Below are 115,343 nucleotides of genomic sequence, written 5' to 3'. Positions count from 1 at the left end.
CCAATGGAAATTGGTAACTCTTCTAAATTGAAATCCTTTTGAAAAGTTTTTAACCCCACTGACAAGAAAGAACGCCGACAAGATATAAACTAGATATATTGAAAAAATAGTTGGACTAAATATTCCAAAAACTCCTACAATACTAAAAAGTATTCCTGTAAATAAAAGATATGAAAATATCTTTTTGTTAAAATCATCCATAAAAAACCCTCCTTATAAATACAAAACTATCTTGTAACTATTATTCTAAGAGTTTTTTACATCTCCTTTTTTTATTTATAAATTATTTTATTATATATATATAATGGAAATAAATTTTTAAAAAAATAATTTTTGTAGTTTAAATACCCCGTGTAGAGAGTAAACATAAAACGTGTATATATACAGATAATAGATTATATATTAATTATATATTTGATAATGTCTTTTCTGGGAAGTATACTTGGCTCAAGAAGAAGTACAAAATAAAACTTGGGAGGTTATTATGTTTGAATATCAGTTTAATATGGCCGAAACTTTAGCAATTGCAGTTATTTTATTACTTATCGGAAGATGGGTAAAAAGAAAAGTTAGTTTTTTTGAAAAGTTTTTCATTCCAGCTCCAGTAATTGGAGGAGTTATTTTTTCAATATTTACACTTATTGGAAGAACTACAGGTTCGTTTACTCTTTCTTTTGAAGGAACGTTAAAAGATCTTCTTATGATTGCATTCTTTACAACAATTGGATTTTTAGCAAGTTTTAAACTTTTGAAAAAGGGTGGGATACAGGTTTTTATTTTCCTTTGTATAGCGAGTGTTTTAGTTGTTATTCAAAACATAGTGGGAGTTACCTTAGCTAAATTCTTTGGGTTAAATCCATTGTTGGGAATAGCTGCTGGGTCAGTTCCTTTAACTGGTGGACATGGAACCTCAGGAGCATTCGGTCCTGTTTTAGAAGCGGCTGGAGCTACCGGAGCTATGTCTGTGGCGATAGCGTCGGCAACATTTGGATTAGTTGCTGGTTGTATGATTGGTGGACCAGTTGCAAAAAGATTGATGCAACGATATGGATTAGTTGGACATACTGAAGAAGAGTTTTTAATTCATGAAGAGGGATCTAACGAGGTTGTGAAAGAACAGATAACAGAGGATAATCTTTTCCATGCAATAGTTTTTATTGTTATTTCTATGGGAATTGGAGGGTTATTAATTCCTTTAGCTAAAAAAATTGGAGTAGTATTACCTGCATATATAGGCCCAATGCTTGTAGCCGCTATAATTAGAAACGTTATAGATTCTAAAGAAGGTGAACTTCCATTACATACAATAAGTGCAGTTGGAAACATTGCCTTACAATTATTTTTAGCGATGGCCTTAATGTCAATGAAATTATGGGAGTTAGCTGATTTAGCAGGTCCATTAATTGCTATATTGATTGTTCAAACAATAGTTATGGCTGCATATGCTTACTTTGTTACATTTAGAATTATGGGGAAAGATTATGACGCAGCAGTAATGGCGTCTGGACATTGTGGTTTTGGTATGGGAGCGACACCTAATGCAATGGCAAATATGGAGTCATTTACAGCCGCAAATGGGCCATCACCGGCAGCTTTCTTTGTATTACCATTAGTGGGAGCCTTATTTATAGACTTCACAAACGCATCTCTTATAACAGTATTTATAAATATCTTCGGAAAGTAAGAATAGCAGAATAGGAGGAGCAAAATGAAAATAGGAATTTTTGATTCTGGTGTAGGAGGGTTAAGTGTTTTAAAAAAAATTAAAGAGAAAATTAATTTTGCAGATATAATTTACTATGGAGATAGCTTAAATGCTCCCTATGGAAGCAAAAATATTAAAGATATTCAGCAACTCTGTTTAAAAATAGGAGAATTTTTAATAGATAATAGAGTTGATGTCATTGTTATTGCATGTAACACAGCTACTGCTGCAGCACTTGATGTTTTAAAAGAAAGATTTACAAGTGTCCCTGTTATAGGAGTTATAACTCCAGGGGCTTCAATGGCAATAAAACAAAGTAAAAATAAAAAAATAGGTGTTCTATCTACACCTTTAACAGCGAATACTAAAATTTATGAAAAAGTGATAACAGATTTAAATCCTAAATATCAAGTGTATCAAAAAGGTTGCGAACTGCTATGCCCTATGATAGAAAGAGGTTGGGAATCATCTGAAAAAAATAAAGAACTCTTAAAACAATATATCAGTGCTCTTCCAACAGATATAGATACCCTGGTTTTAGGATGTACGCACTACCCTTTAATAAGAGGAGATATTGAAAGTTTATTTGGGAAAAAAATAGTGGATCCCGCAGAGGAAACAGCTATGAGTGTACTTTTTGAGCTAAATAAAATTTCCTTAAAAACAGGGAGGAAAAAAAGCAGAAAACAAAAAATTAATATTGATTATTTTGTAACAGGGGATATAGAGAAATTTAAAAGTGTTGGTGAAAAATTTCTTGGAGAAGAGGTTGTAAATGTTTATCAACCGATAACTGAATCTTGAAAACAGAAGGCTTTAAGTAGCCTTCTATTTTTTTTGAAAAATATTTATATTGAGAAAGAAAAACATTATATATATGGTATGTAAATATTAATAATGAAAGTGGAGGTAGATTGAATGAAAAATAGTATAGAATCGTTAACTTCAATTCAAAAGATACAACCATATTTAATCTATATAGATAGTATTTTTTATATATCAGGTTCAGTTATAGAAATAGATGAGTTCCAGAGATATATTCAAAATATTATAAGTCTTAGTAAGAAAGATGAAGTGATTGAAAATTATGAAAAGTTGTCAAAAAATAAACTTCATATTTTATTTGGTAGATATATTTCAATTTTTTCAGCCAAGGATATAAAAAAGTATATAAATGAAATATTTGATGATAGGATAGCTATAAAAAGAATAACTTTGTTAGAGGGGTTAGAAAACTATAATATAAACAACGAAAATTTTATAGATGATTATTTAGAAAAATCAATCTATTTTGATAGAATTGAAGATGTTATAAAAAAGAATTTTATAAGAGACGATTTTGAATAAAAAACGAACAAAATAGTTGTAAAAAATGTATTTCCATGGTATTATATATATAAATACGGGGGTATTAGATTTTATATTGAAGGCAACTATTTCAAATAGTTGCCTTTTTGTTTTGCTTATTTTTTTTCAGAAGTTTTAATAGAAGTAATTAGGTAAAATAAACTACCCTTATCCTCAATTTCATCAATAAATAACTGAATATCTTTATCTAAGATATCACTTTTTAATAAAAAATATTTTTTTGAATCCATTTCTTGTAAAGTAAGTTTATACTCCGCTCTTAATAAGTCAGAAATATCCTCTTCTAATTCAGAAACAGTATATTCAAAATCCTCTGTCAAAAGAGCTAAAGTTTCTGTGAAATCGTGTGCATTTTTCATGGTTCCTCCAATTTTAACTATTTGAGTAATGCAATAGATATATTCCGAACCTATCAATTCTAAATCTATTTGGCTCAGTAGGATGAGGTTCAATCAGATTTTCTCTTAGTAGAATTTCATAATCCATAGAGTAAAGATTAATCTTTATAGGAATTAGAATATGTTTAATTGCAATATCATTCGTTGCATTTTTTAAATTTTGATAATTTTGTTCAATATCTTCTTTCTGATTATTATAACACTCTTGAAGAATATTATAACACTTTTCAGGCAATCTTTGTTTTAAATAAAAAAAATACTCTCTGTAATACATAAAACCCCTCCAATTATTTTTAAAGTACATATTAGTTTATATACAAAATATACTAAAAAAAGGAAAAAATCCTCTATTAAATTTGAGGAACTTCTTCGAGAAAAGGTGAATTTAAAAAATCATAAGGAAAAACAATGAGACCACCATCAGAATCTAGATCTAGTTTATAACCTAAATCTTGAGCTGTTTTATAATAGAGAAACCAAATAAATTTAGAGCAATAAAAATTATCAGAATTTTTTTTAGAAAATGAGATTTTATATTTTCCTTTTCCATAAATATCAATATTTTCTAAAAATTTTTGACGGAAACGATCATCAAAATATTTGTAGCGTAAAACAATAACATTTCTATTAGGTTCATTGAGCCAAGAGTTAATATCAATGGTATAATAAGTTTGACCTAATTTAGGAAAATCGCCGATAATATCCTCACTGACAATAACAGAGCTATGCCCCATCCAAGAAATAGGATCTGTAACTAGTTTATCTTTGATAATAATATCCCCCACTTTTAAAGAGGAAGAATTATTGATAGCATTTTGAGTTGGTTGCCATGTATACGACTTATTAGAACATCCGATAATAGTTATTACTATGAAAAATAAAACTAACTTTTTTATCATTTTTCCCTCCTTCTCCAATCTCTCCTTTTATTAATACCATATCTATTACAAAAAAGTAAATAAAAATAAAAGAAAAGACCAAAAAATAAAGTATCTATGTAATGAAAATCAAATAAAATAATAGGAGGAAAAAAATGGAAGAGATTAGAAACTTAATACTGAGCAATGTAACACTCAATATCATTGGTTCAATTATTATACTCGTTATTGGACTTGGGATCGCATCATTTATTGCAACTAAATTAGAAACATTATTTAACAAAACTAAATTATTTTCAAACTTAGAACATGAAATTACAGGAAAAGAAAATGGAACAAGTACCTATATGATTAAAACTTTAATAAAATTTGTTTACTTCATATTTGTAATATTCATAATAGGTATAGTGATGGAAAAATTAGGGTTTAGTAGATTAGTAAATCCAATATTAAATCTTTTAGATCCTATATTTGCATATATTCCTAATGTTCTTGGTGGAATAGTTCTTTTAATTATTGCTATTATTTTAGCAAAATTATCTCAAAAATTTTCAGAAATATTCTTTAAAAAAATTAAAATTGATGAAAAAATTAAACAAAATAAGCAGACAATACCACTATCAAAAGTTTTAAGTGAAGTAATATCCTTAATTGTTTTTATTGTAATTTTACCAGGAGTTTTAGCATCATTAAAACTAAATAATATTTTAACTCCAATAACAGATATGATTACAAAATTTTTAAATTATATTCCTGCTCTTGTGGCCGCTGTTTTAGTTTTGATAGTAGGATGGTTCATAGCTTCAAAATTAAGAGATATTATAAAAGGTGTTCTAGATTCTTTAAGTCTTGATGAAAGATTGAAAATTGATGGAAAAGTTGTTTTTAATGGTAAATTGTCGACAGTATTTGCAAATATAATCTATGTATTAGTTCTAATTCCAGTATTTTCGGCATCATTAAAATATCTAGGATTGGAGATAATAATTCTTCCTGTTATTAGTATGTTAAATATTTTATTTAATTATATTCCAAATATTGTGGGAGTAGTATTAGTTTTAATAATAGCATTCTACTTTGGAAAGATAATAGAAGGAATAGTTACAAATCTTTTATCTGGACTTAAATTTGATTCATGCTTAGAAAAAATTGGATTTAAAACTAGAGAGGACGGATATTCCAAACTTGTAGGTAAATTTGTGAAAATTGCGATTATATATTTTGCTATTATTCAATCGATAGAACTTTTAAATTTTGGATTACTTCAAGACTTAAGTTTAAAATTAACTTTATTAATCGGGCAGATTCTTCTAGGGGTATTCATAGTGGCTTTGGGAGTTGTAATTGCAAATTATGTTTCAAAATTAATAAAAAATACTACTCTTGAGAATAAAGATCACATTGCAATCTTAGCAAAAGTAGCTATAATTATATTTGTTGGTGCAATGGGGTTAAGACAAATGGGAATAGCTAACGAGATTATAAATCTAGCTTTTGGACTTATTATTGGTGCTTTAGCAGTGGCTTTCGCAATAGCTTTTGGAATTGGCGGAAGAGATCTTGCAAAAGAAAACTTAGAGAATATGAAAAAATGTTGTAAAAAAAATGAAGAAAACAAATAGATAATCTCTCTCCAAATAAAAGAAGGCTACCCATTATTTTTATGAGTAGTCTTCTTTTAAATTTATTTAGTTGGATTTTTTTCAGCTTGTTTAACCACAACATCCTCTACCAATTGAGTTTCTTTTTTAACAGCAGTCTCAATTTTTTTTGAAAACTCTTTAAAATCCCCTTTAAATTCATTTTTAAATTTTACTGTAACATTGACAATCCCCTTTTCAGTGGTAACGATATAATCGGCATCAAACTCTTTAAAATTTTCATTTAAACCCTTTTCAATTTTTGCCGCTTCGGATACTTTTGTCTGCTCTTTAGAATCAATCGCTAAAGATAAACTAGAGATTAAAATAAAAGCTAATACTAACATTTTTTTCATAAAAAATACCTCCCATATAGGAATCTAAACAATTATAGTTTTATATACCAAAAATTGTGGGATAACCTTTAAAAAACATCAATATTATTCTTTAATAATATTGATGTTTTTTTCGGATAATATTTTTTCAATATCAGAACAAATTTTTAAATCAGTTATGACATTCATTCCGCTTTTTAAAGTTGAAAAATTATAAATTGAATCTTGGAAAAATTTATTACTGTGGGCTATAATAAACACCTCCATACCTGATTTTAAAGCCGTTTTTTTAAATTTACCATCAGCAATGCTAAATGTACTCAGTTGCATTTTTTCTATATTTATTCCACCAGTTTCGATAAAAACTTTATTCAGATTAAATCTTTGTAAATTTTCTATCGCAATATCTCCAATAAATGAATCTGTTTTAAGATTGTAGACTCCACCCAGAGATATAACTTCAATCTCTTTATTTTCAGCAAGTATTTTTTGAATTTCAAGTCTATTTGAAATTACAGCTAGCTTAATTTTTTTCTTTTGCAGTATTGAAGCGACTATAAGAGAGATGTTAGAATCATCTAAAAAAATTTTATCCCCCTCCTTAAGAGTGGAGATAACTTTTTGAGCTAGGTCAGTTTTCAATTCTAAATCTTCTCTAAGAATATTCTTCAATAGATCGCTATCTGCACCTTTTTTATTTGATATAGCTCCCCCATGAGTTCTAGTAAGTAAACCATCATTTTCCATTTGGCAAAGATCTTTTCTAACGATAACTTTACTAACTGAAAAAATATCGCTCAACTCATTTACATTCACTTTTTCTTTTTGTTTTAATATATTTAAAATTCTTTGTTTTCTTTCTTCTACAAACATAGATGTATTTCCTCCAATTCAGATCAATTGTTAAATTATAACACAATTTTAATTTTTTTTAAAAAGAAAGTTTAAAATTTATAGTATAGAAATAATAATAGAATTGGAGGTGAAAGTATGAAAAAAATTGAGGTTATCGTTGTTGGAGCAGGTCCTGGAGGATTGGCTACGGCACTGCTTTTAACTCAAAAAGGATATTCTGTAAAAATCTTTGAAAAGAATTCATATATTGGAGGACGAAACTCCAGTTTTAAACTTGGAGAATATAAATTTGATTTAGGACCTACAATTTTTTTAATGCCACAAATTCTTGAGGATATTTTTTTTGAATCAGGAGAAAATTTAAATGATTATATAAAGATAAAAGAGATAAATCCAATGTACCGACTAAAATTTTATGGTCGAGAGGATTTTTTTCCATATTCAAATAATCAAAAACATTTGATGCTAGCTGAAATGGAGCGAGTTTTCCCATTTAGTTCACAAGCGTATAATAATTATATTGAAAGAGAAAATAAAAAGTTCTCAAATTTTGAACCCTCTTTAAAGCTTCCGTATTTATCATTTAAAGATTATTTTAAACCCAACTTTTTAAAAATGATACCCTATTTAGATTTAATGAGTTCACCTTATAAAATTATGAGAAAATACTTTAAACAAAATGATTTAAAAATAGCATTTACATTTCAAACAAACTATATAGGATTGTCTCCATGGATTACTCCAGGAGCATTTACATTTCTTTCATTTCTTGAGTACAAATATGGAGTACACTACATAGAAGGTGGATTAAATAAACTTTCAGAAGTGATGTCATCGATTATAAAAAAGCAAGGGGGTAAAATTTTAATTAATAATTCCGTAAAAAAAATTATATTTGAAGATAAAAAAGCTGTTGGAATTAAGCTTGAAAATGGAGAGGTACATAAAGGTGATTATGTCGTAGTAAATGCTGATTTTGCAACAGCAATGTCCAAATTAGTTCCCAAAAATATTAGAACGAAGTATTCTGATAAAAATTTAGAAAGAAAAAAATACTCTTGTTCTGCGTTCATGCTATATTTAGGTGTAAATAAAGCATATCCTAATATACCACATCACAACATAATATTTGCTAAGGATTACAAAAAAAATGTTAATAAAATAAATGACAATAAAGATATCGGTGGAGACTTTTCATTTTATATTCAAAATCCATCGGTAACAGATTCTACACTTGCTCCTAAAGGAAAATCTTCTATATGTGTTCTAGTTCCTGTTGCCAACAATAACTCCAATATAGATTGGGAAAAAGAAAAAGATGATTTTATACAATTGTTAATAGATAAAATAGAAAAAATCGCAAATTTTGAAAATATCAGAAACTATATAGAGGAATTGAAAGTTATAACGCCAATTGACTGGGAAAATAAGTATCATATCTATAAAGGAGCGATATTCAATCTCTCTCATAATGTAGCGCAAATATTATCGATGAGACCGCATAATGAACTAGAAGGTTATAAAAACCTATATATTGTAGGAGGAGGTACACATCCTGGAAGTGGACTTCCAGCTATATATAGTTCGGCAAAGATAGTTTCAAATATGATTCAAAAAAGAGAATATGAAAATAAAAATTGATGTACTTTTCACTTGTGGCAATATAAACTTGCTTATTTTCAATGTTTCATTTATAATTATAGAATAAAACATGTGATTAAATGGAGGGAATCGTGGATCAAAGAATTGAAATACTTGCAAAAAATTTAGTTACTTACTCTTGTAGAGTTGAAAAAGGAGAAAAAGTTTTAATAGAATCTTTAGGTGAAGAATCTAAGTTGTTAGTAAAAGCTTTAGTTAAAGAGGTTTATGCTGCTGGAGGACATCCATTTGTGACGTTAAAAGATCAAAGTGTAACTAGACAACTTTTGAAATGTATGGATAAAAACCAAGCTGAATTGATGGCTAAGTACGAACTAGAGAGAATGAAAGATATGGATGCATATATTGCGATTAGAGGAAGCGAGAATGCATCTGAATTATCAGATATAGAATCAAAAAATATGAAGATATATACAGATTACTTTATGAAACCTGTTCATTTAGAAGAAAGAGTTAATAATACCAAATGGGTTGTTTTAAGATATCCAAATAATTCGATGGCTCAACTTGCAAATACGTCTTTAGAATCGTTTGAAGATTTTTATTTTAATGTTTGTAATTTGGATTACTCAAAAATGAGTAAAGCTATGGATTCTTTGACATCTGTATTGGATAGAACTGATAAAGTAAGGATAGTTGCACAAGGGACAGATTTAACATTCTCAATAAAAGGCATCTCATCTGTAAAATGTTCAGGACTTAGAAATATTCCAGATGGAGAGGTTTATACAGCCCCTGTAAAAGATTCGATAAATGGAGTTATAACATACAATACACCTTCAGTTTATCAAGGAACAACTTTTGAAAATATTAAATTTAAATTTGAAAATGGAAAGATAGTGGAAGCTACAGCTAACAATACAGAAAAATTAAATGAAATTTTAAATACAGATGAAGGATCAAGATTCATAGGAGAGTTTGCAATAGGGGTTAATCCTTATATTTTGAAGCCTATGAAGGATACTTTATTCGATGAAAAAATAGCTGGAAGTATACATATTACTCCAGGGCAAGCATATAAATTAGCTGATAATGGTAACAGATCAGCTATTCATTGGGATTTAGTTCTAATTCAAAGACCAGACTTTGGTGGGGGAGAGATTTGGTTTGATGATGTTTTAATCAGAAAAGATGGAATCTTTGTAATAGAAGAGTTAGAAGTATTAAATCCAGAAAAATTAAAATAGTAGGAGGATTTAATAATGAATATACTTATGGCACTTTCACAACTAGAGGTAACTGGTGCTGAAGTGTATGGAACAGTGTTAAGTGATGAACTTATTAGGAGAGGGAATAGAGTATATATAGTTTCAGATACCCTAACGAAACCCACGAATGCTCCATACGAAAAGATAGCTTTTAATAAAAGAAAATTAATAGACAGAATTACACAAATAAAAAAACTTCTTAAAATCATAAAAGATAAGGATATACAAGTGGTTCATGCACATTCAAGGGCATCATCTTGGAGTTGTGCTATAGCTTGTAAAATAGCTAAAATACCACTTGTAACAACTATACATGGTAGACAACCTGTTCATATGAGCAGAAGGCTTATAAAAGCTTTTGGAGATTATTCAATGAGTGTTTGTGAAAATATCCAAGAACATATAATAGAAGATTTAAAAGTAAAACCAGAAAAAATAACGGTACTTAGAAATATGATAAATATTAAAGAATACAAAAAGGATTCTACAAATATTCAAAAGAAAGAGAAAATAATATCTATTATTGGTAGACTTTCTGGTCCTAAAGGTGATGTGACATACAATCTTTTAAATATACTCCATAGAAGACAAGATTTTAAAATTCAAGTTATTGGAGGAAAAGAGATTCCTGCAAGATTTAAAAAGTTTCAAGGAAATGTGGAATTTTTGGGATATGTTAACAATGTTTCTGAAAAAATTAAGGAATCATCGTTAGTTATTGGAGCAGGAAGAGTTGCTGTTGAAGCAATATTATGTGAAGTCCCAGTTCTGGCAATAGGAGAGGCAGAATCAATTGGAGTAGTAAATGTAGATAGAGTTAAAAATGCTTTAAAATCAAATTTTGGAGATATCTCTTTAAACAAAAGAGCTCTTTTTCAATGGACAGATGTTATTCCAGAAATAGATAAAGCTTTTGCTTTAGACAAAAATGAACTTCTTTCTTTAAGAGAATATATTTCGAAAGAATTTTCAATAGATACAATTGTGGATGAAGTTGAAAAAATATATCAAAGACAAATAGTAAAAAAAAGAAAGTATGAAATGCCGGTCCTTATGTATCATAGGGTTATTAAGGATGAAAGTGAAAAAGGTGTTCATGGAACATATGTCACATTAAAACAGTTTGAAGAACAGATGAATTATTTGAAAGAGAAAGGATTCGAAACTGTAACTTTTAAAGATATGCTCAATAACAGGTATAAACAAAGATTTGATAAGGATAAGAAATGGATAATGATTACATTTGATGATGGATATAGAGACAATTATGAGAACGCTTTTCCAATTTTAAAAAAACTTGATTTTAAAGGAATTATCTATATATTAGATGGACTGAACTATAACAAGTGGGATGTTGAAAATCCAGGGAATCCTGAAAAAAGTTTTGCTTTAATGGATAAAAAAGAACTTTTAGAGATGCAAAATTATGGGATTGAATTTGGAGGACATACATCGTCACATCCAGAATTAGCAAAGCTAACTCTGGAAAAAGCTAGAGGTGAGGTAGCCCTTTCAAAAACAAATATTGAAAAAATAATTGGAGTAAAACTTATATCTTTTGCATATCCATATGGGAATTTAAATCTGGATGTTAAAAATCTACCTGAAGAGGTTGGGTATACGTTTGCTGTGGCAACTGATTCTGGAAGTTTAACTTTTTCCGATGATCTGTTTGAAATTAGAAGAATTGGGATTTTTCCAACAAATAATCTATTTAATTTCAAAAGAAAAGTTTCTGGGAAATATAACTTTATAAAAATTAAAAGAGAAAAAAGTTCTAAGAATCAATAACTTAGGGAGGGTTCGCATGAAAAAATTTTTATTGGGATTATTGGCTCTAACAATAACTATGACTACTTTTTCTGATGATAAATTTGGAATAGGAGCTGGAATAGGTATATCTGATAGTATTTATAAAGGCTCTAATGAAAAAGCTTATTTTATGCCGTTATTAGATATAAATTATGGGGATCTATATGCTAAAGGCTCAACGCTAGGATATAATCTGTATCAAGATGATGTCTTCGCAGCGTCATTATTTGTTGATCCTTTGGCGGGATTTTCTATAAATGGTGCTAATTTAGCTACAGGATATGACGGTATTGACGATAGAGATTTCCAAATTATGTTTGGACTGAGACTAGATGCTAAAACAGGGTTTTATGGAGTTAAGACGGGTTTAAGTGCACAGGTTGGTGAACACGGGGCTAAAGCTAAAGCTAGCTTATTTAAGCCCTACAATATTAACGATAGACTTATTTTAATTCCATCTATCTATATTAAGGGGTATTCAGGAGATTATACCGATTATTATTTTGGTGTAACTTCAGAAGAAGCTAGAAATAATAAAAATATTGATAAAGATTATACGGCAAATGCTGCATATTCAGTTGGAGTTAGTTTTATCGCTGACTATAAGTTGACAGATAATGTAGCTTTAATGGCATTTTTAGGGATAGAACAGTTCTCTAGTGAGATTTCTGATTCACCTATCATTGAGGATGGAGTACTGTATTTAATAGGAGTAGGAGCAAAATATTACTTCTAATTTAAGAGGAGAACAAATGAAATATAAAGCAATTATATGTGACTTAGATGGAACTTTATTAAATGAAAATCATACAATTTCAGAAGAAACAAAAAATACAATAAAAAAAGTTGTAGAATCAGGAGTTAAATTTGTTATTGCAACAGGAAGACACCATAATGATGCCATAACATTTAAAAACACTTTAGAATTGGATAGTTTTTTAATTACATCTAACGGTGCTAAAGTTCATGATTATGAAAATAAAGAGATCATATCTCATAATATACCAGCTGAATTAGCTGTAAATTTATTAAAATATAGTTATGATAATAGACTTCATAAAAATGTTTATTTAGATGAAAAGTGGTATGCTGAAACACCTTTAGATGAGGCTTTAGAATTCCATAAGGAATCTGGATTCTATCATCATATAACACCATTCCAATCATTAGTTGGAAGTGAAATAACAAAATTTTTCTTTATATGTGAAGATGAAGAATGTATATCTGAATTAGAAAAAAAACTTAGAAAACAATTTCAAACTGGATTAAATATAACACTATCTTTAGCATCTTGTTTAGAGATTATGAAAGAAGGTGTTTCTAAGGCCAGTGCTATTGAGGAAGTTTTAAAAAGAGAGGGTATTTTACTGGAGGAAACAATTGCATTTGGAGATGGATTAAATGATCTTGAGATGCTATCTTCGGTTAACAAAGGGTTTATAATGGGGAATGGAAGTCCAAGATTAAAAGCTTTACTCCCTAAAAATGAAGTTATAAAAAGTAACACTGAAAATGGAGTTGCTAAAAAATTACAAGAAATATTCAATATATAAAAAGTATCCCTCTCCAATTGGAGAGGGATACTTTTTATATATTTTAAAAATTAAATAATCTTTGGAAAAATCCTTTTTTCTCTTCTTGTTTTTTAGGTACAATCTTTTGTATTGTCTTAACAGGTTGAGTTGTTGTTTTAGGACTAGACACTGATTCATCTGTTGATAGAGCATCAGCTGAGGATTGTGTCGATTGAGTAGGTGCGTAGTAACCTAAAACACCCGCAATTCCATTATCATATTTACTTTCTCTTTCAACGGCCATTCTTCCTCTTCTTAAAAGGAAACTTTTATCGTTAGGTGAACCGTTAATCATTCCTGTTATCGGATCTAATTCTTGATACAGAAGTTCACCACTTTTAACATGTCCATCTAAGAATGCAAAGCCATTACTAGGAGTATAATATCCATTTTTTATAATCTCTTGATAGAAATTTTTCCAAAGTGGTGCAGCAACTCCACCCCCTGTGGCTTTATAAAGGGTATCATTGTTATCATATCCCATATATATTGTTGTTACATATTCTGGTGTCATCCCTGAATACCAAACTGTTCTAGAGTTATTTGTTGTTCCAGTTTTTCCACCTTGTTCTATAAGTTTTCCATCTATTTTAACTTGTGCCCCTTTGCTTGTTCCTTGTTTAACAGAATTTTTCATCATGTTTGTCATAAGAGCAATATTTGCACTTTCAAATTTCTCCTCTATTTGAGGCTTTGATTCGAAAAGAGTGTTGTTAAATTTATCAGTAACCTTTAATACAAATATAGGTTTAACAACATATCCACCATTTGCAAATATAGCATAGGCACTCGCTAATTCTAAAGGTGTTCCCTCCACAGTTCCTAATGCAGCTGTCAAGTTATTTGGAATTATAAAATCGGTATTAATTCGCTTCATAGTATCCATCAGTGCAGGTAATCCAACTTTATTTAAAAGTTTAATTGAAACTATATTTTGTGATCGATCAAATCCTTGCATAAGAGTCATACCATTGTAATATCTTTCTCCAAAGTTTCTAGGGGCCCAATTACCATATACAACCCTTGAGTCTTCCACAAGTAAATTCTCTTCAAAACCTTTTTCAAGCGCAGTATAGTAAACAAAAGGTTTGAATGAAGATCCCAATTGTCTCTTGGCTTGAACACCTCTATTGAAGTTTCCTGTTTTAAAATTCTTCCCTCCAACGATACTTATAACCTCACCATTATGAGCGTCAACAGTAACCATAGCCCCTTGAAGTTTTTTGTCATTTTTTAAACGAGGATAGTTCTCAAAAACATCCTTGGCAGTTTTTTGAATATTTAAATCCAGTGTTGTTTGAACATTTAATCCATCATTATAGATTTGCTTTTCTTCAAAGTTTTCAAATAAAAACTTTTGAACTAAATCTGTAAAATCTGGAGCATTAAACTCTATCTTTTTATCTAAAGCGTTATAGATAATAGTAGTATTTGGGTTCTTATAATCTTCAGGTTTAGCCTTTGATTCATTTATAAATTTATGTGCAATAGCAGTATCAAATTCCTCTTGATTAATCAACCCAAATTTCAACATCTGTCTAAGAATAAGCTGTTGTCTTGTAAGAGATTTATCTAGATTTGTTCTTGGATTATACATATTTGGTCTATTAGGAATACCTGCTAAAACTGCAGATTCAGCAAGATTTATATTTTTGATATCTTTTCTAAAAAAATTATATGCAGCCGTTTTTATTCCATAAGCACCCGATCCAAAATAAATTTCATTTAGATACTTTTCCATAATCTCTTGTTTTGTATATTTTCTTTCAATTTCAAATGTAATTATGACCTCTTTTATTTTTCTTGAAAACTTTTTCTCTTGAGTTAAAAAGGCATTTCTAGCTAATTGCTGAGTTATTGTACTTCCACCTTGTGCTGTTCTACCAGATTTTAAATTTACTAATGCAGAACCTAATATTCTGAAAGGATCAATTCCGTAATGAGTTAAAAAATGTCTATCTTCAATAGCTATGAAGGCATTTTCTAAGTTTTTAGGAACATCACTTATATCAACTGGTTCTCTAGTTTCCTTTGAAATAACATCAATCACTTGCCCATTTCTATCATAGATTGTTGTGGGAACAGGAGGACTGTAGTTTTCAACTAATTCTGAAATATTAGGAAGCTCCTTGTAATATTTATTAACAAGGAGTCCAGCTCCTATACCACCAACAATACCTAAAGATATAATAAATATGGCAAGATATTTAAAAATTTTCCATTTCATAAAATATCTCCACTTTTAAATTATTTTGAATTCTTTTGTCTTAATTGTCCGCAAGCTCCATCAATATCAGTTCCTTTTTCTCCTCTAATAGTAACATTAACTTTTCTGAAATCTTTTAAATAGTTATATATTTTTTCGATTTTCTTTTGTGAAGGTCTTTGATAATCTTTTCCTTCCACAGGATTACAAGGGATTAGGTTTAAAACGTGATCAAAGTTATGAACAAAATCAGCTAAGAAAGATATATCGTTATCTGAAACGTTAAAATCGTTTATCAATATATATTCAAAAGAAATTCTTCTTTTTGTTTGTCTTTGATATTCTTGAAGTATTGGGAATAAATCTGCCAAAGGATATCTGTTGTTTATAGGCATAATTTCACTTCTTTTTTCATCTATAGCACTATGTAAAGATATTGCTAATTCTACTGGAAGTTTCTCTTCTAATAATTTCTCAATACCTGGAATTATTCCTGAAGTTGATATTGTTATTCTTCTTTTAGAAACATTAACCCCTTTTTCACTTGAAAGTATTTCAATCGCTTTGATAACATTGTCGATATTAAGCATTGGTTCTCCCATACCCATAAATACAATATTGTTTATTTGTAATCCTTGCTTTAAAAGTCTTCTCTCAATTGTATAGAACTGATTTGTAATTTCGTGAACTTGTAAATTACGAGTGAATCCTCCAAGACCAGTAGCACAGAAACCACACATAACTGCACATCCAACTTGAGATGAAATACAAAGAGTTACTCTTTCTTTATGAATTAAAATTACACTTTCAATAGTATTTCCATCCTCTAATTTAAATAGAAATTTTTGTGTTTTATCTATTTTAGAAACTTGATGCTTCAATAGGTTTAAAAATGGGATATAAGCTTTTTCAGAAAGAAGTTCTCTATCCTTTAGTGATATGTTAGTCATATCATTAATATCTCTTACAATTTTTTGGTTTAACCATGTAAAGATTTGTTTTCCGTAAAACTTTTTCATTCCGATAGAAACAACAAAATCAGTAAGGTCTTGTTCATTTAAGTTTAGTAAATTTATTTTATTTGACATATTTCCTCCGTTTTATTAATACTTAAGCTTCATTATAACAAATATTTCACATATTTACAATAGATTTGTAATCTCATCTATAGATACTTCACCTTTAAAATTAGCTCGTTCTGATTTTCCCCCTCCTTTTATATTTAAACTTTCAGAAAGTTTCTTTACTAAAAGTCCACAATCTATTGAAGAACTAGATATTAATCCCCCATTTTCCCATAATCCAACAAAAATATATTTAGATGGAATAACTTTATTAAGGTTATTTATAACTTCATTTTCATCCTTATATACGATATATTTCATCTCATCCTTTTCAAAAGAATTGAGTATTAATTCTTTTGATAGATACTCACAGTATTTCAAGTTTAAATCTTTAAATTTATTTTCAATATTTTTCTTTTCGTCATTAAATTTTTCAACCATTAATAAAATTTCATTATCTCGACAGCTAAAAGTTCTGTTCAACTCTTTAATTATTTTATTTTTATTGTTATAATCTTCAATAGCTCTATCTCCGGCTAGAAAATAAAACCTTGTATAATTTCCCTTAATTTTTTCAAAATTTATAATTTTGAAAATCTTTATTTTCGAAATATCTTCTGTATGATATCCAGCACAAGCACTTGTATCCAAATTTTTAATTTCGATAATTCTGACATCACCAATAACTTTGTCACTTATTTTTTTTCTAAATGTTTCTATCTGGTTAGCTTCCTCTCTAGGTATAGTTTTTTCGGTAACCATACCTCCCTCTCCAATCGCTTTATTTATTTTAGCTTCCAATTCATCTATAAATTTTTCATCAATATCTTTTGAATCCAAATCAACGGTTGTATAAGTATCGGTCATTCTAAATCCAACAGTATTTAATCCATAGTCATTATAGGCTATAGCTGAAAATAGATGTTGAGACGTATGTTGAATTCCAATATCCTTAACTCTTGATATATCAATAGTATATGTGTAATCCCCTGCAGGTAGTTCTTTTTCAACTATAATATTGTTATCATCTAAAACTGTTATGAATTTTACTTCTCCAATATATCCTTGGTCTCCTATTTGACCACCTTTTCCATCTATATAAAAACTATGTGAATCTACTTTTACAACCCATTGATTATTATCATTGATACAAGAAATTATTCTTATCATTTATTCCCTCCTCGACTATTTCAATAATACTATTTTATACTTTTCTAGCAACTATTTCAACTTATTTTAAAAAGCTAAATCTCTATTCAAAAAGTATACTTTGTGTTATACTATAAACATATGAAAATTTAAATTGAGGTGGATTATGACAAGAGAAGATAAAATAAAAAATACATACTTAGGAGCTCATGTATCTATTCAAGGTGGGGTATCAAATGTTTTTAAAAATGCTGTTGCAATAGGAGCAAATGGATTTGGAATGTTTCTTAAAAATCAACGTAGATGGGATGCTAAGCCATACACTGAAGATGATATATTAGAGTTTAAGGATTGTATGAAAAGATATAAATTTAAACCAGAACAAATACTGCCACATGATGGATATTTGATAAATTTAGGGAGTCCCGATGACGAGAAGAGAGAAAAATCTTTAAATGCTTTTATTGATGAGATGGAGAGAGTAAATCAATTGGGATTGATTTATCTAAATACTCATCCTGGAAGTCATTTAAAAGAGATCAGTGAAGATAGATGTGTTGAACTTATTGCAGATTCTATCAATAGAGCTCATAAAATTGTTCCAAATATTGTCGTTGTTTTAGAAAATACAGCTGGACAAGGTTCTAATATGGGTTATAAATTTGAACATTTAAGGGATATAATAGATCTCATAGAAGATAAAAAAAGAATTGCTGTGTGTTTAGATACTTGTCACACTGTTGCTGCTGGATATCCGTTATCAACAGAGGAAGAATATAATCAAACTATGAATTCTTTTGAAGAAATAGTAGGATTTAAATATTTGAAAGGTATTCATCTAAATGATTCTATGTTTGGGGTAGGAAGTAAAAAAGATAGACATCATAGTATTGGAGAAGGTACTCTTGGAATGGACTTTTTTAAAAGATTCATGAATGATGAAAGATTTAGACAAATACCTATTGTTATGGAAACTATAGATGAAACTATTTGGAAAGATGAGATAGAACTTCTTATAAACCTGATAGATTGAAAGTAATGAAAAAGGTATCCCTACAGAGGATACCTTTTTCATTTTTAACTTTTCATTTTTAATTTCTTTCTAAAGCTTTTCTTACATCTTTGAATGTGCTTTCAACCATATCGTCATTTTTACCTATTGCATTATAGAAGAATACAACGTATCTTCCATCAATTTTTTGAACTGCTTTTCTTCTTGTTGTTCCAGGAACAGCAAAATATTGAATTCCTCTTTTCTCTCTAGTAACTTCCCAGTCAGAAGCTCTATTGTATTGTCTATCTCCAAAAGAAACTCTTGAAGTTTGAGGTAAATCTCTCAATCTATTGTCAATAACAATCTCTCTTTTTCCCAAATGGTTTTTTAAAGTGAAAGCTTTTTTTTCGTACCCAACTTTATATAATCTCAATCTATCTTCTAAAGCGTCCTTCTCCCTCTTGTTAACCGATGTTGAAGCTAAAGCTAGTGATGATAGTAATAAAAAACTGCATATTATTTTTTTCATGTTTATTTGGTTCTCCTCTTTATTTAGTAAGTTTTTTTATAGCCTTATACAAAGCCTTATTGTGTTCTATTTTTTGTATTTTATCTAAAAGCCAATTTAACTCTTGTTCGTTTAAACGTAACTCTTCTTTTATATAGATTTCTAATTTTTCAATTTCCATAGGAAGTAGATCTTTTTTTAGAGAACTATTTATCTCTTGAACAGTTCTTCCACCTTCAAAGAAAAATACCAGTTTTTGCCAATTGCTAAAAAGATCTACTTTTCTTAAAAGCATTATAGATGTATAGTTTAATTCCGGTGTCACTTTATACCCTTTTCTTGATAAGAATGATTTAATCTCATCACTCTTTTCAGTTTCAAATAAAACTTCACCAGCTTTTTTTGTATTCATTATTTTAGGCAATTTAGAGCTCTTTCCCTTCAGTCTGATATATTTAGAAAGAGTTAAGGTTTTAGTCTCTAGATAAAACTCCATTGCAAATTGATTAAAAGTTTTACCTTCAGGGATAATTCCCTCTTCAATGTATTCAATCATAGTATCAATTTTTTTAAAATCAACCATATTAAGTATTCCTCCCATAGAAAATAAATTTTTAATGTTTTTTGCTCTATATTATAGCATATTTATAGTTATTTCAACAAGAAAAAAATGTAATAAATAATTATTTTTCAAGTTTTATAATTATATATTTAAAAAGATTTTCTTATAAAATAGGTATTTCTACAACATGTTAAATCAAAATAAAAATTTTAGTTCTTGATTTTATAAATTTTAAGAATTATAATTATAATATAAACAAAATTAGGAGGCAACAAATTGAGATTAGATAAATTTTTAGTTGAGTGTGGTGTAGGGAGTAGAAGTGAAGTAAAGAAAAATATTGCGATAGGTAAAGTATATGTAGATGGAGCTATTTGTAAAGATAACAGTAGAAATATAGATGAGATGAAAACTTTAATTGAATATGCTGGAAAAAAAGTTCTATATAAAGAATTTAGATACTATAAATTGTATAAGATAGATGGGTATATTACAGCAACAGAGGACAAAAAAGAAAAAACAGTTATGGACCTTTTGCCAGAATGGGTAAATAAAAAAGATCTATTTCCAGTAGGGAGATTAGATAAAGATACTGAAGGACTATTGATGTTTACAAATGATGGTAAGCTCGCTCACGAATTGATATCACCAAAAAAGCATGTGGATAAAATATACCGTGTCATTTTAAAAGATGAAATTTTTCAAGAAGGGATAAAGAATTTAGAAAGTGGTGTTGACATAGGTGGCTATATAACTCAACCTGCTAAAGTGGAAAAAGTAAGTTCTAAAGAGATTCTTTTAAATATAAAAGAAGGGAAGTTCCATCAAGTAAAAAAAATGTTGAAAGCAATAGATAATGAAGTTATATATTTAAAAAGAGAAGTATTTGGAAAATTGACTTTAGAAGATATGGTTCCAAAAGAGGTTAGAGAGATTGAAAGGGAAGATATCATATAACTTTCTATAATTTTTATAACAGGACTTTTATTTATGGAGGGGGAATTTACTTTGAATGAAATTATGATAAAAGAAAAACATGAAATAAGTACGAATAGAAAAAAAAGAAAAGGAAGAGAAGAGAAAAAAAGTATATTTGAAATGTACAAATCTCCTAAAACCATGAAAGATTATTTTTTCTATTTGAAAGATTTTTTAACATATGTTTATGATGGAGATGCTCCAATAGAGAGTGAAGAAATAATTGAGCTTATGACAGGAATAGAAAAAAGTGATATCGAAGATTACCTCGCTCACCTTATGGATGAAAGAGAGATGAAAAAAACATCTATCAATAAAGTTATTTCCTCTTTAAAATCACTTTATAAAGAGCTAGAGAAGAATGGATATGAAAACCCTTTTAAGTATATAGGACTTTTTAAAACATCAAGAAATCTAGATAATATTTTAAAAGTGTCATTTGATGATATAAAAAATATTTTAAAAAATTACAAGGTTAATGGTGAAAAAGAATATCGAAATACTTTGATTCTTCATACACTTTTTTACACTGGGATGAGAAGTCAAGAGTTACTATCTTTACAATTTAAACATGTGCTAAAAAGAGATGGTGAATATTTTGTTAAACTGGAAAAAACAAAAAGTGGTAGAGAACAATATAAACCTCTGCATAATTTTTTGATAAAAAAATTCGATGAATATAGAAATTATTTAACAAATGTATACGGTATCAATGAAGAAAGTTTAGAAGAAAAATTTCTGTTTTTCTCATCTTTTGAAAAAAACAAACCACTTTCATATAGAGCTCTGTATAATGTGATTCAAGATATGGGAAAAGTTATAAATAAAAATATCAGTCCACATAACATTCGACATGCTATCGCGACTGAACTTTCTTTGAATGGTGCAGATTTAATTGAGATAAGAGATTTTTTAGGTCACTCAGATACAAAAGTAACGGAGGTATATATAAATGCGAAATCCCTTATCGAAAAAAAGGTTTTAGAAAAAATACCTATACAAAGTATAGACGATGACTTTTAAACATCTTTTAAACTATAATTAAAAAAGTATATAAATAATTTAATTTTAATTAATAATTACACTAACCACTCTACTACATATAATTAACATTATATGTAGTAGAGTGGTTTTGATTATAAAAATAATTATTATTTGTAATTAATTTACTAAAAAAGAGGTGTTTTATCACCTCTTTTTAGTTTTTAAATTATATGGTAAAATTAATGAAATTATAATTATCATCACTCCTATAAAAACTCCGATCCAAAGCGTTCCTTCATAAAGAAAATTATATTTTTCAGTTATATATATGAGAGATGTTTTCCCACCCAGCACCTCTTCAAAAAGTCCGATAGATTTTAATATTGGATAGGACAGTGTAAACATAAAAGCTCCAACCAAACCTCCTAAAACAACATATATTGATTTTGAATAGCCAGACCCTAAACTTGCTATGGCTGTTCCAGGGCATAATCCAATTATTCCAAATCCAATTCCAAAAATAATCGCCCCCAATATAACTCCTAGATTCATTGTTTTTATATTGAAGTGGTCTATTGGAATAAAATTTAAAATCCTCCCTGCATATACTAATGACATTCCAAATCCAATTCCTAAAAGTATTATTTTCAAAAGAGTTAAATCTTCAAGCTTCAACATTTTCATAAGATAAATTCTATTAGTTGCCCCTGCATAATATAGTGCAAATCCAAAAAATATTCCAATTAAAATCCCCAAAAGTGGCATATTATCAATGAGTAAATTTTTCATATTATTCACCTACCTTTTTTGCTACTAAAATTGCTATCGGAAACATAACTATCGCAAAAACAATACTACTTACAGAAAGTTGTATAATACCACTCATCATATGTCCGCTTGTGCAACCACCAGCCATTCGAGCACCGTATAGTAAAATTATTCCTCCCACAAAAAGTCTTGATCTAGAAATCGAGTCTTTTTCTAACTTTTCATTTTCTTCTATAAAATTTTTATTTTTTATGAAAAGTAAACGCCCAATCATACCACCTATAAAAACACCAACAATAAAAACCATGCTGAAATTAAATGGATTTTTAATGCTTTGGGCTATCCCATCCTGGTTATAATATTCAACAGTGCTGCTATACTTTTTACCTTCTTTAACAATTATATCTTTTTCAACCGTAGAGTGTATAATTCCAGAAGTAATACTATATTGGGTAGAAATCCCAATGGGTTTGACAAGAAGCATAGATATAAAAAATACTAATCCTAAAAAAAGACCTTTCGAAATCCATTTTATATTCATATTTCTACCTCCACTTTACTTAACGAGAGCATCTCTATCTCTATCTTATTATTCAAAAAAAATTAGTTTTTCTTTTTTATAATTTTGTATAAAAAAGAGGTAGCTCCAGCTACCTCCTATATATTTATACCTCTTGACCTTTCGCTATAACTTTTTTTAAATTTAAATGTTTATCTAAAAATACTATGTCTGCAAAATAACCTGGTTGAAGTTTTCCAAATTCATTATCAATTCCAATAGCTTTAGCAGGATAAATTGTTGCCATTCTTACAGCTTCTTCTAAAGTTATATCACAATTTTTCACTAAATTTCTAACGCCAGCATCCATTGTTAAGGCTGAACCACCTAAAGTTCCATCCTCACCAAAACACTTTCCATCTTTATAGTAAACTTTATTTCCTTCGAAGTAAAAATATTCCATGTCTGTTCCAACAGGAGAAACAGCATCCGTAACAAGATATAATCTTTCTCCCATGATTTTAATAGCTGATTTAATAGCAGAATAATGGCAATGGAATCCATCGACAATTATTCCAGCTTTTATATCACTATCAAACACTGCTCCAACAACACCAGGTTCTCTATGACCAAAAGAGCTCATTCCGTTGTATAAGTGAGTTGATAACGTAATACCAAAAGCTTCCTTTTCTTTCACTTCTTCATAAGTAGCGTTAGAATGCCCCACAGCTACATTTATTCCGGCATTGTTTAGTTTCGAAATCACTGTCTTCTCTGTGTTTTCAGGAGCTAAAGTTACTATTGTAACATTTTCTTTTCCAGCTTCAATAATTTTATCAATCATATCTTCGTCAGCTTTTCTTATAAATTTAGGATTATGTATCCCCTTTTTTTGTAAAGATATATATGGTCCTTCAATATGTAGACCTAGTACACCATAGACACCTTTATTTTTTATGCTCTTCATAAGTTTTAGGGCCTTTTCTATATTTTCATCACTTGTTGTAATTAGCGTCGGTGTAAAAGAAGTACAACCATATTTTAGATTTGTTTTATGCATAGTTTCTAAAGTTTCCAAAGATATATCATCATTAAATAGAACTCCACCACAACCATTTAACTGTAGGTCTATAAATCCAGGAGTGATGTAATTTTTATCTGCATTTATTTTTTCAATCTCTGGATACAACAAATCTAGCTCTGTTTCTGAAACAATATCTACAATTCTCTCTCCTTCAATTATTAACGCTTTACCTTTATAAAATTTATTTCCTATAAATAATTCTCCATTAACAATACTTTTCATACATCTCCCCTATTTAGAATTTCTATATAACTTATCTATTAATAAATCTGTGTCTAAATTTTGTTTTTCAATATCTTTGAAGTATCTATATGTTCCAACCTTCAACTCAGCACAAGCTGCTTCGTCCGAAACAATTATTCCTTTTGGGTGTAATTGAAGTGCACTTATTGTCCACATATGATTAACTCCTTGTTCAACAGCATGGTGCAGCGCTCTAGCTTTGTTATGTCCATTAACCATAATCAATACCTCTTTTGCATCAAGAATAGTTCCAACTCCAACAGTTAATGCTAACTTAGGAACTCTATCTATATCTCCATCAAAAAATCTTGCATTAGCTATTATTGTATCCATCGTTAATTCTTTATCTCTCGTTCTTGAACTTAAAGACGATCCAGGTTCATTGAAAGCAATATGTCCATCGGGTCCAATCCCTCCTAAGAAAAGATCTATTCCCCCAACAGCTTTTATTTTTTCCTCATATACTTCACACTCTTTTACATAATCAATAGCTAACCCATTTAAAATATTGATATTCTCTTCTTTCATATCTATATGCTTAAAAAAGTTTTCGTACATGTAGTAATGATAACTCTGATCATTTGCTGGAGATAACCCCACATACTCGTCCATGTTAAATGTGATTATATTTTCAAACGATAAAATCCCATCCTTATAAAACTGGATTAATCTCTTATACATAGCTAAAGGTGTTCCCCCTGTAGGCAAACCTAAAACAAATGGATTTTCTGCTGTGGGCTTAGCTTCTATTATTTTTTTAGCTACGTACACTGCAGCCCAATCTCCAATATTTTTTTCAGTTATTATTACTCTCATGAAAAATCACTCCCTTATATTAATTTTACATCTATAATAAAGTTATCATTTATTTTAACAAATGTCAACAAATTTAGAATTTTTTTTTCTTTATTAAAATTAAAAAATGAATTTTCCTTACATTTTAAACTTTTTTACACTTTCAACTGCATTTCCTATATACCTATTTGCTTTTTCTCTATCTTTTTGAATAAGTTTTACATATAGAATATCCACAACAGTTAATTGAGCCATTCTAGAGGAGAGGGAAGTAGATCTGAAATTTGTTTTTTCTACAACTGTACTTAAGCAAATATCCCCTATATTTTTTATTGGATTTGATGCAAATTTAGTTAAAGTTATAATTGTAGCTCCATTCTCTTTAAACTCTAAAAGTGTTTGATATATATCCAATGTTTTACCACTGTGAGATATAACAAAAACTACATCTCCTTCTCCAGCTGTTGAAGCATTTGTCAATTGAATATGTTGGTCTGTATCGAAAACAACAAATTTTCCAAGCTCCCAAAGTTTATATTGAAAATCTTTTGCAACTATTCCTGAAAATCCAGCTCCTAAAATAAATACTCTTTTAGCCAAATTGATTATATCTGCTGCTTTTTCAATCTCTTCAAAATTCAATACTTTATAGGTATCTTCAATACTTCTAACATTCTCATAGACAACTTTTTTAGCTAAGATCTCAGTTGTATCTTCAATTTTTATCTCATCGTATATAATTTGAATTGTTTTTTCATTATTTTGCATAGCTAGATCACTAGCCAATGATATTTTAAATTCTGGGAATCCTTTAAAACCTAATTTTTTGGCAAATCTTACAACTGAAGCTTGACTGACATCACATTTAATAGCCAAATCATATGTATTCAATGTCTTTATCTCTTCTATATTTTCTATCAAGTAGTTTGATATTTTTTTTTCATTTTTGGTAAAACCATCTTTATACTCCTTTAGTTTTATCAGTGTACCACCCATTATAACCCTCCTCTAATATAAATCTCTTCTCTTTAATTCTTTTTCAATCTCATTTAAAACTTTCCTTTTATTCAAACTCCAAATAGGTTCAATGACTTCATCTTTTTTACCATCTCCTGTAACTCTATGAACTACCATATCTTTTGGAATTAGTCTCAAAATCGTTACAACTAATTCAACATATTCAACTAATGAAAATATATGAAAAGGTGTTTTTTTATAGAGTGTTTCCATCGACGTTCCTTTGATTATATGAAGTGAATGTATTTTAATACCCCAAGCACCTGATTTAATAATATCTTCTGCTGTTTTTATTATTCCACCCCTCTCCTCTTCAGGTAATCCTATAATCATATGAGCCACAAATTTAATATTCATATTTCTTAAATTTTCTGCTGCTTTCTCATAAATAGGGTATTCATATCCTCTATTTATGAGTTTAGCTATTCTATCATCGCTTGTTTGAAGACCGAGTTCCACCCATAATAAATATTTATCATTTATTTCTTTCAACAAAATCAATACATCCTCATCTAAACAATCTGGTCTTGTTCCTATTGCAATACCAATTACTTTTGGATGTTCAAGAGCTTCATAATACATTTTTCGTAGGTATTCTATATCCGCATATGTATTTGTAAAATTTTGAAAATATGCAATAACTTTTCCTTCGCCTATTTTATCCTTTAAAAATATTAGTTGTTCGTCAATCTGGGTTGTTATTGTTTTTATTCTATCACCAGTAAATTCTCCACTTCCAGAGTCACTACAAAATATGCATCCACCTCGAGATATTTTTCCATCTCTATTAGGACAAGTAAAGCCTCCATCTAAAGAAACTTTATAAATTTTTTCACCAAATTTATCTTTAAAATAATCATTTAAAGAGTAAAATCTTCTATTGTTATTCTTTGTCATTTTTCATCTCCGTTCTTTCTATTTTGGAATAAACACATCCACAATAGTCTTGGCGATATAGATGGTGCTCTTTTGAAATACTTACACTTCTTAGATATCTACTTTTCTTTTTAAAATCTCCTTTTAAGAATTTAATGCCATATTTTTCTTCAAGCTCTATACCTATTTCATTTATCCACTGTGAGTTCTTTAAAGGACTAATACTTAAAACAGTAGAAAAATAATCATACCCATCTTTTTTAGCTTTTTTAGCAGTAGCTTCCATTCTAAGCTTATAACATTTGTAACATCTTGCTCCACCCTCTTTTTCATTCTCTAATCCTTTTATATTTTCTATAAAATGTTTTCTAGGACTATATTCTCCTTCGATGATTTCCATTTTAAAATTCATATTTTCATTGAATATGATTTGCTCTTTCAATCTAGCTATGTATTCATTTTCATCTGTTATATTTGGATTATAGAAAAAAATATCAATTGTTAAATATTCTTTTAAATATTCAAGTATAGCACAACTACACGGGGCACAACATGAATGTATCAATATTTTTTTATCACTATTCAAACCAATACTATTTAATTCTTTTTGCATTTCTATTTCATAATTTATCTTCATATAATCATTCCTTTTTCATTTATATAATGATTATATCATATTACCTAGAGTTTTTGGTGTGTTTCTGTTATAATTAGATTAATTATTTTTGGAGGTGTTTTATGAACAATAAGGTTTTTATTATGTTAGCTAATGGGTTTGAATTAATTGAAGCGATGGCACCAGTAGATATTTTGAGAAGAGCGGGGCTAGATGTTCTTACTGTATCCACTTTAGAAGAAAGTTTAGAGGTTGAATCTGCTCAAAAAGTAAAGATTATAGCAGATGTAAATATATCTGAAATTAATATTGGAGAGGGAGTTATGGTTGTTATTCCTGGTGGGTTTCCTGGATATATAAATTTAAGAACCGATTCAAAAATCATTGAAGTTGTAGAAACTTATTTAAATGACAAGAATAAATTTGTAGGTTCTATTTGTGGGGGACCAACATTATTAGGCCTTAATAATTTAATTGGAGATTATAAGTTTACTTGTCACTCATCTGTAAAAGATGAAATGAATAGTGAGAACTATATACATCAGGACATTGTGATTGACAGAAACCTTATAACTGGAATTGGTGCTGGAAAATCGTTGGAATTTGGATTTGCTTTAGCTGAAAAATTAGTAAATAAAGAAGTTATCGAAAGAGTTAAAAATGGGATGGAATTACTGTAAAAAATTAATATACTAAAAAAGCTACTAGAACTTAAGTTCTAGTAGCTTTTTTTAATCAACTAAGTAGTATTCTATAGTGCTAACCACTCTTATATTTTTTATCTGTGGATTATGTTGATCTCTATTTGTTATTGTAAACTGCCCTTGATTGGCACTTTTAATTTTACCTAAAGAACTGTTTGAATCTTTAGCAAACTTTTCAGCTACTTCTCTAGCATTTTTAGTTGCTGATTCAATCATCTGTGGTTTTAAGTCATTAAGTTTAGTAAAAATATACTCTGTTGTTGTTCCATATTGACTAGAAGAATTAACCGAAGAATTACCTAAAGCTATATTCTCTTTAATTAATTCGCCTATTTTATTAGTTAGTTTATAAACTTCATTCACTTTAGTAGAATAAACTGTTACAGTTTGAGTTGCTATATATCGAAAAGCTGCAACATTATTATCATATTGGTATAACATCTTATCTTCTATGACAGGTGCAGAAATTGTTATTTCACTAGATTCTATTCCATTTTCTTTTAAAAAATCGACAATCCTTGTATTGTCTCTTTCTAATTTGGAATAAAGTTCACTCAATTCATTTCCTGCTACTTTAAAGTCTATAGGCCACAATACAATATTAGCAGTCTCTTCTTTTTCAGATAAACCTTTAACACTGACAACCCGATCTAGCTTTTTCATCTCTATAATACTTTTCCCTAAAAGATATCCTAAACTAGTCAAACCTAAAAATATAAAAATTCCAATGGATAAAAAACTTAAACTTAATTTCTCTCTCATAGATTCAGCCTCCTATAGATAATTTAACTTTATTGATCCTCTTCATCCTCTTCATCATTAAAAAAGTCTTCATACATCTCTTCCTCTTCTTCAATAATTAGAAAATCTATCTCATCTTCACAATTTTTAAGTTTCATATTTTCAGGCAACTCTTCCTCTTCTAAAAATAAAAAGTCTTCATCTTTTAAAGTTGCTAAAAATAGATGTGGTAAAAATCTTTCAAATTCACTTACATAAGTAGTGGCACCAAAAGGTTCCCCTTGTTTAGAATTTTTATTTAATTCTCTCGAATACTTTGTATGGTTTGAGCAATCGTGTACAACTATCCCCCATTTTTCATCACATGCTTGCTTCATTAGTTTAAGTGTAATTTCTCTTGACCAAAGAGGCGATATATATCCTCTCCTAGCTACATACATTCTCTCTCCAACGTAGTTATTGATATTATCTTCTCCGAAATGAAGTTCAGCACAATTCATAAAATCAATTCCAGTTTTTAGAATCATATCCTTCTTCTCTTGGAAAGCTTCATAAAACTCTGGTGTCATAGGAGTTTCTATTCCTACCATTGGAATATATTCTTTAGCTATCGCCATGTATTCAATAACTTGATCACTACATTTTACAGCACCCAAATTAAATCTCAATTCATTAAGTCCAGCTTCTCCAAGTTTTTTTAAATTTTCCCTTGTACAAAGAGATCCATTTGTATACATGTGTTGATATATTCCTGCATCACTAAGTTTTTTTATAATTCCATAATATTTATCTATTTCTAAAAATGGTTCTAAGTAAACATAAGCTATCCCACTTGGTTTTTTCTGTATTGATAATAATAGGTCTATATCTTCTTCATAAAAAAGAGTTCCTCCGATCTCCCACATTCCATCTGGAATAATTTCCTGAGTATCTATATTATCATGATAATAACAGAACTTACATAATAAATTACATTTATGTGTTTTTCTAATTCCACCTAACCCATCACCAAACAAACAAGAAACACATCCTTTAGGAAAATTTTGCTGATCTCCAACAAAATATGTTCTTCCTTTAAGTGTTTTTAAATCGCTTATCTCTTTTTTCATATTTTCATGTTTTCTATTTACTGACAGTTCAATTTGTCTAATTGTAGATTCTATAATTGGACTAAACCTCTTATAAACTTCACTTTTATCTCCAGAAAGAGATGAAAGGTGATTAAACCATTCATACGCGTCTTTTTTTGAAATTTTCATTATTTTCTCCAATTCTTTTTTATTTTTCTAATCAGTTGTAGTAAATACTAAATCTACAATTTTAATTCCATCTATAGCTGCACTTATTATTCCGCCAGCGTAACCTGCTCCTTCACCCACAGGATATAATCCATGGATATTGATTGATTCTCCCTGCTCTCCTCTTGTTATTTTTATAGGTGCTGAAGTTCTCGTTTCTGGAGCTATCAAGTTTGCATTTTCACTTATAAAATTTCTTTGTGTTTTCTCCCATTGCCCCATAGCAAGTTTCATATTATCTGAAATTACCTTTGGAAATAAGTTGTTTAAATCATAGCTCTTCATTTCCATCTCATAGCTTGATTCTATTTTTCTATTTGTTGACTTTCCTTTCAAAAAATCTAATGTATTTTGATATAGCGCACCGTAGTTTCCAACTAAGTCATAAGTTTTTTTCTCTAATTTATCTTGGAACTCCATCCCAGAGAAAATATCATCTCCAAATTCGTTAGCTTTTACTCCAACAACAAGAGCTGAGTTTGAAAATCTACCATCTCTTTGAGAATAGCTCATTCCATTTACAAGAGAACCTCCCTCTTGTGATGCTGCATTAACAATAACTCCTCCAGGACACATGCAAAATGAAAACACTCCTCTTTCTTCCTCTTTATTGTTATATGTTAAGCTATATGTGGCAGCCTCTAAGCTAGGATGACTAACCATCTTCCCATATTGCATTGTATCTATATCAACTCTAGGATGTTCTATTCTAGCTCCTATTGCAAATGGTTTACTTTCCATAAACACACCATTTTTATAGAGCATTCTATACGTATCTCTAGATGAATGTCCTATCGCTAAAATCACATGATCAAAAAGTTCGATCTCTTCATTTTGAATAGGTGATTTTAAATTCTGAATTTTAATTCCTTTAACTTTCTTATCTAAAATTACGATATCTTTTATTAGTGTATTAAAATTAAAAACTCCACCCATAGATATTATTTTTTCTCTTAAATTTTTAACTACATTTTTTAAAATATCAGTCCCTACATGCGGCTTATAATCCCATAAAATCTCTTCCTGAGCACCATTCTCTACAAGTTCTAAAAAAACTTTATTCATATATCCACTTTTTACTCTGGTATTGAGCTTTCCATCTGAATATGTTCCAGCCCCTCCCTCTCCAAATTGAATGTTTGAATTTGGATTTAACATACTGTATTTTACAAAATTATCAATACTCTTATCTCTATTGTCAATATCCTCACCACGCTCGTAAATTATAGGTTTAATCCCTAGTTCACATAATCTTAATGCTGCAAATAAACCTGCAGGTCCTGCACCTATAACCGCTACTCTTTCAACATCTATTTTCACTCTATATGTAGATTCTTCCATTTGTTTTGGCAAAATTACGTTTAGGCCGGTTACATCAATATCTTTATTTAAGGTAACTTCAATGTTATATACAAATTTTATGTCTGTTTTCTTTCTGCTATCTATAGATCTTTTAGAGTATTCAATTTTTTCTATATACTCTTCTTTTATACCTCTTCTAATAACTTCATTTTTCAGTTCAAGGTTCTGATTTTTTTCAATGGAGATATTTATATTATTTACAATAATTTTCACTGTACACCTCTTTTTAAATAAAAAAAGCTCCGAACTTTATTCTTCAAAAGAATTGTATTCGAAGCTATCTGTAATATTATACTATTTTTTCCTCTAAAGTCTTTCCAACTCTGAATTTTACAACTTTTTTTTCTTTTAATTTCATTTTTTTACCTGTTTGAGGATTTCTAACTGCTCTAGCTGCTCTAGTAACAACTTCGAATTTTCCCCATCCTATAAACGATACTGGTTCTCCTTCAACTAACTTTTGTTCAACTAAATCCAAAAATAACTTCACTGCTTTTTCTGCATCTTTCTTAGTGTATTCACCTGTTTTTGCAAATAAATCGATAAACTCTTTTTTAGTCATTATTTCCCTCCTTGAACTATTATAAAAAATAATATAGAAAGAACCCAAAAATGAAAACCCTTTATTTATGGTATCTTTAACCCGATTATACCCAGTAAACCTTCAAAAGTCAATAGTTTAGCATAAATTTTATTTTTATTTGACTTTTAATGGCGATAGAGGTGGGACTTGAACCCACGAAGCTTACGCTCTACACGCGTTCCAGGCGTGCTCCTTAGCCACTCGGTCACTCTACCAAAAATGTGTTACTTTCTAAATAATAGCATATAGAGAGGGAAATTGCAATATTTGTAATAATTTTTATTTTATTATACCCCTATTCTTATACATTTCAAACTTAGGCAACATATATTTTTCAAATATCTCAGGAACATATAATTTCAAAACTTCAGCTCTGTCCAAAACTCTCTCCATAGTTGCATTAAATTTTTTCCATGTATGTCCATCAGATGTTAAGTTTTGCATAAACCCTTGGTATCTATCACAAACATTTGCAAATTTAGCTTCACTACTTTGACAATCTTCGAATTCTAACCATAAATCTAAAAAGTCTTCATTTTGATCTTTTGGTAGGAGGGAGAATAATTTTTTAGCTGCCTTTATTTCTTCCTCTTGTTTATCTGGTCTTTCCACTCCAAAAGCAGGAGTATCCCCAGCATATATTTCAACCAAGTCATGAATCAAAATCATTTTCAAAGATTTTTCTAAATTGAACTCCTCTATGAAGTACTCTTTTAATGTTATAGCTACCATTGCCATATGCCAACTATGTTCAGCATCATTTTCTTCTCTTTTTCCATCCACTAAAGACTGTCTGAATATTTCTTTAACTTTATCAATTTCATTTAGAAACTCCATCTGCTTTTGTATTCTTTCCATTTTAACCCCCGAAATATTTTTTTAGTTTCGTTTTTACTTTCTATACCTTTGTTTTTGCTCTTCTATATTTTTTGTTCTTGCGTTTATTTTCTTATTATATTTTTTCTGTGGAAGTTCTAAAGTTGAATTTACATTTTGAACATATTCCATCTGCTTTTCAGGAATTTCAAAATTCATAAAAGTTTCAATCTCTTGTAGCATAGTCTCATCTTTTTCAGCAACAAAAATATAGGCATCCCCTTTTTGTCCCGCTCTACCTGTTCTTCCTATTCTATGAATATAGCTTTCAACATCCTCTGTCATATCGTAGTTAAATATATGTGTAACTCCAGTAATATCTACACCTCTGGCTGCGACATCTGTAGCTACTAAAAATTGAAACTCTACACTTTTAAAAGATTTCATTATTTTTTCTCTTTTTGCCTGTGGAATATCACTGTGTAACTTTTGACAAGAATACCCCTTAAATGATAACTCTTCCTCCAGCTTATCTACTCTTGCTTTTGTTCTACAAAATATAATTCCCATAAATGGATTTGTCTCATTTAACAATAAACAAAGAGTCTCAAGTTTTCTTCTATCTGTTGTCTTTATCAGATACTGGTTTATATTGTCCAATTTATTCTCTTTAGACTCTATTACAATATTTAATGGTTCTTTTGTTATTTTATAGGCAACTTTTTTCACTGCAGAATCGATTGTTGCTGAAAAACACAGCGTTTGTCTTTTCTTGTTGCTTACACCGATGATCTCATCAATCTCATTTCTGAATCCCATAAGTAAAATTTGATCAACCTCATCTAAAACTAAGCTAGATAATTTAGAAAGATTAATCGCTTTTCTTTCTATTAAATCTACAAGTCTACCTGGAGTTCCTATAACTATATCTACTCCATCTTTTAATGTTTGTATCTGCCCAGCTATTTCTCTTCCACCATAAGCTAACATTATTTTAACTTTATTTTCAAAATTTATCTTTTCAAACTCTTGTGCTATTTGAATTGCAAGTTCTCTGGTTGGAACTATAACTAGAGATTGTGGAAATGCCGTAGTTGATTTTATATTTTGTATAATCGGCAATGCAAAAGCTAAAGTCTTTCCACTCCCTGTTGCTGCTTGAGCAATTACATCTTTACCATTGAATACAACTGGAATTACTTCCTGTTGTATTTCAGTTGGATTTTTTATTCCTATTTTATTTAATAAAGCTATTATATTTTTATTTACACTCAAATTATTAAAACTATTCACAATATCTCCCTTAAAATTTTATCTTTATCTAATTAGTTATTATACCATTTATTCATAAAAAAATAAACGCATTAAATATCTTAATGTGTTTATTTTTTTATTCTTTGACTTTTTTGAAAAATCTGTTAAAATATATTTATTTATTTTTTTTATTTAGGAGGATATTGTAATGCAAGATTGTCTAAGCGGACAAAAATATATACTAGTTTTTGGTGCTTCTGTTGTTGATATGTTTGGATTTTGTAAATCATCTTATAAAGCCTGTGATTCTATTCCTGGGAAAATAAAGATATCTTTTGGAGGAGTTTCAAGAAATATTGCTGAAAATATGGCTAGAGTAGGTGTTAAAACTAAATTTATATCTATTATAGGTGATGACGAGATTGGTCGTTCTATGTTAACTCATTCTCTTAAAATTGGATATGATATGAGAAATTCTTTAGTTTTGGAGGGGAAAAGTACTCCAACTTATATGGCAATTTTAGATGAAACTGGAGAAATGGTTTCGGCTGTTGCTGATTTAGATAGTATTAGCGCCATGACAACAGAATTTATTGATTCTAAAGGTCCTATGATTGAAAATGCTGCATACACTTTCTTAGATGCTGATGATCCTATCAATTTAGAGTATATTTTAACTAAATTCCAAGGGAAAACTAACTTTATTTTGGATCCAATTTCATCTACAAAAGCTGAAAAAGTTAAACATCTTATCAAATACTTTCATACTATAAAACCTAATCGAGTAGAAGCTGAAGTGTTATCTGGAATTAAGATCAATAACAAGGCTGACCTTGAAAAAGTTGGGAATTTCTTTCTCTCTTTAGGGGTAAAAAATGTATTTATCAGTCTAGATGCTGAGGGAATATACTATACTAATGGAGTTGAAACAGGTACATTAAAAGCAACTGATGTTACAGTTAGAAATGTAACTGGAGCTGGAGATTCTTTTGTTGCTGGATTGGGGTTAGGATATATCAATAAACTTCCAATTAAAGAAACAGTGAAATTTGCAATGGCTATGTCAATAGTTACAATCTCTCACGAGGAAACAATACACCCAAACATGGGTCATTCTTTAATAGAAGAGATTATTCAAAAAACCAATTGGATAGAAGGATAATTAAAAAAGGGACTTGCTTTAAAGTCCCTTTTTTAATTATCTCTTTTACCTCCAAATAATCTCAACAAATTAAGAAATAGGTTTACAAAATCCAGATACAGCATTAAAGCTCCAATAGTTGAAAACTTATTGTAGTCCTCTTCAGACATATTATCTAATTGAAATATTTTTACAATTCTATTTATATCATATGCGATTAGAGCTGTAAATAAAACAACTGCACAAACAGATATAAACCAGTCCAATATAGATATTTTTAAAAAAATGTTTAGGAGAGAGACTACAACTAATGTTATCAAACCACCTTTGAAGAATCCATCATATGCAGATAAATCCTCCTTTGTTCTCAATCCGTAGATAGTCATAACAACAAAAATTAATGATGTAACAGCCAATACATACAGTATTGAAATCGGATTATAAATCAACATCACAATTGACAAAACTAAACCGTTCATAGCTGAATAAGTTATAAATAGAACTTTTGCGGTTCCACCACTAATTTTATTTATTCCAAAATTAAGGGCTAAAACCAAAATTAATTCTGCAATTATTATAAACGTCATATAATTTCCAACAAAAGAAATCATTTGACTACTTTGAACTACACTCCAAGATACTGCGCCAGTAACAAGAAGCCCCAAGAACATTTGTAAAAAAACTTTTCTTAAAAAACTATTTTTAGTTTGAATTTCTATTGAATTATACATTTTACTCCTCCTAATTTTCGGTTACTAAAAAAGCTGGTCTAAGCCAGCTATTAAAATTTATGCCATTTCTATATCTACATCTTGTGTCATAAAATCATAAAATTTCTTTTTATCATTCAACACTTTCTCTTTTTCCTTTTCCTTAAAATCTTTTCTCATTTTAGGAATTTTTTTCCTGTTTTCTTTTTCACCTCTTACAAACCCCTTAGTAGCAAAATCCATTTCATTTTCATCGAATTGATCAAATTTCATTCTTCCGTTACCCATTTCAATCTCCTTTAATTTTATAAGAGAAGCTAATAGCTCTCATATATTAAATATTACATTTTTTGTGTTTTGTCAATAGTATTCTCAAAAAAATTATTTATATTGTCTATTTATTTCAAAGATCATTATTGATTGTTTCATATCTGAATCATTCAATATATAGTTTACAGTTTCTTTATAATTCCATCCATCTTTATAAATTATATTCATCTGATTTTGAATACTTTCAGCATTCATTCCTGTAATGTTTAATACTTTGTATTCTGCCATAATATCCTCCTAAATATTCCAAGGAAATACAATAAATCCTATCACTAAAATTATTATTAAAATTAAACCCATCATTATTTTTTTAAGTATTATTTTATTTTTATCCATAGCGCCCCTTTTGATTCTGTTTATATATATATTATACTCTATTTTATTTTTTTTCCTTTTTTATCCTTCCTTCTAGTTCTTCTCTTTCATATATCTATCTCATATAATTATTATATTTGTCTAATTAATTGATATGGTATATACTTAATTTAAGTACATTTTCCTTAAATGTATAATAAAGTGTGTATGTGTGGAAACTAGGTTCTTTTAGGGACCTAGTTTTATTTTTTGTATTTTTTTAAAACATTCTAGTAGAACTGAATATATTTCATTTACTATTTTCATATAAAATGATATAATAATAATCTCATTACAATTTTTTTTTGGATTGTGATTAGATTCAACACACAAATTATCGGATAGTTGAAGGATTGATAACAATCCAACCAAATAGCGTTTTATAGGAGGCTTTATATGAAATTAATTTTAAAAAAACCAAATATAAGTGATTATTTATCACTAAGAGAAAGAGCAGGCACAGGAGAAAAGGATCCATCTCGTGCTTCAATCGCATTGCAAAATTCTTTGCTCACTGTATGTATGTATGATCGAGATCTTTTAATTGGATTTGGTAGAGTTGTTGGAGATGGTGGAATTACATATATCATTAGTGATATAATGGTTGATAGAGATTATCATAGGAGAGGGTACGCTACCCAAATAATGGATGAAATAAATAAATTTTTAAATAAAAATACTCACGAAGACAGCTATGTTTGCTTAATAGCCGTTTCTCCAGCTGACAATTTATACAATAGATATGATTTTGAATATCTTCCAGATCAAAAATGTGGAATGGTAAGAAATCAAAAGAAAATATAAACAGCAAACCACTAAAAAATTAGTGGTTCTTTTTCTGCTTATTTTTAAATTTCCTCATAAACCCTTCATCTATATAGTTTTTTAACTTCCAAATTAAATAACCTTTCAGCACAAACCCTTTATAACTTAAAACCCCTTCTTTGTTTCCAAGAGAAAGTATGAGCAAAAAATCTTTCTGTGGAACATAACTTTTTAAAGGTGTTTTATTAAAAAAATTTACTATGTTATTCCAAAGGTAGGGGGCTTCTTTTATTGCATATACCCCAACTTTTTTGATATAGCTATAATTCTTTATCCCAACACAATCTCCTGCACCAAATATATATGGATAATCAATATTTTGCAAAAAATTATTTACAATCATATATCCTTTCTCATCTACACTCATTGCTGCTTTTTCATACATTGGATTGGATGTCGGACCCCCTGCCCACAAAATAATGTCGTATTCTAATATCATTTTTTTTTTCGTTACCAATCTCTGAGTTTCTATAGACTCTACTTCCTCATTTAAATATAAAGAAATATTATTTTCACTTAATCTTTTAAGTACAATTTCTTGTATTTTCTTAGGAAATGTAGGGAGTATACTCTTTCCTCTATCCACAAGATGAACCTCAAAAACTTTACTAAGTTGCTTCCCAAGTTCTTTAACGCCAAAAGATAATTCAATACCGGCTGCACCTGCACCAATTACTAAAACTTTAATTTTATCTAAGCTGGAATTTTGTAATCTTTCTTTTATTTCTTTTAAGTTTGTTAACGGTTTAATTCCAATCAAATTTTTATGATTTATATTTTTTTCGTCTATTTTTAACTCTGAACCAGTATCAAAAGAAACAACATCAAATCTTACTTTTTGACCACTACTCAAAATGACTAACTTCTTTTGAGGATCTATCGAAACAACTTTGTCTTCTAAAAATTCTATTCCCCCAAGTTTACACAATACCTTCAAATCAAAACATATATCCTCATCTGAATAAATATTTTCAATATATGCAGAAGCCATGCCCGAGTAAAATTGGTATTTATTTGTTGAAATAAGAATCGTTTTAAACTTTTGTTTTTCTTTAATAATTTTATTTAAGAGATAGACATGAGCATGCCCACCACCAACTAAAAGCAAAATCTTATTTTCCACATTCCCCTCCAAACTATACTGTTTTTAATTACAATACCTTTATTTTCTAAGAAATAACTATTTTTCTTTTTTATAACAAAAAAATCTTTCCAAAACAATACTGGAAAGATTTTTTATTTTTTATATTATTTTTGTTGTCCAATCTTCGACATTCCAAACTTCAGTAGCGATATCCATATAAAAATCTGGCTCGTGACTTACCATAAGTACTGTTCCCGCAAATTCTTTAATCGCTCTTTTCAACTCTTCTTTAGCTTCTATATCTAAGTGGTTTGTAGGCTCATCTAAAACCAAAAAATTAATTTCACGGTTCATAATTTTTGCCAATCTAACTTTTGCATTTTCACCACCCGATAAGACTTTCATTTGGCTTGTTATATGATCATTTGTCAATCCACATCTAGCAAGCGCTGCTCTAGCTTCAGCATTTGTTAATCCTGGGAATTCATTCCAAAATTCATCCAAAACTTGAGTATTACTACTCTCCTCCTCTTGTTTAAAGAAACCAATCTGTAAAAACTGTCCATGCTCAATCTCTCCAGAAAGAGGCTTTATATTTCTTAGCAATGTATTTAAAAGAGTGGATTTCCCTAAACCATTAACCCCTTTTATTGCAATCTTTTGATTACGTTCTATTGAAAAACTAACTGGTCTTGTTAACGCTTCTTCGTATCCTATAACTAAATTTTCAACAGCAACAATCTCTCTTGATGGAGTTCTAGCTGTTTTAAAACCAAATATAGGCTTTGGTTTTTCTCTGGCTATTTCAATAATATCCATACGATCCAATTTCTTTTGTCTATCTTTTGCAAGATTTGTTGTAGCAACACGTGCTTTATTACGAGCAATAAAATCCTCTAGATGTGCTATCTCTTTTTGTTGTTTTTTATATGCCATTTCAATTTGACGCTTTTTTAATTCATACATCTCTTTAAATTTGTAATAATCTCCAGTATATCTTGTCAATACTGCAGCTTCAATATGGTATATAACATTGGTAACATCATTTAAAAATGGTATATCGTGGGAAACTAATATAAATGCATTTTCATAATTTTGTAAAAAGTTTTTTAACCATAAAATATGATCTTCATCTAAAAAGTTTGTGGGCTCATCCAATATTAAAATCATTGGATTTTCAAGTAAAACTTTAGCTAATAAAATTTTTGCTCTTTGTCCTCCAGATAACTCAGATACATCTTTTTCTAATCCAATATCAAGTAACCCTAATCCAGCAGCATATTCTTCTATTTTAGAATCCAGATTATAAAAATCTGCACCTTCTAAAATACTTTGAATCTCTCCAACCTCTTCCAAAACAATATCCATCTCTTCAGGAGTACAATCTCCCATTTTCTCATATAAGTTCATAACATCTTGTTCTAATTCAAACATGTGAGCAAAAGCAGACCTTAAAATATCTCTTATTGTTTTTCCTTTTTCTAAGGTACTATACTGATCTAAATATCCAGTGGTGATATGATTACACCATGTTACTTTTCCTTCATCGGGCATTAATTTTCCCGTTATAATATTTAAGAAAGTTGATTTCCCTTCTCCGTTAGCTCCAACAAGTCCAATATGCTCACCTTTCAACAATCTAAAAGAAGCATCTTCTAAAATAATTCTAGAACCGAATCCATGACTAACATTACTTACATTTAAAATACCCATAAAAATTTAACTCCTATATATTAATTTTTTTTATTTAAAAATAATTGACAATAGAATAATTTTATCATGAAATTTGAATAAAAGATAGTATTAGAAAGGAAATTAGATATAATAATCGTATTTCTTATATAAAAATGTATAAAGGGAGAATATAAAATATGAATGAACTGTCAGAAAAAGCAATAATAACAATACTTTCAATTGTTATTGTCACCTTGCTAGGAAATATTTTTAAAGTAAATAATCTGGGACTATTTTATGCAGCTATTACATGTGTTATAATTACAAACGTAGATTTTGATAAATTAATAGAATCTGCTAAAAGTAGAGCTATTGGAACTATCGTAGGGGGATTAATCGGTGTTGTTTTTTCATATATAGCTATATCTTTTATTATAAAACTTATTATCGGTGAAATTATAGTTATCTATTTTTGTGAAAAAAAACTAAAAATTCCATCTGCAATAGGATCAGTCGTATTTTTAATTATTATGTATAGAATAACTCCAGAAGCTCCTTATATATATGGATTTAAAAGAATTCTTGATACATTTATAGGGATTATTGTTACTGTTTCAATTACATATATTGGAAAAAAAATTAATTTGTTCAAATAGAGTTAATATTAACTCTATTTGAACTTTTAATTTTTTACTCATATATTCTTATTTCAGAAAAGACAGTCTCACGATTATTATACCTGTTCAAATTTTTCATAACCATATACATAGTCACTACAGCTGCCACTAAATCACAAATAGGCTGCGCTAACCAAACCCCTGTTAATCCATACATTCTAGACAACAACATAATTAACGGAATCAGTAGTATCACTTGTCTTAAAAGACTTAAGAACATAGCGGCCTTACCTTCACCAATCGCTAAGAAATAATTACTTCCAGCCATACCAAGAGCTATACATGGCATTGCCATCAAATATATTCTCATTCCGTGAACTGAAATTGCCATTATATCAGGATTTTTATTAAATAATCCAACAATATTTTCAGGAAATAATTCTACAAAAAATAAAGCTATTAAAAATATTATAATTCCAACTCCAGCTGATATTTTAAAAGCTTGTTCAACCCTATCGTATTGTTTAGCTCCAAAATTATACCCTATTATTGGTTGTGCACCTTGAGAAATACCATAAACTGGCATAAAGCATAATAATGCTACCGCATTCACTGTTGCCATAGCTCCAATAGCTAAATCTCCACCATAAGCTTTTAATGCATTATTATTTACAACTTGTACCATACTTGTTGCAAGTTGCATAGTAAATGGTGATACCCCTATTGCAAAGATTAACTTCACTATATCTTTGTCTAAAGATAAATTTATTTTTTTAATTTTTAAATTTGATTTTTTACTCATATAGTATGCTATTGAAAGTACTGCTGTTAAAATTTGCGATATAACAGTTGCATATGCAGCACCTTGGATTCCCATATTTAATGTAAAAATAAAAATTGGGTCTAAGATTATATTAAACAGACAACTCGCAACCATTATTATTGAAGCAATTTTAGGATTTCCATCCGCTCTTACTGTACTATTCAAAGAATAACCCATTATATTAAATATAGTTCCATATAAAATTATCCCAATATACTCTTCAGCATATTTTATTGTAGAATCACTCGCTCCAAAAGCTATTAAAATATTTTTCTTATAAATAATTCCTAAAATAGTTATTAGAAACCCTATAATAATTGACAGAGTAATTATATTCCCCATAATTTTTTCTGCACTTTCTTTTTTACCTTGTCCTAATTTTATGGAGATATTCGCTGTGGCTCCAATTCCTATCAACATTGAAAAAGCTAAAACAATTGTTACTATAGGCATTGTTATTCCCACGCCTGTTATTGCTAAAGCTCCAACATCTTTCATATTTCCTATAAAAATTCTATCTACAACATTATATAGAGCACTTACAAGCATTCCTATAATCGCAGGTATTGAATATTTTATCAGAAGCTTCTTAATATCTCCATTTTGTAGTGTTAATTCTTGTTTCACTATTTCCTCCTGTTAATTTTTCTCATCCTTTCATAATAACATTTTTTTCACGAATATGATATAATTAATTTGCTTTATATAAATATTTTTCTGAGGAGGAAATTATGGAAATTTTTACAAATAGCTGTTCATTAGATTGTTTTGATGCTTGTAAAATGGATGTTCATAAAAAAAATAATAGGGTCGTTCAAATAACAGGGAATAAAAGCAATGAACTCACGGATGGATTTTTATGTTCAAAAGGCTTAAAACATTTGAATAGATTATATGATAAAGATAGACTTTTAAGTCCTCTTTTAAAAGTTAATGGTGTCTTTCAACCCATCTCTTTTGAAGAGGCACTAGAAATTATTAAAAACAAACTTTTAGATATTAAAAAAAGTGGTTCTGAATCTATTATTCACTATGCAGAATCAGGGGCTGGTGGATTATTAAAAGGTATTGAAGATATTTTTTTTAATTTTTTTGGTGGGATATCTACAGCTTTTGGCGGAACTTGTTGGTCTGCTGGTTCTGCAGCACAGGATTATGATTTTGGAGATAAGAAGACAAGTGATTTGATTTATTTAAAAAATGCTAAAACAATTATATTGTGGTCTAGAAATCCAGCAGTTACGTCGATTCATTTATATAAAAAAATTATAAAAGCTAAGAAAAATGGTACAAAAATTATAACTATTGATTTTAGAAAAAATGAAACATCTTTAATTAGTGATTTACATATAAGCTTAAAAGCAGGGTCAGATGGAGCTCTAGCATTAGCGCTGAGCAAGATATTATTAGAAAGAAAAATGAATGATATTATTTTTTGTAACGCTAATATTATCGGACTAAAATGTTTTGAAGATTACTTAAAAACTTTAGATTTGCAAGAGCTTCTGAACGAGTGTGGTTTGAGCTTGGATATTTTTAATTCTATTCTTTCTTATTTTTCAACAGGGAATATTATGACATTTCTTGGATATGGTCTTCAACGATATTCTAACGGTGGAAATAGTGTGCGATGTATAGATGCTCTTATGAGTATTACTGGAAATATTGGAACCAAAGGATCTGGTATTTTTTATTCAAACAGAGTTTATCCTCAACTTTTAAATAAAGACCCATATAATAGTTTGAGTTTTGCTAAAAATGCTCGCGAATTCCCTATAGTTGATTTCCCAAATTTTGTTGAAAGTAATAAGATTCAGGCGATTTTTATAAGTAAGGCAAATCCTCTAACACAACTTCCTAATTTAAATCAAACTTTAAAAACTTTTAATTCTATTCCATTTAAAGTTTGTTTTGATATGTTTATGACTGATACAGCTGAACACAGTGATTTAATTATACCTGTAACAAACACATTGGAGACAGAAGATATCCTTTACTCTTCAATGTTGATGCCTTCTCTTATGTATAACCATAAAGTTATAGATCCTTTAAACAAACTCATGGATGAATATGAATTTTTTAAGAAATTAGCTTTGAAATTAAATATGACAAATTATCCACAAGTTTCTAAAGAAGAGTATTTGAATAATGTTTTATTACCACTTAATATAACCGTTGAGGATTTGAAGCTAAAAGATATAAATATCCAAAAGGGATATATTGCATGGGAAGACAAGAAATTTAAAACTCCTTCTGGTAAAATTGAAATTTTTAGCAAAACAGCTTTAAAAGATGGGTTTAATCCCATGCCTGTTTTCATGAAATCTTTAGTTGGAAATTCAAATTATCCAATCAGATTAGTTTCACCGCATAGTAAGGATAGCCTTTTTAGCCAACATACCTCAAAAAATATAAAATACTCAACACTTTTTATTTCAGATAAAAATTCTATTAATTATACAGAAGGAGATATTGTAAAAGTTTCTTCTAAGAACGGAAGCATCTATTCACAACTCTTTATAGATCCATCTTTAAGATTAAATGAGGCCTATATATTTATGAAGTGGAATAATCAACAGGGCAATCCTAACTTCCTTACAGAGAACCTAGTATCAGATATTGGAGGACAAGTTGCCTACTATGATACTTTTATAAATATAGCCAAATAATTTATGAGCTTATTTTTATCTTAATATACGTAATGTATAAATTTTGTAAACATATTTGACATTCTTTGTGAATAAATATATAATATATTTGTATCGCAAGAGAGAAAAGAGAGAGCGAGAAAACCTTTACTAGGTTTTTTTGCTTTTTTTATTTTTAAGGAGGTTTAAATGGAAATATTAGCACACCGTGGTGCTTCTGGTACATCCCCAGAAAATACTTTATCCGCTTTTAAAAAAGCTTTAAAAGATGGGTGTGATGGTTTTGAATTCGATATTCAACAAACCAAGGATGGCAAAATTGTAGTGTTTCATGATTGGACGCTTGAAAGAACTTCTAATGGAAAAGGGAATCTTAAAGAATTCACACTTGAAGAATTAAAAAAATTAGACGTTGGGAGCTGGTTTTCAAACGATTACAAGGATGAACGAATCCCTACATTAGAAGAAACTCTTAACATTATTCCAGATGACAAATTTATTAATATTGAATTAAAAGAGGAGTTTTCTAAGGAAAGAGGGACCGAAGTAAAACTATTTGAGATTTTAAAAAAATATCCTAATAAAAATATAGTTGTTTCTTCATTTAGTCATAACTTGTTAAAGAATTTAAAAAATTTGGATAAGAATATTAAAATCGGTATTCTTATCGAAGGAAGCTTGATCCATTTAGATAAATATATTGAAAATCTAGGATTTGATATCTGTGGTTACCATGCTGATAAAAATTTTTTAAAACAAGAAGACATAAACTATTTAAATAGTAAAAATATCGATATAAACGTTTGGACTGTAAATTTAAAAAAAGATGCTAGAGTTTTAAAAGAAATGGGAGTTACAAGAATAATAACTAACTTTCCTAAAGAGATTACAAATTATTAATTACAACATTGGGAGGATTTAATGAGTTTTGAAACTGGAGTAAAATTAGTAAATTCTATTGTACAAAGTGATTTCTTTGTATATTTATGTCTTGGTGCGGGGGGATTCTTTTCGTATAAAACAAAATTTGTTCAACTTAGATACCTAAAAGAGATGGGTAAATTGATGCTTAAAAGAAAAAAATCAAGCCAAGGTATATCTTCTTTCCAAGCATTATGTACAACGCTTGCCGGAAGAATTGGAACAGGAAATATTGCCGGAGTGGCAACTGCTATCTCTTTAGGAGGACCAGGTTCTATATTTTGGATGTGGGTTATCTCACTTTTAGGTGCGAGTACATCTTTCATTGAGTGTGTTCTTGGACAACTTTACAAAGAAGAAGTTGATGGTGAATATAGAGGAGGACCCGCCTACTATATCGAAAAAGGAACTGGTAAAAAAGGATTTGGGATACTTTTCGCTATATTGATTGTTATTGCCATGGGATTTCTTTTACCTGGGGTCCAAGCAAACTCAATTGCAAGTAGTATGAGAGTAGCTTTTGATATAGATTCCCAAATAATAGGCTTAATATTAGTTTCTTTGATCTCTCTTATTATATTTGGTGGAATCAAAAGAATTGCTGTTGTTTCTGAATTTGTTGTTCCTTTCATGGGAGCTATTTACCTAATGATGGCTATTGGTATGGTTATTGCTAACTACACTAAAGTACCTGAGGTTTTCTCTCTAATTATAAGTTCCGCTTTTGGAAAAAACCAAATTTTTGCTGGAATGCTGGGAGCAGGAATATCTTGGGGAGTTAAAAGAGGAATATACTCAAACGAAGCTGGAAGAGGTACAGCACCTCACGCAGCATCTACTGCTGAAAGTGATCATCCTGCTGAACAAGGATTTGTACAAGCACTATCTGTATTTATAGACACAATCGTTATTTGTTCTGCAACCGCATTTATGATTATTGTTTCAGGAATGTATAACGTTCAGAATCCTGAAGGTGGTCTTCTAATCAATAATCTTCCTGGGGTAGATATGGGACCAGCATACACTCAGTATGCTATAAATACTTTCCTTCCTGGCTTTGGAAAATCTTTCATTGCTATAGCTTTATTCTTCTTTGCATTTACATCAGCTATGGCTTCATATTATATAGCTGAAACAAATATAACCTATTTAGCCAAAAGAACTATTAAAAATGAAGATTTCAGAAAAAAAGTTACTAAAATTGCTGTTAATATCATAAGAGTTGTAATTTTAGGAACAATTTACTTAGGAACAATCAGAAAAAGTGGTATTGCTTGGACTCTTGGAGATATTGGAGTAGCTGTTACTGCCTGGATAAACATTTTGGCTATGGGCTTTATCTATAAACCGGCACTAAAAGTTTTATGGGATTATGAAAAACAGCTTAAAGAAAAAGGTCATGGAAATATTACTTTTAATCCTAAAGATTTAGATATTGAACATGCTGAATTTTGGGAGAGAAAAATAAAATCACAACAAATAAGTGAATCTGAATCACTAGAAAATTCAGTTACTGGATATCCAATAACTGAATAATTATAAAATGCCTATTGAATAACTTAGTTATTCAATAGGCATTTTTTTAGCTATTTTCTATAGCAATTAGATATTGTTTTACACTTTCTAAAGAATATTTAAATGTTGGCATTCCTGATGAATAGGGTGCTATATCATATAGATTAAATATGATTACTACAAATTCACCGTCGAAATATATGTTTGCATTTCTTATATCTACTTTTGCATCTGGAAAATAAATACGCTCCTCTAAAGGACCAATCAAATTTTCTTGTATCTCTTTTTGTATTTGTTCTTGTAAATATTTTAAGCCTTCTAATTTCATTATTTTTTCTATTTTAATATCTTCACCACTTTTAGAGTTTAAATTAAAAACTTTTAAATTTGTCATACCGTGAGCCCCACCAGTATATTCGTATGTTTCTAAAATTATACTCGTGATACCAATTTCACTTTTATAATCTTCGTATTTCATAACCAATTGAGACTGTATATTAAACTCCTCATTCTCTTTTGTTATTTTCAAAACATCTTGAATTGTTTTATTTTTCAAATTTTCTATTTCTTTATTGAAGCTATTTTGATATTTAATATCGTCTGATTTTATATTGGGAACATCTACTTCATACAAATAATTTTCCCCGCTCTTTTTAAACTCTATACTTCTAATAGATATGGCCATTAAATTTGAAGAAATTAACAGGAAAATTAAAACTTTTTTTAAATTCATTTTGACCTCCGTTTTTATTTATTTTGAGATAAATTGATATCTAAAATATTAAATGGAACATTTATATTTTCTTTATTAAAAACATCTAAAATATAAGCCATCAACTCCCCACGAACTTTATAATATCCTTTAGTTGGAGTCCAAACCATAAATAATATATTTATACTTGAATCTCCATATTCCATCGTGTTTATAAAATTTTCCCTTGTTCTATCAAGTCCATCGTATGTTTTAGATATATTCTCTAAAATATCAATAACTTTCTTCATATCCGAATCATAAGAAACCGATAGCATCAACTTTATTCTTCTGAAAAGATTTGTATCATAATTAATTATATTCCCACTTATCATCACATTATTTGGGATAATAACTCTTCTTCCATCCAAACTGTTTATATGAGTAGAAAAAACCTCTATTTTAACAACCTCTCCCATAACTCCATTTATTTTTATGAAATTTCCAATACTGAAAGGACGTGAAAAAAACAAAACAACCCCTCCTGCTAAATTGGATAAAAACTCTTTTAAAGAGATTCCAATTCCTAACCCTATCGCACTTATCATTGTCGCTATTGAACTTTCACTAAAACCAAAAGCTAATAGTCCTATCAGAAAAAATACTAAATTTAACCCTAATTTTGTTATTGATTTTGTAAACTGCTTTGTATTTATATCTTGATTTACAACCGGAATTTTTTCTATATACTTATCTACTTTTTTAACAAAATAACTTCCAATATAAATTATCAGTAGAAATGCCAGCAATCTAACTAAAAATACAATCATATCATGTCCTAAACTTTCAAAAATAGGTTCACCTCTATTATTTTTTAACATATTAAACGATTGATTAAAATTCATTTTTCCTCCCAATGTAAATCATTTTGTAATATTACTTCATCTAAATATATCCCATAAGTGTTACAATTCCTTTTTTTATTATAAATTCATTTTTTTAGCCTTTTCGATACAACTTTCCATAGCTTCAATAATTGAACTTCTAAATCCCGTCTTCTCCAAGTGCGCCACTGCTTCAATAGTTGTACCTCCAGGTGAACAAACCATATCTTTAAGAGCTCCAGGATGAATCCCTGTCTCTAAAACCATCTTAGCACTTCCTAAAACAGCTTGAGCAGCAAAAATATACGCCTTATCTCTAGGCATACCACCCCTAACAGCTCCATCGGCTAAAGCCTCAATAAACATATATACATATGCTGGAGAAGAGCCACTTGTTGCAACAACAACATCCATCAATTTCTCGTCCACTTTTTCAATTTTTCCAAAACTTTTCAAAATATTCCTTACTGTTTTTTCTTCTACAGTATTTAATGTTTCATCTATAGAATATGCTGTCATCCCTTCCCCAACCATGGCCGGTGTGTTTGGCATTGTCCTCACTATCTTTACATCTTTTCCAAAATATGATTTCAACTCCTCTATTGAGAATCCTGGAGTTATACTTATAACAATCTTATTAAAATTTATATCCTTTTTTATCTCATTTATTATCATTGGATATATATTTGGCTTTACAGATAAAATAACAACATCACAACTTATAACTAATTCTTTTTTATCTTTGACTTTAGTTAACATGTATTTCTGTTCTAATCTATTTACTAATTCTTCATCTAAATCATAAATAAATATGTTTTTAGATCTAATCTCCGAATTGTTTAAAAATCCATTTAACATCGCTTGAGCCATGTTCCCTGTGCCGATAAATCCAATTTTAATATTTTTCATATCCACTCTCCTTTAATCTTGTTTTCTTAAGAAATATTATAGCAAAAAAATTCTAAATATTTCATTTTTTTTAAAGGAAAAACTAAAAAATCAAAGTAAACCTTTTTTAAGTAATTATAATATTTTTAAGATAAAACTAGGTAGGAGGTATTTTTATGGAAAAATGGAAATGTGTTGTATGTGATTGGGTGTATGATCCCTCAATTGGAGATCCTGATAATGGTGTAGCTATAAATACAAAGTGGGAAGATGTTCCTAGCTCTTGGGTTTGCCCTATTTGTGGAGCTGGAAAAGAGGAGTTTGAAAAAGAATAATCCAACAGAATAAGAGTGCTGAGGTTCTATTTTATACCTCAGCTTTTTTTAACTTTTCAATAGGAGGATACTATGATTAAAGTTACTATAAATAATAATTTTTATCACTTCGATACCAATATATCTGTATTAGAGGCATTAAAATCAATAGATATTGACGTCCCTACCTTTTGCCATGACCAAAGATTTGAAAAAAAACTCGGGATATGTGGGATGTGCGCTGTTACTATTGATGGCAAAATTACTAAAAGTTGTAAAACTCCAATTTCTGATGGAATGATTGTTAATTCTGAAAATATAGAAGTTATTCAAAATAGAAAAAATCTACTCCAAAAATATATCGATAGTCACCACACCAATTGTCTTATTTGTGAGAAGTCTGGAGAATGTAAACTTCAAAACTATTGCTATCAATATGGAGTTGATAAAACAATTTCTAATTCAACAGAACTTATTCTTGAAGATAGCTCTAATCCATTTTTTTCAATCAATCCCAACAAATGTATCGGATGTGGGAAATGTGCACAAATATGTCGTGAACTCCAATGTAACCATGCACTAAAATTAAAACAAACAAATGGTAAAATCCATACTTGGGCAAATGGAGCTGATAATATTAATTCTTCATCCTGTGTTTCTTGCGGGAACTGTGTCAGCTTTTGTCCTGTCGGAGCCCTTCTTCCAAAATCTAAAATTAAATTTAGACATTGGGAAACTAAAAAAATCAAAACTACTTGTGGATATTGTGGAGTTGGATGTCAAATTATATTTGAAAAAAAAGATAACACTATTTTAAGCGCCACTCCCGATTTAACAGAGCCTAATATGGGCTTACTTTGTGTTAAAGGAAAATTTGGTTATAGCTATGTAAATCACCCAGACAGGTTAAAATTTCCTCTTATCAAAAAAAATGGAATTTTAGAAAGAGCAACTTGGGATGAAGCTTTTTCTTTAATTGTAAACAAATTAAAAGACACTATAACAAGCTATACTCCTCAGAGCATAGGAGCCCTCTCTTCAGGAAAATGTACCAACGAAGAAAACTATCTTTTTCAAAAATTTTTTAAAGGGGTAGTTAAAACTAATAACGTTGACCACTGTTCAAGACTGTGTCACAGTTCCTCTTCCATCGCTCTTGAAAAAACTTTAGGATTTGGGGCTATGTCAAACAGTATAAATGAAAGCTTAAATTCAAAAGTTATTTTTTTATCTGGGGAAAATATCAGAGAAAATCATCCTGTTTTAGGAGCTAAGTTAAAAAATGCAATCCAAAAAGGAGCTAAGTTAATTATTTCTGATATAAGAGATATAGATCTTTCAGATGAGGCCGACATATTTTTGAAAATTACTCCTGGAACAGATATTGCACTTATAAATGCAATGATTAATTTTATTATTTCAAACAATCTATACGATTCTAAATTTGTTGAAAATTACACCGATGGTTTTGAAAATTTAAAAAATTCTGTAGATAAATATACACCTGAGTATTCAGGAAAAATTTGTGATGTTAATCCTAGTCTAATTATCGAGGCTGCTAAAATCTATTCTAGTGATATAGCCGCAATCTATTTAGGGATGGGGAATACTCAACACCGGAATGGAACTGACAATGTTATTGCTCTTTCAAATCTAGCTCTTATTTGTGGTAATATTGGTAAACTAAACGCTGGAATAAATCCTTTACGTGGACAAAACAATGCCCAAGGAGCGTGTGATATGGGAGCTTTTCCAAATATTTTTTCAGGTTATCAAAAAATTGAAGATGACCTCGCTAGAAAAAATATGGAAAAATTTTGGGGAGTTTCTGGAATTTCCCCTTTATCTGGTCTAACCGTTGTTGAAATGACAGATAAAATTTTTAAAGATGAGATGAAGTTTTTATATATTATGGGTGAAAATCCTTTTATTTCAGATCCAAATTTAAACCATTTAAAAAATTCTTTTGAAAAACTAGACTTTTTAGTGGTACAAGATATTTTTTTAACTGAAACTGCTCAACATGCTGACGTAGTTTTACCTTCAAGTTGTTTTGCTGAAAAAGAAGGTACTTTTACAAATACTGGTAGAAGAGTTCAGCGGGTTCGAAAAGTTGTTAATTCTCCTGAGGGATCTAAAATTGATCTAGATATTATTCTTGAACTTATGTCACGTATGGGCTATGAACAAACAAATAAAACTCCTGAAAGTATTATGGATGAAATTTCAAACATAACACCTCTCTATCATGGGTATAACTATACTCTAATTGAAAATGAGGGCTTACAATGGCCACTAAAAAATAAAAAAGGAACTAAATTTCTATATGAAAATAATCCCCCTAAAAACGGACGCTATTCTCTCATTCCTGTTGAAGTAATCAATCCACTAGAAACTATAAGTGAGGAATACCCTTATTATTTATCTACAGGAAGAGTTCTTTATCAATATCACACAAGAACCATGACTGGAAAAGTTAACGGATTAAATGAAAAATGTCCCGAAGCTTATGCCGAAATGAATTCAAAAATGATTATAAATCTCAAGAAAAAAGACGGGGATTATATAAAGATAAAATCTCGAAGAGGAGAAATTTTTACCAAAATTAAATTGAGAGAGGGAGTTAAAGATGGTGTTATTTTTGTTCCATTTCACTTTTCCGATACCCTTGTAAATCTATTAACTGAAAGTGAATTCTTAGAACCTAACTCCAAAACACCTGAATATAAAATATGTCCCGTTAAGATAGAATAGTATCAAGAAAAAATTATATGAATATATCTATAAAATAATTTTATTTAGGAGGTAAATTATGTCAATGTTTTGCTACCAATGTCAAGAAACTGCTATGAATAAAGGATGTACAATACGTGGGGTTTGTGGAAAAACTCCTGAAACTGCAAAATTACAAGATTTATTAATTCATACTGCTAAAACAGTTTCAGCATATATCAATTTACTAGATGGAAAAACAATACTCGACAACGAGATGCATTGTTGGATAATCAATGCTTTATTTATCACAATTACAAATGCTAATTTCGACGATAGTGCAATTATAGACGAAATTGAAACTGGAGAGATGTACCGGGAAGCTTTGGAAATAAAAATTTCTGAACTTTCTATTAATATACCTGAAAAATATTCTAAATTTATTGATTGTACTTGTGAAATGCAAACTGAAGAAACTTTATTGGAATATGCTGGAAAAGTAGGTGTCTTAAGAACACCAAACGAAGATATCCGTTCTCTTAAAGAAACTATTTTATATGGACTAAAAGGATTAGCTGCCTATGTTGAGCACGCTAAAAATTTAGGAAAAGAAAATTTTGAAATCTATAGTTTTGTAGAAAAAACTCTTGCTAATATTGATGACGATTCTTTAACTTTAAATGAATTGGTTACAATGGTTTTAGATGTAGGGAAATATGGTGTTTTAGCCATGGAATTGTTAGATAGTGCTAATACTTCCGCTTATGGAAATCCAGAGATAACAAAGGTTAACTTGGGAGTTAGAAGCAATCCAGGAATACTAATCTCTGGGCATGATTTAAAAGACTTAGAAACACTTTTAGAACAGACTAAAAATAGTGGTGTTGACGTTTATACACACTCAGAAATGCTTCCTGGAAATTCATATCCATTTTTTAAAAAATATGAAAATCTTGTTGGAAATTACGGTGGTTCTTGGTGGCATCAAACTAAAGAATTTATAAGTTTTAATGGACCTATACTTTTTACCAGCAACTGCTTAGTTCCTCCAAGAGGGACAATTGCGGGGTATTTAAATAGAGTTTATACTACAAATTCTGCTGGAATGTCTGGCTGTAAACATATTTCTCCAGATGATAGTGGGAATAAAGATTTTTCTGAAATTATAAATCAAGCAAAAACTTGTAATCCTCCTATAGAGATTGAAAAAGGAGAAATTTATGGTGGCTTTGCTCATAATCAAGTCTTAAACTTAGTAGATAATATTGTTGAAGCTGTCAAATCTGGGGCAATAAAAAAATTCTATGTAATGGCTGGTTGTGATGCTCGAATGCAAGATCGAAAATACTATACTGATTTTGCACTTGCACTTCCTAAAGATACTGTTATTTTAACCGCCGGTTGCGCTAAATACCGATACAATAAACTAAACTTAGGAGATATTGACGGAATCCCTAGAGTTCTAGATGCTGGGCAGTGTAATGATTCATACTCTCTCGCAGTGATTGCTTTAAAATTAAAAGAAGCTTTTGGATTAGATGATGTCAATAATCTTCCCATTGTATTCAATATTGCTTGGTATGAGCAAAAAGCTGTTTTAGTACTTCTTTCTCTTCTACACCTAGGATTTAAAAATATCCATATAGGTCCTACTCTACCAGCATTTTTAACTCCTAATGTACTTAAAGTTTTGATTGATAATTTCCAGCTAGGGACAATATCAACAGTAGATAAAGATATTGAAAACTTTTAACTTAAAAATAAGAAGGTAGATTTTCTATCTTCTTATTTTTTTTAAAGGATATATTCATTTTATTTTTAATAATAAGACTACATATGCTTTACTAAGGAGGATCTTATGGATTTTAAAAATTTAAATATAATGGTTGGAATTGCTGCCTTATTTTCTACTGTTTCACTGACATCTTATGCTTCACAAATCGAAGAACAAAAACAGCATAACGAATCAATTTCACATGAAAAACAAATAAACAAAACAACCTATACTATATTAACTTCAGTTAATGATATTATTTCAAAAAAATATGAATTCTTCAAAGAATACGAAAGTTACGCTCACATGATTATGATGAATTCTAACTCTGATAAATTTTTAACAAATGATGTTGCAAATAATTTTGTTATATTTATGATTCCTCATCATGAAGCAGCTATCATTAGTAGTCTTGGAGTAATTGAATACACAAAAGATTCAAAAGTTAAATCACTAGCTGAAGAAATAGTTAAATCCCAAAAAAAAGAGGTTATTGAAATGCAAAACCTTTTAAAATCTGGTGATTTAAGAGGAAATAACAACCCCGAGTTTAAAATAACACTTGAAAAAATTATGAGCGAAATGATGAAAGATATGTCTATTTACAAATCTAATTCAAATACATCAAAAGATATCACAACAAGTTATTTAAAAAATATGATTATCCATCATAATGGTGCTATTAAAATGGCTCAAGCTTATCTTGAACAAGGTAAAAATCAAATACTGTTAAATATGTGTGAGAATATTATTTCCTCTCAAGAGAATGAAATAAAAAAGATGAATGAACTTTTAAAAAATATCAATAAAAATTAATGATCTGATTCATATAATATGGGAAGGTTCCCCTTAATTTGGTATAACCTTCTCCACATTATATACTTTTCCATTCTTTATTTTTACGCGTTTAACTTTCATTGAATACCCTAAAATACCCCACTTATCTAAAGAACCTCTTAAATTCAAAGTATTTTCATCTATTTTTTTAACAGTTCCATAATACATTTTTCCATTCCATGAATCATATATCCATCCATCCACCAACTCTGTTTTAGATTTATTTAAATAAAGTCCACCAACAACTTGTAAATTCATAATTTTTCTATTTCTTAAATTAGAATTTGAATTTTTTCTATCAAACTGTTCCACCCCTTCCATACTATCTCCTTCTGGATAATACAAATTTTTCAACCACCGAACATACCCAACATATTCATTGTTAATTTTCTCTATTTGTATTACTACTTTTTTATCAGGCATTTCCCAATATCCAACATATGAATCTTCTGCATAAGAAATCATTGTAATTAAAAAAAACAAGTATAATGTTACTTTTTTCATAATATACACCTCTTATTTTATAATAAATATATAGTCTTTCAATCCTCTCAATTCAAAAAGTTTTTTCATTATTTTTTTAGTTCCTACTTTTGATATTGGAAATCCATTTTCTTCTAAAACTTTAAAACCTTTATATGTATTTTCCATAACTTCATTTAAATATGCTGATTTTATTTCTTCAATACTGTTTTCTTCATATTTTATCTTAGAGGTTAATAAATTTACTTTTCCTTGCTCTCTGTCTTCATCCATATCAAAAAAATCATCCAATGCCTGTAACCCCATTCCAATTTTATAAAGCCCTTTTGCATAGTTTGTCATTTTTATGTTTTTTTCTAAATATTTCGGAATCTCTAAACTGATTTCTAATAATTCACCTCCTATTCCAGCATGTATTTTTTTTAAAATATATTCAGCATCAGGATATATCTCATATTGAGAAACATCTCTTAAACTTTCACTGATTGCAATCGAATAAATTTTTTCTAAAATTTTTATGCTCACTAAATTGTCAGAATCCGATATTTTCAGTGCTTCTTTAGTTAAAGCATCTTGACAAAATAATGTTATAAATGAATTTTTTACAATATCATTTTGTAATTTTTTTATATATATTAACCCTTTTTTTTCGTTATCTATCACATTATCTGTAGATGTAACAATTTGCCTTAAATAAATAATTATTTTGCCATAACTTATAGCTCTTTCTTTTTTTATTCCTGCCTCAACAAAAGTTGAAAGCATCAATAGTGTAAAGAAATTTTTTTGTAATGATTCTTTAAAATTTTCATTTTTAAATTTAAACTCTATATCCTCTATAAATTTAAAATTTATAAAATCTTTGTAAATCTCCTTTTGAATCTGCTTCAATAAATTAAAAGATTTTAATAACAAATTACTCATTTTTAAATTATTTTTTATATTTTTCACAATATCCCTCCTGATATGTATTATAGTATATTTTTTAACAAAAAAATATTTTTTTATTTTTTCTTGACAATTATATTTTTTTTTACTATACTTAACAAAACATTTGAAGTCCCATAAAAAAAACTTCAGTGCTATTTTTTTAAACAAGGAGGAAAGTTATGTCTATATTTATATTTAGTCTATTTTTTTATCTGCTGCTATCATTTATAATACTGATACAGTTTTTTGATATAAAAATTTTTATTAGGCTAATTATAAATAACTTTCTAAACTTTTTTAATTTTATAAGGGATTAGTTTAAACTACCAAAATCCTACTATCTTAAAATTCAAAATTGTTTTATAGTTCTTTAAACAGCCTAATAGGGCTGTTTTTTTTATAAATTTTAAAAAGGAGATGATTTTTATGAACAACAAAATTAATAATCTTATTTTAAACAGTTTAACTTTTATTTTTCTATTCTCAACAACTTTGGCATCTAATAAAATTGAGTCAATCAGTGACACTCTTATTATTGCACAAAAAGCTGATGCTAAAACTCTAGATCCACAAAAAAGTATTGATACCGTTTCTAACAAAGTTATAAATCTCATATTTGAATCTCTCCTTACTATTGATGAAAACTTAGAGATAACCCCTCAGTTAGCTGAAAAATGGGAGCAAGTTGATGATTTGAATACAATCTTCTATTTAAAAAAGGGTGTCAAATTTCATGATGGAGAAACTATGACATCTGAAGATGTTGTCTATTCTTTAAATAGAGCTAAAAATTCTCATCAAGTTGGATATAATTTTGTACCTATTATTTCAATAGAAGCTATGAATGAGTATACAATAAAAATAACAACAGACAAACCTTTTGGGGCTATGAATAAATATCTTACACAGGTTGGCGGATCAATCGTAAGTAAAAAATCTGCTGAAAAATTTGGAGAAAAATTCTTTTTAAACCCTATTGGAACAGGACCTTATAAATTTAAAGAATGGATTCCGGGAGAGAAAATTATTGTCAATGCTTTTGAAAATTATCACGGTGAAATTTCAAAAAATAAATCCTTGATTATTAGAAATATTCCAGAGGTGAGCAACCGAATGATTGCACTTGAAACTGGAGAAGTTGATATCTCTTTTGATATAGGAATTATGGATAGGGAAGCTGTTCAAAATCATAAAGATTTAAACCTTATGGAAGTCGAGGCACCATCTACTCTATATTTAGGTTTTGATGATAGCAATCCTTTATTTAAAAATACTAAACTTCGACAAGCTATTGCATATGCGATTGATAACGAAGTTTTAGCCGAAGTTGTTTTCAAAGGGTCGGCTATTGCTGCAGGGTCTCCTGTTCCACCTATTCTAGATGTTTATAATCCAAATGTAAAAAAATATGAACAAAATTTCCAATTGGCAAAACAACTGTTAACTGAAGCAGGATATCCAAATGGAATAAAAATGGAGTTGTGGACAGCTACACAATCTACATGGCTTGATATTGCTACAATTATTCAGGCTCAAGTTAAAGAGATTGGTATTGATTTAGAGATTCGAACTTTTGAATGGGGTGCTTATGTTTCTAAAACTGCTGGCCCAAACAAAGCTCTTTACCTGCTTTCTTGGAATATAGGTTCTGTGGATGGAGATCCTGCTCTTTATCCTCTATTCCACTCTTCTGAAAAAGGGTTATCTGGAAATCGTAGTTTTTATGAAAATACAGAGGTCGACAAAATACTTTTAGAAGCTAGAAATACAATTGATCAAAATAAAAGAAAAGAACTTTATTTTAAGGCACAAGAGATTATTCAAGAAGACCTACCTCACTACACACTTGTCTATCCCCACTACAATCTAGCATTTAGAAAAGATGTGAAAAACTTAGTTTTACAAAAAAATGGATTTACAGATCTTGCTAAAACATATGTTATTGAAGATAATTAAAATTTTAAAAGGAGGATTATTTTATGAAAACAAAAGAATTATCTAAAAAATATAAAAATTATGTTATCGATATGAGAAGAGAGTTCCATAGATTTCCGGAGGCAAGCCTTCAAGAGTACAGGACTTCAGCCAGAATCAAAGAGGAATTGGATCGTTTTGGAATTCAATCAGAAATTATTGCTGATACTGGTGTAATTGCAACAATTGTAGGAAAATATCCAGGTAGAACAGTCGCACTTAGAGGTGATATAGATGCACTTGCCGTGGTTGAAACTAGTTCTAAAGAGTATGCTTCCAAAAATCTAGGCCTTATGCACGCTTGTGGTCACGATACACATGCCGCTATGCTTCTTGGTTCAGCTCGAGTTTTAAACGATATGAGAGATAACCTTAATGGAACTGTTAAATTTTTATTTCAACCTGGTGAAGAAGTTGCAAGAGGAGCTCTAAAGATGATTGAGGCAGGTGCTCTTGAAAATGTTGATAATATTTTTGGAATGCATATCTCTTCTGATCTTCCTTGTGGTACTATATCTGCCGACTCAGGTCCTCGATGCGCTTCTGCTGATATTTTTTCCCTAAAAATAGTTGGGAAAGGTGGTCATGGTGCTCGCCCTGAGCAATGTGTTGATGCTGTTGTAGTTGGTTCAGCTATTGTTATGAACCTTCAGTCTGTCGTAAGTAGGGAATTTTCTCCTTTAGAGCCCACAGTCCTTACAGTTGGATCCATAAAATCCGGAACTCGTTTTAATGTTATAGCCCCAACGGCAATATTAGAAGGCACTACGAGATGTTATAATCTAGATATCCGTAAAAATTTCCCTAAAATTATAGAGCGTGTCGCTAAATCTACCGCTGAAGCTTATCGTGCTAAAGCTGAGCTTACCTACACATATGGTGTTGGTCCAACCATCAATAACGAAACTTATGCTGACCTAGCTCAAAAATCAGCCCAAAAATTGGTAGGTGCAGAAAATGTTATTAGCCGTCCACCATCTACTGGCGGAGAAGATTTTTCTGAATTCTCAAACCGTATTCCTGGAGTTATGGTTAATCTTGGAGGACAAAATAAAGAAAAAGGTTTTATTTATCCCCATCATCATGAAAAATTTGATATTGATGAAGAGGCTTTAGAAATCGGAACAGCTTTTTATGCACAGTATGCCATTGACTATTTAAACTTAAATTAAAAACTTTATTCAATAAGAAAATGAGGATACCCTTTAGATCTCCTCATTTTCTTATCTACATAGTTTTTTCTTTATTTTTTTCTAATCTTATTATTATAACTGTTATTTTATTTGTATACTTAGAAAGCTCATTATAATCTCTTTCAACTTGAATCCAATCTGGATTTTCTTTATTTATTTCTAAGGCTATATTTGAACTCAACTCATCCATTCTTGCTAGCTCCTTTGGACTCATCTCTTTATCTATCTCAGCTAGTACTTCCTTTTCTTCAACAGGATTTGAAGATATTTCACCATCTGGAAGCATATCAGCTATTACTTCCTCATTTATCTCCTCCTCAAATTCTGAATTCTGTTTTTCTACTCCTTTACCCTTCATATTCTTCATCATATCTACGGCTATTTTATTAGTGTAAACAGATAATTCATTGTAAAGTCTTTCAACTTTTTTCCAATCTGGATTTGCTTTTTGTATCTCATTGTCTACCTCTTCACCTAAAGTATCCATCTTACTCATTATCTCAGGTTCAGCATCAATATTAGACAACATATTTTGTAAAAAATCTTCTGGTGGAATTGTATCTGAAGATGTATTTGCCGTTACTGGCGGTGTTTCCAGTACTTTTCCCTCTTGAATTGTAAAAGAACTAATTGATAATACCATTGAAAATATAATTATTAACTTTTTCATTTTCAAGACCTCACTTTATAATTTTTTAATTTCTCTTATAAATATTCTACAATATATCTATTTTTTTTCTTTGAAAATAAAAAATTATATTTTAAGTACATTCTAAATCATTTATAATAATTATAAATAACCTCTCCTAAATAATTATTCAGTAAAACTGCATCTCTATTATCCCCTTGAGCTAATATTATCAAATCTACAGATGTGTTTTTAAAAAATAATGTCCCCACATCATGCTCTATGTTTGTTAGATCTCCTGTTTTATGTGCTACATCTATTTTTCTAAAAAAATATAATGGTATTTTTGAATTGCATAATTGATTTTTTAACATATCTAAAGCTATTGAATTTGCAGATAAATTTTTTAATACTCTAAACGAATCTCTTGCACTCGTATAATTATCTAGACCTTTTTCTCTAGCCACATTATCAAACATCTTTCTTTCAAGTTTAGTTTCAAAATAACCCTTTCTTCGGATAAATTCCTGTATAAAATCAATCCCCAATATATCAATCAGTATATTTGTTGCTGTATTATCACTTAAAGTTATCATTAATGTTGCTAAATCTTTTATTGTTATGCTTAAATTTTTATCTAAAAGTTTTAAAACTCCAAATCCTGGTACTTTCTCATCTTCTTTTATCGTTATTTTTTCATTATAATGTAAAGTTTTATTCTCTATTTTTTCAATCATCGCTTCTAGTATAAATAGTTTTATAATACTTGCTGATTGGAACACCTTCGTTTCATTTTTAGAAAATATATTCTTCGTATTTTCTTTTACTATTATTCCTACTTCTCCCTGAAATTCATTGATTATCACATCTATTTGTTTATTTAAATCATCTATCTCCCTAGGCATACCCTCTCCTATTTAAATTTATTTTGAGTTGTATATATTTAATATTTGCATCATTACACCATTTGTTAAAGCTTTTTCATCTATATCAAACCCACCGTTATGAGCTTGTACATCTATATTTTTCTCTCTATTTCTCACACCCAATGTGAAAAATGATCCTTCTCTTTTTTCAAGAAAATATGCAAAGTCTTCAACACCCATGTTTGCTAATTGCTTTTCATAAATACTTTCAATTCCAAAGAGTTGATTCGCACTTTTTTTTACTATATCTACATATTTATCATGATTAATAAGTGCTGTATATCCTGGTTTTATATCTACCTTTCCTCTTCCACCAAATGCTAATGGTAAGGTTTCTACTATCTCTTTAATTCTTCTTTTCATTCTCTCTCTTACTTCTGGATTTAATGTTCTTAGTGTTCCTGTCAATGATATTTTATTTGCAACAATATTTCCTTGGGTTCCACCGTTTATTGTTCCAAAAGTTATAACTCCAGACTCTCTTGCATCCAAATTTCTACTTACAATGCTTTGAATTGCAACAATTACATGAGCTGCTATTAAAAGGGCATCTACTCCTCGACTTGGGTATGCACCATGACAACTTTCTCCCTCTATAGTCAAATTTAAAGTATCTGACGAAGCATTCATCGCTCCGTATTTTATTCCAATCATACCCACATCTATAGTGTCGTCTACATGTAGACCATAAACTACATCCACATTTTCTAAAGCTCCTTCTTCTATCATTGGTTTAGCTCCACCATCAGTTTCTTCAGCAGGTTGAAACATCAATCTAATATTGAATGGTGGCTTTATTCCAGTTTCATAAAAAAATTTAGCTACACCCAAAACAATCGTTGTATGTGCATCATGCCCACAAGCATGACAAACCCCCTTATTTTTAGATGCATACTCCACATTTTTTTTATCCAATATTGGAAGTGCATCTATATCTCCCCTTAGTGCAACAGTAAAACTTTTATCTTCTCCCTCTATATCTGCAATCACACCTGTTTTAAAAATTGTTCTATGCTCTATTCCCATAGCTTTTAAATATTCACAAATTTTATCATGTGTTCTATACTCCTGTTCCCCAAGTTCTGGATGTTCATGAAAATCTCTTCTCACTTCAGTTAACCATCTTTCAATCTTCATAGCATTTTCTTTTAATGTATTTATCTTCATTCCTCTCTCCTAATATTATAAAATTTCTTCAAACATCAAATCATTTTTAACCAAATCATCAAATGTTTCTCTTTTTGAAATGAGATAACTTCTCCCATTTTTAACGAAAACTACTGCTGGTTTTAAGGCCTTATTATAATTACTTGACATTGAATGCCCATAAGCACCAGTACAACTCACTAAAATTAAATCCCCTACATCAACTTTTCCTAATTTTGTATTTTTTGAAATTATATCTCCTGATTCACAACATTTTCCACCTATTGTTAAAACCTCTTTTTTCACTTCGTTTAATCTATTTGCTACAACAGCTTCATATTTTGCTTGATATAATGCTGGCCGAATATTGTCTGTCATCCCTCCATCTATAAACACATAGTTCTCTCCACCATAAGTTTTCTTTTTCCCACCTACTGTATAGAGTGTACTCCCTGACTGTGCTACAATCGATCTTCCAGGTTCAATAGAAATTTTTTCTATTTCAAGTTTATTTTCTAATAAATTCTTCTCTAAACAAACAATAATCTTTTTCATAATATTTTTCAAATCTACGTCTGTATCATCAGATGTATATCTAACACCAAATCCACCACCAATATTTATTTCTGGAATTTTTATCTTCAATACATCCGATATTTTTTTTGTAAATTTAACCATGACTTCTATACCTTCACAAAATGCGTGTTCATCAAATATTTGAGACCCGATATGGCAATGAAAACCTAAAAAGTTTATATTCTTAAAAGTTATAATCTTTTTTACAATATCCTCAATGTTCTTATCAAAAATTGACTCTCCAAATTTTGATGAATGTTTTGATGTTTTAATATACTCGTGAGTATGAGCATCAATTCCTATATTTAACCTCAACATTACATCCATTTTTTTCCCCAGAGCTTTGCATATATTAGCTATTTTTTCAATCTCAAATTGGTTATCTAAAATTATACTTCCAACCCCATCTCTAACACACATCTCTAACTCTTCTATCGACTTATTATTACCATGCATATGCACTTTTTGCATAGGAAATCCAGATGATTTTATTGTATATAACTCCCCAGCTGAAACTGCATCTATCTCTAAGCCATTATTTTGTACAATTTGACACATAGCCTTAGACAGATAAGCTTTAGATGCGTAAACAACAGTTGTTTTAAATTTATCACTTTTAAAGTTATTGATTATATCTATTATTTTATTTTCCATAAATTCCAAATCATAAATATATAGAGGTGTTCCATATCTCTCTTTCAAATCTAAAACAGATACTCCACCAATATTTAAAACTCCAGTTATGTTTTTCATTGTTCCTATTAACTTCATGTTTATTTCCTCCAAGAACCTTATTATTTCTTTTCATACTTGTATACCTTAATATTTGATATTTGTCAATATTTTAATAGCTTCTCCTAGAAAATATAGAAAACATAAGATTATTTTTATCAATAACATTTATAAAATAAATGTGACAAACCTTATAAAAATATGGTATTAATTTAAGTAACAAAATTTATTAGGAGTGATTTTATGCTAAACAACTTAAATACTCATAGAAATTTCCTTCATGCAATTCCTGAGATTGCATTGGAAGAGTTTCAAACTGCTGAATATATTAGAAACATTTTAAAATATGAAGGTATTGAATATCACGAGGTAGGAACAAGTACTGTTGCCTTTATTGCAGGCGAGTCTGAATCTTGTATAGCTTTTAGAGGTGATATTGACGCTCTCCCTTTAACAGAAGAGAGTAACAACCCTTTTAAATCTAAAATCCCGGGAATGATGCATGCTTGTGGACATGATGGACATGCTTCCATGCTCTTATCCTTCATTCAAGAAATTAAAAAAATGTCTTCTAAAGGAATAAAATTGAAAAAATCATTAGTTTTTATTTTTCAAGCTGGTGAAGAAGGACATGGCGGAGCTAGATTTATTGTTGCGGATGACTATTATAAATCTAAAAATATTGAAGCTATTTTTGCACTACATGTTTATCCGGAAATTAATGTTGGAGAGTTTGCTTTTAAATCTGGATATGTTTCACTACAAAATATTAATTTGAATATCAAACTTACTGGAAAAGGGTGTCATGGAGCACAACCACATAAAGGAGTTGACTCTATCTTAATAGGTGCTAAACTAATTGAAGCCTACCAGTCTATAAAATCCAGAAATATACCATCTAACGAACACTTTTTATTAACAATAGGTTCTTTCCATGCTGGAACTGTTAGAAATATAATTCCTGAAAGCCTTGATATGCTTGGGACTATAAGGTTAGAGAACATTTCTCTTATTCCTTTTATCCAAGATAGAATGGAACAAATTAATAAGGGATTTGAAACAGCATTTGATGTCAAAATAGATATGGAATTTCAACCTTTTTATCCCCCTGTTATAAACAATCACAAACTATTTGAATTATCACTAAACGCAATTAATAATTCAAAAGTATATACCGATATTTCTCTTAGTGGATCTGAAGATTTTTCTTTCTTCTTACAAGATGGAACCCCGGGTTTACTTGGACTTTTAGGTATTAGAAATGAAGAAAAAGGACATGTTTGTGCTCTTCATAACAATAAATTTGATTTTGATAATGAAGCTCTTATTCATGGTGTAGAATTTTTTAAAAACATTTTACTTCAAACAACTGCAATTTAAGCAATAAAATTAAAGGAATCTCTCTTATTTTATACAATAATATTATCAAACACATTTTTATATTTTATAGGAGGAATCAAAATGAAAAAATTATTATTTGTTGGAACTTTTATAATGTCTGCCTTAACTTTTTCAGCAAATACAACCACAGAAGAAACACAAAATATGATGCATGGAAAAATGATGTCTTGTACTTCTGAAAATTGTTCTATGATGAACGAAGGAAAAATGGGTAATAAAGGTAAAATGATGGATAATCATATGATGAATATGACTCCTGAAATGCAAAAAGAAATGCAAAAAGATAATATTCTTATTAAAGAAAAAAATTTAGAGGTACAAAAAGCTATGCTTGAAAACAAAGTTGATTGGTCAAAAATTGAGAAATTAAATAAAGAAAGTGCTGAAATTAAAGCAAATTTAAAAACTAAAATGATGAAATCTCATTATGAAATGATGAAATCTCACCAAACGACTCCTGCAACAAAACAATAGCTTTGGATTAAACTTCTAGATAAATGGTATAAGCCATCTATCTAGAAGTTTTTTTACAAAATATGAGTTTCAAAAATCCTATTTTCAGAAAGCTTCTTGACAATTTATTATAATTTCATTATACTATATTAGAATTTACTAATATAGTATAATGAAATTATTTATAAGGAATGGTGAATATTTTGAATAAAGGAACAAATTTAACAGAAGGAAAAATAAGTACAATTCTTATTTCACTGGCTATTCCAATCGTTGGTGCATCCTTTCTACAAATGACTTATGGACTAGTAGATATGATTTGGATTGGTAAAATCGGAAGTGGTGCGGTTGCTGCTATCGGTACTGCTAGCTTTTTTTTAAATCTTGGAGAAGCATTAAATTCAATTGTTGTAATGGGTGGTGGTATAAAAACATCGCACACTATTGGGGCTAAAAAAAATAAAGAATTGGAAGAATATATCAGCTCTTCTTTTCTTATAAATTTAATTTTGTCCTTAGTTTTTATCTTTTTTATCTTTTTATTTAAAAATAGTTTAATTGGATTTTTCAATTTAGGAAATCCCCTCATTGAAAAAGAAGCAAAAATTTACTTACAGATCGTTGGAATAGGACTATTTTTTAAATTTCCTAATATTCTTTATATGAGAATACTTAATAGTTATGGAGAAACTAAGCTTCCTTTCAAAATAAGCTGTGTTGGAGTTATTTTAAACATATTTTTAGATCCAATTCTAATATTTGGATTTAATTTAGGAATTGCGGGAGCTGCTATTGCAACTCTAATCTCTCAAGGAGTAATTACCTTTATGTTTATACATGTTTCTAAAAAATTTTTCAATATACAGAATATCTTTAAAATATATTCTAAAAAAATTGGAGAAATCATATCACTTGGAACTCCAATTGGAATTCAAAGAGTTCTTTTTACTGGAATAGGAATTATTTTAGGTAAAATTGTTGCAGATTTTGGACCTGATGCTATTGCTGCACAGAAAATTGGTCTTCAAATAGAATCTATTTCTTATATGACTATTGGTGGTCTCTATGGAGCTACTGCTTCATTTATTGGACAAAACTATGGGGCTCAAAATTTTGATAGGATTAATAAAGGATATAAGCTAGCTCTTGTTATCTCCTCTGCTTTAGGTCTTTTTACAACCATTTTATTTATTTGTTTCCCTAGATTTCTTGTTGAGATTTTTATAAAAGATTCTAAAGCTGTTGAAATTGGTATAAATTATCTTAGAATAGTTGGAATATCTCAAATTTTTATGTGTATTGAAATTGTAACTAATGGATCTTTTAACGGAATAGGCGTTCCTAAAACTCCATCAATTATAAGTGTTATCTTTACTACCTTGAGAGTGCCTTTGGCATATTTTTTAGGTAATATTTATGGAATAAATGGTGTCTGGATGACAATCAGCATAACTATGTTTTTAAAAGGAACTATATCGCCTTTATTATTTATATTTAATTTAAAAAAACTTACAAAATAATTACATTTATTTTAGGAGGCTTTTATGCAATCAATAAATTATAGTGCTTTAATAAAAGAACACAATCTTTCAAATCTTTTAAAACTAGGAAATTTTGGAATTGAAAAAGAAAATTTAAGAACAGATTTAACTGGAAATCTAGCTTTAACAGATTTTCCTATCGAGTTTGGAAATAAGTTAAATAATCCCTATATTACAGTTGATTTTTCTGAAAGTCAAATTGAAATGATAACCCCGACTTTTCAAAAATTAGAGGAAGCTTATAACTTTTTACAAAATTTAAATGATATTGTAACCACCACTTTAAAAAATGAATATCTTTGGCCCCAGAGCATACCTTGTATACTTCCAGATGAAACTCTCATTCCTATCGCAAAATTTGATGGTGAATATGGAATTGAAGTAGCCAAATATCGTAAAAAATTAGCAGAAAAATATGGTAAAAAATTACAACTTTTATCTGGAATTCATTTTAATTTTTCTTTTTCAGAAGATCTTTTAAAATCTTTATATAGTAAAGCTAATACAGAGCTTAGTTTTATTGAGTTTAAAAACGAGTTTTACTTAAAAACTACTCGGAATTTTTTTAAAACCGGGTGGCTTATAATCTATCTTTTGGGGGCTAGTTCTACTATCCATAAAACTTATAGAAAGGAATGCACCAATTTAATGAATCCATTAGGTGATGATCTATTCTATTTTGAGAATGCGGTCTCTTTTAGAAATGGAAGATGTGGGTATAAAAATAAAGATGAATTTTTTGTATCTCACAACTCTTTGAATAACTATATCTCCGATCTTGAAAACCTTGTGGAAAAAGGAATATTAAATGGTGCTAGAGAATATTATAGTCCCATTCGTTTGAAATCTAAAGATCCTAAAAATATACTAAATTCTTTAAAAACCGATGGTGTCCACTATTTAGAAATTAGATCTATTGATATAAATCCTTTTAATCCTAATGGCATAGAACTCTTAGATTTAAAATTTATTCACATGTTACTTATTTATTTTGCATTAAAAGAGGAAGATACTTTTTCTGAGGAGGACTATGATCGATATTTAAAAAACCAAGAACTCATTGCCAACGAAGGAAGAAATTCCAATTTAAATCTTATTTGCTGTAAAAATACACAAAGAAAAATTACAACTTATACTCTTGAACTTATCGAAGAAATTAAAAATTTATTTGAATCACTAAATATTCTCGGAGAAGAAGAGATAAAAATATTAGATTTTCAAAAGAAAAAAGTTAAAAATCCAGAAAATTTATATGTTAATAAATTAATTAATGAAGTTAAAAATAAAGGTTTTATTGAATTTAATCTTGAAATGGCTAAAAAGCATTTAAAGGTAAGTCAAAATAGAAGTTTTGCACTCAAAGGTTATGAAGATTTAGAGCTATCTACTCAAATATTGCTAAAAGAGGCTATAAAAAGAGGGGTTAAATTTGAGCTTATTGATAGAGAGGAAAATTTTCTCTATCTAAATAAAGAAAATAATCAACAGTATGTCAAACAAGCTACAAAAACATCTTTAGATTCATATATTACTGTTTTGATTATGGAAAACAAGGTTGTAACAAAAAAAGTTCTTTCACAAAAAGGAATATGTGTTCCTTCTGGAAATAATTACTCTAAAGAGATTGATGCTATTAATGATTTTTATAAATATAAAGAAAAAGAGATTGTTATTAAACCAAAATCAACAAATTTTGGATTAGGAATAAGTATTTTTAAAAATTCTTTTACAAAAGCTGAGTATAATGAAGCTATAAGTTTAGCCTTTAAAGAAGATAATTCCATCCTAATAGAAGAGTTTATAAAAGGAAAAGAATACCGTTTCTTTGTTATTGGAGATGAGGTTGTAGGTATTCTTCATAGAGTTCCAGCAAATATAGTTGGAAATGGTGTTGACACTATTAGAGAGCTTGTTAAAATTAAAAATCTATCCCCTCTCAGAGGAAAAGGTTATAAAACTCCTCTTGAAAAAATTGGTCTTGGGGACTTAGAATCCTTATTTTTATCCAATCAAGGAAAAGACTTTGATTATATTCCTAAAGAGAAAGAGGTTGTCTATTTAAGAGAAAATTCCAATATAAGTACTGGCGGAGACAGTATTGATTATACCGATAATATTCTACCTATCTATAAAAACATTGCTGTTCAAGCTGCTAAAGCTGCCAATGCTACAATATGTGGTGTTGATATGATGATACAAGATTTAAACAACAAAAATCCTGAAGGTAATTATAGTATCATTGAGATTAATTTTAATCCAGCTATACATATTCACTGCTATCCATATATTGGAAAGGATAGAAAAATAGGTGCAAAACTATTAGATGCTCTAGGTTACTAAAATTGAAGAAGGTGGTTATATATGAAAAACTTTAAATTATACTATATCTATCACAGTTGTTTTGCTGTAGAAACATTAAATTATTTTATAATCTTTGATTATTTTAAGATGCCTCCTCAACAAAAAAATGATGATATATCTTTAAAAGAAAAAGTTTTAAAAACAGATAAAAAGGTAATAATTTTATCTTCTCATAGTCATCATGATCACTTTAATAAAGATATTTTTAAATGGGAAAATATAAATTCTCCTATTATTTATATTTTAAGTAATGATATCTTTATTGAAAATATAAAAAACAACTATTTTATAGTCGATAAAAATACTATATTAAATATTGATAAAATCAATGTTGAAACATACAACTCTACAGATATAGGTGTCTCTTTTTTAATTGAAGTTGATAAAATTAAAATCTTTCATGCCGGAGATTTAAACTGGTGGTATTGGAAAGATGATACAGATAACGAAAAACAAATTATGAGAGATCTTTTTCAAGAAACAATTGATAAAATAAGCAAAACTTCCACTATTGATATCGCATTTTTCCCTATTGATCCAAGATTAGAGGAATTTTGTTTTTTAGGTGGAGAGTATTTTGCAGATAAAGTTCATCCACAAATAATGATTCCTATGCATTTTGATGAAAATTTTCTTATAACTGAAGAATTTAAAGAAAGAATATCAAAATTTAAGGTAATGGGAATTTCTATAAAAAAAACTAACTCCTCACTACTGTAAACCGTAATAAAAAATGAGGAAGATGATTTTATATCACTTCCTCTTATATATTCAACTCTCAAATTTTTTATTTTCTAGGAGGTACAACCTCTAACCAGTATCCATCGGGGTCATTTATAAAATAAATTCCCATTTCTAAATTTTCGTAACAAATACATCCCATCTCAGAGTGCTTTTTATGAGCGCTCTCATAATTATCCGTTACAAAAGCTAAATGAAACTCTTCATCCCCTAAGTCATACGCCTCCTCTCTATCTCTTAACCAAGTAAGTTCTATAGTAAACCCTGTTTCTCCATCTCCCATATAAACAAGGACAAAGCTACCATCTTCAGCCTCTTTTCTTCTTACCTCTTTAAGACCTAAAGCTTCTTGATAAAATTTTATGCTCTTTTCAAGATTTAAAACATTAATATTAAAATGATTAAAAACAAATTTCATTAATAGATTCCTCCTCAAATAGTGTTTTTTAAATAATACCGCAGTTATCGGCATCTTGTCAATCTACAATATTAAAGAACATATCTTATTTACCTTTTTTAATCGTTCGAATTAAATATTCGTATCCTTTTATCTTCATCTCATCTAAAGAAATAAATTCAATCGCAGCACTATTTATACAATATCTTAAACCACCTAGCTCCTTTGGTCCATCATTAAAAACATGACCTAAATGAGCTTTCCCAATCCTGCTCACAACTTCAACTCTTTCCATATTAAAACTATTGTCTTTATTATAAGTAACAACCTCCGGTATGATTGTTTTTATAAAGCTAGGCCATCCACATTGAGAGTTAAATTTATCATCAGATGAAAACAGTGGCTCTCCCGTTGTTATATCAACATATATTCCTGGTTTAAAAAAATCCCAGTATTCATTGTTAAAAGCTCTTTCGGTATCTCCTAATTGAGTTACTTTATACTGTTTATCAGTCAATTTAGATCTCAGCTCTTCTTCTGTCAATCGAAAGTATTTATTCTCATCGATCATTACTTCATCCGCTTTTGATAAATCTATATGACAATAACCTTGAGGATTTTTCTTTAAATAGTCCTGATGATACTCCTCTGCTATATCAAATCGAATCAAAGGTATCACTTCAACCATAATTTTATCTGAATAATTTTTTTGAAGCTCTTCAATCTCTTTTTCAATAATTTTTCTATCCGCCTCTTTTGTATAATATATCCCTGTTCTATATTGAGTCCCTCTATCGTTCCCTTGCTTATTTAAACTAATTGGATCTATAATTCTAAAATAATATTTTAGAAGTGTTTGCAAGTTAACTATATTAACATCATATACCACACGAACAGTTTCAGCATGGCCACTATTTCTATAAATAACATCTTCATATGTTGGATTTTCTATTTTCCCGTTTGCATATCCTGAAACCGTTTCGATTACACCGTTAATTCTTTGCATATAAGCCTCTACACCCCAGAAGCACCCACCTGCCAAATATATTTCTTGGATATTCTTCATTTCTCACCTCACATAATATAACTTTTTATATTTTATTCACTCTTTTTACTGTGATTCCTTTTATTTTATCTAAAATACAGCTACCGATGATCCTTTATAATATTCATCTATAATTTTTTTATTTTCAGAAGTTTGATATATCTCTAAAACTCTTTTTATTTCAGGGCTATTTTGGTTATCTTCTCTTGAAGCTATTATATTAAAATATGGTTTCAATCTCTCATTTTCAAAATTTTCAATGAATATAGAGTCTTCAAGAGGTGAATATCCCACTTCAACAGCAACCCCATTATTTATAACTGCAATATCTACATCCTCCAACGATCTCGGAATTTGAGTTGCAACTAACTCCACTATCTTTAAATGTTTATTATTTTCTACAATATCTTTAATTCTTGGAAAATTACCAGCTTCTTTATTTATAGTTATAAGTCCCGCATCTTGAAGTAAAAGCAATGCTCTTCCACCATTTGAACTATCATTTGGAATAGCTATTGTTGCGTTATCTTTCAATTGAGATAGATTCAATATTTTTTTAGAATAAACTCCCATTGGAGCTAAAACTGTATATCCTAAATTTATTATTGACAACTTATGTTCACTTTTAAAGCTATCAAAATATATTTCGGTCTGAAATGAATTGATGTCTATTTCTTTATCTTGTAAAGCTAAATTTGGCCGAATATAATCACTAAAATTTATAAACTTTAGTTCTATATTTTCTTTTGCAAGCTGATTTTTTACATTTTCCCAAATTATATTTTCATCTCCATTTAATCCTATTTTTATTATCTTTTTCTTATTTAATTCCGTATAATTTTCTGAAGATTTATCACATCCTGAAAATCCTCCAATTGTTAAAACTAAAAATATAACAACCTTTAAGACTTTTAATATTTTCATAATATTTACCCCCTCTAAATTTCAGTGTTTTATTTTTTTTAATATTCTCTCTCCTGACCATTGTATAAGTGTTATTAACACTACTAAAATTATGATTGTAACTACCATAATATCTGTTTTAAAATGTTGATACCCATACCTTATAGCAAAATCTCCTAATCCTCCTCCACCAACTGTTCCAGCTACTGCTGAAAATCCGATTAAACTAACTGTAGTTATGACAAGAGCATACACAATCTCTGGCAACGCCTCCCTCAATAACACTCTATAAATTATTTCAAGTGGTGATGACCCCATTGCATAGGCTGCTTCAATAACACCCGAATCTACGCCTAATAATGCAGATTCAATCTGTCTTGCAACAAATGGCGTTGAACCAAATATCAATGGAACAATCGCTCCTTTTAATCCAATTGTTGTTCCCATAAAAAATCTTGTTACTGGAATTAAAGCTGCCAATAAAATTACAAATGGAATGGATCTAAAAATATTTATAAATTTACCCAAAATATTATTAACTAACGTATTTTCTAAAATTCCATCTTTTTTGGTTATTACTAAAACTACTCCCATAACTGCCCCTATTAATGTTGAAACTATCCCTGCTACAGTAACCATCACAATAGTTTCTCCAAAGGCATAAACCATTTCATCTTGATATTTAATTACATTTTCTAAAGAGTTATACAGTTTTTCTACCATCTTTTAAAACCTCCGTATAAATTTTATTATCATTCAAATAATCTATTGAACCTAAAATACTACTTTCAGCTCCTCCTAATTTTACTACCATATTTCCAATTGGAGTCTCCTTTATAATTTGTATATTTCCAAATAAAATGCTAGCATCTACCTCATAATCTCTTGAAATTCTAGAGATATACGCTTCTTCAGTATTATTTCCCACATATGATAACTGTACTATCTTTTGATTTTTTTTAAGATCTATATTTTCTAAATAACTCTGACTTTTATCATTATTAAAAATAGACGATAAAAACCTCTTTGTTATTGGAGTTTTGGGTCTTGAAAATATTTCTACCACTTCCCCCTCTTCCTTCACACACCCATCTTCCATAACAATAACACTATCACAAATTTCTTTTATAACTTCCATTTGATGGGTTATCAATATTATTGTTACTCCTAAATCGTTGTTGATTTTTTTTAAAAGTTTTAAAATTGATTCAGTTGTCTCTGGATCTAAAGCTGAAGTTGCCTCATCACACAAAATCAAATTTGGTCTGTTGGCCAATGCTCTTGCGATAGCCACTCTTTGCTTTTGACCTCCACTCAATTGAGATGGATAGCTATTTTTTTTATCTTTTAATCCCACTAAATCTAAAAGCTCATCCACCCTCTCATCTATATCCTTCTTAGAAAATCCGCTCCCTTTTAAAGGGTAAGCTATATTTTTTGAGACACTTCTACTTTTCATAAGATTAAAATGTTGAAATATCATTCCAATTTTTTTTCTGGTTTCTCTTAACTTCTTAGCATCTAAGGTATTTAAATTTATCCCATCAATTATAACTTCACCTGAACTTGGTATTTCTAAAAGATTTATACATCTTAGTAACGTGCTCTTACCTGCACCAGAATAACCAATTATTCCTGTAATTTCACCTTTTTTAAACTTAAATGACATCTCCTTTAATGCCTCAATGTTTTGCCCCTTATTTTCATAAGTTTTACCAATATTTTTAAGCTCTATCATCATACCCCTCCTAATAAAAAATTAATAAAAAAAAGCTTGAGATTTAAAATCCCAAGCTTTATAATAACAACTTATTCCTTGGGAGCTTTCTCATTTAGAAAATTGAAAATGAGTTCGTCCCAAAATTAAAAATTAATTTTTGGTCCCAACTCCCATAGGCATCATCATATTCATCATTGTAGTTTTTGATATTAAATTGTTTTTCATCGTAACCACTCCTATAAATTATTTTTCATTATACTAACATATGAAAATTCTATTGTCAAATTATTTTTTTTCTAAAAATTAAGTATTGAAATTGAAAGCAAAATATTGTTTACTATACTTAAAGATAGAATTGATAAATTTTAATTGGAGGATTTTATGAAACTGGGAGCAATTGAAGCTGGAGGAACAAAATTTGTATGTGGAATTACAGATGAAAATGGTCATATTTTAGAAAGAGTTAGTTTTCCTACTGAAACACCTGAACTCACTTTACAAAAAGTTTATAATTTTTTTAAAAATAAAAATGTGGAAGCTATTGGAGTTGGTTCTTTTGGTCCAATTGATCCAAATCCAAACTCTGAAACTTACGGTTATATAACCCAAACACCTAAAAAATATTGGAGTAATTTCAACCTTATTGGAGAGCTTCAAAGAAACTTGAATGTCCCAATGGCTTTTGATACAGATGTTAATGCTGCTGCACTAGGAGAAGCTACTTGGGGAATTGCTAAAGGATTAGAAAATTGTTTATATTTAACTATTGGTACTGGAATAGGTGGAGGAATACTAGTTTCTGGAAACTTAGTCCACGGAATGCTCCATCCTGAGATGGGCCATATTCTTACTAGAAGACATCCTGAGGATACTTATAAAGGCAAATGTCCATTTCATAAAGATTGTTTTGAAGGGTTGGCATCCGGACCTGCTATTGAAGAAAGATGGGGAGTAAAAGCTTATGAATTGTCTAATGAGCATAAAGCTTGGGAATTTGAGGCGTACTACATAGCTCAAGCTCTTGTAAATTATATTTTAACAATTTCACCTGAAAAAATTATTTTAGGTGGAGGTGTTATGAAACAGTTGCAACTATTCCCTTTAATTAGAAAAAATGTAAAAGAACTTCTTAACAACTATGTTCAAACTAAAGAAATTTTAAAAAATATTGATGAATATATTGTTCCCCCTAAACTTGGGGATAATGCGGGATTGTTAGGCTGCATCGCTCTAGCAATAACTCTATAAGGTTTTTTATCTTTAAATATATTGATGGTAAGTCTAGTATTATCATGTTTACAAATAAAAAGCTTGGGAAATTTTATCCCAAGCTTTCTATTTATAAACACATTTTGTGTGTAAAAATTATCCTAAATTATTTACTTTGAATTTTCTAAGTAATCATATGCTATTTGCGCAAGAGCTTTTGAACTGATTTCTAAGTATCTATCATCCCATTTTAATCTTGGATGATGCAAAAATGTCTCAATCTCTTCTTGATTATTGTTTGTTCCTATAAAAAAGAAATTACTTGGAACAGCATTTGATATATATGAAAAATCTTCGGATCCCATAAGAGGTTCATCCATCAAAATCAAATTTTTTTCTCCCACTACTTTACTTAATGATTTTTTTGTTATATTAAATATTTCGGAACTATTTTTTAAAGTTGGATACATTCTTTCAATAATAAAATTATATTTTGCTCCATAAGCCTGACATAATCCTTTTAAAATACCTTCCATTTTTTTTAATATCTCTGTTGTTAAGCTCTCATCAAATGTTCTTATAGTTCCTTTGATTGTTAATTTGTCAGGAATTACATTGCCTGCCTCTCCAGATTTTATACTACAACAAGATAAAACAGCTGGTTTCATTGTTGAAATATTTCTACTGATTATATTTTGGAAATTAATAATTGCTTGACAACCAATTATTATTGGATCTACAGTTTTTTCTGGAGTAGATCCATGCCCTCCAACACCTTGTATTTCTATATCAAATCCTGTTGGATGAGCCATTAGATCTCCTTCTTTTAACAAAATTTTTCCCGCAGGATAATTTGGCCATAAGTGACATGCATATGCTGCATCCACTTTTGGATTTTCTAATATACCTTCTTCTATCATCGGTTTAGCTCCACCTGGACCTTCTTCAGCAGGTTGAAAAACTAATTTTATATTTCCTGATATATTTTCTTTAATTTCATTTAAAATCATAGCAGCTCCTAACAATCCCGCAACATGACCATCGTGTCCACAAGCATGCATAACTCCTGGAATTAAAGATTTGTATTCTGACTCCGTTTCTTCCTGAATAGGAAGTGCATCCATGTCAGCTCTTAACAAAATAGTTTTCCCTGGCTTCCCCCCTTTAATCAAAGCAACTATTCCAGTTTTAGCAATTTCACTGTTATATGAAATTCCCAGAAAATTTAATTCTTTTTTTATAAGTTCTGCAGTCTTAAACTCTTGAAATCCTAATTCCGGATATTTATGCAACTCTCTCCTAATCTTTCTTATTTTTTCTAAATTGCTTTTAGCAAGACTATCTATTTTTTCAATCATTTTTTCCCTCCATATTGTTTATATTCCTAGCGAAAATCCAAATATTATAAATATAATTAGAAGTGATATACTTCCTAAAATAGTACTTATAGCATATGGAATCATATTTGCAACAAGCGTTCCTATCCCAAAGTTTTTATCATATTTTTTACACACTGCTAAAATTAGTGGTAAATATGGAAATAAAGGTGAAATCATATTAGTTGATGAATCTCCTATTCTATATGCTATTTGTGTCAATGATGGATCATAATCAAGCAACATAAACATTGGTATAAAAATAGGAGACAGTATTGCCCATTTAGCAGAAGCACTCCCTATAAATAAATTTATAAACCCTACTAAAAATACAAACATTACTATTAATGGTATTCCAGAAAGTGATGTTTGACTCAATTTTTCGGCACCTTTTATAGCTAAAACAATACCTAAATTGCTTTTCGCAAATAAATTAAGGAATTGTGCGGCTACAAAAACTATAAATATATATCCTCCCATCTCTCCTAAACTTTGCCCAACCATTTTAACTATGTCTTTATCATTTTTTATCTTCTTAGTTGTTTTTCCAAATACTATTCCAGGTATCATAAACGCAAGTGTCATTATTATTATTAATCCTCCCATAAAAGGAGATTTAACAGATACTAAGGATCCGGTGCTATCTCTCAAAAATGAAGTTTTTCCAATTGTTAATGAAAAGATAAATAAAAAATATATAAGCAACGAATAACCAGCATATTTCAATCCTTTTTTTTCTAAATATCCAATTTCTTCACTCTCATCTTTTGACAAGGTTTTATCGAAAGGAAATCTTGGCTCTATAAATTTTTTAGTAATAAATGTTATTAGAAATATTTGTAGACATGCATTTGACATATTAAAAAATATAGTCATAGCAGGACTTCTCGTAAATGTAGCATCTAGTACTTGTGCTGCTGGTATTGTAAATGATGTTATTAAAATATCATTTAAACTTACAAATAATCCAGAGCAAAATCCAATAGCAGCACCTGCATATGCTAAAAGTATCCCTACAATTGGATTTTTATTAAGTTTTAAAAATATCAAAGCTGCTAGAGGTGGTAGAACAACAAATCCTGCATCCCCTATCCCTGTAAAAATTAATCCCATTACAACAACTGCATAATAGATTGTTCCTTTTGGAACTTTAACCATTATTATATTTAATAAATTTTCTAATAACCCACTTTTATCAGCAACTCCTATTCCAATCATAGCTACTAAAACAACCCCTAGAGGAGGATAGGTTTGAAACACAGTTATCATTTCCATTAGTATTTGCTTTAAATTCTCTTTACTCAATAAATTATTTACGATAATACTCTCTTTTGTTATAGGGTGAATAGCCGTTATAGCAAATTTATTACAAAAGTATGCAATTAGTAAAATTAAAAAGCACAATATCACAAATATTGTCACCGAATCTGGAAGTTTATTGCCTACTTTCTCAAACAAATCTAGAATTTTATTGATTAGACTAGATTTTTTATTATCGTCTAAAACAAGAGCTTCACTTTCAACTTTATTCATTCATGCCTCCAAATTTAATTTTTTATATATAATTTGTTTTTTTCTAAAGAATTTATAATTATGTTTGTTTTTATTATATTTTCAACCATTTCAATATCTGGATACATAACTCTATCCTCACTATAATAACTTACGCTTTCTCTAACTATTCTATAAGCTTCCTTAGTCCCATCTCCTAGTAAATTCTCTGCTGCTTTTAAGTCAATTGCCTGACAAGAACATAATATCTCCATTGCAATAACTTTTCTTACATTTGCTAAAATTTCTCCTGCTTTTCTTGCAGCTATAGTCCCCATTGATACATGGTCTTCTTGATTTGCTGACGAGGGTATAGAATCAACTGATGCAGGGTGAGACAAAACTTTGTTTTCCGAAACTAATGATGCTGCACTGTATTGAACAATCATAAATCCAGAATTTATACCACCTTTTTGGACTAAGAATGCAGGTAATTCATTATTTAACTGTGGATTAACAAGTCTTTCAATTCTTCTTTCAGATATGTTAGCCATTTCTGATAACGCTATTCCTAAAAAATCAAAAGGCAATGCCATTGGTTGTCCATGGAAGTTTCCTCCTGATATAACTTGATCCTCTTCTACAAAGATAATTGGATTATCTGTCACTGCGTTCATTTCAATCTCAACTTTTGTTTTTATAAAATTAAATGCATCTTTACTTGCACCATGAATTTGTGGAATACATCTCAATGAGTATGCATCTTGGGTTCTTAATTCCCCTTGTTTAGTAATACATTTGCTCCCATTCAAAATTTTCCTTATATTTTCTGCTGTTGTTATCTGTCCTATATGTGGTCTAACTTTGTGTACTTTTTTATCAAATGCACAGATTACTCCATTTAAAGATTCCATGCTTAAAGCTCCTGCTAAATCAAGATGTTTCATTAAATTTAATGCGTCATAAGTTACATGAGCACCTATTGATGTCATAACTTGAGTTCCATTAATTAAAGCTAATCCTTCTTTTGATGAAAGAGAAGTCAATATTTTTACACCAGCTTTTTCCATAGCCTCTTTTCCAGTAAAGAGTTCATTTTTATAATATGCTTTTCCTAACCCCAACATTACTAAAACCATATGAGATAGAGGCGCTAAATCTCCCGATGCTCCCAAAGATCCTTTTTCTGGTATATGGGGTATTACATCTTTATTTAACATTTCAACTAGAGTATCTAGCGTTAGCTTTCTAACTCCCGAATGTCCCTTACAAAGATTTATAACTCTTAACAACATTATTCCTTTAACATATTCTTTTTCTAGTGGATTTCCAACCCCACAAGAATGACTCATTATAAGGTTCTTTTGAAGAGTTTCAGTCTCATCTTCTGAGATTATCTCATCTGAAAATTTGCCAAAACCAGTTGTTATTCCATAGCATACTTTCTTTTCACTCACATACCTCTCAACTAATTCCCTTGCTTTTTCGACATCTTTATAAACTTCATCTGAAATTACAACTTTGTATTCTCTCCTTGTTATATTTATAAATTCCTCTAGTAAAATATCCTTCTTTTCAATTAGATATACTTTTTTCATTGCTTCCTCCTTAAAATAATTCATCTATTAATGGTAACATTGCAGCACCTAAATAAATCCCCTTTCCACCTAAATTTGAAAATTTTATTGTCTCCTTTCCCTTAAAAAAAATATTTTTGTTATACACTTTATCCAACAATATTTCTCTATAAGAATCTTTATAATGAAATATGCCTCCAGAAATTATTATTTTTTCTGGATTATACATAAAAATAATATTTTTTATGCCAATTGAAATGTACCCTATGTATTCTTCTAAAATATTTTGAACCTCTCTATTTGCTAAATTTTCACTTTTAAATATATCTTTTAATTTTGATATATTAGGTTCTATTTTTTTTACTCTTTTTAATAATGAAATATCTGAAACATATTCACCCCAGCACCCTTTATTTCCACATTCACATAAAATCCCTTGGAAATTTATAACCATATGATTTACTCTTGAAGCTTTGAAGGAAAATTCTCCATATTCATCTTCTTCTGTAAAATTTGACATATTTAAAGTTTCGTTGATATTCAAAATAGCAAAATTTGAAAACTCCTTTCCAATACCCAAAAATTTTTCACTTATTGCACAAAGGTTAGCTTCATTATCAATAAGTATTTTTCTACCGTATTTTTCAGATAAACTTTTAACTTTATCCAAATTAACTCTAATTGAAGAAGTTAGCTCTATAATATTATTTTCTTCATCAACTATTCCGGGTACAGATATTCCTATTCCAACAAGTTTACTCTTAACTACATTGTCTATTTCAGATAAAAACTCTTCTAAAATTTCATCAATTCTCTCTATTAAATTCCCTTTTAAAAACTCATCTTTTATAATAACCTCTTTTAATAATTCTCCTCTTTCATTTCCTAAAACAATCTTCAATTCCTTTAAATGTACTGATACTCCAATACTATAGATAAAATTGTTTTCCAATGAATAATATTGAGCTTTTCTTCCTGCTCCAAATCCTATTTTTAAATCCTCTTTTATAATACTTTCTTTTAAAAATTTGTTTATAATTGTTTTTACTGTTGGAAAACTTATATTTAAATCACTTGATATATCAGCTATTGAAAGGTTATCTCTTTTTTGATAGATGTAATGAAAGACTTTTTTTTCATTATTTTCTTTTATTTTTTTTTGATACATCATTTCCTCCAAGCATATTTTTAAAACCAATTTATTAATTCAATATATTTGTTAATCACTTATATACCTTTTAAATTTTTTAAAGTCAATAATAGTTTTTTCAAAATTTTCTTTTCAATAAATTTCATCATTTAAAAACTATACTACAGAGACATGTGTTTATTATTTGAATTATATGTATATAAATTATATATTTTATTTTTTAATTTTTTTGAGGTATTAACATTATCAGAAGATGTTCTATATTTTTTAACAAATTATTAAAGTCATTTTAAAAATATAAAATACGGAGGTTTAAATATGTTAAATCAAGAAATTTTTAATGCCATGACTATCAAGTTATCTGCTAATGATATCCCTTTGGGAGACATTAAATTTGATCCTAAAATTAGAAGAGCTCCCAAAAGGGTTGTACATTTAGAAAAAGATGAAGTGGCTTTGGCTCTAAGGAATGCTCTTAGATATATTCCTGAAGAGTTTCATGAGATGTTAGCACCTGAATTTTTAGAGGAGCTTCACACTCACGGTAGAATTTACGGGTATAGATTTAGACCTACGGGAAATATCCATGGTAAACCTATTTTTGAATACAATGGAAATTGTACTGATGCAAAAGCCATTCAAGTTATGATTGATAATAACCTTGATTTTGATATAGCACTTTACCCATATGAGCTTGTAACTTATGGAGAAACTGGACAAGTTTGTCAAAACTGGATGCAATATAGATTGATTAAAAAATACCTTGAAAATGTAACTATGGATCAAACTTTGGTTGTTGCTTCTGGACACCCTACCGGTCTTTTTAAATCTCATCCCTCAGCTCCTAGAGTTATTATCACTAACGGTCTTATGATTGGAGCTTTTGATGATTATGATAACTGGGCTAGAGGAGCTGCTCTTGGGGTAGCTAACTATGGTCAAATGACAGCTGGTGGTTGGATGTATATTGGTCCACAAGGTATTGTTCATGGTACATATTCAACCATTTTAAATGCAGGAAGACTTTTCTGTGGAGTTCCTGCTGATGGAGATTTGAGTGGAAAACTTTTTGTTACATCTGGACTTGGAGGGATGAGTGGAGCTCAAGGTAAAGCTACTGTTATTGCAAAAGGAGTTTCTATCATCGCTGAAGTTGATCTTTCTAGAATTCAAACAAGATTAGAACAAGGATGGATCAATAAATTTACAACTACCCCAAAAGATACTTTTGATTTAGCAAAAGAAAAAATGGACTCTAAAACTCCATACGCTATAGCTTACCTTGGAAACATTGTAGATTTATTAGAATATGCAGATGAAAATAATTGCCATATCGATCTTTTATCTGATCAAACATCATGTCATGCTGTCTATGATGGTGGATATTGTCCTGTTGGTATAACTTTTGAAGAAAGAACAAGACTTTTAGCCGAAGATAGAGAGACTTTCAGAAAATTGGTTGATGAAACTTTAAGAAAACACTACAATGTTATTAAAAATTTAACTAATAAGGGTGTTTATTTTTTTGATTATGGAAATAGCTTTCTAAAATCAATCTATGATATTGGTATTAAAGAGATTTCAAAAAATGGTAGAGATGATAAAGGTGGGTTTATTTTCCCATCATATGTAGAGGATATTTTAGGCCCTGAACTTTTTGATTATGGATATGGCCCTTTCAGATGGGTTTGTTTATCTGGTAAAAAAGAGGATCTTTTAAAAACAGATGCTGCAGCACTGGAATTAGTTGATCCAAACAGAAGGTATCAGGATAGAGATAACTATATATGGATTAAAAATGCTGATGAAAATGGTCTTGTGGTTGGAACTCAAGCTAGAATTTTTTATCAAGATGCTATGAGCAGAACAAATATAGCTTTAAAATTTAATGATATGGTTAGAAAAGGGGAAATTGGTCCTGTTATGCTAGGACGTGATCATCATGATGTTTCTGGTACCGATTCTCCATTTAGAGAAACTTCAAATATAAAAGATGGAAGTAACATTATGGCTGATATGGCAACTCAATGTTTTGCTGGAGACGCTGCTAGAGGAATGACTATGATTGCTCTACATAACGGTGGAGGAGTTGGAATAGGGAAATCTATAAACGGTGGATTCGGTATGGTTCTTGATGGAAGCCGTAGAGTGGATAACATTCTTTCACAAGCAATGCCTTGGGATGTTATGGGAGGAGTTGCAAGAAGAGCTTGGGCTAGAAACCCTCACTCCATCGAAACTGTTATTGAATTCAACAATAACAACAAAGGAACTGACCATATAACTTTACCATATATCGCTAGTGAAGATTTAATTAATAAATTTGTAAAATAAAAAATAAATAAATCATTTATAATACTTAATTTAAGATGGGAGAAGATAATATGTACTGGAATGGACGAATTGACGGGGAAGAAATCGATGTACTTCGGATTCATCAAGTTATTAATGTTATGTCTTTTAATGAACTAAAAAATGTTAATTTAGAAGAAAAAAAAGTTTGTTTTGTAAGTTTTAATTCTGATGAAGGAGTTAGACGAAACTCGGGGAGATTGGGTGCTAAGGATGGATGGATTCATGTTAAAAAAGCTCTTTCTGGTTTCCCGATTTTTAGTGAAGATTTAAAATTTTATGATTTAAAAAATCCAATTGAAGTTATAGGCCAGGATTTAGAATCAGCCCACACAAAACTATCGGAGATTATATCTGCTTTGAAAAAAAGAAATTTTCTTGTTGTTGCTCTTGGAGGAGGACATGATATAGCTTTTGCTAATTATTGTGGTATTTTAAACTATGCTTTAGAAAAAGAAAGTGATCCTAAAATTGGTATTATTAACTTTGATGCTCATTTTGATATGAGAGAGTATTCGGCTGGAAGGAATTCAGGAACTATGTTTTTACAAATCGCTGATATTTGCAAAGATATGAACTTAAATTTTGATTATAATGTTTTTGGAATTCAAAAATTCTCTAATACAAAAAGACTTTTTGATAGAGCTGATCATTTAGGTGTTAAGTATTATTTTGCCGAAGAGATAAAAACTATTCCTAGTGATGACCTTTATTCTATTTTAAAAAGAAACGAATATATTCATCTAACTTTATGTACAGATGTTTTTCATATAACATCTGCTCCAGGAGTTAGTGCTCCTCAAACATTTGGAGTAAACCCAAGAAATACTTTACCTCTTTTAAAAACAATTGCTAGGTACTCCAAAAACTTGACAATAGATGTTGCTGAAATAAACCCAACATTTGATTATGATGATAGAACATCTAGATTGATGGCTAATATAATTTATGAGCTTATCCTTTGTCATTTTAATTAAAAAATAAACCAATTGAAGATAGTTCCATTGCCAAAATGTGTTTTTCCATTTTGGCATGGAGATACTTCAAAGATACTATTCCATCTCTTGTATCAGAAATCAATTTCCGAGTATTTAGACCGCCTTCCATTGTTCTACATAGAGCATACACATGGATAGTTCGGCGTTGGTTCATCTAAAGAGTAATCTTTTATTTCTTGTAATCCAACATAATAAACCACCTTCTCCCACTCCTCTACAACTAGCGTTGGAGTTTTTTTAATTTGATATTTTTCACTACTTTCTTTTTCTTTTTTTATATCTACAATCTTAATATCCATCCTTTCAGTGAAAACTTTTTGAGCATCTATACATTCTTGTGAATCTAAAGTTATAAATAATGTTTTTTTCATTTCTATCATCTCCATTTTTTATTTATTTTCTTAATTATAGCTCAATTTTATATTTTTACAATAAATATAAATTGAATCACACAGTTTGAAATTTTTTTTCTATTTTTACAAAAAATTAAAATTGATTTTCTTGTTATAAAGTAGTATTATTTAAATATATTTTTTCGGGAGGTTATGAATGCTAAAAAAAATCTGTATTTTTATTACATTTTGCACAATTTTATTTGTAGGTTGTGGAAAAAAAGAACAATTAAAAAAAGATACACTTGTTTATGCTCAACTGAGTGATCCTAAAACACTCGATCCTCAAAATTCAACAGACAACTATTCACAAGTTGCAATCACACAAATCTATGATCGCTTATTTGAAATTGATGAAAAAACAGGAATACCTATTCCCAGTTTAGTTGAAACTTCTAAAAAAGTTAACGATAATATATTAGAACTAAAACTAAAAAAAAATGTAAAGTTTAGCAATGGGGATATTTTAACATCTGAAGATATAAAATTTACTGTGGAACGAGCTAAAGAAAATCCAAAAGTAGCACATCTTTATAAAATGATTGAAAATATTATCATTTTAGATGATAATACCCTACAAATAATTACTACAGAACCTTTTGCTCCGCTACTGAGTCATTTAAGCCATAAATCATCTTCAATTATCAATAAAAAAGAATTTAATAAAAACAGTGATAATTACTTTAAATATCCTATAGGTACTGGAGCCTATACGGTTAAAAATTGGATAATTGGAGATAGTATGACGCTTGTATCTAACGAATCATATTTTAAGGGAAATCCCAGTATAAAAACAGTTATAATAAAAGCTATTCCTGAAGAGAATAGTAGAGTTATTGGTTTAGAGACATCTGAAATCGATATGGCTCTTGATATTCCAGCTATATCTTGGGAGCAATTAGAGGAGGATGGAAAAGTTAAGGTTTACTCCGCCCCTTCAACAACAACTGGTTATGTTGGATTAAATACTAAATCTCCAGCACTATCTAATAAATTATTGAGACAAATTATAGCTATGTCTATTGATAAACAAGCTATAGTTGATACTATCTATTTAGGAAAAACAAAGATTGCAAATCAATTTTTATCCCCTCCTGTTTTTGGGTATAACCACAATAGTAAACCTCAAGAGTTTAATATTGAAAAAGCAAAACAACTAGTTAAAGAGAATAATCTTAATGGGATAAGTTTAAAGATTTCGGTAAGTAGTCCCGAGAGAGTTCAAGTTGCAACTATTATACAGGACCAGTTAAAAAGGGTTGGAATAAATTTGCAGATCGAACTTCTAGAATGGGGAGCTTTTTTATCTCAAACAGGCTCTGGAAATACCGATCTCTTTATTATGGGATGGGGTCCATCTACATACGATGCTGATTATGGATACTATCCTAATGTACACAGTAGTCAAATAGGAAGTAACGGCAATAGAGCTTTCTATTCAAATCCAGAAGTGGACAATCTTTTAGAGCTTGCTAGAAAAGAAAGTAACGACGACAAAAGAAAAAACTATTACAATGAAATTCAATATATTTTAAATGAAGATATTCCGCTTATTCCTTTGTATCACGGAAATGTGGTTTATGGAGTTAGTAGCAATTTAAAAAATGTTGAAGCTACTGGGTACCCTGAATTTTATAAGTATGAATTTATTAACTAAACGGAGGAGATTGAATGAATAAAATTAATTTATTAGGTGAATTGTCAAATTTACATGGAGCATCAGGACACGAAATTGAGGTTGTTGAATTTATAAAAAATTCTATGAGTGGTTTTAATTGTAAAAGAGACTCCATTAATAATCTTTATATAAGAAAACTAAATGAGATAAATGGCCCCACTATTGCACTTGATTGTCACAGTGACGAGGTTGGATTTATCGTTGAAAATATAAACTCTAATGGGACAATAAATTTCCTTCCATTAGGGGGATGGCACATCACTAATATTCCAGCCCATGCAGTTATCATAAAAAACTTTAAAGGGGAATATATTAAAGGTGTTGTCGCTTCAAAACCTCCTCATTTTATGACTCTTGAAGAAAAACAAAAATTACCTAAATTGGAAGAACTCGTTATTGATATAGGAACTAGCTCTTATGACGAAACAGTAAACCTATATGGCATTGAGATTGGAAATCCTATAACTCCCGATGTTAATTTTTCATATGATTCTAAAATAGATGTTGTTAGAGGTAAGGCTTTCGATAATAGATTAGGATGTGCTATCGTTATGGAGATTCTGAGAGGAGTAAAAAACAATATTTTAAAAGTTAATCCTGTCGGAGTTATTAGCTCTCAAGAGGAGGTTGGTTTAAGAGGAGCTCAAGTAGCAGCAAATACTATTGCCCCTGATTTTGCAATTATTTTTGAAGGGTCACCTGCTGATGATACATTTAAAGATGCTTTTTCAGCTAAGGGAGCTATTGGTAAAGGTGTTCAGCTAAGAGTCATTGATGCCGGAATGGTTTCAAATCCAAGAGTTCAAGAATTTGTAAAAAAAATTGCTAAAGACAATGATATCCCTTTCCAAGTTATTGCAAGAAGTGGCGGAAGTACAAATGGTGGAAAATACCACATAACTAACAAAAGTATCCCCACTATCGTAATTGGTATTCCAACGAGATATATCCACACTCATTACACTTATGCTTCTATAAAAGATTATAAAAATGCTATTCTTTTAGGTAAAAAACTTTTAGAAAAACTAAATGATGATATAATTAATAGTTTTTAGCTATAAATTGATACCACTTAGCTGCATAATTTTCATATTTTTTATCCATTAAATCCAACGCCTTAACTAAAGCTACCGATATTATCATTAAAGTATAGACATGCATCGGTGTGAAAATAGGAGAAAATATTTTAATTTAACTTTGTGTGAAAATATATACTAAACTTTTACTTTTATTTTATATCCATTTAACACTCACATGTTAAACTTAATTTAAGAAACAAAAATTAAAGGGGGCAATAAAATTGAATAAAATTAAGTTTATAATGATCTCTACATTTTTAACATTAATAGCAACAACACAAAGTGCAGAACTTAAAAATATCCAACCTGGATTTGCTAAAAACGTAATCTTTTTAATACCCGATGGCTCAAGTTCTACAGTTTCAACATTAGCTAGGGCGCTCTACAATAACGGTGACAATTTGAATATTGATGAAATGGCATCTGGAATGGTTAAAACTTATAATGCTGACACTTTTATAGCTGACTCCGCACCTGCTGGAACAGCACTTGCAACCGGTTGGAAAACACAGGATAAACTAATAGGAGTTAAACCCAAAATAGCTACTCTAAACGGAGCCAGAATTCCCGAGTTAGGTGAGGAACTATCTCCAGTGGCTTCAATTTTAGAAGCGGCTAAACTTCAAGGTAAAGCGGTGGGAATCGTTGCCACATCTGAAGTTTTACATGCTACCCCCGCTGATTTTACTACCCATTCGCTTCATAGAAACAACTACTCTATAATCGGCGAACAACAAGTTTATCAAAATTTAAATGTAGTTTTTGGTGGTGGGAAAAATTATCTTAAAAAAGACAGTTCTAACGAACCCAATTCTAAAAAACGAACTGATGGCGAGGATATGCTCAAAGCCTTAAAAACCAATGGATATACTATCGTTCAAACTTTGGATGAGATGAAAAATTTAAACAAAGATTTTGTTTGGGGATTGTTTGCTGATAAAGATATCCCCTATGATTTAGATCGTGATAAAAAACTAACCCCATCATTGGCAGAAATGACAGAAAAAGCTATAGAACTTTTATCAAAAGACAAAGATGGATTCTTTTTAATGGTAGAAGGATCTAAAGTTGACTGGGCTGGACATGCCAATAATCCTATAGCTATAACATCTGAGTATATAGCTTTTGATAAAGCAGTTGGAGTTGCTCTTAATTACGCAAAAACAAACAGTGATACTTTAGTTGTTTCTGTAACTGACCATGGAACTGGAGGACTCTCTATAGGAAATTCAAATACATCTTTAAATTACTCTGAGTTACCAGTAGATACATTTATCAAAGATATGAAAAATGCTAAATTTACAGAGATTCTAACGGCAGAAGAAATCTTTAAAAATAAAGATAATTCCATGAAATTGGCAAAAGATATGTTGGGATTAGAATTAACAAATACTGAACTATCTAAAATAAAAAATTCCAAAACACTTTCTGAAATAGAAAGTATTTTGGGAAAAGCAATGAGTGATAGAGCGCATCTGAGTTGGACAACAAATGGACATACCGGTGAAGATGTACCCCTTTATATTTATACACCTAATTATATAAATCAATTAACAGGAACTGTGAATAATTCTGATATAGCTCTATATATTGCAAAAGCTATGAATGTAGATTTAGATAAATCTACTGATGAACTTTTTGTCTCTGGAAAATCCATAAAAAATATGGGTATAGACTTAACTATTGATACTACAAATAAATTCCAACCTACATTTATATTATCTAAAAACAATAAAAAATATCTATTTCATGAAAATAAAAATTATTATGAAGTAGATGGAAAAAAAATAACTTTTAATGGTATTGTTGTGTTTAATGGAAAAGAAGTATTTATTCCTAACGCAGCCTTAGTAAACATAAAGTAAACTGACCAAAGAGAGCCCCACAATGATATGTGGGGCTCTCTTTGAGTTATTCTTTAATTAATTTCCCTTCATAAATAGCTTCACTTCTAACTCCTGGTTTTATTTCCCCATTTATTGAATAAATAATATTTTCAATTTTAATTAAACCTTCTCCACAAGGAGCCATAAATGGAATTTTTCCTATAGACTGCCACGTGTTATTGATTGCATTATAAACTAACATCTCATTGTTCCAGTTAAAATCCTGTGGATCTTTCGTAAAATATTCCTGTTTATAATTTTTTAATTTTTCACCTTTTAACGAGCTTAATTTTAAATTTGCATCGTCCCAAATTGATTTATTAAACCCACCTATCACTAGCATATTATTATTATCTAACTTTATAGAGTTTGCTCCTAATATAGATATTTCTTTTCCTTTCACTTCAACATTACTCATCTTTGTCCAAGTATCTTTATTAAAATTATAAGCATACCCGTCCACAAATGCTACGCCTGTTCCTCCACCAAAAACATACATTAAATCTTCTGCTCCATTATTTAAAACTTGTCCGACTGACTGACTTCTTTCTGTTCCCGGGAACATTTTTAATTCTGTAGTTTTTCCACTTATTAAATTATACTTATAAAAATTCTTACTATTTTTTCCATCTTGTTTTCCTGTAACAATATATATATCATCTCCATATAAAGTTGCTACTCCACTATGATAATCAAATGGTAGTGTCCCAATTTTTTCAACTATTACATCAGTTTTTAAATCATTCAAAGAAATAAATAATATCTCATTTGATACTCCTGTTTGATATGTTCCACCAACATAATATATCCCTTTTTTTGTTGAGATAGCTGTTCCATATCCTATTCCTTTTTCTAACTGTGTATGTTTAATAAGTTCTAAGCCTTTCCCGGTTTTCTTCATCAAATATAAATCTGTATAAACAACTTTTGCTCCACCTTCTAAAACTGATTTATATGGAAAATTTGCTCCTCCTCCAACTAACACATACTCTCCAATATTCCCCGCTAAAGGTCCTGCAACTCCATGTTGCTTTTCAAATCCTTTAGGAGTTGGTAACTCCCCAATATGCTTCCATGCGATTGTTTCATTCACTTTATTTTTTGTTGAAACTCCAGAACAACCACCTAAAACAGTTGTTGCTAAAGCTATTCCTAGAATTATTTTTTTCATAAGTTCCCCCTCCATTTTCATCGTTTCAATAATTCTATATACCCTTTAATCTCTATTTTGTCAAATTTTTAAAAGGAAATCTCCAGATTTTGAGTAATTTAATTATAATTAAAATAACTAAAAGAGGTGTTTTATGAATGGAGAAAAAATTTTAAATTTAATAAAAAAAGCTCGTTCTCATCGAAGTTTTAAAAATTTCCAAGTTCCTTTTGAAGATCTTATGAAAATAATAGAAGGTGCACACTACTCATCATCTGGAGCCAACAAACAATTTTTGAAGTTTTTTTTAGTTAATAATAAAGATGTTTGTACTCAACTCTTTAAAGATGTTATTTGGGCTAGTCAAATCACATGGAAACCAACTCTAGATGAAGCCCCTGGAGCTTACATTATCATATTAACTGATAACCCCTCCAAACTTCCACTTAATTTTATTTATACTGACTGTGGAATCGCTCTTCAAAATATGAAACTTATCGCTACTGAACTTGGTTATGGAGTTAATTTTATGGAACCTATTAAAAAAGATAACATCCTTAAAACACTTGGCATATCTAGTTTATATACACCACTTTTTATTGTTCCAATAGGTATTCCTACTGATGAAATTATTTTAACAGAATCCCAAAATAATGATATGAAATATTCTAGGATTGAATTAAAAGATCATAACTATCAACATTTTGTACCAAAACTTAAACTTGAAGACATCATTCTTGGAAAAAAATAATATATTTTAATATAAAAAGGCACTCTTTTCTTTGTAAAAAAGTGCCTTTATTTTTTAAAATTATAATTTCTTTATATTCTCTAAAATATCAATAATGCTGTCATCTTTTAGACTATAGTGTACCCACCCTCCCAATTTTCTTGTTACAACTAGGTCAATATCTCTTAAAATTTTAAGATGTTGAGAAAGACTTGATTGAGTTGTAAACTCATCTAACTTCTCAAGTTCACACACACATCTAGATTCAAATTTACTCAATGTATATATTATTTCTAATCTTAAGGGATGTGCTAATGCCTTTAAAATTGCTAATTGTTTTTCCATAATTTTTCTCCTTTGATTTTGTTGAAAATTATAACATTTTTTTTTATTAAAAAAAAGCATTTTGTCTTTTATTTCCAATATAACTATGTTATTCTTATATTACACAGAGAAAATTTTAATTTTAATTATATAAGGAGGATTTGAATGTTTAGTGTTGATATTAAAAAATGTATTGGATGTGCTCTTTGTATTAAGGATTGTTTTGTAAATGATATTGAAATGATCGATACTCATGCCAGCATTAAAAATTTAAACTGTTTTAAATGTGGGCATTGCATTGCAATATGTCCAGTTGGAGCAATTAGTACTGATGAATACAATATGTCTGATGTTATTGAGTATGAAAAGAAATCTTTTGATATTAATCCGGAAAATCTTTTGAACTTTATAAAATTTAGAAGAACTATACGACAATTTGAAAACAAAGATATTGAAAAGGATAAAATTTTAAAAATAATAGAAGCTGGAAGATTTACTCAAACCGCAAGTAATTCTCAAGATACATCTTATATAGTTGTTCAAAAAAATATTCAAGAATTAAAAAAACTTGCATTAGAAAGTCTTAATAGAATGGCTACTCAAATTTTAGATAACTCTACATCCCCACTATTTAGACGATATGCAAAATTATGGATTCAAATGTACAAAAATTATATTGAAGATCCTAATAAAGAAGATCGATTATTTTTTAATGCACCTCTTATTATAGTTGTAGTTTCTGATTCTCAAGTTAACGGAGCTTTAGCATCTTCAAATATGGAGCTAATGATAAACTCTTTAGGTCTTGGTACTGTTTTTAGTGGTTTTTTTACTAAAGCCTCAGAAAACAATCCTGATATTAAAGAGTTTTTAGGAATAGCTCCAGAGAAACAAATTGTTACTTGCATGGTCATTGGATATCCTAGTATAAAATATTCAAGAACTGTCCCTAGAAAATCTGCTGATATCTCTTGGAGATAAAAACAAGAGCTCAGAAAATATCTGAGCTCTTATTTTTAATTTAATTTTTTTAAAACTTCATCTAAATTTATATCATGTATAAAACAAGCATCCTTTAAAGTTTCCATATTGGATGAAGGGCATCCTAAACATCCCATTCCGAATTCTATTAAAATATTTGCTGCTTCAGGTCTTTCTTTTAAAATATCCGCTATTATACTATCCTCTTTTATCACAATACTCCCTCCTCACTATATCTTTTTTCTAATTTTTTTAAAATAGCCATACATTTATTTTTTTCTTCTAAATTATTTTCTTCATATTTAAAACACTCACTATCCAATATAGTCATAGTGTTTTTAGAAAGTTCTCTCTCTGCGTATTTATATATTACTTTATCCTCTTTATCAATATGCCTTTCTAAAAGATGTGTATATGAAATTGCATTTGCAATAATATCCAATTTAGAAGATTCATCACCCTTTTTCAAAGACTCCAATGCAACTTTCAAATCCCTTATATAAAGTCTTCCAAAATCATGTTCCACTAACATTCCACTTTTTATAATTGTCTTTGCTAACGGGCCTAATTCTTCTATCATTTTGTCAAAGAGAATCTCTTCTTCTTTCTTATGGTGATGATTATCGGCATAATTGCTGATAAAATAAATAACTCGATTGAACTCTTGAAAATCCAATTCTTCACCTTTTAATATTTTATAAGATATCACTCTCACTATTTTAAGCATTCTTTTTATCTCTTTATGTTCCTCTCTCATAAGTTCTATTCCTGTCAAGTTATTCACCTCTTCTTCTAATAAAAAATATTGGTCCCGTCTTTTCTATATAAATAAATTCTGGATTCAATTCATTTATAAAATTTTCAATCCAAACACCTCTTAAACGATAAAATATTTCCACATCAATATTTTCTTTATTCCACAATTCTTTATGAACGCAAATTTTTCTTTTCCATTGAACCAATTCATCTTCCAAAATTAAAATCTCATTTATTCTATCGCAAGGCATTCCATCTAAAATACGGTCATTTACAGCTTTATATATCTCTTTTGCAGTAAAAATATTTTTAAAAACCTTGAGATCTTTTGCTTCTATAAGAGCTTTCTCTTTAAAAATAGCTTCCAAGTCTTTTATCGGATTTTCACACTTTTCTAAAACAACTTTTACCCAAGCTGCAACTCTTTCTTCCGAAGAGTTTATTTTTGATTGCAACCATCCATGAATATTATTTTTATCCACTATCTCATCTAAATTTTTATTTGTAATTTTTTCTCCATAAATTTTATTTATTTTTTCATTAAAGACCTTTTTATCAATTTTTTCATCTTTAACTAACTCCATAATTTTATCCTCTAGTTCTTGAAACCATAAAATTTTATTGAATAACCAATAATGAATTTTTCCTAAAAATAAACTCATTTTATCACTCCTCACATTCTTTTATTATATTTAGATTATAACCCAATAAAATAAAAAAATATGTAACATATGTTACTAAAAATTAATAAATTTAAAAAACAGGTAGATAAACCTCTTTGTAAGTTTCGTTCAAAGATATTTTAATCAAAAGTTCTTCAACTAAATTTTTTAACTTGTAAGAATCTATACCTATTTTTTCTATCTCGCCTCTCATCTCTTCATAATCATTTAGCGAATTCCTTAAAACACTTAAAGCTCCCTTAAAGTTTTTATTTCTCCAGTGTAAAACACCTACTGAGATTAGCAACAAATTTATAGAAACATGTTTTTTTGTATTACAAGCAGTCTCTTTTATCCAAATATTTTCTAAAATTTCATGACATTTAAAAAAGTCTCTTTCCTCTTGAAATGTATTGATAAATTCTATATATTGCTTATTATTTTCCATCTTTATCACCAAAGTTAAATTTCAACCATTCTTCTAGCTTTTCTTTAGTTTCTTTTAGCATAAACATTTCATCTAGAGCCAATCCAATAAATTTATCTTCAATAACAGCTCTACTTTTTACAAAAGAGTAATCAGTAGTTTCTGTAAACCCCTTGATGATACCATTATTTTTAATAACAATATCATAAATTGGACGAATTCCATCGATGAAGGTAGCTGCAAAAAATCCCTGATTTCCCCTTCCTATAAGACCAACCTCTCTATCTTTAAAATCTATTTTTGATAATTCTTCTAAATTTTTATTCCAATCTTCATGAGAGACTCCACACCCATAAGTTGGAATTATAAATATAAGTTTTTTAAACTCTTTAACTCTATCTACATTGTTTAAAATAGTATAAATTTCACACTTTTCACTATAAAACTCTTTTACTAATTGAGCTGTAAATTCACTTTTACCTCTAGAACTACTATAAAAAACTCCTATTTTTTCCATAAAATACCTCCTAAATACAACACTTTTTTAGTGTATTATAGTCCTTATAACATTTTTTTTCAAGAGAAATAAAAAGGATATTCTGAAAATAATAGAACTACACAATTAGAATGGTGAGCCATTTAACTTTTTATTCAGGAGTGAAATATGAAACAATTATATATTCCATTTTTTTTATTTCTATCTTTTACAAATATTTTTGCAAGCTCTACAATAAAATTAGAAGATTCAACTATCATTTCTACAACAGGTTTTGAAGAAAAACTGTTAACAGAAAATAAAAACATTGTTATTATAGATAAAGATAACATCGAAAAAAAAGAATATAAAAATTTGGAGAGTCTATTAAAAGAAGTCCCCTATATTATAATTCAAAATACATATTTTGGCCCTGTTATTGATTTGAGAGGAAATGGTGATAAAGCTATTTCTAGAGTTAAAACACTAGTAGATGGAATTTCTATCAATCCTATTGATGAATCCATGGGAACTCTCCCTCTAAACAGCGTCGCTTTAATTTCAATAGACAAAATAGAGATTATTCCTGGTGGAGGTTCTGTTTTAAATGGTTCTGGAAGTGGAGGTGGAATTATAAACATAGTCACAAATCTTACTTCTAAAAAAGATTTTTTTAATAGCCAGATTGGGTTTATGTCTTTTAATACTAGAAAAGCAGCTTTTTCTCTTGGAAAAAACATTAATGAAAGTTTATACTTCAATTCAAACTATACATATTTGAATGGAGCTGGATATCGAAATGATGAAACTCAAGAAGCAAATATTTTTAATATCGGATTTATATATAAAATGGATGAGCAACAAAATTTAAAAATAAATATTGGAAAGTTTAAGGATAATAAGGATTTTTCTTCTCCTACCTTAAAAAAAGATCTAGCTATAGACCGAAAAAAAGCAGGATTTCCCATTGAAAGTAAAAGTCACCGAGAAAATTTTTCCCTCGATTATGAGCTGAATTTAAATGAAAATTTAACTATTTTGACAACTTTCTATATACAAAACAACAATAGAAATTTCACAGAAAGTTCTATTGCTGATTACAGTATAAATAAAACTGAATTAATCCATTTTGATATTCTAGGACCCAATCTTTCTAACGAAATAAAAGGAGATTTTAAAGAAAAATCTAGAGGTTATAAAATAAGAGGGAAATATCTCTATGATAGTGGTGAGTTAATTTTAGGGTATGATTACAACTATACTGATCTCTATCGGTTTTCTTCTATTAAAACATCCGGATATTTCTATCCCATAATTAATGGCAACACCATTGAAAATATGCGAGTTAAAGGTGATATTTTTATAGATATTAAAAATGATGTCTATAAAGAAACAAATGGATTTTATACCTTCAACAGATATAAGTGCACCGAATCCTTAGATTTTATAGCAGGTATTAGATATGAGCACTCAAAATTTGGTGGAGATCGTTATAACTACAACCATATTAGTTTTATTAAAAATTCTGAGACTAGAAAAATAAATTCAGAAGATACTTCTGATAATATTGCTATAGAGGTTGGAACAAATTACCAATATAGTGAAACTGGAGCTTTTTATTCCAGATATGAAAGAGGATTTTTATCTCCTTTACCCGGTCAGATTACTGATAAAATTGATGGTCTCTACTATCTCAACTCTCTTAAATCAGAAAAATCTGACACTTTTGAAGTTGGAATCAGAGACCTCATACAAAACTCTTATTTAAATTGGACTATCTTCAGCACTTTAACTTATGACGAAATAACAATAGAACAAAAAAACATTCATAACCCAGCCATAAAAGGGTGGAGATATTTAAATCTAGATAAAACTAGAAGGGTTGGAACCGAATTTTCTTTGGAACAATACTTCAGCAATATCAGATTATGGGAATCCTTTTCGTATATAGATACTGAAATAACAAAAGGAAAATATAAACGAAATAAAATTCCATTAGTTCCTAAAAGTAAACTTACTCTTGGTTTATCTTATGAAATCAATGAAAATATGGAAACAGCAATAATATTTAACTATATCGGAAAATCATCTATAAGAGAGTTTGATAAATATGAAAACAATTTTATCACAAACATCTCCAGCTACAATTTTACCGATATATCTTTTAATTATAAAATAAGTGACTCTTTTACTTTAAATTTTGGAATAGAAAATATATTCAATCATAAGTATAACTATTCTGAAACTAAAGATAGTGCTATTGTGGCTCCAGAAAGAACTTTCTATTTTTCAGGAAATATAAAACTATAAGTTATTTCTAATACTGTTCATATATAAATTATATTTTAAAAATATAGTTTTATAAGTTACAATACATATTATGAATAATAAATACAATATGGAGGTACAATATGAAAAAGTTATTGTTATTTTTACTAGCACTTTCCACGTTAAGTTATTCAACACCAAAAGTATCATATAAAACTGGAGCTGCCTATGCTCTTAGAGAAATTTTTAATTCTCCTGCAAAAAAAATACTCGTGGCTGGTCAAGTTGTACAGCTAGACGAAAACTTATTTGCTCAAAAAATAAAATATCAAACATACTCCGATTTTGGAGGACAAATAATTAAAGAAAATATTTTTATATTTAAAAAAATTGAATCTTCATATAAATTTTTAGAAAAATTAAATGTTGAAGATATAGAACTATAAAAAATTGCAATAATCTCATTCGAAGTTTTATTAAAATGCCCTGATTCATCCTCTTCCTAATAGAGAATGAATCAGGGCTATCTTTTTGGTAGAGTCTTAAGGTGATACTAGTTCACTTTTCGCTCTTCAGTATATTCTATATATATCCGAATTATCTCTTTTTTTTGTTCTTCTGAGTAGTTTAATTCCTCCATTTTTTTTAAATTATAACTATACAGTTCACTTGTATAATAGATGTGACAATTGTTTAAATCATTACAAAGTCTCCTATACTTTGAAAATATTTTTGATACCTTAGCTCCTTTTATTAATGCTGTTTTTAAGTTCCACTCCATATTCCCTTCCAAAAAATTGTAGTATTTTTTTAAAATTTCTATTTTCATATCGACATCATCCACAATATCTTCTATCGAATTAAATGTTAAAGATTGAACAAAATTTATTCCATTTAATCTAAAACTTTTAATTATATCTTTATACTTCACATTACTTAAAAACTCTTCTATTTCAACATAATAAAAATTTTCCGTTTCCTGATTTGAGATGATTTCATTTATTTTCAATAGTTCTTTCCTTAATTGAGCATTTTCCGAATATAATTTTTTTAATTTATCTTCCATATCTTTCCAATCAAATTCATCTTTAGGTATTTGTCTTTCTTTTACCAAAATCAAATCATTCTTACACTTTAAATAATTCTCCTTTTTTCTAACTTCTACTGATAATTTTTCTATTTTTGTTTCTAAAATATTGTTTGTCTCCACTAATAGCTTATGCTCTTTTGACTTAAAAAATTTCCCTATCATTAAAACCTCCTCCAATTTTTTTAATTCAAAATATATTCTAAAATAAAACTTCAGTGAACCTTGATTACTTGTTTACATAAAAACATTGATTTGTATTGTCGCATAGTTGTAAACATTCCCCAAACATTGTTAAAAATAAAATATTTTCATCAAGTTACTAGTTAATTATAGAAAAAATGAAATATTCCTTTTTTTATTTAAACTTTTTATAAATAATCCCATAAAAAGAAAGAATCAATTAATTTATATTGTAAAATTATACAATGAAATTATTTTAAGGAGGTAATTAAGTATGAAAAAATTATTGCTAAGTTTGTTTTTATTACTTGGTATAACATCGTTTTCTCTGGAACTTTCTAGTAGTGGAATTAAAAATGGGGTAATTGATAAAAAATATGGTACTTATGGAAAAGATCAATTCCATGGAATGCCTACATTATCTCTTCCACTTCAATGGGAGAACGCACCCAAAGGAACTAAACAATTTGCTCTTGTAATGGAAGACTTTGATGCCGTTGAAGCTGTTGGAGTTATTTGGCTGCACTGGATAACTTTAATTCCAGAAGATATCACTTCTTTACCTGAGAATGCAAGTCTTACTAATCCTAACTTAATTCAAGGTGAAAATAGCTGGTGGTCATTATTAGGAGGAAGTTTACCAAAAGACGAAGTTGCTAGATATGGTGGTCCTGTTCCACCTAATAAAACACATACATATACAATAACACTATATGCCTTAGATACAAAATTAGAAAATTTAAAAAAAGGTTTTTACTTAAATGAACTTTATGATGCTATGGAAGGTCATGTTTTAGAAAAAACTGTTTTAAAAGCTAAATATTTAAAAGAATAGTTTAATAAAGATTTCTGGGCTTATACTGATCCCAGTGAAAAAGAAAATTAAATATTTAAAAGCTGATTCTTGCACAATGCAAGAATCAGCTTTTTTAAATTCCATTGATGTGAACGCAAATCGTTTTTTTGTAAAAAAATCAGTAGGAGTTTGCAAAATTTTACTTGAAGATAGCCTCCCTCTTTTCTAGCTATTTTCCTTATCTTCAGTCTATTCTTTTTAAATTTTCTTTAGAAAATTCTTTTCCAAATAAAATTGGAACTTTTTCGACATCAACTACGCTTGTATCTATCCCGTACCATTTTTGAGGAGAGACTGTAAATTTTTTTATAATTAATTGCGTTGATATTATAAAACTATCCCAAGTTGAAAAATCATTTTCTAAAGCTAAAACCTCTTCTATGATAATAAATTTAAAATTTCCAATCCCTTTTAAATTTTCATAATCTATCATATAATCTCTTGGTTTAAAAATTATGTCTCCATTTTTTATCAACTCTCGAATAACTTGAAATAAAAGTACATTTATTCCTTGAGATATTTTAAATCCAAGATTAAAATCAACCACAAATATTCTATTTTCATCTATTTTATTGAATGTATACTCCATTGTATAAGGCTCATCCATTACATTAATATTTACAAACCAATAATTGTCTGCTTTTTTAGGATCATTATTAAAGATTGAATATATAACTTTGGGTTCTACTTGATTCCAATACTTTGATTTTGTCAAGTAAACCACATTTCCTGCATAAAGTGGAACTTCACTATCATTTTTTAGCATGTCAAAATTCTTTTTATAGTCACTTAAATTAACAAATTTTAAATATTTCTTTTTAATTTCAAAACTATAATGCCAAGTATACATTATAAAAGCTAATGCAGCTGTAATTAACAAAGTTACATATCCACCGCTCAATATTTTAAAACTATTGGCATATAGGAATGTTAATTCTATACTTCCAAAGACTAAAAGAACTATTATACATAATTTTTTTTGATTTTTTACAAATCTTAAATATTGTGATAAAAGAAGCGTTGTCATTAACATTGTTATTGTTATAGATAAACCATATGCAGCTTGCATATTTTGTGATTTTTTAAAAATAAAAACTATTCCAATACACCCAATAAATAAAGCTTTATTGACAGTACCAATATAAACTTGACCCTTTTCATTTGTCGGATATTTTATTGCTAATTTTGGAAAAATATTTAATTTGATAGCCTCTGATATTAAGGTGAAAGAACCTGATATTAAGGCTTGACTAGCTATAATTGCCGCTATAGTTGCTATTATAACTCCGGGAATAATAAACCAAGATGGCATTATCAAAAAAAATGGACTATGATGGATTGTTTCTCCTACTTTTTTTAATAAGTAAGCTCCTTGACCAAAATAACTCAGCAATAGCGTTATCTTTACAAAAATCCAGCTATAATATATATTTTCCTTTCCACAATGACCTAAATCTGAATATAGTGCTTCTGCTCCCGTTGTACATAAAAAAACGGCTCCTAATATATATGGAACATTGCCATTTTTAATTAATTTGAAAGCATAATAAGGATTTATTGCTTCTAAAACCTCTAGATGTTGTATCAATTGAATTAATCCAAAAGATCCAATCATAGAAAACCATACAAACATAGCTGGCCCAAATATTTTTCCGATTTTTTCTGTGCCAAATTTTTGTACAGAAAAAACAATTGATATTATTAATAAAACTATAAATATTATTACATTTTCTTTTAAAGGAACTATTATATTTAGCCCCTCTATTGCGGAACTTACAGAGATAGGAGGTGTTAATATTCCATCCGCTAAAATTGCTGCAACTCCTATTATCGCTGGGACTATAAGCCATTTAAAATATCTTTTTACAAGAGCATACAATGCAAGGATTCCTCCTTCTCCACTATTGTCCGCCTGTAAAGTAAGTATCACATACTTTATAGTTGTTTGTAATGTTAGAGTCCAAAACACTAATGAAACTCCTCCTAATATTAACTCTTTACTCACTAAACTATCATTTGTATAAAGAATAGCCTGCATAACATAAAGAGGTGATGTCCCTATATCCCCATATACAATTCCAAGAGCTACAAGTAAAGAACTAATTGTTATATCTTTGTTTTTGAACATAACTTTCCTCCGGTAGTTTTTATTATATTTATTCGTTATGCTCTCATCTTTTCTTTTAAAAAACTAGTAAACTCATTACCACAATAATTTTTCCATATAAAAAGTGTATTATTAAAATATTTGAAAATCAAAATAATATCATAAAAAAAAGTAGAGGGCAACCATCACGAATCCCTCTACTTTCACTACTAAATCTTTTCACATTTGAATAACTTTAAAACTTGTAAATCTTTAAATCTTAAAAAAATAAATACCTTACTAACTTTAAATCTATTACCTCATATAATAGTTAGAATAACAACTTCACGATTTATTTAAAACTTTAATATTAAAATATCTTTGAAACTGTGTGATGGCTATTTTACTAATTTGAATCAATGTACAAAATACTTTTCTAAACTTCTAACTACTATTATAATTTTTAGACGGATTTTAGTATCAAAAAAGTTTTAAAAAGTTTTAAATTTAATTTTTTTTTACTTAGCCGGTTTTTCTAACCACTCCATTAATCTCTCGTAGTTTCTTTTAGCATCCTCGATTCCCAAGTTATATAACTTTTTCACCTTATTCAAATCCCTTTCAAGTCTATCTACCACTACAATTTCACTTGGTCTGAATACAAAAACATCTCCTTTTTCTTCCAGTTGTTTGATTTGTTTTAAGTTATTATTGTAAATCACATGTCTTTTTATAAGAGCTTCCGCAACTTTGGGATATTTTTTATAATAAAGTCTTATTAAAGGTTGTAATTTTAAGGGCTCTTTTCTATACCCCTCGTCCTCAGTCAATATAACAACATTTTTTCTGTTCCCATCCAAAATGGATTGTTTTATTGGAATAGGATCTGCAATTCCACCATCTAGATATATTTTTTCTTTTATAACTGCCTCTTTACTAAAAAAAGGCAAGCTCCCAGACGCAATCAGAGCATCTAAAAAATCTTGTGTTTTTATAAAATCTTTTTTTGTAAAAAAATCTGTTTTTCCTTTCAAACAATTAAATGCTCCTACTTTAAATTCTAAATCGCATTCACTAAATGTTTTAAAGTCAAAAGGAGCTAGTTCATAAGTCATTTGTGTATAGGCAAAATCTATATTTATATAGCTTCCATTTTTCAAAAGATATCTAAGTCCCATATATCTTTCGTCATTTAGGTATTTTAAAATTATATCTATATTCCTTCTTTTTTGTCTTGAAGCGTATGAAGCAGAATATATTGCACCTGCCGACACTCCAATCGTATATTTAAAATGTAAATTTTTAGATAAAAAATAATCTAAAATAGCAGATGTATAAATCCCTCTTAATCCTCCACCTTCAAGAACTAAACCTGTGTTTTCCATAAAAAAAATCCTCCTAAAAAATAATTAGCCGTATAACATTTTACTATATATACTTTACTTTATTTTTTAGTAAATTCCTTCATTTAACTGCATATATAAATATATCTTTGAAAACTTCCCTTTGACAAAATACAACTATCTAATATTTTAAAGTTTGACTTTATTATCATCTCTTCCAAATCTTCAAAACTTACCATAATTAATCTCTTTGATATTTGTCTTATTTTTTTTATTAATCCAAATTGTTCATCTTTTGTTATATGACTAAAAAGTCCATAAGGAATATCTAAAATCGCTGAATCAAACTTCTCCTCTATATTATGCATATCATCATTTACAACTATTTTATCATAACCATAATATCCTAAATTTGTATTGGCATTCTTTGCAATGCTCCTGTTTATTTCATATCCTGTCACATCTAATCCCATGGATAGAGCTTCTATAATAACTGTTCCAACTCCACAACAAGGATCAACTAATTTTTTAGTTCTATCTGCTTCCACCGCTAAACTTATAAGTGTTCTCGCCAATCTAACCTCTAAAGAGTTAGAATAAGAATATGGTTTCTTTATTCTATCTGGCCAAACAGTATCTCCTTTTACACATATTCCAAAATACCATTTCCCTTTATAGTTTGATACTCCAAAAATATTCTTTGGATTTTTCATTGAAAATGTTCCCAATATGCTAAGCCCAACTTGTTTTATTTTATCTAATCTCTCCTCATATGAAATATTTTCATCTTCCTCTTTTATATACTCCACTTTATAATCTATTGATTCCATCTCACTACTAATAATTGCTTTCAAAATATCTTCAAAATTATCTGCAGAATATAAAATTTCTAATCTTGATTTTATAAATGGGCTAAACACTGGGTCTATTTTTACATTTGATAATATTGTCTTTTCATTCAAATCAATATTAAACAGCGCCCTCATTTCCATTAAGCAAAGATTTTTTTCTTCCCTCGGATAGTTTATTGTATATATAAATTCTGTTTTTTCTTTCATTTGTTACACTCCCTTTAAAATATTTCAAAATAACACAATAGCATTTAGACTATTTTCATGGTAAAATCTTTCTATTACAAGTGAAAAGGAGATTTCTATGAAAATTTTAATTGATGCTGATGCTTGCCCTGTTGTTGATTTAACTATTGATATAGCAAAAAGCTTCCAAAAAGAAGTCTTTATCTTCTGTGATAATGCTCACGAAATATATCGTGATTTTTCAAAAACATTTATAATTACTCAAGGAGCAGATGCTGTTGACTTTGCTCTTCTCTCTGAAGTTAAAGAAAATGATATTGTTGTTACTCAAGATTTTGGACTAGCATCTATGGTTTTGACTAAAAATGCCCATGCTATAAACCAAAACGGTTTAATCTATAATAAATTTAATATTGAAAGTCTACTTTTTTCTAGACATATGTCACAAAAATTAAGAAATTCTGGAAAAAGAACCAAAGGTCCAAAGAAAAGAACTAAAGATGACGATTTAAACTTTGAACAAAACTTTACAGATTTACTAAAAAAAATAAACAAAAAATAAAGTGAGGAAACCCTCACTTTTAAAGCTTTATTATAAAGTACTTCACTCCATTTAAAACAACTGATTCCTCTTTTTTAGATGTAATCTTTTCAAATTTTGCATGTGTATATCTTCTAGCAAGTTTTCCTGGATAGTCTCTAGCTGTTCTAATTGTCATAAGTTCAATAGTTTCTAACATCTCTCTTCTATCATTTGTCACCAAATAATCCTCTGTTCCAACCGAAAATAGTACCCCTTTATAGATATTATCCATTTTTATTTGTTTAAAATTGAACGGTTTACCTGTAGTTTTTACAATGTATTGCCCTAATGCTGAAATTTTATTTTTCATAAATTGACCTCTTTTCTACTTTTATTCTTATATTATACAATACTTTTCATTTTTTTTTAATTCTTTTTTTACGCTTTGTAATTTCCTTCCAATACTGCCTCTGCTAATATGTGTCTTTTCATTTTTTTATATAATTCATTTAAATAGAAACCTTTTTTTATCTCTAATTTTTTATCTAGTGCATAAATTTTTATCTCATATGTGTGATCTTTATCAGGAGGTGTTGGTCCACCGAAATAACATACATCTTTGATATTCAATCCTTTTAATCTAGATACCCAACTATTAACTCCTTGAATTAATTTTTTATCCTCTCTACTGGCATTTTCTAGCAGTTCTCTATACTCTTTAGGAATAATGGCTACCCAATGTATCCATGAAAATCCTGTAACTGGAATAGCATCATAATCTTGCATTACAACTACAAAGCACTCTGTTCCATCAGGAATATTTTGCCATTTCAAATGTGGTGATAATGATGGGATTCCATCAATATTTGCACTTCCATATTTCCCATGTTTTTCTAGTATATATCCATCTTCAATACTATTACTTTCTAAGGTGAAATTTCCATTTCTAAATTTTTCCATAGTTCTCCTCCATTTTTATAAAATAATTTACCTTTCCTATTATACTTTTTAACATTCTCTTGTCCTTCAAAAATATCATTCTTGCATTACTTCTAAAAAAGAAATATAATATAATATCAAATTCTATTTGGAGATATTATGAATAAAATAATTTTTAAATTTTTCAAAAAATTTCAAGGGAAAAAAATAACTGCTCAAGATTTGACAAATGCACTTAAAAAATCTATAAACTTAGGCGTATATGCTGACGATTTACTTTTGATTGTTAATTTAATCAAAGATACTAAAAACAAAAAATATAGACTTGAAAAAAAGCATTTTCTTATTTTAACCGGAGCTATTGTTTATGTTATATCGCCTATAGACGCTGTATCTGACCTTATTCCAGGTCTTGGATGGGTAGATGATGGAATATTGATCTCTTATGTCGCACGAAGTTATAGCGATGTTTTACGAGACTATAAAGAGTTTATAAAAAATAATAAACTCAAAGAAAAACTGGAGGAAAAATAATTTCCTCCAGTTTATTATTTTTTCATTTTAAACTTCTCTTCTATTTCAAATATCAACATTTTTACATCCAATAATTCAGCCGCAATTAAACGATCAAAATTATCTTTATAATTTTTTTCTAATTTTTTAAATCTATCCCAGAAATCTTCAACTTCTTCTTTTTTCAACGGTTCATCTTTTTTTAATGATTCTTTTGCCTCATTTTTTAAATTTTTTAATTTTTCTTTATTTTCCATATTAACACCTCGCTTTTTAATTCAGTAATATTCATATCTATAATATACAAACATTCCTGAAAAAACCTTTTTCTTTTTTTATGTTTTTTAATTACATCTGTTCAATCCCATTTATATACACTCTTTTGTACTCAATCTCCCCATTTTTATCATAATATTCCCAAACTCCATCCGATATTCCTTTCTTGTAATTTCCTCTATATTCAATGCTCCCATCTTCATAGTAATATTCCCATAAACCATCTTGCTCTCCTTTAAAAAATGAACCTTTTGAATCAACTTTCCCATCTTCGTTATAATATTCCCACGGTCCAGTCTCCTTACTGTCTATATAATTCCCTCTAAAGAATAAACTTCCATTTTCATGATAATGTTGCCACTCACCTTGCTGCTCTCCATCCACATAATTTCCTTCTAAACTGACATTTCCATTTTCATAGTAATATTTCCACAATCCATTTTCCTTCCCCTTAACATACTCCCCAGTCGAACTTATTTTCCCATCTTCATAATAATACTTCCACATTCCTTCTTCCAAATCATTCAATATTTTATTTATATTTTCATTCATATTCAATCTCCTTTATTTTCTAACTTATTTTTGTTACCTGTATTTTATATCTAATTTTTTCATTTGTAAATAAATGTTTCAACAAACTTTTCCATTTTTGTTAAAAGTATAGTATAATATATTAATATCTATATTTTATAGATTTTAAATTATAGGAGGCATTTTATGAACTTTTTTTCTACCGGTAGTAAATCTCTAAATGTTATTGAACAAAATCTTATTCAAGATTTAAATAATGATAGCATTATCCAAATCAGTCTTCCTAATAATAAAACTAATATCACTATATCTTTTCAATCTGTACCTGGAGTAAAATATTCTAATTTTTTGTCTAAAGGGAGCGAAGATGAGGATGGAAACCGTTATTTCCATATTACTTTTATAAATCCTTATTATAACGAGTTTTGTGGAACAAGACCCCCTCTTGATTTTGGATTTAAAACTAATTCAAAATTAAATTTTTTAGGTACTTTCAAAGTTATATGTGGAAAAGATAATACTCCTATCTCTTTAGAGTATATATTTTTTAATAAATAAATTTTTAATTTTTTGTTTTATAAATAAAAAAGACCTGACTAAACTGGTATTTAGTCAGGTTTTTTTTATTTTATGATACTACTCAATCGTATGTTTTGATTTTTTTTATACTCTACATATTCTGGAATAGCTCTTTCATCTATATAACAATTTTTCTCTCCATCTAAATAGATATATTTTATGTATTCACTTTCAATAAATACCTCTTCTTTCGGAACTGATATAACTGTGGATTTTTCTTTTTGACATGGATTATAAGGAGAACAACTTTTAAAACAATCTGTTTTTTCATAGATTTTATATGATATATATCGGCAACATATAGGTCTTTCCTGTTCAATTAGGCATCGCTTGTTTAGCTTATCATGAAAATAACAAGTCCTTTCAAAATTTTTATTTTCAATTATTTTATCATATATCTTTGGATTTTTTTCTAAAAACCTCTTGATGCTTTCTCTCTCCTCTAAAGATATCAATGAATAATCCCATCTGCAACACCCATTTAAATTTTGAAATTGATTGCACCTCTTTTTACTGTTCACCCTCTCTATATCTTCCATCAATCCATCTAAAATATCTCTTAACTTCTTCACATCACACCTCCCCGACTAGAATGTATATGTCACTCCCACTGTAAGTGTTCTTCCAACAGCAGGATAATATTGTCTTCGTTCAATAATTTGACCATTTTCATAAGAGTCATCCCAAAACCCTGCATACTCATCATATTTTTTATCAAATAAGTTCTCTATTCTAGCAGTTATCATAATATCAGATGTCATTTTAAAGTATGTTGATAAATCAACGGTCATATACTCTCCCGTATTTTTTTCCCTTACATTATTTAAATCATCTAAATCATAAGAACTACTATAATAAAGTACATCTCCACTCAGTGAAAGCTTTTCTGTAAAATCGTATTTCATCCCTCCAGTTATCTTCCAATTAGGAACACTTGGAATCTCTGACCCCGAATATTGTCCATCGATTATTTTTGCTTTTATATATGTTATTGATGATTTTAAAGTTAATTTGTCTAAATAATGTTCCACAACACCTTCAAACCCTGTTCTTTCTGTAGTCCCTATATTGTAATTTACCATCCCTGAAAATTCAGGTGGAATTGCTGAATAAATTTCATTATAAGTTTTTTTATAAAAAACTGAAGTTGAAATATATGTATTATTCAAAAAATCCTTTATCCCTATCTCTAAAGTATCTTGAATTTGTGAATCTAACTTTTCAGATTTTTTTGTATATCTCATCTCGGATGCTGTAGGTGTTCTAAAAGCTCTATTGTATGATATATATGTTGATCCTGTCTCTGAATATAAATAGTTAGCACTCAGTTCATATGATAAATTTTCATATTCAGCACTATCTTTTGTTCCTATTTTTTCCCAACTATTCAACTTTCCATTTCTCCAATAGAAATCATATTTAGATTTATCATATCTTATTCCTTGGCTCAGTTGAAGCTCTTCATATTGATACTTATTTGTTAAAAACAATCCAATGTTTTCTTTTGTTGAGTCACCTGTTTCTATAAACTTTCCTGCTGTTATTTGTTTTGAATCAGAATCAAATCCACTTACTGATGGATTATAACTTTTCCCCACCGAATATGGTTTAAAAGCTTCATCTAAATAATCTACACCCACAATAATATAGTTTTCATCTAAATATTTATGCTTTAATTGAGCTTTCAAGTACTTTCTTTCATCATCTCCATCTCTTTTAAAAATTCCAGAATAGTTACTTCCCTTTTTTCTACTATAATTATCATTTTTTCGTTCATAATAGTTCCCAAATAATAAAATATCCGTTGTTTCTGATAACTGTTTTTTATATTTTAAATAATTATCATATGAACGGTATTTTGATCCAGATATTTTTCCAGGATCTTTTCTATCATTTTCAGATACATATCTTGGAACAGCCACTCCTATTATATTTTTATCTTCGCTATATGTATACTTATACTCAATATCTCCATTCTCTAAAAGATACTTCCATTTTAAATTTAAAGAATCATTTCTAAAGTCTTCATGATCTCTCCAACCGTTGTTATCATTTTTAATATATCCTACTTCAGCTAAAAATCTATCTGTTATTTTTGTTCCGTAATTAAACCCTATTTTTCTATTGTTATAACTTCCATATTCTGCAAAAACAGTTCCATAATTTTTTTTATCTATAATATTTTTTGTAAGTACATTTATAACACCACCAATTGCTTTATCCCCATATAAAATATTTCCTCCACCAGGAATAACTTCCACTCTCTCTATCATAGATAGTGGAAGATTAGATATTTGATTGGTCGATACCGGAACTCCATCTAAAGTAATCAATGAATTTCTGTCACTATACATCGAATTCAATCCTCTTATATCAAATTTTATTGTCCCGGCATACCTTGTAACTCTTACACCTGGAACTCCTCTTAATACATCAACTAAATCTTTTGATCCACTCTCTTGTATCTCATCTGAAGTTACAATACTTATGTTAGATGCTGTATCCCTAACCGTTGTTTCAAAGTTTTCAGTAGATATTACACTTTCCTCTAATTTTATAGATTTTTTCCCTTCACTTGAATGTGTCACTAAAAAAGATACCAAGTATAAAAATATTAATGCTCTTTTGTTCATTTTTCCTCCCTCGAAGTTAAGTTTTAAAAGTATCCTGACTCATCTCATCCTACTCACACCTCTTCCCAAGTTTCCTCAGTGATTTTTTGTGCTTTCATCAATTTTACAGTGGCGGGGCCGTAATGGAATTCAACCATATTTCCATATTAAAACTTCTTAATTAATACATAATATATTATATTAACACTAAAAATATATTTTTTCAATACTTTGTTTTTTTTATAGATATATATTTTAAATGTTAAATCTCACTATAATATCTTAAATTCTCTCTTGACATTCTCCAATCTTTACAGTATTATTTAATAAAACAGACGGCAAAATAAAGGAAACTTTATGACGCAAAGCTATAGGGTCTTTAAAATGACAGCCAGTTACATCAACTCAATTCGAGAGATGTAACCGGCTTTTTTTATTATTTTTAGGAGGGGAAATATGAAAAACAAAGCATTTTTACTATTTATTATTTTTTCAACAATCGCTTTTTCAAATGAGAATACTACCGATAACTCAAAATCTATTATGAATATTAGTGCTACAGTTATTAAACCCTTAACTGTTTCATCTAATGGAGATCTTAATTTTGGAACTCTACTTCCAGGTGCCTCTGTTCCTGGATTTTCAAGCTTTTCAATAGAAGGAGAACCCAATTCAAGAGTAGATATATCTTTTTCAGGTGTTGACCGTGTAGGAAACTACTCTTATTACTCAGATTTAAAATCTCTCACAACTGAAGATACTCTACTTTTATCATTTAACTGTAGCCCTGTTGGTGAGGGGTATCTCTCAACAAATCCATCAATAACTTTGGATTCAACTGGAAAATACATTTTAAATGTTTCCGCAAATATTCAATCACTTGCCACTCAAACTCCGGCTAAATATAGTGGACAAATAAAAATTAGAGCAATCTACGAATAAAAAAATCCAAGTAGAGATAAGTTAATCTCTGCTTGGATTTTTTTACTTTTAAAATGTTTGCTTATATAGAGTTTCATCTGGTAAAATATCTCTATCTAACTCTATTTTTACTTTTACTGGAATCTTTTCCCCAGATTCAGATTGAGAATATGCCACAATTTCTTTAACCAATGTTTCTAACTTATTTTTATCTATTTTAGTGAACTCCTCTTTGTCCTTTTCTCCTTTCAACTCCACTTTAACTTCCATTCTTTTTCTATGAATATCCACATCGTACTCATGAATTTTAATACTTGTTGCTCCATCTGTTAAAGCTGGATATTTTGTTATTAAAGCCTGCTCTAACTTATTTTCTCTTTCACCTGCAAAAGCTGTTATTGATGACAACACTACCAATCCTAAAATTAATTTTTTCATTTTTTCCTCCTCAATATGCTTTCTTTCTACCTATAAAATTAGTATTCAATAGTCTCTTACTCTTTCCTTCAAATGTTTTTAATTCAAAAATAAAATAAAAAAAATCTTGACTTACTTATAAAATAGGTATATCATTATAAAAAAATAAAAATTGGAGGAAATCATGTTTAAATTAAGTGTTGTTTTAAATTCACTGCATCATCATCATAGATAGTAGAGTTTGTTTTTTATGAATTTTTCATAGACGCAGACTCTTGTTGTTTTTTTAAAACTTGAGTCTGTATCTATGATGACAACGAAAATATGATTTTCTTTTTGTAGCCATCTAGATTTTTCTGGATGGCTTTTTTATTTTACTATATTTCACCGGAGGTTTTTACTATGAAAAATTTATTCATAACTACAGCTTTATTCTTTTCCTTGTCTTTCTTATCTTTTGGAAAAGACAATTCTTTTAACGATATTCAAAAAAATGGAGATATTATTATTGGTCTTGACGATACTTTTGCTCCGATGGGTTTTAGAGATGAGAAGGGCAAAATAGTGGGATTTGATATTGATTTATCTACAGAAGTTAGCAAACGAATGGGGCTCAATCCTGTATTTAAAGCTTGCGATTGGGATGGGATAGTTTTTGATTTGAAAAGTAAAAAAATAGATCTCATTTGGAATGGATTGACTATTACACAAGAACGTTCCAAACAAATTGCTTTTTCAAATCCATATTTTAGTGATGATCAAATTATTATTATTAAAGATACTGCTCTTTTAAACTTAGATGATCTGAAAAATAAAAAAATTGGTGTTCAAATGGGAAGTACATCATATTTCGCTTTGAAGAATTCAGAATTATTTAAAACAAATATCAGTATTAGAAAATATTCAACCAATATTGAAGCTCTTTTAGATTTAGATGCTGGACGTACAGATGCTGTTGTTGTGGATTCTGTGGTTGGAAAATATTACCTTTCAAAAAAAGATGGGTTTAAAATCATGAGTGAAACTCTAGCTAAAGAAGATGTAGGAGTAGGTTTAAGAAAAGAGGATATAGTTCTTAAGGAGGAACTAAATAAAGCTCTTGACTCTATAGTTACAGATGGTACTTTCGATATCATCTATAAAAAATGGTTCGGAAACAACTAAACTTTAAGGAAGGTTCATCTATGGAAAATAATTTAATTTACATCTTACAGGGGTTAACTCTATCACTTAAGCTTTACTTTTTCACATTTATTTTAGCTCTGCCACTTGGAATACTGCTTTCTCTTGCAAGAGTTTCAAAATATACTCTATTAAATTTTAGTGTTCAATTGTACACTTGGGTTTTTAGAGGAACACCCCTGCTTTTACAACTTTTTTTTATCTATTACGGCCTTCCAATAATCGGAATAATTTTAGAGCCATTCAACGCAGCTCTTATAACATTTACAATCAACTACTCCGCCTATATTTCCGAAATTTTTCGAGGAAGTATTTCCGGAGTGGATATTGGACAATATGAAGCTGCTAAAGTTTTAGGATATAATTATTGGCAAACTATGAGAAAAATAATTCTTCCTCAAAGTTTAGTGACAGCTTTACCCTCTCTTTCTAATGAAGCTATTGCCCTTATAAAAGATACTTCTTTAATATCTGCAATTGGAATGGCCGAAATTTTAAGAAACTCTAAAGAGATTGTGACTAGAGATTTTACTATATCTCCATTTATAATTTGTGCACTTATCTATCTATCTATATCCACAATCATAATTCTATTTTTAAAATATATTGAAAAAAAGGTGATGATTTAATGTCTATAAAAATTAGAAATTTAAATAAAAGTTTTGGTGAAAATATCATTTTCAAAAACTTAAACCTAGAAATATCTCAAGGTGAGATTATCTCTATAATCGGTCCATCTGGAAAAGGAAAATCTACTTTCTTACGATGCCTTATTGGGCTTGAAAGTATAGATTCTGGTGAAATTATATGTGATTTTAAAAAAATGGGTATAGTTTTTCAAAATTTTAACCTCTTTCCACATAAAACAATTTTAGAGAACATTACTGAACCTCTGACAATTGTCGATAAACTTAGTAAATCTGAAGCTCGAGAAAAAGCTTTTTCTCTTTTGAAAAAAGTAGGCTTGGAAGAGAAGTGGAATACCTATCCAAAATATCTTTCTGGTGGTCAAAAACAACGTGTAGCTATCGCTCGTGCTCTTGCTAAAAATCCTGAAATTTTACTATTTGATGAACCGACATCAGCTCTGGATCCTTTTATGACTCAAGAGGTACTATCTGTCATTCAAGATTTAAAAGTTTCACAAAATATAACTATGATTATTGTCAGTCACGAAATGGATTTTGTAAATAAAGTTTCAACTAGAATTATTGAGTTTTAAAGTGTTTAAATCTAGAATTCTACTAAAATGCTAGGCGCATTCTATTTGAATTTTTTTAAACAAAATAAATATTAATTCCATTGGCAATATATTTGCTTTTAACTGTCAATTAAAGTATAATTTAAATATTGAATATACTATTTACATAAAATTAAAATATCAAAGGAGAATTATAGATGGAAATGATTATAAAAGAATTAAAGGATGAATTATCTTATCAAGTTAGATTAGACGCTATAAATAAAATCAAAGATTACGATTTAAATGATGAAAATTATAGAAGTTTAAAAGAGATAATAATTCAATTGGCTTTAAGTGATAGAGTTTTTGCTGTAAAACAAGCCGCTTTTTTACTTTGTCAAAAAAACAAACTTAAAAAAGATGGTGAAGTTATTAATTTAGGAAAAAAGAATACTGGGTATTCGCCAAACGACATTAGAAAAATATTTTTAAAGATAAAAAGAGAAACAAAAATGGAGGCTTTAGATTTGGATCTTTTTAAAGAGCATTTCCAAAAAATTTCTCCTAAGATGTATGATGTTATGTCTTATGAGCATATGTATTTTGACAACTGGATAAGAGGTATTTATAAGTATTTATCAAAGTAACCACCCTTCTGAGGTGAGACCCTTTTTTAGGAAAGCAATTATCCAGTTAGTGTATCTTAGTAGCTAAATAAGTGTAAATTCACTTCTTAGCTATCAAATTTTAAATATTCAAATAGGCTATCTTAGATAGGGTACTTTTAAGGGACTTGTTGCTAAGATAGCTTTTTTATTCCCAACATTTCTCTAAACGTCCCTCATACTCTATTGATCACATTCTTAGAATTCCTTCCCAACCTCTTATTTTTTAATTTCATTTTTTCATAATATTTTTACTAGAAAGGTAAAGTGCCTTTAACTTTTTTATTTCTTCAAACATATACAGTCCTTTCAAGGTAGCCATCTCCTTATAATTTAATGACTACTTTTATTACAATATTTTTTTTGAAAAATCAAGCATTCTCCTCTCACAAAATTTTACAGGATTCTATAGCAAAATCTTACAATCTATTATATCAGTCACAGATTCCACACTGGTTAGATTAAAAGTTTTGCAAAAAGAAAAGGCTACCAAAATTGGATAATCACAGATTCCACACTGGTTAGATTAAAAGTGCTGATGCTAACCAAACAGCAACTAAAGATTTAAATTTACATTCCACACTGGTTAGATTAAAAGCAGGATATTTTATCGAAGTTTCAAACAACGATTTGTATTTACATTCCACACTGGTTAGATTAAAAGCAACAACAAACTGGAATGGTGGCAATAGTATTAAGTAATTTACATTCCACACTGGTTAGATTAAAAGATCATGATTTTTCAGGCTTAGACTGTATATTAAAATTAATTTACATTCCACACTGGTTAGATTAAAAGCTTTTGAAGATTTAAGAAACTACATAGATGAAGAATTTACATTCCACACTGGTTAGATTAAAAGTATATAATAATTTGAATTATGCTAGTGCTGTAGAATTATTTACATTCCACACTGGTTAGATTAAAAGTAGTTTTTTCTACCTTCCAAAATATCGTAAAAATTTATTTACATTCCACACTGGTTAGATTAAAAGTTTAGATTTTAGTATCATATAACAC

Annotated in this window: 117 protein-coding genes, 1 tRNA gene, 1 CRISPR repeat array and 2 riboswitches (1 of these 121 running past the window's edge); of the genes, 49 read left to right on the top strand and 69 right to left on the bottom strand. The window is 29.1% G+C overall.

What is annotated here, in order from left to right; all coding sequences use genetic code 11:
* Positions 1–201, bottom strand: partial view of an HdeD family acid-resistance protein gene (locus tag Q0V67_RS01245; RefSeq protein ID WP_297596273.1) — the 5' end (the start) only. 339 nt of this gene lie to the left of the window's left edge; 201 of the gene's 540 nt are visible here — the first part of the coding sequence; the start codon lies at positions 199–201; the stop codon falls past the left edge of the window.
* Positions 202–484: 283 nt separating this feature from the next.
* Between Q0V67_RS01245 and gltS the strand changes: the two genes are divergently transcribed.
* From gltS to Q0V67_RS01230, 3 genes are all read left to right on the top strand, one after another.
* Positions 485–1,684, top strand: a complete 1,200-nt coding sequence (gene gltS, locus Q0V67_RS01240) for a sodium/glutamate symporter (protein WP_297596271.1) — start codon at positions 485–487, stop codon at positions 1,682–1,684.
* Positions 1,685–1,708: 24 nt separating this feature from the next.
* Positions 1,709–2,509 carry a glutamate racemase gene (murI, locus tag Q0V67_RS01235; RefSeq protein WP_297596270.1) on the top strand — a complete coding sequence of 267 codons (801 nt, stop codon included), beginning with the start codon at positions 1,709–1,711 and terminating at the stop codon, positions 2,507–2,509.
* Positions 2,510–2,623: 114 nt separating this feature from the next.
* Entirely contained in the window at positions 2,624–3,052 is a 429-nt protein-coding gene (locus tag Q0V67_RS01230) for a hypothetical protein (RefSeq protein ID WP_297596269.1), read from the top strand.
* 116 nt (positions 3,053–3,168) lie between these two features.
* Here Q0V67_RS01230 and Q0V67_RS01225 read toward each other — a convergent pair whose 3' ends face one another.
* The 3 genes from Q0V67_RS01225 to Q0V67_RS01215 all read right to left on the bottom strand — a co-directional run bounded on the left by Q0V67_RS01225 (position 3,169) and on the right by Q0V67_RS01215 (position 4,370).
* Positions 3,169–3,432, bottom strand: a complete 264-nt coding sequence (locus Q0V67_RS01225) for a hypothetical protein (protein WP_297596267.1) — start codon at positions 3,430–3,432, stop codon at positions 3,169–3,171.
* Positions 3,433–3,445: 13 nt separating this feature from the next.
* Complete coding sequence (locus Q0V67_RS01220) at positions 3,446–3,745, bottom strand: hypothetical protein (RefSeq protein ID WP_297596265.1); 300 nt, start codon at positions 3,743–3,745, stop codon at positions 3,446–3,448.
* 76 nt (positions 3,746–3,821) lie between these two features.
* The gene (locus Q0V67_RS01215) at positions 3,822–4,370 is read right to left on the bottom strand and encodes a hypothetical protein (RefSeq protein ID WP_297596263.1); all 549 of its coding nucleotides are present in this window, start codon (positions 4,368–4,370) and stop codon (positions 3,822–3,824) included.
* A gap of 134 nt (positions 4,371–4,504) precedes the next feature.
* On the opposite strand from Q0V67_RS01215, the gene Q0V67_RS01210 reads away from it, so the two are divergent.
* Positions 4,505–5,971, top strand: coding sequence for a mechanosensitive ion channel (locus Q0V67_RS01210; RefSeq protein WP_297596261.1), 1,467 nt, complete (start codon positions 4,505–4,507; stop codon positions 5,969–5,971).
* Positions 5,972–6,033: 62 nt separating this feature from the next.
* Here the strand turns inward: Q0V67_RS01210 and Q0V67_RS01205 are convergent, their stop codons facing one another.
* Both Q0V67_RS01205 and Q0V67_RS01200 read right to left on the bottom strand, forming a co-directional pair.
* Positions 6,034–6,345 carry a hypothetical protein gene (locus tag Q0V67_RS01205; RefSeq protein WP_297596259.1) on the bottom strand — a complete coding sequence of 104 codons (312 nt, stop codon included), beginning with the start codon at positions 6,343–6,345 and terminating at the stop codon, positions 6,034–6,036.
* Positions 6,346–6,429: 84 nt separating this feature from the next.
* Entirely contained in the window at positions 6,430–7,197 is a 768-nt protein-coding gene (locus tag Q0V67_RS01200; protein WP_297596257.1) for a DeoR/GlpR family DNA-binding transcription regulator, read from the bottom strand.
* A 117-nt stretch (positions 7,198–7,314) separates the two neighbouring features.
* Between Q0V67_RS01200 and crtI the strand changes: the two genes are divergently transcribed.
* From crtI to Q0V67_RS01175, 5 genes are all read left to right on the top strand, one after another.
* Positions 7,315–8,820, top strand: coding sequence for an NAD(P)/FAD-dependent oxidoreductase (crtI, locus tag Q0V67_RS01195; protein ID WP_297596255.1), 1,506 nt, complete (start codon positions 7,315–7,317; stop codon positions 8,818–8,820).
* 92 nt (positions 8,821–8,912) lie between these two features.
* Positions 8,913–10,028, top strand: a complete 1,116-nt coding sequence (locus Q0V67_RS01190) for an aminopeptidase (protein ID WP_297596254.1) — start codon at positions 8,913–8,915, stop codon at positions 10,026–10,028.
* A 15-nt stretch (positions 10,029–10,043) separates the two neighbouring features.
* Positions 10,044–11,840, top strand: coding sequence for a polysaccharide deacetylase family protein (locus Q0V67_RS01185; RefSeq protein ID WP_297596252.1), 1,797 nt, complete (start codon positions 10,044–10,046; stop codon positions 11,838–11,840).
* Between the two features lie 16 nt (positions 11,841–11,856).
* Positions 11,857–12,597 carry a MipA/OmpV family protein gene (locus Q0V67_RS01180; protein ID WP_297596250.1) on the top strand — a complete coding sequence of 247 codons (741 nt, stop codon included), beginning with the start codon at positions 11,857–11,859 and terminating at the stop codon, positions 12,595–12,597.
* Positions 12,598–12,613: 16 nt separating this feature from the next.
* A complete protein-coding gene (locus Q0V67_RS01175) occupies positions 12,614–13,414 on the top strand; it encodes a Cof-type HAD-IIB family hydrolase (RefSeq protein ID WP_297596248.1) in 801 nt (266 codons plus the stop codon).
* A gap of 43 nt (positions 13,415–13,457) precedes the next feature.
* Here the strand turns inward: Q0V67_RS01175 and Q0V67_RS01170 are convergent, their stop codons facing one another.
* From Q0V67_RS01170 to Q0V67_RS01160, 3 genes are read right to left on the bottom strand one after another with little or no spacing between them, the layout of a single operon-like run.
* Positions 13,458–15,662: a transglycosylase domain-containing protein gene (locus Q0V67_RS01170; RefSeq protein WP_297596246.1), complete on the bottom strand. Its 2,205-nt coding sequence runs from the start codon at positions 15,660–15,662 to the stop codon at positions 13,458–13,460.
* Positions 15,663–15,682: 20 nt separating this feature from the next.
* Positions 15,683–16,729, bottom strand: a complete 1,047-nt coding sequence (gene rlmN / locus Q0V67_RS01165; RefSeq protein WP_297596244.1) for a 23S rRNA (adenine(2503)-C(2))-methyltransferase RlmN — start codon at positions 16,727–16,729, stop codon at positions 15,683–15,685.
* 54 nt (positions 16,730–16,783) lie between these two features.
* On the bottom strand, positions 16,784–17,875 hold the full coding sequence (locus tag Q0V67_RS01160; RefSeq protein WP_297596242.1) for an alanyl-tRNA editing protein: 1,092 nt from the start codon (positions 17,873–17,875) through the stop codon (positions 16,784–16,786).
* Between the two features lie 145 nt (positions 17,876–18,020).
* Here Q0V67_RS01160 and nfo point away from each other — a divergent pair, with 145 nt between their 5' ends.
* The gene (gene nfo / locus Q0V67_RS01155) at positions 18,021–18,887 is read left to right on the top strand and encodes a deoxyribonuclease IV (RefSeq protein ID WP_297596240.1); all 867 of its coding nucleotides are present in this window, start codon (positions 18,021–18,023) and stop codon (positions 18,885–18,887) included.
* A 58-nt stretch (positions 18,888–18,945) separates the two neighbouring features.
* Here the strand turns inward: nfo and Q0V67_RS01150 are convergent, their stop codons facing one another.
* Together Q0V67_RS01150 and Q0V67_RS01145 are read right to left on the bottom strand one after the other, a co-directional pair.
* Positions 18,946–19,377: a hypothetical protein gene (locus Q0V67_RS01150; RefSeq protein WP_297596238.1), complete on the bottom strand. Its 432-nt coding sequence runs from the start codon at positions 19,375–19,377 to the stop codon at positions 18,946–18,948.
* Between the two features lie 19 nt (positions 19,378–19,396).
* Complete coding sequence (locus tag Q0V67_RS01145; RefSeq protein ID WP_297596236.1) at positions 19,397–19,939, bottom strand: hypothetical protein; 543 nt, start codon at positions 19,937–19,939, stop codon at positions 19,397–19,399.
* Between the two features lie 255 nt (positions 19,940–20,194).
* Here Q0V67_RS01145 and Q0V67_RS01140 point away from each other — a divergent pair, with 255 nt between their 5' ends.
* Positions 20,195–20,875 carry a pseudouridine synthase gene (locus tag Q0V67_RS01140; RefSeq protein ID WP_297596234.1) on the top strand — a complete coding sequence of 227 codons (681 nt, stop codon included), beginning with the start codon at positions 20,195–20,197 and terminating at the stop codon, positions 20,873–20,875.
* A gap of 63 nt (positions 20,876–20,938) precedes the next feature.
* Complete coding sequence (locus Q0V67_RS01135) at positions 20,939–21,919, top strand: tyrosine-type recombinase/integrase (RefSeq protein WP_297596308.1); 981 nt, start codon at positions 20,939–20,941, stop codon at positions 21,917–21,919.
* Between the two features lie 165 nt (positions 21,920–22,084).
* Here the strand turns inward: Q0V67_RS01135 and Q0V67_RS01130 are convergent, their stop codons facing one another.
* From Q0V67_RS01130 to Q0V67_RS01100, 7 genes are all read right to left on the bottom strand, one after another.
* Positions 22,085–22,669, bottom strand: coding sequence for a DUF6691 family protein (locus Q0V67_RS01130; RefSeq protein WP_297596233.1), 585 nt, complete (start codon positions 22,667–22,669; stop codon positions 22,085–22,087).
* 1 nt (position 22,670) lies between these two features.
* Positions 22,671–23,189 carry a YeeE/YedE thiosulfate transporter family protein gene (locus tag Q0V67_RS01125; RefSeq protein WP_297596230.1) on the bottom strand — a complete coding sequence of 173 codons (519 nt, stop codon included), beginning with the start codon at positions 23,187–23,189 and terminating at the stop codon, positions 22,671–22,673.
* A 124-nt stretch (positions 23,190–23,313) separates the two neighbouring features.
* Complete coding sequence (gene nagA / locus Q0V67_RS01120; RefSeq protein ID WP_297596228.1) at positions 23,314–24,453, bottom strand: N-acetylglucosamine-6-phosphate deacetylase; 1,140 nt, start codon at positions 24,451–24,453, stop codon at positions 23,314–23,316.
* Between the two features lie 9 nt (positions 24,454–24,462).
* Positions 24,463–25,290, bottom strand: coding sequence for a glucosamine-6-phosphate deaminase (gene nagB / locus Q0V67_RS01115; RefSeq protein ID WP_297596227.1), 828 nt, complete (start codon positions 25,288–25,290; stop codon positions 24,463–24,465).
* 117 nt (positions 25,291–25,407) lie between these two features.
* A complete protein-coding gene (locus Q0V67_RS01110) occupies positions 25,408–26,265 on the bottom strand; it encodes a MurR/RpiR family transcriptional regulator (RefSeq protein WP_297596225.1) in 858 nt (285 codons plus the stop codon).
* A 12-nt stretch (positions 26,266–26,277) separates the two neighbouring features.
* On the bottom strand, positions 26,278–27,183 hold the full coding sequence (locus Q0V67_RS01105; protein ID WP_297596223.1) for a TIGR01212 family radical SAM protein: 906 nt from the start codon (positions 27,181–27,183) through the stop codon (positions 26,278–26,280).
* Positions 27,170–27,799 carry an epoxyqueuosine reductase QueH gene (locus Q0V67_RS01100; RefSeq protein WP_297596221.1) on the bottom strand — a complete coding sequence of 210 codons (630 nt, stop codon included), beginning with the start codon at positions 27,797–27,799 and terminating at the stop codon, positions 27,170–27,172. The genes Q0V67_RS01105 and Q0V67_RS01100 overlap by 14 nt, the downstream gene beginning before the upstream one ends.
* Before the next feature lie 101 nt (positions 27,800–27,900).
* On the opposite strand from Q0V67_RS01100, the gene Q0V67_RS01095 reads away from it, so the two are divergent.
* Positions 27,901–28,458 (top strand): DJ-1 family glyoxalase III, encoded by a 558-nt coding sequence (locus Q0V67_RS01095; protein WP_297596219.1) that lies wholly within the window; start codon positions 27,901–27,903, stop codon positions 28,456–28,458.
* Positions 28,459–28,509: 51 nt separating this feature from the next.
* Here the strand turns inward: Q0V67_RS01095 and Q0V67_RS01090 are convergent, their stop codons facing one another.
* From Q0V67_RS01090 to Q0V67_RS01060, 7 genes are all read right to left on the bottom strand, one after another.
* A complete protein-coding gene (locus tag Q0V67_RS01090; RefSeq protein WP_297596217.1) occupies positions 28,510–29,244 on the bottom strand; it encodes an SIMPL domain-containing protein in 735 nt (244 codons plus the stop codon).
* Positions 29,245–29,273: 29 nt separating this feature from the next.
* Positions 29,274–30,482: a radical SAM protein gene (locus Q0V67_RS01085; protein ID WP_297596215.1), complete on the bottom strand. Its 1,209-nt coding sequence runs from the start codon at positions 30,480–30,482 to the stop codon at positions 29,274–29,276.
* A 27-nt stretch (positions 30,483–30,509) separates the two neighbouring features.
* The gene (locus tag Q0V67_RS01080) at positions 30,510–32,096 is read right to left on the bottom strand and encodes an NAD(P)/FAD-dependent oxidoreductase (protein WP_297596213.1); all 1,587 of its coding nucleotides are present in this window, start codon (positions 32,094–32,096) and stop codon (positions 30,510–30,512) included.
* 76 nt (positions 32,097–32,172) lie between these two features.
* Complete coding sequence (locus Q0V67_RS01075) at positions 32,173–32,445, bottom strand: HU family DNA-binding protein (RefSeq protein WP_297596211.1); 273 nt, start codon at positions 32,443–32,445, stop codon at positions 32,173–32,175.
* A gap of 150 nt (positions 32,446–32,595) precedes the next feature.
* Positions 32,596–32,681, bottom strand: a tRNA-Ser gene (locus Q0V67_RS01070).
* A 64-nt stretch (positions 32,682–32,745) separates the two neighbouring features.
* Complete coding sequence (locus Q0V67_RS01065; protein WP_297596209.1) at positions 32,746–33,324, bottom strand: HD family hydrolase; 579 nt, start codon at positions 33,322–33,324, stop codon at positions 32,746–32,748.
* A gap of 33 nt (positions 33,325–33,357) precedes the next feature.
* Positions 33,358–34,575 carry a DEAD/DEAH box helicase gene (locus tag Q0V67_RS01060; protein ID WP_297596207.1) on the bottom strand — a complete coding sequence of 406 codons (1,218 nt, stop codon included), beginning with the start codon at positions 34,573–34,575 and terminating at the stop codon, positions 33,358–33,360.
* A gap of 169 nt (positions 34,576–34,744) precedes the next feature.
* Between Q0V67_RS01060 and Q0V67_RS01055 the strand changes: the two genes are divergently transcribed.
* On the top strand, positions 34,745–35,698 hold the full coding sequence (locus tag Q0V67_RS01055) for a carbohydrate kinase family protein (RefSeq protein WP_297596205.1): 954 nt from the start codon (positions 34,745–34,747) through the stop codon (positions 35,696–35,698).
* A gap of 32 nt (positions 35,699–35,730) precedes the next feature.
* Here the strand turns inward: Q0V67_RS01055 and Q0V67_RS01050 are convergent, their stop codons facing one another.
* The 3 genes from Q0V67_RS01050 to Q0V67_RS01040 all read right to left on the bottom strand — a co-directional run bounded on the left by Q0V67_RS01050 (position 35,731) and on the right by Q0V67_RS01040 (position 36,945).
* The gene (locus Q0V67_RS01050; RefSeq protein ID WP_297596203.1) at positions 35,731–36,408 is read right to left on the bottom strand and encodes a Bax inhibitor-1/YccA family protein; all 678 of its coding nucleotides are present in this window, start codon (positions 36,406–36,408) and stop codon (positions 35,731–35,733) included.
* A 57-nt stretch (positions 36,409–36,465) separates the two neighbouring features.
* Positions 36,466–36,675 (bottom strand): hypothetical protein, encoded by a 210-nt coding sequence (locus Q0V67_RS01045; protein ID WP_297596201.1) that lies wholly within the window; start codon positions 36,673–36,675, stop codon positions 36,466–36,468.
* Positions 36,676–36,768: 93 nt separating this feature from the next.
* Complete coding sequence (locus tag Q0V67_RS01040; protein ID WP_297596199.1) at positions 36,769–36,945, bottom strand: hypothetical protein; 177 nt, start codon at positions 36,943–36,945, stop codon at positions 36,769–36,771.
* A 522-nt stretch (positions 36,946–37,467) separates the two neighbouring features.
* On the opposite strand from Q0V67_RS01040, the gene Q0V67_RS01035 reads away from it, so the two are divergent.
* Complete coding sequence (locus Q0V67_RS01035) at positions 37,468–37,875, top strand: GNAT family N-acetyltransferase (RefSeq protein ID WP_297596197.1); 408 nt, start codon at positions 37,468–37,470, stop codon at positions 37,873–37,875.
* Between the two features lie 19 nt (positions 37,876–37,894).
* Here Q0V67_RS01035 and Q0V67_RS01030 read toward each other — a convergent pair whose 3' ends face one another.
* Positions 37,895–39,019 carry an FAD-dependent oxidoreductase gene (locus Q0V67_RS01030; protein WP_297596195.1) on the bottom strand — a complete coding sequence of 375 codons (1,125 nt, stop codon included), beginning with the start codon at positions 39,017–39,019 and terminating at the stop codon, positions 37,895–37,897.
* Positions 39,020–39,139: 120 nt separating this feature from the next.
* Entirely contained in the window at positions 39,140–40,693 is a 1,554-nt protein-coding gene (locus Q0V67_RS01025; RefSeq protein WP_297596193.1) for an ABC-F family ATP-binding cassette domain-containing protein, read from the bottom strand.
* A 158-nt stretch (positions 40,694–40,851) separates the two neighbouring features.
* On the opposite strand from Q0V67_RS01025, the gene Q0V67_RS01020 reads away from it, so the two are divergent.
* Complete coding sequence (locus Q0V67_RS01020) at positions 40,852–41,310, top strand: FUSC family protein (protein WP_297596191.1); 459 nt, start codon at positions 40,852–40,854, stop codon at positions 41,308–41,310.
* A gap of 34 nt (positions 41,311–41,344) precedes the next feature.
* Here the strand turns inward: Q0V67_RS01020 and Q0V67_RS01015 are convergent, their stop codons facing one another.
* The gene (locus Q0V67_RS01015) at positions 41,345–42,721 is read right to left on the bottom strand and encodes an MATE family efflux transporter (protein WP_297596190.1); all 1,377 of its coding nucleotides are present in this window, start codon (positions 42,719–42,721) and stop codon (positions 41,345–41,347) included.
* 104 nt (positions 42,722–42,825) lie between these two features.
* On the opposite strand from Q0V67_RS01015, the gene Q0V67_RS01010 reads away from it, so the two are divergent.
* The 3 genes from Q0V67_RS01010 (at position 42,826) to Q0V67_RS01000 (ending at position 47,199) form a co-directional block, all read left to right on the top strand.
* A complete protein-coding gene (locus tag Q0V67_RS01010; RefSeq protein WP_297596188.1) occupies positions 42,826–44,763 on the top strand; it encodes a molybdopterin-dependent oxidoreductase in 1,938 nt (645 codons plus the stop codon).
* 168 nt (positions 44,764–44,931) lie between these two features.
* Positions 44,932–45,642 carry a glycerophosphodiester phosphodiesterase family protein gene (locus tag Q0V67_RS01005; protein ID WP_297596186.1) on the top strand — a complete coding sequence of 237 codons (711 nt, stop codon included), beginning with the start codon at positions 44,932–44,934 and terminating at the stop codon, positions 45,640–45,642.
* Between the two features lie 21 nt (positions 45,643–45,663).
* Entirely contained in the window at positions 45,664–47,199 is a 1,536-nt protein-coding gene (locus Q0V67_RS01000; RefSeq protein WP_297596185.1) for a sodium:alanine symporter family protein, read from the top strand.
* Between the two features lie 46 nt (positions 47,200–47,245).
* On the opposite strand, the gene Q0V67_RS00995 is transcribed toward Q0V67_RS01000, so the two are convergent.
* The 3 genes from Q0V67_RS00995 to proC form a co-directional block, all read right to left on the bottom strand.
* On the bottom strand, positions 47,246–47,911 hold the full coding sequence (locus tag Q0V67_RS00995; protein ID WP_297596182.1) for a DUF3298 and DUF4163 domain-containing protein: 666 nt from the start codon (positions 47,909–47,911) through the stop codon (positions 47,246–47,248).
* Positions 47,912–47,925: 14 nt separating this feature from the next.
* Positions 47,926–48,774 carry a mechanosensitive ion channel domain-containing protein gene (locus Q0V67_RS00990; RefSeq protein WP_297596180.1) on the bottom strand — a complete coding sequence of 283 codons (849 nt, stop codon included), beginning with the start codon at positions 48,772–48,774 and terminating at the stop codon, positions 47,926–47,928.
* 78 nt (positions 48,775–48,852) lie between these two features.
* Positions 48,853–49,662 (bottom strand): pyrroline-5-carboxylate reductase, encoded by an 810-nt coding sequence (proC, locus tag Q0V67_RS00985; protein ID WP_297596178.1) that lies wholly within the window; start codon positions 49,660–49,662, stop codon positions 48,853–48,855.
* A gap of 155 nt (positions 49,663–49,817) precedes the next feature.
* Here proC and Q0V67_RS00980 point away from each other — a divergent pair, with 155 nt between their 5' ends.
* From Q0V67_RS00980 to Q0V67_RS00965, 4 genes are all read left to right on the top strand, one after another.
* Positions 49,818–49,976, top strand: coding sequence for a rubredoxin (locus tag Q0V67_RS00980; RefSeq protein WP_297596177.1), 159 nt, complete (start codon positions 49,818–49,820; stop codon positions 49,974–49,976).
* Between the two features lie 72 nt (positions 49,977–50,048).
* Positions 50,049–52,709: a formate dehydrogenase subunit alpha gene (fdhF, locus tag Q0V67_RS00975; protein ID WP_297596175.1), complete on the top strand. Its 2,661-nt coding sequence runs from the start codon at positions 50,049–50,051 to the stop codon at positions 52,707–52,709.
* 55 nt (positions 52,710–52,764) lie between these two features.
* Positions 52,765–54,420: a hydroxylamine reductase gene (gene hcp / locus Q0V67_RS00970; RefSeq protein WP_297596306.1), complete on the top strand. Its 1,656-nt coding sequence runs from the start codon at positions 52,765–52,767 to the stop codon at positions 54,418–54,420.
* A 105-nt stretch (positions 54,421–54,525) separates the two neighbouring features.
* The gene (locus Q0V67_RS00965) at positions 54,526–55,257 is read left to right on the top strand and encodes a DUF305 domain-containing protein (protein WP_297596173.1); all 732 of its coding nucleotides are present in this window, start codon (positions 54,526–54,528) and stop codon (positions 55,255–55,257) included.
* A 33-nt stretch (positions 55,258–55,290) separates the two neighbouring features.
* Here Q0V67_RS00965 and Q0V67_RS00960 read toward each other — a convergent pair whose 3' ends face one another.
* Complete coding sequence (locus Q0V67_RS00960) at positions 55,291–55,782, bottom strand: DUF2147 domain-containing protein (RefSeq protein WP_297596171.1); 492 nt, start codon at positions 55,780–55,782, stop codon at positions 55,291–55,293.
* Between the two features lie 12 nt (positions 55,783–55,794).
* Positions 55,795–56,712, bottom strand: a complete 918-nt coding sequence (locus Q0V67_RS00955) for a hypothetical protein (protein ID WP_297596169.1) — start codon at positions 56,710–56,712, stop codon at positions 55,795–55,797.
* Between the two features lie 405 nt (positions 56,713–57,117).
* Between Q0V67_RS00955 and Q0V67_RS00950 the strand changes: the two genes are divergently transcribed.
* Together Q0V67_RS00950 and Q0V67_RS00945 are read left to right on the top strand one after the other, a co-directional pair.
* A complete protein-coding gene (locus tag Q0V67_RS00950) occupies positions 57,118–58,647 on the top strand; it encodes an ABC transporter substrate-binding protein (RefSeq protein WP_297596167.1) in 1,530 nt (509 codons plus the stop codon).
* 23 nt (positions 58,648–58,670) lie between these two features.
* Positions 58,671–59,837, top strand: a complete 1,167-nt coding sequence (locus tag Q0V67_RS00945; protein WP_297596164.1) for an amidohydrolase — start codon at positions 58,671–58,673, stop codon at positions 59,835–59,837.
* Between the two features lie 55 nt (positions 59,838–59,892).
* Here Q0V67_RS00945 and Q0V67_RS00940 read toward each other — a convergent pair whose 3' ends face one another.
* The 4 genes from Q0V67_RS00940 to lysA all read right to left on the bottom strand — a co-directional run bounded on the left by Q0V67_RS00940 (position 59,893) and on the right by lysA (position 63,905).
* Positions 59,893–60,528, bottom strand: a complete 636-nt coding sequence (locus Q0V67_RS00940) for a hypothetical protein (protein WP_297596162.1) — start codon at positions 60,526–60,528, stop codon at positions 59,893–59,895.
* 107 nt (positions 60,529–60,635) lie between these two features.
* Positions 60,636–61,391 (bottom strand): serine hydrolase, encoded by a 756-nt coding sequence (locus Q0V67_RS00935; RefSeq protein ID WP_297596160.1) that lies wholly within the window; start codon positions 61,389–61,391, stop codon positions 60,636–60,638.
* An 18-nt stretch (positions 61,392–61,409) separates the two neighbouring features.
* Positions 61,410–62,579 carry a M20 family metallopeptidase gene (locus Q0V67_RS00930; RefSeq protein WP_297596158.1) on the bottom strand — a complete coding sequence of 390 codons (1,170 nt, stop codon included), beginning with the start codon at positions 62,577–62,579 and terminating at the stop codon, positions 61,410–61,412.
* Between the two features lie 15 nt (positions 62,580–62,594).
* The gene (lysA, locus tag Q0V67_RS00925) at positions 62,595–63,905 is read right to left on the bottom strand and encodes a diaminopimelate decarboxylase (protein ID WP_297596156.1); all 1,311 of its coding nucleotides are present in this window, start codon (positions 63,903–63,905) and stop codon (positions 62,595–62,597) included.
* 204 nt (positions 63,906–64,109) lie between these two features.
* On the opposite strand from lysA, the gene Q0V67_RS00920 reads away from it, so the two are divergent.
* The 5 genes from Q0V67_RS00920 to Q0V67_RS00900 all read left to right on the top strand — a co-directional run bounded on the left by Q0V67_RS00920 (position 64,110) and on the right by Q0V67_RS00900 (position 70,342).
* A complete protein-coding gene (locus tag Q0V67_RS00920) occupies positions 64,110–65,246 on the top strand; it encodes a M20 family metallopeptidase (protein ID WP_297596154.1) in 1,137 nt (378 codons plus the stop codon).
* A gap of 81 nt (positions 65,247–65,327) precedes the next feature.
* Complete coding sequence (locus tag Q0V67_RS00915) at positions 65,328–65,741, top strand: hypothetical protein (protein WP_297596152.1); 414 nt, start codon at positions 65,328–65,330, stop codon at positions 65,739–65,741.
* Between the two features lie 182 nt (positions 65,742–65,923).
* Positions 65,924–67,240, top strand: coding sequence for an MATE family efflux transporter (locus Q0V67_RS00910; RefSeq protein WP_297596150.1), 1,317 nt, complete (start codon positions 65,924–65,926; stop codon positions 67,238–67,240).
* Between the two features lie 24 nt (positions 67,241–67,264).
* Positions 67,265–69,601: a bifunctional glutamate--cysteine ligase GshA/glutathione synthetase GshB gene (gshAB, locus tag Q0V67_RS00905; RefSeq protein WP_297596148.1), complete on the top strand. Its 2,337-nt coding sequence runs from the start codon at positions 67,265–67,267 to the stop codon at positions 69,599–69,601.
* A 21-nt stretch (positions 69,602–69,622) separates the two neighbouring features.
* Positions 69,623–70,342: an MBL fold metallo-hydrolase gene (locus Q0V67_RS00900; protein WP_297596146.1), complete on the top strand. Its 720-nt coding sequence runs from the start codon at positions 69,623–69,625 to the stop codon at positions 70,340–70,342.
* Positions 70,343–70,409: 67 nt separating this feature from the next.
* Here Q0V67_RS00900 and Q0V67_RS00895 read toward each other — a convergent pair whose 3' ends face one another.
* The 5 genes from Q0V67_RS00895 to Q0V67_RS00875 form a co-directional block, all read right to left on the bottom strand.
* On the bottom strand, positions 70,410–70,781 hold the full coding sequence (locus tag Q0V67_RS00895; protein ID WP_297596144.1) for a VOC family protein: 372 nt from the start codon (positions 70,779–70,781) through the stop codon (positions 70,410–70,412).
* Positions 70,782–70,866: 85 nt separating this feature from the next.
* Positions 70,867–71,826: a peptide-methionine (R)-S-oxide reductase MsrB gene (gene msrB / locus Q0V67_RS00890; protein ID WP_297596142.1), complete on the bottom strand. Its 960-nt coding sequence runs from the start codon at positions 71,824–71,826 to the stop codon at positions 70,867–70,869.
* Between the two features lie 69 nt (positions 71,827–71,895).
* Positions 71,896–72,729, bottom strand: a complete 834-nt coding sequence (locus Q0V67_RS00885) for a MetQ/NlpA family ABC transporter substrate-binding protein (RefSeq protein ID WP_297596140.1) — start codon at positions 72,727–72,729, stop codon at positions 71,896–71,898.
* Between the two features lie 21 nt (positions 72,730–72,750).
* A complete protein-coding gene (locus Q0V67_RS00880) occupies positions 72,751–73,431 on the bottom strand; it encodes a methionine ABC transporter permease (RefSeq protein WP_297596138.1) in 681 nt (226 codons plus the stop codon).
* On the bottom strand, positions 73,412–74,446 hold the full coding sequence (locus Q0V67_RS00875; RefSeq protein WP_297596136.1) for an ATP-binding cassette domain-containing protein: 1,035 nt from the start codon (positions 74,444–74,446) through the stop codon (positions 73,412–73,414). Before Q0V67_RS00875 ends, Q0V67_RS00880 begins: the two co-directional genes overlap by 20 nt.
* A gap of 363 nt (positions 74,447–74,809) precedes the next feature.
* On the opposite strand from Q0V67_RS00875, the gene Q0V67_RS00870 reads away from it, so the two are divergent.
* On the top strand, positions 74,810–75,676 hold the full coding sequence (locus tag Q0V67_RS00870; protein WP_297596134.1) for an ROK family protein: 867 nt from the start codon (positions 74,810–74,812) through the stop codon (positions 75,674–75,676).
* Positions 75,677–75,807: 131 nt separating this feature from the next.
* Here Q0V67_RS00870 and Q0V67_RS00865 read toward each other — a convergent pair whose 3' ends face one another.
* The 4 genes from Q0V67_RS00865 to Q0V67_RS00850 are packed head-to-tail and all read right to left on the bottom strand — an operon-like array spanning position 75,808 to position 81,249.
* The gene (locus Q0V67_RS00865) at positions 75,808–76,995 is read right to left on the bottom strand and encodes a M20 family metallopeptidase (protein ID WP_297596132.1); all 1,188 of its coding nucleotides are present in this window, start codon (positions 76,993–76,995) and stop codon (positions 75,808–75,810) included.
* 18 nt (positions 76,996–77,013) lie between these two features.
* The gene (locus Q0V67_RS00860) at positions 77,014–78,546 is read right to left on the bottom strand and encodes an AbgT family transporter (protein ID WP_297596130.1); all 1,533 of its coding nucleotides are present in this window, start codon (positions 78,544–78,546) and stop codon (positions 77,014–77,016) included.
* A 14-nt stretch (positions 78,547–78,560) separates the two neighbouring features.
* On the bottom strand, positions 78,561–80,102 hold the full coding sequence (gene hutH / locus Q0V67_RS00855) for a histidine ammonia-lyase (protein ID WP_297596129.1): 1,542 nt from the start codon (positions 80,100–80,102) through the stop codon (positions 78,561–78,563).
* Between the two features lie 10 nt (positions 80,103–80,112).
* Positions 80,113–81,249 carry an ROK family protein gene (locus tag Q0V67_RS00850; protein WP_297596127.1) on the bottom strand — a complete coding sequence of 379 codons (1,137 nt, stop codon included), beginning with the start codon at positions 81,247–81,249 and terminating at the stop codon, positions 80,113–80,115.
* 300 nt (positions 81,250–81,549) lie between these two features.
* On the opposite strand from Q0V67_RS00850, the gene Q0V67_RS00845 reads away from it, so the two are divergent.
* Together Q0V67_RS00845 and hutG are read left to right on the top strand one after the other, a co-directional pair.
* Complete coding sequence (locus Q0V67_RS00845) at positions 81,550–83,565, top strand: urocanate hydratase (RefSeq protein ID WP_297596125.1); 2,016 nt, start codon at positions 81,550–81,552, stop codon at positions 83,563–83,565.
* A 50-nt stretch (positions 83,566–83,615) separates the two neighbouring features.
* Positions 83,616–84,560: a formimidoylglutamase gene (gene hutG, locus Q0V67_RS00840; protein ID WP_297596123.1), complete on the top strand. Its 945-nt coding sequence runs from the start codon at positions 83,616–83,618 to the stop codon at positions 84,558–84,560.
* Positions 84,561–84,694: 134 nt separating this feature from the next.
* Here the strand turns inward: hutG and Q0V67_RS00835 are convergent, their stop codons facing one another.
* Positions 84,695–84,952, bottom strand: coding sequence for a hypothetical protein (locus tag Q0V67_RS00835; RefSeq protein ID WP_297596121.1), 258 nt, complete (start codon positions 84,950–84,952; stop codon positions 84,695–84,697).
* 178 nt (positions 84,953–85,130) lie between these two features.
* Between Q0V67_RS00835 and Q0V67_RS00830 the strand changes: the two genes are divergently transcribed.
* Positions 85,131–86,630, top strand: a complete 1,500-nt coding sequence (locus Q0V67_RS00830; RefSeq protein ID WP_297596119.1) for an ABC transporter substrate-binding protein — start codon at positions 85,131–85,133, stop codon at positions 86,628–86,630.
* A gap of 14 nt (positions 86,631–86,644) precedes the next feature.
* Entirely contained in the window at positions 86,645–87,706 is a 1,062-nt protein-coding gene (locus Q0V67_RS00825; protein ID WP_297596117.1) for a M20/M25/M40 family metallo-hydrolase, read from the top strand.
* Here Q0V67_RS00825 and Q0V67_RS10325 read toward each other — a convergent pair.
* Positions 87,693–87,794, bottom strand: coding sequence for a hypothetical protein (locus Q0V67_RS10325; protein WP_366938430.1), 102 nt, complete (start codon positions 87,792–87,794; stop codon positions 87,693–87,695). The genes Q0V67_RS00825 and Q0V67_RS10325 overlap by 14 nt on opposite strands.
* A 157-nt stretch (positions 87,795–87,951) precedes the next feature.
* Here Q0V67_RS10325 and Q0V67_RS00820 point away from each other — a divergent pair, with 157 nt between their 5' ends.
* Complete coding sequence (locus Q0V67_RS00820; protein ID WP_297596115.1) at positions 87,952–89,595, top strand: alkaline phosphatase; 1,644 nt, start codon at positions 87,952–87,954, stop codon at positions 89,593–89,595.
* Positions 89,596–89,641: 46 nt separating this feature from the next.
* On the opposite strand, the gene Q0V67_RS00815 is transcribed toward Q0V67_RS00820, so the two are convergent.
* The gene (locus Q0V67_RS00815) at positions 89,642–90,787 is read right to left on the bottom strand and encodes a cyclically-permuted mutarotase family protein (protein WP_297596113.1); all 1,146 of its coding nucleotides are present in this window, start codon (positions 90,785–90,787) and stop codon (positions 89,642–89,644) included.
* A 133-nt stretch (positions 90,788–90,920) separates the two neighbouring features.
* Between Q0V67_RS00815 and Q0V67_RS00810 the strand changes: the two genes are divergently transcribed.
* Complete coding sequence (locus tag Q0V67_RS00810) at positions 90,921–91,517, top strand: nitroreductase family protein (protein WP_297596111.1); 597 nt, start codon at positions 90,921–90,923, stop codon at positions 91,515–91,517.
* Between the two features lie 60 nt (positions 91,518–91,577).
* Here the strand turns inward: Q0V67_RS00810 and Q0V67_RS00805 are convergent, their stop codons facing one another.
* Positions 91,578–91,841: a metalloregulator ArsR/SmtB family transcription factor gene (locus tag Q0V67_RS00805; RefSeq protein WP_297596109.1), complete on the bottom strand. Its 264-nt coding sequence runs from the start codon at positions 91,839–91,841 to the stop codon at positions 91,578–91,580.
* A 144-nt stretch (positions 91,842–91,985) separates the two neighbouring features.
* Between Q0V67_RS00805 and Q0V67_RS00800 the strand changes: the two genes are divergently transcribed.
* Complete coding sequence (locus Q0V67_RS00800; RefSeq protein WP_297596107.1) at positions 91,986–92,801, top strand: nitroreductase family protein; 816 nt, start codon at positions 91,986–91,988, stop codon at positions 92,799–92,801.
* Positions 92,802–92,836: 35 nt separating this feature from the next.
* Here the strand turns inward: Q0V67_RS00800 and Q0V67_RS00795 are convergent, their stop codons facing one another.
* From Q0V67_RS00795 to Q0V67_RS00775, 5 genes are all read right to left on the bottom strand, one after another.
* Complete coding sequence (locus tag Q0V67_RS00795) at positions 92,837–93,016, bottom strand: DUF1858 domain-containing protein (protein WP_297596105.1); 180 nt, start codon at positions 93,014–93,016, stop codon at positions 92,837–92,839.
* Positions 93,013–93,576 (bottom strand): hemerythrin domain-containing protein, encoded by a 564-nt coding sequence (locus Q0V67_RS00790; RefSeq protein WP_297596103.1) that lies wholly within the window; start codon positions 93,574–93,576, stop codon positions 93,013–93,015. Before Q0V67_RS00790 ends, Q0V67_RS00795 begins: the two co-directional genes overlap by 4 nt.
* A gap of 1 nt (position 93,577) precedes the next feature.
* Positions 93,578–94,219 carry a hypothetical protein gene (locus Q0V67_RS00785; RefSeq protein WP_297596101.1) on the bottom strand — a complete coding sequence of 214 codons (642 nt, stop codon included), beginning with the start codon at positions 94,217–94,219 and terminating at the stop codon, positions 93,578–93,580.
* Between the two features lie 91 nt (positions 94,220–94,310).
* Positions 94,311–94,667, bottom strand: a complete 357-nt coding sequence (locus tag Q0V67_RS00780; protein WP_297596098.1) for a DUF309 domain-containing protein — start codon at positions 94,665–94,667, stop codon at positions 94,311–94,313.
* A complete protein-coding gene (locus Q0V67_RS00775; RefSeq protein WP_297596097.1) occupies positions 94,657–95,163 on the bottom strand; it encodes a flavodoxin in 507 nt (168 codons plus the stop codon). The genes Q0V67_RS00780 and Q0V67_RS00775 overlap by 11 nt, the downstream gene beginning before the upstream one ends.
* A gap of 147 nt (positions 95,164–95,310) precedes the next feature.
* On the opposite strand from Q0V67_RS00775, the gene Q0V67_RS00770 reads away from it, so the two are divergent.
* The gene (locus Q0V67_RS00770; RefSeq protein WP_297596095.1) at positions 95,311–97,431 is read left to right on the top strand and encodes a TonB-dependent receptor; all 2,121 of its coding nucleotides are present in this window, start codon (positions 95,311–95,313) and stop codon (positions 97,429–97,431) included.
* A gap of 101 nt (positions 97,432–97,532) precedes the next feature.
* Positions 97,533–97,835, top strand: coding sequence for a hypothetical protein (locus tag Q0V67_RS00765; RefSeq protein WP_297596093.1), 303 nt, complete (start codon positions 97,533–97,535; stop codon positions 97,833–97,835).
* Positions 97,836–97,942: 107 nt separating this feature from the next.
* Here the strand turns inward: Q0V67_RS00765 and Q0V67_RS00760 are convergent, their stop codons facing one another.
* Positions 97,943–98,641: a hypothetical protein gene (locus Q0V67_RS00760; RefSeq protein ID WP_297596091.1), complete on the bottom strand. Its 699-nt coding sequence runs from the start codon at positions 98,639–98,641 to the stop codon at positions 97,943–97,945.
* 292 nt (positions 98,642–98,933) lie between these two features.
* Here Q0V67_RS00760 and Q0V67_RS00755 point away from each other — a divergent pair, with 292 nt between their 5' ends.
* Entirely contained in the window at positions 98,934–99,494 is a 561-nt protein-coding gene (locus Q0V67_RS00755; protein ID WP_297596089.1) for a YbhB/YbcL family Raf kinase inhibitor-like protein, read from the top strand.
* 205 nt (positions 99,495–99,699) lie between these two features.
* On the opposite strand, the gene Q0V67_RS00750 is transcribed toward Q0V67_RS00755, so the two are convergent.
* From Q0V67_RS00750 to Q0V67_RS00740, 3 genes are all read right to left on the bottom strand, one after another.
* On the bottom strand, positions 99,700–101,643 hold the full coding sequence (locus Q0V67_RS00750) for a KUP/HAK/KT family potassium transporter (protein WP_297596087.1): 1,944 nt from the start codon (positions 101,641–101,643) through the stop codon (positions 99,700–99,702).
* A gap of 476 nt (positions 101,644–102,119) precedes the next feature.
* Entirely contained in the window at positions 102,120–102,986 is an 867-nt protein-coding gene (locus tag Q0V67_RS00745; RefSeq protein WP_297596085.1) for a patatin family protein, read from the bottom strand.
* 83 nt (positions 102,987–103,069) lie between these two features.
* Positions 103,070–104,002, bottom strand: a complete 933-nt coding sequence (locus Q0V67_RS00740; protein WP_297596084.1) for an SAM-dependent methyltransferase — start codon at positions 104,000–104,002, stop codon at positions 103,070–103,072.
* 97 nt (positions 104,003–104,099) lie between these two features.
* Between Q0V67_RS00740 and Q0V67_RS00735 the strand changes: the two genes are divergently transcribed.
* Positions 104,100–104,543, top strand: a complete 444-nt coding sequence (locus tag Q0V67_RS00735; RefSeq protein ID WP_297596082.1) for a YaiI/YqxD family protein — start codon at positions 104,100–104,102, stop codon at positions 104,541–104,543.
* 19 nt (positions 104,544–104,562) lie between these two features.
* Here the strand turns inward: Q0V67_RS00735 and Q0V67_RS00730 are convergent, their stop codons facing one another.
* Positions 104,563–104,874 carry a hypothetical protein gene (locus Q0V67_RS00730; RefSeq protein ID WP_297596080.1) on the bottom strand — a complete coding sequence of 104 codons (312 nt, stop codon included), beginning with the start codon at positions 104,872–104,874 and terminating at the stop codon, positions 104,563–104,565.
* A 68-nt stretch (positions 104,875–104,942) separates the two neighbouring features.
* Positions 104,943–105,464: a YbhB/YbcL family Raf kinase inhibitor-like protein gene (locus Q0V67_RS00725; protein ID WP_297596078.1), complete on the bottom strand. Its 522-nt coding sequence runs from the start codon at positions 105,462–105,464 to the stop codon at positions 104,943–104,945.
* Positions 105,465–105,602: 138 nt separating this feature from the next.
* Here Q0V67_RS00725 and Q0V67_RS00720 point away from each other — a divergent pair, with 138 nt between their 5' ends.
* Positions 105,603–105,977, top strand: a complete 375-nt coding sequence (locus tag Q0V67_RS00720; RefSeq protein ID WP_297596076.1) for a YkvA family protein — start codon at positions 105,603–105,605, stop codon at positions 105,975–105,977.
* Between the two features lie 14 nt (positions 105,978–105,991).
* Here the strand turns inward: Q0V67_RS00720 and Q0V67_RS00715 are convergent, their stop codons facing one another.
* Together Q0V67_RS00715 and Q0V67_RS00710 are read right to left on the bottom strand one after the other, a co-directional pair.
* Entirely contained in the window at positions 105,992–106,213 is a 222-nt protein-coding gene (locus tag Q0V67_RS00715; protein ID WP_297596074.1) for a hypothetical protein, read from the bottom strand.
* Positions 106,214–106,304: 91 nt separating this feature from the next.
* Positions 106,305–106,784: a toxin-antitoxin system YwqK family antitoxin gene (locus tag Q0V67_RS00710; RefSeq protein ID WP_297596072.1), complete on the bottom strand. Its 480-nt coding sequence runs from the start codon at positions 106,782–106,784 to the stop codon at positions 106,305–106,307.
* 165 nt (positions 106,785–106,949) lie between these two features.
* Between Q0V67_RS00710 and Q0V67_RS00705 the strand changes: the two genes are divergently transcribed.
* Positions 106,950–107,321 carry a hypothetical protein gene (locus Q0V67_RS00705; RefSeq protein WP_297596070.1) on the top strand — a complete coding sequence of 124 codons (372 nt, stop codon included), beginning with the start codon at positions 106,950–106,952 and terminating at the stop codon, positions 107,319–107,321.
* Between the two features lie 65 nt (positions 107,322–107,386).
* Here Q0V67_RS00705 and Q0V67_RS00700 read toward each other — a convergent pair whose 3' ends face one another.
* Together Q0V67_RS00700 and Q0V67_RS00695 are read right to left on the bottom strand one after the other, a co-directional pair.
* Positions 107,387–107,914 carry a hypothetical protein gene (locus Q0V67_RS00700; RefSeq protein ID WP_297596068.1) on the bottom strand — a complete coding sequence of 176 codons (528 nt, stop codon included), beginning with the start codon at positions 107,912–107,914 and terminating at the stop codon, positions 107,387–107,389.
* Between the two features lie 15 nt (positions 107,915–107,929).
* On the bottom strand, positions 107,930–109,975 hold the full coding sequence (locus Q0V67_RS00695; protein WP_297596066.1) for a TonB-dependent receptor: 2,046 nt from the start codon (positions 109,973–109,975) through the stop codon (positions 107,930–107,932).
* 9 nt (positions 109,976–109,984) lie between these two features.
* Positions 109,985–110,149: riboswitch (cobalamin riboswitch) on the bottom strand.
* A gap of 132 nt (positions 110,150–110,281) precedes the next feature.
* Positions 110,282–110,357, top strand: a riboswitch (cyclic di-GMP riboswitch).
* A 53-nt stretch (positions 110,358–110,410) separates the two neighbouring features.
* Here Q0V67_RS00695 and Q0V67_RS00690 point away from each other — a divergent pair.
* Positions 110,411–110,896, top strand: coding sequence for a DUF4402 domain-containing protein (locus Q0V67_RS00690; RefSeq protein ID WP_297596064.1), 486 nt, complete (start codon positions 110,411–110,413; stop codon positions 110,894–110,896).
* Between the two features lie 48 nt (positions 110,897–110,944).
* On the opposite strand, the gene Q0V67_RS00685 is transcribed toward Q0V67_RS00690, so the two are convergent.
* Positions 110,945–111,313: a hypothetical protein gene (locus tag Q0V67_RS00685; protein WP_297596062.1), complete on the bottom strand. Its 369-nt coding sequence runs from the start codon at positions 111,311–111,313 to the stop codon at positions 110,945–110,947.
* Positions 111,314–111,694: 381 nt separating this feature from the next.
* On the opposite strand from Q0V67_RS00685, the gene Q0V67_RS00680 reads away from it, so the two are divergent.
* The 4 genes from Q0V67_RS00680 (at position 111,695) to Q0V67_RS00665 (ending at position 114,304) form a co-directional block, all read left to right on the top strand.
* Complete coding sequence (locus Q0V67_RS00680) at positions 111,695–112,456, top strand: amino acid ABC transporter substrate-binding protein (RefSeq protein ID WP_297596060.1); 762 nt, start codon at positions 111,695–111,697, stop codon at positions 112,454–112,456.
* A gap of 20 nt (positions 112,457–112,476) precedes the next feature.
* The gene (locus tag Q0V67_RS00675) at positions 112,477–113,103 is read left to right on the top strand and encodes an amino acid ABC transporter permease (RefSeq protein ID WP_297596058.1); all 627 of its coding nucleotides are present in this window, start codon (positions 112,477–112,479) and stop codon (positions 113,101–113,103) included.
* A complete protein-coding gene (locus tag Q0V67_RS00670; protein ID WP_297596056.1) occupies positions 113,103–113,696 on the top strand; it encodes an amino acid ABC transporter ATP-binding protein in 594 nt (197 codons plus the stop codon). The genes Q0V67_RS00675 and Q0V67_RS00670 overlap by 1 nt, the downstream gene beginning before the upstream one ends.
* 176 nt (positions 113,697–113,872) lie before the next feature.
* Positions 113,873–114,304, top strand: coding sequence for a HEAT repeat domain-containing protein (locus Q0V67_RS00665; protein ID WP_297596054.1), 432 nt, complete (start codon positions 113,873–113,875; stop codon positions 114,302–114,304).
* Positions 114,305–114,760: 456 nt separating this feature from the next.
* Positions 114,761–115,318: direct repeats of the CRISPR family, unit length 24 nt; unit sequence ATTCCACACTGGTTAGATTAAAAG.
* Positions 115,319–115,343: the final 25 nt, after the last annotated feature.

Origin of the sequence: uncultured Cetobacterium sp., assembly GCF_947072685.1 — a bacterium.
In the GTDB taxonomy this organism is placed as follows: domain Bacteria; phylum Fusobacteriota; class Fusobacteriia; order Fusobacteriales; family Fusobacteriaceae; genus Cetobacterium_A.
Note: the sequence above shows the minus strand (reverse complement) of the source record. Positions and strands in the feature narration are given on the sequence as shown.

Bases quoted from the DNA above. Each gene is read 5' to 3' on its own strand.
- gltS (WP_297596271.1), top strand. From the start codon at position 485: ATGTTTGAATATCAGTTTAATATGGCCGAAACTTTAGCAATTGCAGTT.
- murI (WP_297596270.1), top strand. From the start codon at position 1,709: ATGAAAATAGGAATTTTTGATTCTGGTGTAGGAGGGTTAAGTGTTTTA.
- Q0V67_RS01230 (WP_297596269.1), top strand. From the start codon at position 2,624: ATGAAAAATAGTATAGAATCGTTAACTTCAATTCAAAAGATACAACCA.
- Q0V67_RS01225 (WP_297596267.1), bottom strand. From the start codon at position 3,432: ATGAAAAATGCACACGATTTCACAGAAACTTTAGCTCTTTTGACAGAG.
- Q0V67_RS01220 (WP_297596265.1), bottom strand. From the start codon at position 3,745: ATGTATTACAGAGAGTATTTTTTTTATTTAAAACAAAGATTGCCTGAA.
- Q0V67_RS01215 (WP_297596263.1), bottom strand. From the start codon at position 4,370: ATGATAAAAAAGTTAGTTTTATTTTTCATAGTAATAACTATTATCGGA.
- Q0V67_RS01210 (WP_297596261.1), top strand. From the start codon at position 4,505: ATGGAAGAGATTAGAAACTTAATACTGAGCAATGTAACACTCAATATC.
- Q0V67_RS01205 (WP_297596259.1), bottom strand. From the start codon at position 6,345: ATGAAAAAAATGTTAGTATTAGCTTTTATTTTAATCTCTAGTTTATCT.
- Q0V67_RS01200 (WP_297596257.1), bottom strand. From the start codon at position 7,197: ATGTTTGTAGAAGAAAGAAAACAAAGAATTTTAAATATATTAAAACAA.
- crtI (WP_297596255.1), top strand. From the start codon at position 7,315: ATGAAAAAAATTGAGGTTATCGTTGTTGGAGCAGGTCCTGGAGGATTG.
- Q0V67_RS01185 (WP_297596252.1), top strand. From the start codon at position 10,044: ATGAATATACTTATGGCACTTTCACAACTAGAGGTAACTGGTGCTGAA.
- Q0V67_RS01180 (WP_297596250.1), top strand. From the start codon at position 11,857: ATGAAAAAATTTTTATTGGGATTATTGGCTCTAACAATAACTATGACT.
- Q0V67_RS01175 (WP_297596248.1), top strand. From the start codon at position 12,614: ATGAAATATAAAGCAATTATATGTGACTTAGATGGAACTTTATTAAAT.
- Q0V67_RS01170 (WP_297596246.1), bottom strand. From the start codon at position 15,662: ATGAAATGGAAAATTTTTAAATATCTTGCCATATTTATTATATCTTTA.
- rlmN (WP_297596244.1), bottom strand. From the start codon at position 16,729: ATGTCAAATAAAATAAATTTACTAAACTTAAATGAACAAGACCTTACT.
- Q0V67_RS01160 (WP_297596242.1), bottom strand. From the start codon at position 17,875: ATGATAAGAATAATTTCTTGTATCAATGATAATAATCAATGGGTTGTA.
- nfo (WP_297596240.1), top strand. From the start codon at position 18,021: ATGACAAGAGAAGATAAAATAAAAAATACATACTTAGGAGCTCATGTA.
- Q0V67_RS01150 (WP_297596238.1), bottom strand. From the start codon at position 19,377: ATGAAAAAAATAATATGCAGTTTTTTATTACTATCATCACTAGCTTTA.
- Q0V67_RS01145 (WP_297596236.1), bottom strand. From the start codon at position 19,939: ATGGTTGATTTTAAAAAAATTGATACTATGATTGAATACATTGAAGAG.
- Q0V67_RS01135 (WP_297596308.1), top strand. From the start codon at position 20,939: ATGATAAAAGAAAAACATGAAATAAGTACGAATAGAAAAAAAAGAAAA.
- Q0V67_RS01130 (WP_297596233.1), bottom strand. From the start codon at position 22,669: ATGAAAAATTTACTCATTGATAATATGCCACTTTTGGGGATTTTAATT.
- Q0V67_RS01125 (WP_297596230.1), bottom strand. From the start codon at position 23,189: ATGAATATAAAATGGATTTCGAAAGGTCTTTTTTTAGGATTAGTATTT.
- nagA (WP_297596228.1), bottom strand. From the start codon at position 24,453: ATGAAAAGTATTGTTAATGGAGAATTATTTATAGGAAATAAATTTTAT.
- nagB (WP_297596227.1), bottom strand. From the start codon at position 25,290: ATGAGAGTAATAATAACTGAAAAAAATATTGGAGATTGGGCTGCAGTG.
- Q0V67_RS01110 (WP_297596225.1), bottom strand. From the start codon at position 26,265: ATGGGTGGTACACTGATAAAACTAAAGGAGTATAAAGATGGTTTTACC.
- Q0V67_RS01105 (WP_297596223.1), bottom strand. From the start codon at position 27,183: ATGACAAAGAATAACAATAGAAGATTTTACTCTTTAAATGATTATTTT.
- Q0V67_RS01100 (WP_297596221.1), bottom strand. From the start codon at position 27,799: ATGAAGATAAATTATGAAATAGAAATGCAAAAAGAATTAAATAGTATT.
- Q0V67_RS01095 (WP_297596219.1), top strand. From the start codon at position 27,901: ATGAACAATAAGGTTTTTATTATGTTAGCTAATGGGTTTGAATTAATT.
- Q0V67_RS01090 (WP_297596217.1), bottom strand. From the start codon at position 29,244: ATGAGAGAGAAATTAAGTTTAAGTTTTTTATCCATTGGAATTTTTATA.
- Q0V67_RS01085 (WP_297596215.1), bottom strand. From the start codon at position 30,482: ATGAAAATTTCAAAAAAAGACGCGTATGAATGGTTTAATCACCTTTCA.
- Q0V67_RS01075 (WP_297596211.1), bottom strand. From the start codon at position 32,445: ATGACTAAAAAAGAGTTTATCGATTTATTTGCAAAAACAGGTGAATAC.
- Q0V67_RS01065 (WP_297596209.1), bottom strand. From the start codon at position 33,324: ATGGAAAGAATACAAAAGCAGATGGAGTTTCTAAATGAAATTGATAAA.
- Q0V67_RS01055 (WP_297596205.1), top strand. From the start codon at position 34,745: ATGCAAGATTGTCTAAGCGGACAAAAATATATACTAGTTTTTGGTGCT.
- Q0V67_RS01050 (WP_297596203.1), bottom strand. From the start codon at position 36,408: ATGTATAATTCAATAGAAATTCAAACTAAAAATAGTTTTTTAAGAAAA.
- Q0V67_RS01045 (WP_297596201.1), bottom strand. From the start codon at position 36,675: ATGGGTAACGGAAGAATGAAATTTGATCAATTCGATGAAAATGAAATG.
- Q0V67_RS01040 (WP_297596199.1), bottom strand. From the start codon at position 36,945: ATGGCAGAATACAAAGTATTAAACATTACAGGAATGAATGCTGAAAGT.
- Q0V67_RS01035 (WP_297596197.1), top strand. From the start codon at position 37,468: ATGAAATTAATTTTAAAAAAACCAAATATAAGTGATTATTTATCACTA.
- Q0V67_RS01025 (WP_297596193.1), bottom strand. From the start codon at position 40,693: ATGGGTATTTTAAATGTAAGTAATGTTAGTCATGGATTCGGTTCTAGA.
- Q0V67_RS01020 (WP_297596191.1), top strand. From the start codon at position 40,852: ATGAATGAACTGTCAGAAAAAGCAATAATAACAATACTTTCAATTGTT.
- Q0V67_RS01010 (WP_297596188.1), top strand. From the start codon at position 42,826: ATGGAAATTTTTACAAATAGCTGTTCATTAGATTGTTTTGATGCTTGT.
- Q0V67_RS01005 (WP_297596186.1), top strand. From the start codon at position 44,932: ATGGAAATATTAGCACACCGTGGTGCTTCTGGTACATCCCCAGAAAAT.
- Q0V67_RS01000 (WP_297596185.1), top strand. From the start codon at position 45,664: ATGAGTTTTGAAACTGGAGTAAAATTAGTAAATTCTATTGTACAAAGT.
- Q0V67_RS00995 (WP_297596182.1), bottom strand. From the start codon at position 47,911: ATGAATTTAAAAAAAGTTTTAATTTTCCTGTTAATTTCTTCAAATTTA.
- Q0V67_RS00990 (WP_297596180.1), bottom strand. From the start codon at position 48,774: ATGAATTTTAATCAATCGTTTAATATGTTAAAAAATAATAGAGGTGAA.
- proC (WP_297596178.1), bottom strand. From the start codon at position 49,662: ATGAAAAATATTAAAATTGGATTTATCGGCACAGGGAACATGGCTCAA.
- Q0V67_RS00980 (WP_297596177.1), top strand. From the start codon at position 49,818: ATGGAAAAATGGAAATGTGTTGTATGTGATTGGGTGTATGATCCCTCA.
- fdhF (WP_297596175.1), top strand. From the start codon at position 50,049: ATGATTAAAGTTACTATAAATAATAATTTTTATCACTTCGATACCAAT.
- Q0V67_RS00965 (WP_297596173.1), top strand. From the start codon at position 54,526: ATGGATTTTAAAAATTTAAATATAATGGTTGGAATTGCTGCCTTATTT.
- Q0V67_RS00960 (WP_297596171.1), bottom strand. From the start codon at position 55,782: ATGAAAAAAGTAACATTATACTTGTTTTTTTTAATTACAATGATTTCT.
- Q0V67_RS00950 (WP_297596167.1), top strand. From the start codon at position 57,118: ATGAACAACAAAATTAATAATCTTATTTTAAACAGTTTAACTTTTATT.
- Q0V67_RS00945 (WP_297596164.1), top strand. From the start codon at position 58,671: ATGAAAACAAAAGAATTATCTAAAAAATATAAAAATTATGTTATCGAT.
- Q0V67_RS00940 (WP_297596162.1), bottom strand. From the start codon at position 60,528: ATGAAAAAGTTAATAATTATATTTTCAATGGTATTATCAATTAGTTCT.
- Q0V67_RS00935 (WP_297596160.1), bottom strand. From the start codon at position 61,391: ATGCCTAGGGAGATAGATGATTTAAATAAACAAATAGATGTGATAATC.
- Q0V67_RS00930 (WP_297596158.1), bottom strand. From the start codon at position 62,579: ATGAAGATAAATACATTAAAAGAAAATGCTATGAAGATTGAAAGATGG.
- lysA (WP_297596156.1), bottom strand. From the start codon at position 63,905: ATGAAGTTAATAGGAACAATGAAAAACATAACTGGAGTTTTAAATATT.
- Q0V67_RS00920 (WP_297596154.1), top strand. From the start codon at position 64,110: ATGCTAAACAACTTAAATACTCATAGAAATTTCCTTCATGCAATTCCT.
- Q0V67_RS00915 (WP_297596152.1), top strand. From the start codon at position 65,328: ATGAAAAAATTATTATTTGTTGGAACTTTTATAATGTCTGCCTTAACT.
- gshAB (WP_297596148.1), top strand. From the start codon at position 67,265: ATGCAATCAATAAATTATAGTGCTTTAATAAAAGAACACAATCTTTCA.
- Q0V67_RS00900 (WP_297596146.1), top strand. From the start codon at position 69,623: ATGAAAAACTTTAAATTATACTATATCTATCACAGTTGTTTTGCTGTA.
- Q0V67_RS00895 (WP_297596144.1), bottom strand. From the start codon at position 70,781: ATGAAATTTGTTTTTAATCATTTTAATATTAATGTTTTAAATCTTGAA.
- msrB (WP_297596142.1), bottom strand. From the start codon at position 71,826: ATGAAGAATATCCAAGAAATATATTTGGCAGGTGGGTGCTTCTGGGGT.
- Q0V67_RS00885 (WP_297596140.1), bottom strand. From the start codon at position 72,729: ATGAAAATATTAAAAGTCTTAAAGGTTGTTATATTTTTAGTTTTAACA.
- Q0V67_RS00880 (WP_297596138.1), bottom strand. From the start codon at position 73,431: ATGGTAGAAAAACTGTATAACTCTTTAGAAAATGTAATTAAATATCAA.
- Q0V67_RS00875 (WP_297596136.1), bottom strand. From the start codon at position 74,446: ATGATAGAGCTTAAAAATATTGGTAAAACTTATGAAAATAAGGGGCAA.
- Q0V67_RS00870 (WP_297596134.1), top strand. From the start codon at position 74,810: ATGAAACTGGGAGCAATTGAAGCTGGAGGAACAAAATTTGTATGTGGA.
- Q0V67_RS00865 (WP_297596132.1), bottom strand. From the start codon at position 76,995: ATGATTGAAAAAATAGATAGTCTTGCTAAAAGCAATTTAGAAAAAATA.
- Q0V67_RS00860 (WP_297596130.1), bottom strand. From the start codon at position 78,546: ATGAATAAAGTTGAAAGTGAAGCTCTTGTTTTAGACGATAATAAAAAA.
- hutH (WP_297596129.1), bottom strand. From the start codon at position 80,102: ATGAAAAAAGTATATCTAATTGAAAAGAAGGATATTTTACTAGAGGAA.
- Q0V67_RS00850 (WP_297596127.1), bottom strand. From the start codon at position 81,249: ATGTATCAAAAAAAAATAAAAGAAAATAATGAAAAAAAAGTCTTTCAT.
- Q0V67_RS00845 (WP_297596125.1), top strand. From the start codon at position 81,550: ATGTTAAATCAAGAAATTTTTAATGCCATGACTATCAAGTTATCTGCT.
- hutG (WP_297596123.1), top strand. From the start codon at position 83,616: ATGTACTGGAATGGACGAATTGACGGGGAAGAAATCGATGTACTTCGG.
- Q0V67_RS00835 (WP_297596121.1), bottom strand. From the start codon at position 84,952: ATGAAAAAAACATTATTTATAACTTTAGATTCACAAGAATGTATAGAT.
- Q0V67_RS00830 (WP_297596119.1), top strand. From the start codon at position 85,131: ATGCTAAAAAAAATCTGTATTTTTATTACATTTTGCACAATTTTATTT.
- Q0V67_RS00825 (WP_297596117.1), top strand. From the start codon at position 86,645: ATGAATAAAATTAATTTATTAGGTGAATTGTCAAATTTACATGGAGCA.
- Q0V67_RS10325 (WP_366938430.1), bottom strand. From the start codon at position 87,794: ATGATAATATCGGTAGCTTTAGTTAAGGCGTTGGATTTAATGGATAAA.
- Q0V67_RS00815 (WP_297596113.1), bottom strand. From the start codon at position 90,787: ATGAAAAAAATAATTCTAGGAATAGCTTTAGCAACAACTGTTTTAGGT.
- Q0V67_RS00810 (WP_297596111.1), top strand. From the start codon at position 90,921: ATGAATGGAGAAAAAATTTTAAATTTAATAAAAAAAGCTCGTTCTCAT.
- Q0V67_RS00805 (WP_297596109.1), bottom strand. From the start codon at position 91,841: ATGGAAAAACAATTAGCAATTTTAAAGGCATTAGCACATCCCTTAAGA.
- Q0V67_RS00800 (WP_297596107.1), top strand. From the start codon at position 91,986: ATGTTTAGTGTTGATATTAAAAAATGTATTGGATGTGCTCTTTGTATT.
- Q0V67_RS00785 (WP_297596101.1), bottom strand. From the start codon at position 94,219: ATGAGTTTATTTTTAGGAAAAATTCATTATTGGTTATTCAATAAAATT.
- Q0V67_RS00780 (WP_297596098.1), bottom strand. From the start codon at position 94,667: ATGGAAAATAATAAGCAATATATAGAATTTATCAATACATTTCAAGAG.
- Q0V67_RS00775 (WP_297596097.1), bottom strand. From the start codon at position 95,163: ATGGAAAAAATAGGAGTTTTTTATAGTAGTTCTAGAGGTAAAAGTGAA.
- Q0V67_RS00770 (WP_297596095.1), top strand. From the start codon at position 95,311: ATGAAACAATTATATATTCCATTTTTTTTATTTCTATCTTTTACAAAT.
- Q0V67_RS00765 (WP_297596093.1), top strand. From the start codon at position 97,533: ATGAAAAAGTTATTGTTATTTTTACTAGCACTTTCCACGTTAAGTTAT.
- Q0V67_RS00760 (WP_297596091.1), bottom strand. From the start codon at position 98,641: ATGATAGGGAAATTTTTTAAGTCAAAAGAGCATAAGCTATTAGTGGAG.
- Q0V67_RS00755 (WP_297596089.1), top strand. From the start codon at position 98,934: ATGAAAAAATTATTGCTAAGTTTGTTTTTATTACTTGGTATAACATCG.
- Q0V67_RS00750 (WP_297596087.1), bottom strand. From the start codon at position 101,643: ATGTTCAAAAACAAAGATATAACAATTAGTTCTTTACTTGTAGCTCTT.
- Q0V67_RS00745 (WP_297596085.1), bottom strand. From the start codon at position 102,986: ATGGAAAACACAGGTTTAGTTCTTGAAGGTGGAGGATTAAGAGGGATT.
- Q0V67_RS00740 (WP_297596084.1), bottom strand. From the start codon at position 104,002: ATGAAAGAAAAAACAGAATTTATATATACAATAAACTATCCGAGGGAA.
- Q0V67_RS00735 (WP_297596082.1), top strand. From the start codon at position 104,100: ATGAAAATTTTAATTGATGCTGATGCTTGCCCTGTTGTTGATTTAACT.
- Q0V67_RS00730 (WP_297596080.1), bottom strand. From the start codon at position 104,874: ATGAAAAATAAAATTTCAGCATTAGGGCAATACATTGTAAAAACTACA.
- Q0V67_RS00725 (WP_297596078.1), bottom strand. From the start codon at position 105,464: ATGGAAAAATTTAGAAATGGAAATTTCACCTTAGAAAGTAATAGTATT.
- Q0V67_RS00720 (WP_297596076.1), top strand. From the start codon at position 105,603: ATGAATAAAATAATTTTTAAATTTTTCAAAAAATTTCAAGGGAAAAAA.
- Q0V67_RS00715 (WP_297596074.1), bottom strand. From the start codon at position 106,213: ATGGAAAATAAAGAAAAATTAAAAAATTTAAAAAATGAGGCAAAAGAA.
- Q0V67_RS00710 (WP_297596072.1), bottom strand. From the start codon at position 106,784: ATGAATGAAAATATAAATAAAATATTGAATGATTTGGAAGAAGGAATG.
- Q0V67_RS00705 (WP_297596070.1), top strand. From the start codon at position 106,950: ATGAACTTTTTTTCTACCGGTAGTAAATCTCTAAATGTTATTGAACAA.
- Q0V67_RS00695 (WP_297596066.1), bottom strand. From the start codon at position 109,975: ATGAACAAAAGAGCATTAATATTTTTATACTTGGTATCTTTTTTAGTG.
- Q0V67_RS00690 (WP_297596064.1), top strand. From the start codon at position 110,411: ATGAAAAACAAAGCATTTTTACTATTTATTATTTTTTCAACAATCGCT.
- Q0V67_RS00685 (WP_297596062.1), bottom strand. From the start codon at position 111,313: ATGAAAAAATTAATTTTAGGATTGGTAGTGTTGTCATCAATAACAGCT.
- Q0V67_RS00680 (WP_297596060.1), top strand. From the start codon at position 111,695: ATGAAAAATTTATTCATAACTACAGCTTTATTCTTTTCCTTGTCTTTC.
- Q0V67_RS00675 (WP_297596058.1), top strand. From the start codon at position 112,477: ATGGAAAATAATTTAATTTACATCTTACAGGGGTTAACTCTATCACTT.
- Q0V67_RS00670 (WP_297596056.1), top strand. From the start codon at position 113,103: ATGTCTATAAAAATTAGAAATTTAAATAAAAGTTTTGGTGAAAATATC.
- Q0V67_RS00665 (WP_297596054.1), top strand. From the start codon at position 113,873: ATGGAAATGATTATAAAAGAATTAAAGGATGAATTATCTTATCAAGTT.